Source organism: Kitasatospora acidiphila (genome assembly GCF_006636205.1).
Lineage (GTDB): Bacteria > Actinomycetota > Actinomycetes > Streptomycetales > Streptomycetaceae > Kitasatospora > Kitasatospora acidiphila.
Genome location: NZ_VIGB01000003.1, coordinates 7,816,593 through 7,930,434 on the forward strand (window position 1 = coordinate 7,816,593; position 113,842 = coordinate 7,930,434).

102 protein-coding genes and 6 pseudogenes (2 of these 108 only partly in view) are annotated in these 113,842 nt (G+C 72.3%); 68 read left to right on the forward strand and 40 right to left on the reverse strand.

Features of this window, described 5'->3' with window-relative positions:
• The 4 genes from hypF to hypE all read left to right on the forward strand — a co-directional run.
• Positions 1-1,151: the 3' portion of a carbamoyltransferase HypF gene (gene hypF / locus E6W39_RS36900; protein WP_228718565.1), read on the forward strand. Its footprint begins 1,186 nt before the window's first position; the window shows 1,151 of its 2,337 coding nt (coding positions 1,187-2,337); its start codon lies beyond the left edge, outside the window; its stop codon occupies positions 1,149-1,151.
• Between the two features lie 30 nt (positions 1,152-1,181).
• The gene (locus E6W39_RS36905; protein WP_141637165.1) at positions 1,182-1,499 is read left to right on the forward strand and encodes a HypC/HybG/HupF family hydrogenase formation chaperone; all 318 of its coding nucleotides are present in this window, start codon (positions 1,182-1,184) and stop codon (positions 1,497-1,499) included.
• A complete protein-coding gene (gene hypD / locus E6W39_RS36910; RefSeq protein WP_141637166.1) occupies positions 1,496-2,638 on the forward strand; it encodes a hydrogenase formation protein HypD in 1,143 nt (380 codons plus the stop codon). The genes E6W39_RS36905 and hypD overlap by 4 nt, the downstream gene beginning before the upstream one ends.
• An 85-nt stretch (positions 2,639-2,723) precedes the next feature.
• Positions 2,724-3,713, forward strand: a complete 990-nt coding sequence (gene hypE, locus E6W39_RS36915; protein WP_181799739.1) for a hydrogenase expression/formation protein HypE — start codon at positions 2,724-2,726, stop codon at positions 3,711-3,713.
• Positions 3,714-4,053: 340 nt separating this feature from the next.
• On the opposite strand, the pseudogene E6W39_RS36920 reads toward hypE, so the two are convergent.
• A pseudogene (locus E6W39_RS36920) lies at positions 4,054-5,372 on the reverse strand (COG1470 family protein).
• A 204-nt stretch (positions 5,373-5,576) separates the two neighbouring features.
• On the opposite strand from E6W39_RS36920, the gene E6W39_RS36925 reads away from it, so the two are divergent.
• The 20 genes and pseudogenes from E6W39_RS36925 (at position 5,577) to E6W39_RS37010 (ending at position 28,292) form a co-directional block, all read left to right on the forward strand.
• Positions 5,577-6,299, forward strand: coding sequence for a helix-turn-helix transcriptional regulator (locus E6W39_RS36925; protein WP_141637168.1), 723 nt, complete (start codon positions 5,577-5,579; stop codon positions 6,297-6,299).
• 158 nt (positions 6,300-6,457) lie between these two features.
• A complete protein-coding gene (locus E6W39_RS36930; RefSeq protein ID WP_228718566.1) occupies positions 6,458-8,956 on the forward strand; it encodes a DUF11 domain-containing protein in 2,499 nt (832 codons plus the stop codon).
• A gap of 53 nt (positions 8,957-9,009) precedes the next feature.
• Positions 9,010-9,639: a DUF11 domain-containing protein gene (locus E6W39_RS42360; protein ID WP_228718567.1), complete on the forward strand. Its 630-nt coding sequence runs from the start codon at positions 9,010-9,012 to the stop codon at positions 9,637-9,639.
• On the forward strand, positions 9,636-10,334 hold the full coding sequence (locus E6W39_RS36935) for a DUF4255 domain-containing protein (RefSeq protein WP_141637169.1): 699 nt from the start codon (positions 9,636-9,638) through the stop codon (positions 10,332-10,334). Before E6W39_RS42360 ends, E6W39_RS36935 begins: the two co-directional genes overlap by 4 nt.
• Positions 10,331-12,436 carry an ATP-binding protein gene (locus E6W39_RS36940; RefSeq protein ID WP_141637170.1) on the forward strand — a complete coding sequence of 702 codons (2,106 nt, stop codon included), beginning with the start codon at positions 10,331-10,333 and terminating at the stop codon, positions 12,434-12,436. Before E6W39_RS36935 ends, E6W39_RS36940 begins: the two co-directional genes overlap by 4 nt.
• A 140-nt stretch (positions 12,437-12,576) precedes the next feature.
• Positions 12,577-14,120, forward strand: a pseudogene (locus E6W39_RS36945) (phage tail sheath family protein).
• 102 nt (positions 14,121-14,222) lie between these two features.
• A complete protein-coding gene (locus tag E6W39_RS36950) occupies positions 14,223-14,663 on the forward strand; it encodes a phage tail protein (protein ID WP_101378846.1) in 441 nt (146 codons plus the stop codon).
• Positions 14,660-15,130: a hypothetical protein gene (locus tag E6W39_RS36955; RefSeq protein ID WP_141637171.1), complete on the forward strand. Its 471-nt coding sequence runs from the start codon at positions 14,660-14,662 to the stop codon at positions 15,128-15,130. The genes E6W39_RS36950 and E6W39_RS36955 overlap by 4 nt, the downstream gene beginning before the upstream one ends.
• Positions 15,127-15,285: a DUF6760 family protein gene (locus E6W39_RS40060; RefSeq protein WP_180356310.1), complete on the forward strand. Its 159-nt coding sequence runs from the start codon at positions 15,127-15,129 to the stop codon at positions 15,283-15,285. The genes E6W39_RS36955 and E6W39_RS40060 overlap by 4 nt, the downstream gene beginning before the upstream one ends.
• A gap of 3,528 nt (positions 15,286-18,813) precedes the next feature.
• The gene (locus E6W39_RS36960) at positions 18,814-19,125 is read left to right on the forward strand and encodes a hypothetical protein (RefSeq protein WP_141637172.1); all 312 of its coding nucleotides are present in this window, start codon (positions 18,814-18,816) and stop codon (positions 19,123-19,125) included.
• 67 nt (positions 19,126-19,192) lie between these two features.
• Positions 19,193-19,618 carry a phage tail protein gene (locus E6W39_RS36965; RefSeq protein ID WP_101378843.1) on the forward strand — a complete coding sequence of 142 codons (426 nt, stop codon included), beginning with the start codon at positions 19,193-19,195 and terminating at the stop codon, positions 19,616-19,618.
• 65 nt (positions 19,619-19,683) lie between these two features.
• Positions 19,684-20,406 (forward strand): CIS tube protein, encoded by a 723-nt coding sequence (locus E6W39_RS36970; RefSeq protein ID WP_141637173.1) that lies wholly within the window; start codon positions 19,684-19,686, stop codon positions 20,404-20,406.
• A complete protein-coding gene (locus E6W39_RS36975) occupies positions 20,403-22,169 on the forward strand; it encodes a VgrG-related protein (RefSeq protein ID WP_141637174.1) in 1,767 nt (588 codons plus the stop codon). Before E6W39_RS36970 ends, E6W39_RS36975 begins: the two co-directional genes overlap by 4 nt.
• Before the next feature lie 70 nt (positions 22,170-22,239).
• Positions 22,240-22,551, forward strand: coding sequence for a PAAR domain-containing protein (locus E6W39_RS36980; RefSeq protein ID WP_141637175.1), 312 nt, complete (start codon positions 22,240-22,242; stop codon positions 22,549-22,551).
• Entirely contained in the window at positions 22,548-22,976 is a 429-nt protein-coding gene (locus tag E6W39_RS36985; RefSeq protein WP_101378839.1) for a GPW/gp25 family protein, read from the forward strand. Before E6W39_RS36980 ends, E6W39_RS36985 begins: the two co-directional genes overlap by 4 nt.
• Positions 22,976-24,928 (forward strand): putative baseplate assembly protein, encoded by a 1,953-nt coding sequence (locus E6W39_RS36990; RefSeq protein ID WP_141637176.1) that lies wholly within the window; start codon positions 22,976-22,978, stop codon positions 24,926-24,928. The genes E6W39_RS36985 and E6W39_RS36990 overlap by 1 nt, the downstream gene beginning before the upstream one ends.
• Entirely contained in the window at positions 24,925-25,497 is a 573-nt protein-coding gene (locus tag E6W39_RS36995; RefSeq protein WP_141637177.1) for a phage tail protein I, read from the forward strand. The genes E6W39_RS36990 and E6W39_RS36995 overlap by 4 nt, the downstream gene beginning before the upstream one ends.
• Before the next feature lie 3 nt (positions 25,498-25,500).
• Positions 25,501-25,566: pseudogene (locus tag E6W39_RS42365) on the forward strand (zinc ribbon domain-containing protein); the annotation flags it as partial.
• A 675-nt stretch (positions 25,567-26,241) separates the two neighbouring features.
• Positions 26,242-27,174, forward strand: a complete 933-nt coding sequence (locus E6W39_RS37005; RefSeq protein ID WP_228718775.1) for a zinc ribbon domain-containing protein — start codon at positions 26,242-26,244, stop codon at positions 27,172-27,174.
• Positions 27,175-27,449: 275 nt separating this feature from the next.
• Positions 27,450-28,292 carry a lysozyme gene (locus tag E6W39_RS37010; RefSeq protein ID WP_141637178.1) on the forward strand — a complete coding sequence of 281 codons (843 nt, stop codon included), beginning with the start codon at positions 27,450-27,452 and terminating at the stop codon, positions 28,290-28,292.
• A 61-nt stretch (positions 28,293-28,353) separates the two neighbouring features.
• On the opposite strand, the gene E6W39_RS37015 is transcribed toward E6W39_RS37010, so the two are convergent.
• Complete coding sequence (locus E6W39_RS37015) at positions 28,354-28,956, reverse strand: hypothetical protein (protein WP_141637179.1); 603 nt, start codon at positions 28,954-28,956, stop codon at positions 28,354-28,356.
• A 154-nt stretch (positions 28,957-29,110) separates the two neighbouring features.
• Here E6W39_RS37015 and E6W39_RS37020 point away from each other — a divergent pair, with 154 nt between their 5' ends.
• Both E6W39_RS37020 and E6W39_RS37025 read left to right on the forward strand, forming a co-directional pair.
• On the forward strand, positions 29,111-30,571 hold the full coding sequence (locus tag E6W39_RS37020) for a CYTH and CHAD domain-containing protein (protein ID WP_141637180.1): 1,461 nt from the start codon (positions 29,111-29,113) through the stop codon (positions 30,569-30,571).
• A gap of 23 nt (positions 30,572-30,594) precedes the next feature.
• Complete coding sequence (locus E6W39_RS37025) at positions 30,595-31,389, forward strand: barstar family protein (RefSeq protein WP_141637181.1); 795 nt, start codon at positions 30,595-30,597, stop codon at positions 31,387-31,389.
• 22 nt (positions 31,390-31,411) lie between these two features.
• On the opposite strand, the gene E6W39_RS37030 is transcribed toward E6W39_RS37025, so the two are convergent.
• Both E6W39_RS37030 and E6W39_RS37035 read right to left on the reverse strand, forming a co-directional pair.
• Positions 31,412-32,623 (reverse strand): MFS transporter, encoded by a 1,212-nt coding sequence (locus E6W39_RS37030; RefSeq protein WP_228718568.1) that lies wholly within the window; start codon positions 32,621-32,623, stop codon positions 31,412-31,414.
• Between the two features lie 85 nt (positions 32,624-32,708).
• Positions 32,709-33,779, reverse strand: coding sequence for a serine/threonine-protein kinase (locus E6W39_RS37035; protein ID WP_141637183.1), 1,071 nt, complete (start codon positions 33,777-33,779; stop codon positions 32,709-32,711).
• A 159-nt stretch (positions 33,780-33,938) separates the two neighbouring features.
• Here E6W39_RS37035 and E6W39_RS37040 point away from each other — a divergent pair, with 159 nt between their 5' ends.
• The gene (locus E6W39_RS37040; RefSeq protein ID WP_141637184.1) at positions 33,939-35,150 is read left to right on the forward strand and encodes a helix-turn-helix domain-containing protein; all 1,212 of its coding nucleotides are present in this window, start codon (positions 33,939-33,941) and stop codon (positions 35,148-35,150) included.
• 273 nt (positions 35,151-35,423) lie between these two features.
• Positions 35,424-35,606, forward strand: coding sequence for a hypothetical protein (locus E6W39_RS37045; RefSeq protein ID WP_141637185.1), 183 nt, complete (start codon positions 35,424-35,426; stop codon positions 35,604-35,606).
• 449 nt (positions 35,607-36,055) lie between these two features.
• Here the strand turns inward: E6W39_RS37045 and E6W39_RS37050 are convergent, their stop codons facing one another.
• The gene (locus E6W39_RS37050) at positions 36,056-37,282 is read right to left on the reverse strand and encodes an NAD(P)/FAD-dependent oxidoreductase (protein WP_141637186.1); all 1,227 of its coding nucleotides are present in this window, start codon (positions 37,280-37,282) and stop codon (positions 36,056-36,058) included.
• 131 nt (positions 37,283-37,413) lie between these two features.
• On the opposite strand from E6W39_RS37050, the gene E6W39_RS37055 reads away from it, so the two are divergent.
• Complete coding sequence (locus E6W39_RS37055) at positions 37,414-37,722, forward strand: hypothetical protein (RefSeq protein ID WP_141637187.1); 309 nt, start codon at positions 37,414-37,416, stop codon at positions 37,720-37,722.
• A gap of 132 nt (positions 37,723-37,854) precedes the next feature.
• Here E6W39_RS37055 and E6W39_RS37060 read toward each other — a convergent pair whose 3' ends face one another.
• The 7 genes and pseudogenes from E6W39_RS37060 to E6W39_RS40065 all read right to left on the reverse strand — a co-directional run bounded on the left by E6W39_RS37060 (position 37,855) and on the right by E6W39_RS40065 (position 41,410).
• The gene (locus E6W39_RS37060; protein WP_141637188.1) at positions 37,855-38,049 is read right to left on the reverse strand and encodes a DUF6126 family protein; all 195 of its coding nucleotides are present in this window, start codon (positions 38,047-38,049) and stop codon (positions 37,855-37,857) included.
• Between the two features lie 23 nt (positions 38,050-38,072).
• Complete coding sequence (locus E6W39_RS37065; protein ID WP_141637189.1) at positions 38,073-38,420, reverse strand: ArsR/SmtB family transcription factor; 348 nt, start codon at positions 38,418-38,420, stop codon at positions 38,073-38,075.
• Between the two features lie 161 nt (positions 38,421-38,581).
• Complete coding sequence (gene nagB / locus E6W39_RS37070) at positions 38,582-39,364, reverse strand: glucosamine-6-phosphate deaminase (RefSeq protein ID WP_141637190.1); 783 nt, start codon at positions 39,362-39,364, stop codon at positions 38,582-38,584.
• Positions 39,365-39,469: 105 nt separating this feature from the next.
• Positions 39,470-40,231 carry a VOC family protein gene (locus E6W39_RS37075; RefSeq protein ID WP_141637191.1) on the reverse strand — a complete coding sequence of 254 codons (762 nt, stop codon included), beginning with the start codon at positions 40,229-40,231 and terminating at the stop codon, positions 39,470-39,472.
• Between the two features lie 249 nt (positions 40,232-40,480).
• Positions 40,481-40,689, reverse strand: a pseudogene (locus E6W39_RS44390) (ionic transporter y4hA); the annotation flags it as partial.
• 19 nt (positions 40,690-40,708) lie between these two features.
• A complete protein-coding gene (locus E6W39_RS37085; RefSeq protein WP_141637192.1) occupies positions 40,709-40,918 on the reverse strand; it encodes a cold-shock protein in 210 nt (69 codons plus the stop codon).
• A 249-nt stretch (positions 40,919-41,167) separates the two neighbouring features.
• Entirely contained in the window at positions 41,168-41,410 is a 243-nt protein-coding gene (locus E6W39_RS40065; RefSeq protein ID WP_181799623.1) for an acyl carrier protein, read from the reverse strand.
• Between the two features lie 186 nt (positions 41,411-41,596).
• Here E6W39_RS40065 and E6W39_RS37095 point away from each other — a divergent pair, with 186 nt between their 5' ends.
• The 7 genes from E6W39_RS37095 (at position 41,597) to E6W39_RS37125 (ending at position 51,617) form a co-directional block, all read left to right on the forward strand.
• Positions 41,597-43,234, forward strand: a complete 1,638-nt coding sequence (locus tag E6W39_RS37095; RefSeq protein WP_181799624.1) for an AMP-binding protein — start codon at positions 41,597-41,599, stop codon at positions 43,232-43,234.
• 9 nt (positions 43,235-43,243) lie between these two features.
• Entirely contained in the window at positions 43,244-44,929 is a 1,686-nt protein-coding gene (locus E6W39_RS37100; protein WP_141637195.1) for an AMP-binding protein, read from the forward strand.
• A gap of 88 nt (positions 44,930-45,017) precedes the next feature.
• Positions 45,018-46,604 (forward strand): FUSC family protein, encoded by a 1,587-nt coding sequence (locus E6W39_RS37105; RefSeq protein ID WP_141637196.1) that lies wholly within the window; start codon positions 45,018-45,020, stop codon positions 46,602-46,604.
• A 203-nt stretch (positions 46,605-46,807) separates the two neighbouring features.
• Positions 46,808-48,469: an FAD/NAD(P)-binding protein gene (locus tag E6W39_RS37110; protein ID WP_323809132.1), complete on the forward strand. Its 1,662-nt coding sequence runs from the start codon at positions 46,808-46,810 to the stop codon at positions 48,467-48,469.
• Positions 48,470-48,655: 186 nt separating this feature from the next.
• Positions 48,656-50,155: a polyprenol phosphomannose-dependent alpha 1,6 mannosyltransferase MptB gene (gene mptB / locus E6W39_RS37115; RefSeq protein ID WP_181799625.1), complete on the forward strand. Its 1,500-nt coding sequence runs from the start codon at positions 48,656-48,658 to the stop codon at positions 50,153-50,155.
• On the forward strand, positions 50,152-51,381 hold the full coding sequence (locus E6W39_RS37120; protein ID WP_141637197.1) for a glycosyltransferase 87 family protein: 1,230 nt from the start codon (positions 50,152-50,154) through the stop codon (positions 51,379-51,381). The genes mptB and E6W39_RS37120 overlap by 4 nt, the downstream gene beginning before the upstream one ends.
• 26 nt (positions 51,382-51,407) lie before the next feature.
• On the forward strand, positions 51,408-51,617 hold the full coding sequence (locus E6W39_RS37125; protein WP_141637198.1) for a DUF6011 domain-containing protein: 210 nt from the start codon (positions 51,408-51,410) through the stop codon (positions 51,615-51,617).
• 74 nt (positions 51,618-51,691) lie between these two features.
• Here E6W39_RS37125 and E6W39_RS37130 read toward each other — a convergent pair whose 3' ends face one another.
• From E6W39_RS37130 to E6W39_RS40625, 3 genes are read right to left on the reverse strand one after another with little or no spacing between them, the layout of a single operon-like run.
• Positions 51,692-52,516: a pyridoxamine 5'-phosphate oxidase family protein gene (locus E6W39_RS37130; RefSeq protein ID WP_407658571.1), complete on the reverse strand. Its 825-nt coding sequence runs from the start codon at positions 52,514-52,516 to the stop codon at positions 51,692-51,694.
• Positions 52,513-52,935 (reverse strand): ferredoxin reductase domain-containing protein, encoded by a 423-nt coding sequence (locus tag E6W39_RS40620; protein ID WP_220140320.1) that lies wholly within the window; start codon positions 52,933-52,935, stop codon positions 52,513-52,515. The genes E6W39_RS37130 and E6W39_RS40620 overlap by 4 nt, the downstream gene beginning before the upstream one ends.
• Positions 52,926-53,750, reverse strand: a complete 825-nt coding sequence (locus E6W39_RS40625; protein WP_220140321.1) for a globin domain-containing protein — start codon at positions 53,748-53,750, stop codon at positions 52,926-52,928. Before E6W39_RS40625 ends, E6W39_RS40620 begins: the two co-directional genes overlap by 10 nt.
• 372 nt (positions 53,751-54,122) lie before the next feature.
• On the opposite strand from E6W39_RS40625, the gene E6W39_RS37140 reads away from it, so the two are divergent.
• Positions 54,123-54,344, forward strand: coding sequence for a hypothetical protein (locus E6W39_RS37140; RefSeq protein ID WP_141637199.1), 222 nt, complete (start codon positions 54,123-54,125; stop codon positions 54,342-54,344).
• Between the two features lie 65 nt (positions 54,345-54,409).
• On the opposite strand, the gene E6W39_RS37145 is transcribed toward E6W39_RS37140, so the two are convergent.
• The 4 genes from E6W39_RS37145 to ligD all read right to left on the reverse strand — a co-directional run bounded on the left by E6W39_RS37145 (position 54,410) and on the right by ligD (position 57,067).
• Positions 54,410-54,952: a GNAT family N-acetyltransferase gene (locus E6W39_RS37145; RefSeq protein ID WP_141637200.1), complete on the reverse strand. Its 543-nt coding sequence runs from the start codon at positions 54,950-54,952 to the stop codon at positions 54,410-54,412.
• A 56-nt stretch (positions 54,953-55,008) separates the two neighbouring features.
• A complete protein-coding gene (locus E6W39_RS37150) occupies positions 55,009-55,524 on the reverse strand; it encodes a mycothiol transferase (RefSeq protein ID WP_323809133.1) in 516 nt (171 codons plus the stop codon).
• Between the two features lie 240 nt (positions 55,525-55,764).
• Complete coding sequence (locus tag E6W39_RS37155) at positions 55,765-55,977, reverse strand: hypothetical protein (RefSeq protein ID WP_141637201.1); 213 nt, start codon at positions 55,975-55,977, stop codon at positions 55,765-55,767.
• Positions 55,978-56,047: 70 nt separating this feature from the next.
• The gene (gene ligD, locus E6W39_RS37160) at positions 56,048-57,067 is read right to left on the reverse strand and encodes a non-homologous end-joining DNA ligase (RefSeq protein WP_141637202.1); all 1,020 of its coding nucleotides are present in this window, start codon (positions 57,065-57,067) and stop codon (positions 56,048-56,050) included.
• A gap of 201 nt (positions 57,068-57,268) precedes the next feature.
• Here ligD and E6W39_RS37165 point away from each other — a divergent pair, with 201 nt between their 5' ends.
• From E6W39_RS37165 to E6W39_RS37180, 4 genes are all read left to right on the forward strand, one after another.
• On the forward strand, positions 57,269-58,186 hold the full coding sequence (locus E6W39_RS37165) for an AurF N-oxygenase family protein (RefSeq protein ID WP_141637203.1): 918 nt from the start codon (positions 57,269-57,271) through the stop codon (positions 58,184-58,186).
• Positions 58,187-58,244: 58 nt separating this feature from the next.
• Entirely contained in the window at positions 58,245-59,816 is a 1,572-nt protein-coding gene (locus E6W39_RS37170) for an FAD-dependent oxidoreductase (RefSeq protein ID WP_141637204.1), read from the forward strand.
• Between the two features lie 105 nt (positions 59,817-59,921).
• Positions 59,922-60,419 (forward strand): HD domain-containing protein, encoded by a 498-nt coding sequence (locus tag E6W39_RS37175; RefSeq protein WP_141637205.1) that lies wholly within the window; start codon positions 59,922-59,924, stop codon positions 60,417-60,419.
• A 67-nt stretch (positions 60,420-60,486) separates the two neighbouring features.
• A complete protein-coding gene (locus E6W39_RS37180) occupies positions 60,487-60,903 on the forward strand; it encodes a hypothetical protein (RefSeq protein ID WP_220140322.1) in 417 nt (138 codons plus the stop codon).
• A gap of 13 nt (positions 60,904-60,916) precedes the next feature.
• On the opposite strand, the gene E6W39_RS37185 is transcribed toward E6W39_RS37180, so the two are convergent.
• Both E6W39_RS37185 and E6W39_RS37190 read right to left on the reverse strand, forming a co-directional pair.
• A complete protein-coding gene (locus E6W39_RS37185; protein WP_141637206.1) occupies positions 60,917-62,083 on the reverse strand; it encodes an alpha-hydroxy-acid oxidizing protein in 1,167 nt (388 codons plus the stop codon).
• Positions 62,084-62,092: 9 nt separating this feature from the next.
• Positions 62,093-63,415, reverse strand: a complete 1,323-nt coding sequence (locus E6W39_RS37190) for a cytochrome P450 (RefSeq protein WP_228718569.1) — start codon at positions 63,413-63,415, stop codon at positions 62,093-62,095.
• Positions 63,416-63,600: 185 nt separating this feature from the next.
• On the opposite strand from E6W39_RS37190, the gene E6W39_RS37195 reads away from it, so the two are divergent.
• Positions 63,601-63,957, forward strand: coding sequence for a PhlB family protein (locus tag E6W39_RS37195; protein ID WP_141637207.1), 357 nt, complete (start codon positions 63,601-63,603; stop codon positions 63,955-63,957).
• A 128-nt stretch (positions 63,958-64,085) separates the two neighbouring features.
• On the opposite strand, the gene E6W39_RS37200 is transcribed toward E6W39_RS37195, so the two are convergent.
• The 3 genes from E6W39_RS37200 to E6W39_RS37210 all read right to left on the reverse strand — a co-directional run bounded on the left by E6W39_RS37200 (position 64,086) and on the right by E6W39_RS37210 (position 66,687).
• Positions 64,086-64,970, reverse strand: coding sequence for a DMT family transporter (locus E6W39_RS37200; RefSeq protein ID WP_141637208.1), 885 nt, complete (start codon positions 64,968-64,970; stop codon positions 64,086-64,088).
• Between the two features lie 170 nt (positions 64,971-65,140).
• Positions 65,141-65,524, reverse strand: a complete 384-nt coding sequence (locus E6W39_RS37205; protein ID WP_141637209.1) for a hypothetical protein — start codon at positions 65,522-65,524, stop codon at positions 65,141-65,143.
• Positions 65,473-66,687 carry a sialidase family protein gene (locus E6W39_RS37210; RefSeq protein WP_141637210.1) on the reverse strand — a complete coding sequence of 405 codons (1,215 nt, stop codon included), beginning with the start codon at positions 66,685-66,687 and terminating at the stop codon, positions 65,473-65,475. Before E6W39_RS37210 ends, E6W39_RS37205 begins: the two co-directional genes overlap by 52 nt.
• Positions 66,688-67,111: 424 nt before the next feature.
• Here E6W39_RS37210 and E6W39_RS44395 point away from each other — a divergent pair, with 424 nt between their 5' ends.
• The 3 genes and pseudogenes from E6W39_RS44395 to E6W39_RS44400 form a co-directional block, all read left to right on the forward strand.
• Positions 67,112-67,192: a tryptorubin family RiPP precursor gene (locus E6W39_RS44395; protein WP_388022191.1), complete on the forward strand. Its 81-nt coding sequence runs from the start codon at positions 67,112-67,114 to the stop codon at positions 67,190-67,192.
• Between the two features lie 92 nt (positions 67,193-67,284).
• Positions 67,285-68,343 (forward strand): cytochrome P450, encoded by a 1,059-nt coding sequence (locus E6W39_RS37220; RefSeq protein WP_141637212.1) that lies wholly within the window; start codon positions 67,285-67,287, stop codon positions 68,341-68,343.
• Positions 68,344-68,896: 553 nt separating this feature from the next.
• A pseudogene (locus E6W39_RS44400) lies at positions 68,897-69,379 on the forward strand (cytochrome P450); the annotation flags it as partial.
• Between the two features lie 171 nt (positions 69,380-69,550).
• On the opposite strand, the gene E6W39_RS37230 reads toward E6W39_RS44400, so the two are convergent.
• From E6W39_RS37230 to E6W39_RS37240, 3 genes are read right to left on the reverse strand one after another with little or no spacing between them, the layout of a single operon-like run.
• Entirely contained in the window at positions 69,551-70,651 is a 1,101-nt protein-coding gene (locus E6W39_RS37230) for an acyl-CoA dehydrogenase family protein (RefSeq protein ID WP_141637213.1), read from the reverse strand.
• Complete coding sequence (locus E6W39_RS37235) at positions 70,648-71,841, reverse strand: acyl-CoA dehydrogenase family protein (RefSeq protein WP_141637214.1); 1,194 nt, start codon at positions 71,839-71,841, stop codon at positions 70,648-70,650. Before E6W39_RS37235 ends, E6W39_RS37230 begins: the two co-directional genes overlap by 4 nt.
• Positions 71,842-71,889: 48 nt before the next feature.
• Entirely contained in the window at positions 71,890-72,546 is a 657-nt protein-coding gene (locus tag E6W39_RS37240; RefSeq protein WP_141637215.1) for an HAD family hydrolase, read from the reverse strand.
• A 305-nt stretch (positions 72,547-72,851) separates the two neighbouring features.
• On the opposite strand from E6W39_RS37240, the gene E6W39_RS37245 reads away from it, so the two are divergent.
• The 4 genes from E6W39_RS37245 to E6W39_RS37260 all read left to right on the forward strand — a co-directional run bounded on the left by E6W39_RS37245 (position 72,852) and on the right by E6W39_RS37260 (position 78,274).
• Entirely contained in the window at positions 72,852-73,691 is an 840-nt protein-coding gene (locus E6W39_RS37245) for an IS5 family transposase (protein WP_181799581.1), read from the forward strand.
• Positions 73,692-73,885: 194 nt separating this feature from the next.
• The gene (locus E6W39_RS37250; protein WP_141637216.1) at positions 73,886-74,419 is read left to right on the forward strand and encodes a gamma carbonic anhydrase family protein; all 534 of its coding nucleotides are present in this window, start codon (positions 73,886-73,888) and stop codon (positions 74,417-74,419) included.
• Between the two features lie 119 nt (positions 74,420-74,538).
• A complete protein-coding gene (locus E6W39_RS37255; RefSeq protein ID WP_141637217.1) occupies positions 74,539-76,449 on the forward strand; it encodes a flavin monoamine oxidase family protein in 1,911 nt (636 codons plus the stop codon).
• A gap of 13 nt (positions 76,450-76,462) precedes the next feature.
• Complete coding sequence (locus tag E6W39_RS37260) at positions 76,463-78,274, forward strand: hydroxysqualene dehydroxylase (RefSeq protein WP_141637218.1); 1,812 nt, start codon at positions 76,463-76,465, stop codon at positions 78,272-78,274.
• 13 nt (positions 78,275-78,287) lie between these two features.
• Here E6W39_RS37260 and E6W39_RS37265 read toward each other — a convergent pair whose 3' ends face one another.
• Positions 78,288-79,619: a serine hydroxymethyltransferase gene (locus E6W39_RS37265; RefSeq protein WP_141637219.1), complete on the reverse strand. Its 1,332-nt coding sequence runs from the start codon at positions 79,617-79,619 to the stop codon at positions 78,288-78,290.
• Between the two features lie 47 nt (positions 79,620-79,666).
• A complete protein-coding gene (locus tag E6W39_RS37270) occupies positions 79,667-81,058 on the reverse strand; it encodes a glutamate-cysteine ligase family protein (RefSeq protein WP_141637220.1) in 1,392 nt (463 codons plus the stop codon).
• Positions 81,059-81,326: 268 nt separating this feature from the next.
• Here E6W39_RS37270 and E6W39_RS37275 point away from each other — a divergent pair, with 268 nt between their 5' ends.
• Positions 81,327-81,617: a hypothetical protein gene (locus E6W39_RS37275; RefSeq protein ID WP_181799626.1), complete on the forward strand. Its 291-nt coding sequence runs from the start codon at positions 81,327-81,329 to the stop codon at positions 81,615-81,617.
• A gap of 79 nt (positions 81,618-81,696) precedes the next feature.
• Here E6W39_RS37275 and E6W39_RS42375 read toward each other — a convergent pair whose 3' ends face one another.
• A complete protein-coding gene (locus E6W39_RS42375) occupies positions 81,697-83,577 on the reverse strand; it encodes a putative Ig domain-containing protein (RefSeq protein WP_141637221.1) in 1,881 nt (626 codons plus the stop codon).
• Positions 83,578-84,013: 436 nt separating this feature from the next.
• On the opposite strand from E6W39_RS42375, the gene E6W39_RS37285 reads away from it, so the two are divergent.
• From E6W39_RS37285 to E6W39_RS37335, 11 genes are all read left to right on the forward strand, one after another.
• Positions 84,014-84,655: a LysE family translocator gene (locus tag E6W39_RS37285; protein ID WP_141637222.1), complete on the forward strand. Its 642-nt coding sequence runs from the start codon at positions 84,014-84,016 to the stop codon at positions 84,653-84,655.
• A gap of 512 nt (positions 84,656-85,167) precedes the next feature.
• A complete protein-coding gene (locus E6W39_RS37290) occupies positions 85,168-86,775 on the forward strand; it encodes an ABC transporter permease (RefSeq protein WP_220140323.1) in 1,608 nt (535 codons plus the stop codon).
• Positions 86,775-87,821, forward strand: a complete 1,047-nt coding sequence (locus E6W39_RS37295; protein ID WP_141637223.1) for an ABC transporter ATP-binding protein — start codon at positions 86,775-86,777, stop codon at positions 87,819-87,821. The genes E6W39_RS37290 and E6W39_RS37295 overlap by 1 nt, the downstream gene beginning before the upstream one ends.
• A 116-nt stretch (positions 87,822-87,937) precedes the next feature.
• Complete coding sequence (locus tag E6W39_RS37300) at positions 87,938-88,777, forward strand: glycerophosphodiester phosphodiesterase (protein ID WP_407658573.1); 840 nt, start codon at positions 87,938-87,940, stop codon at positions 88,775-88,777.
• Positions 88,778-88,779: 2 nt separating this feature from the next.
• Positions 88,780-90,168, forward strand: a complete 1,389-nt coding sequence (locus tag E6W39_RS37305) for an MFS transporter (protein WP_141637225.1) — start codon at positions 88,780-88,782, stop codon at positions 90,166-90,168.
• Positions 90,169-90,283: 115 nt separating this feature from the next.
• Positions 90,284-91,615, forward strand: a complete 1,332-nt coding sequence (locus E6W39_RS37310) for a diacylglycerol/lipid kinase family protein (protein ID WP_141637226.1) — start codon at positions 90,284-90,286, stop codon at positions 91,613-91,615.
• On the forward strand, positions 91,612-92,211 hold the full coding sequence (locus tag E6W39_RS37315; protein WP_228718571.1) for a phosphatase PAP2 family protein: 600 nt from the start codon (positions 91,612-91,614) through the stop codon (positions 92,209-92,211). Before E6W39_RS37310 ends, E6W39_RS37315 begins: the two co-directional genes overlap by 4 nt.
• A gap of 154 nt (positions 92,212-92,365) precedes the next feature.
• Entirely contained in the window at positions 92,366-93,283 is a 918-nt protein-coding gene (locus E6W39_RS37320; RefSeq protein ID WP_141637227.1) for a fructosamine kinase family protein, read from the forward strand.
• A gap of 106 nt (positions 93,284-93,389) precedes the next feature.
• Positions 93,390-93,968, forward strand: a complete 579-nt coding sequence (locus E6W39_RS37325) for a TetR/AcrR family transcriptional regulator (RefSeq protein ID WP_101378787.1) — start codon at positions 93,390-93,392, stop codon at positions 93,966-93,968.
• Positions 93,969-94,396: 428 nt separating this feature from the next.
• A complete protein-coding gene (locus E6W39_RS37330) occupies positions 94,397-95,383 on the forward strand; it encodes an agmatine deiminase family protein (protein WP_141637228.1) in 987 nt (328 codons plus the stop codon).
• 189 nt (positions 95,384-95,572) lie between these two features.
• Complete coding sequence (locus E6W39_RS37335) at positions 95,573-96,742, forward strand: agmatine deiminase family protein (RefSeq protein ID WP_141637229.1); 1,170 nt, start codon at positions 95,573-95,575, stop codon at positions 96,740-96,742.
• Positions 96,743-96,892: 150 nt separating this feature from the next.
• Here E6W39_RS37335 and E6W39_RS37340 read toward each other — a convergent pair whose 3' ends face one another.
• Complete coding sequence (locus E6W39_RS37340; RefSeq protein ID WP_228718572.1) at positions 96,893-97,939, reverse strand: alcohol dehydrogenase catalytic domain-containing protein; 1,047 nt, start codon at positions 97,937-97,939, stop codon at positions 96,893-96,895.
• Between the two features lie 235 nt (positions 97,940-98,174).
• On the opposite strand from E6W39_RS37340, the gene E6W39_RS37345 reads away from it, so the two are divergent.
• The 6 genes and pseudogenes from E6W39_RS37345 to E6W39_RS37370 all read left to right on the forward strand — a co-directional run bounded on the left by E6W39_RS37345 (position 98,175) and on the right by E6W39_RS37370 (position 102,953).
• A complete protein-coding gene (locus tag E6W39_RS37345; protein WP_228718573.1) occupies positions 98,175-98,621 on the forward strand; it encodes a DUF4231 domain-containing protein in 447 nt (148 codons plus the stop codon).
• A 123-nt stretch (positions 98,622-98,744) separates the two neighbouring features.
• On the forward strand, positions 98,745-99,470 hold the full coding sequence (locus E6W39_RS37350; protein WP_141637231.1) for a dienelactone hydrolase family protein: 726 nt from the start codon (positions 98,745-98,747) through the stop codon (positions 99,468-99,470).
• Between the two features lie 17 nt (positions 99,471-99,487).
• Positions 99,488-99,802, forward strand: a pseudogene (locus E6W39_RS37355) (Fe-Mn family superoxide dismutase); the annotation flags it as partial.
• Between the two features lie 231 nt (positions 99,803-100,033).
• Positions 100,034-101,110, forward strand: a complete 1,077-nt coding sequence (locus E6W39_RS37360; RefSeq protein ID WP_141637232.1) for an ABC transporter substrate-binding protein — start codon at positions 100,034-100,036, stop codon at positions 101,108-101,110.
• A gap of 29 nt (positions 101,111-101,139) precedes the next feature.
• Positions 101,140-102,165, forward strand: coding sequence for a FecCD family ABC transporter permease (locus tag E6W39_RS37365; RefSeq protein WP_228718574.1), 1,026 nt, complete (start codon positions 101,140-101,142; stop codon positions 102,163-102,165).
• Positions 102,162-102,953, forward strand: a complete 792-nt coding sequence (locus E6W39_RS37370; protein ID WP_141637234.1) for an ABC transporter ATP-binding protein — start codon at positions 102,162-102,164, stop codon at positions 102,951-102,953. The genes E6W39_RS37365 and E6W39_RS37370 overlap by 4 nt, the downstream gene beginning before the upstream one ends.
• A gap of 59 nt (positions 102,954-103,012) precedes the next feature.
• Here E6W39_RS37370 and E6W39_RS37375 read toward each other — a convergent pair whose 3' ends face one another.
• The 7 genes from E6W39_RS37375 to E6W39_RS37405 all read right to left on the reverse strand — a co-directional run bounded on the left by E6W39_RS37375 (position 103,013) and on the right by E6W39_RS37405 (position 112,018).
• Positions 103,013-103,957 carry an L-tyrosine/L-tryptophan isonitrile synthase family protein gene (locus E6W39_RS37375; RefSeq protein ID WP_141637235.1) on the reverse strand — a complete coding sequence of 315 codons (945 nt, stop codon included), beginning with the start codon at positions 103,955-103,957 and terminating at the stop codon, positions 103,013-103,015.
• A gap of 98 nt (positions 103,958-104,055) precedes the next feature.
• Complete coding sequence (locus E6W39_RS37380) at positions 104,056-105,336, reverse strand: cytochrome P450 family protein (protein WP_141637236.1); 1,281 nt, start codon at positions 105,334-105,336, stop codon at positions 104,056-104,058.
• 22 nt (positions 105,337-105,358) lie between these two features.
• On the reverse strand, positions 105,359-107,191 hold the full coding sequence (gene asnB / locus E6W39_RS37385) for an asparagine synthase (glutamine-hydrolyzing) (protein WP_141637237.1): 1,833 nt from the start codon (positions 107,189-107,191) through the stop codon (positions 105,359-105,361).
• 30 nt (positions 107,192-107,221) lie between these two features.
• Positions 107,222-108,592 (reverse strand): MFS transporter, encoded by a 1,371-nt coding sequence (locus E6W39_RS37390; protein ID WP_141637238.1) that lies wholly within the window; start codon positions 108,590-108,592, stop codon positions 107,222-107,224.
• 222 nt (positions 108,593-108,814) lie between these two features.
• A complete protein-coding gene (locus E6W39_RS37395; protein WP_228718575.1) occupies positions 108,815-111,091 on the reverse strand; it encodes a heavy metal translocating P-type ATPase in 2,277 nt (758 codons plus the stop codon).
• On the reverse strand, positions 111,088-111,309 hold the full coding sequence (locus tag E6W39_RS37400; RefSeq protein ID WP_141637239.1) for a hypothetical protein: 222 nt from the start codon (positions 111,307-111,309) through the stop codon (positions 111,088-111,090). Before E6W39_RS37400 ends, E6W39_RS37395 begins: the two co-directional genes overlap by 4 nt.
• Positions 111,310-111,400: 91 nt before the next feature.
• Positions 111,401-112,018, reverse strand: a complete 618-nt coding sequence (locus tag E6W39_RS37405) for a sigma-70 family RNA polymerase sigma factor (protein WP_323809134.1) — start codon at positions 112,016-112,018, stop codon at positions 111,401-111,403.
• Between the two features lie 79 nt (positions 112,019-112,097).
• Between E6W39_RS37405 and E6W39_RS37410 the strand changes: the two genes are divergently transcribed.
• Entirely contained in the window at positions 112,098-112,376 is a 279-nt protein-coding gene (locus tag E6W39_RS37410) for a zf-HC2 domain-containing protein (RefSeq protein ID WP_141637240.1), read from the forward strand.
• Between the two features lie 320 nt (positions 112,377-112,696).
• Here E6W39_RS37410 and E6W39_RS37415 read toward each other — a convergent pair whose 3' ends face one another.
• Positions 112,697-113,506, reverse strand: coding sequence for a PE-PGRS family protein (locus E6W39_RS37415; RefSeq protein WP_141637241.1), 810 nt, complete (start codon positions 113,504-113,506; stop codon positions 112,697-112,699).
• Positions 113,507-113,576: 70 nt separating this feature from the next.
• On the reverse strand, positions 113,577-113,842 hold the 3' end of the coding sequence (locus E6W39_RS37420; protein WP_141637242.1) for a dihydrofolate reductase family protein. The gene runs 298 nt beyond the window's last position; 266 of the gene's 564 nt are visible here — the last part of the coding sequence; its start codon lies beyond the right edge, outside the window; the stop codon is at positions 113,577-113,579.

Genomic DNA, 113,842 nt, shown 5'->3' on the forward strand with positions numbered 1-113,842 from the left:
TGCGCCGCTCCCGGGGCTACGCGCCGCTGCCGCTGACGCTGCCCTTCCCGGTCCCGCCCACCCTGGCGGTCGGCGGTGACCTCAAGAACGCGTTCTGCCTGGGCGAGGGGCGCCGGGCCTGGCTCTCCGGCCACATCGGCGACATGGACGACCTCGCCACCCAGCAGGCGTTCGCCCGGGCCGAGGAGCAGTTGGAGTCGATCACCGCCGTGCGGCCCGAACGGCTGGCGGCCGACCGCCACCCCGGCTACCGCTCCACCGGCTGGGCCAGGCGGCACGCCGGTGGGCGCCCGCTGCGGCTGGTCCAGCACCACCATGCGCACATCGCGGCCGCGATGGCCGAGAACGGGCTCGGCGTGGGCGAGCAGGTGATCGGCGTGGCCTTCGACGGCACCGGATACGGGGACGACGGCGCCGTCTGGGGCGGGGAGTTCCTGCTGGCCGGCTACCACCGGTTCCGGCGCCTCGCGCACCTGGGGTACGTGCCGCTGCCGGGTGGTGATGCGGCAGTCGAGCGCCCCTACCGGATGGCGCTGGCCCACCTCTGGGCGGCCGGCCTCCCGTGGGATCCGCGGCTGCCTGCGGTGAGCGCCTGTCCGCCCGATGAACTCAGGTTGCTAGAACGACAGTTGGAGCGCGACCTGAACTGCGTGCCGACCTCCAGCATGGGGCGGTTGTTCGACGCGGTCGCCGCCCTGGCCGGGGTCTGCCGGCAGGCCGGCTACGAGGCGCAGGCCGCCATCGAGTTGGAGGCCGCGGCAGTGGCGGCCGGCAGCACGGCCGCCAACTGCGGCTATGCCTTCGCCCGGCGCGCGGGCGATCCCGCGAGCGCCGACCCGGGGCCGGTAATCGCGGCCGTGGTCGCCGACCAACTGGACGGTGTTGAAGCCGAGTTGATCGCTGCCCGGTTCCACGAGGCGGTGGCCAGGCTGGTCCGGGACGTCTGCGTCGACGCCCGGCAGCACCACGGCCTGGGCCAAGTGGCGCTCAGCGGCGGCGTGTTCGCCAACGCGGTGCTGGCGGCCCGGTGCGCCGAGCTGCTGCGGGCCGACGGCTTCACAGTGCTGCGCCACCGGATGGTGCCGCCGGGCGACGGCGGGCTCGCGCTCGGCCAGCTGCTCGCGGCGGCTGCGGTGCCATCGGGGCACTGAGAGACCACGAACGGACAGAGGGAGAGGGCCATGTGTCTGGCGGTGCCCGGCAGAGTGCTGCGGATCGAGGAACGGGACGGCACCAGGATGGCGGACGTCGACTTCGGCGGCGTCATCAAGGAGGTGTGCCTGGAGTACCTGCCGGACCTGGAGGTGGGTGAGTACGCCATCGTCCACGTCGGGTTCGCGCTGCAGCGGCTGGACGAGGAGTCGGCCCGGCGGACGCTGGAGCTGTTCGCCGGACTCGGCATCCTCCAGGAGGAGTTCGGTGACCCCTGGGAGGCGGCCGTGGCCATGGACCGGCTCACCGGCGGGTCCGAGATCGGCGTGGGAGAGGCGGAGCGGTGAAGTACCTCGAGGAGTTCCAGAACCCCGAGCTGGCCCGGCGGCTGCTCGACGACATCCGCGCCACGGTCACCAGGCCGTGGGCGCTGATGGAGGTGTGCGGCGGCCAGACCCACACCATCATCCGCCATGGCATCGACCAACTGCTGCCCGACGAAGTGGAGTTGATCCACGGCCCGGGCTGCCCGGTGTGCGTCACCCCGTTGGAGGTGATCGACAAGGCGCTGGAGATCGCGAGTCGGCCCGAGGTGCTCTTCTGCTCCTTCGGCGACATGCTCCGGGTGCCCGGCACCGACCGCGACCTCTTCCGGGTCCGGGCCGAGGGCGGCGACGTCCGGGTGGTCTACTCGCCACTGGACGCGCTGCGGCTCGCCCAGCAGAACCCGGGCCGGGAGGTGGTCTTCTTCGGCATCGGCTTCGAAACAACCGCGCCGCCCAACGCCATGACGGTGTACCAGGCGAAGAAGCTGGGCATCCGCAACTTCAGCATGCTGGTCTCGCACGTCCGGGTGCCACCCGCCATCGAGGCCATCATGCGCTCACCCGACTGCCGGGTCCAGGGCTTCCTGGCCGCCGGCCACGTGTGCAGCGTGATGGGCGTCGGCGAGTACCCCGAACTCGCCGAGCGGCACCGGGTGCCGATCGTGGTCACCGGCTTCGAACCGCTGGACATCCTGGAGGGTGTGCGCCGCGCCGTGCGCCAACTGGAGTGCGGCGCCCACACGGTGGAGAACGCCTACCCGCGTGCCGTCCGCCCGGAGGGCAACCCCGCGGCGCAAGCCATGCTGGCCGACGTCTTCGAGGTCACCGACCGGGCCTGGCGCGGCATCGGGGTGATCCCGGACAGCGGCTGGCGACTCTCCGAGCGCTACCGGGAGTTCGACGCCGAGCAGCGCTTCGCGGTCGGCGGGATCCAGACCCGCGAGCCGGCCGCCTGCCGGGCCGGCGAAGTCCTGCAGGGCCTGCTGAAGCCGCACGAATGCGAGGCCTTCGGCACCACCTGCACCCCGCGCACCCCGCTGGGCGCCACCATGGTCTCCAGCGAGGGCGCCTGCGCCGCGTACTACCTGTACCGCCGACTGGACCTTCCGCAGGTCCGCATCGCCGCCCCGGCGGGCGTGGAGGCGAGCTCCGTTGTCTGACACCATCGAGACGCCGCCGGCCGAGCAGCCCGATCTCACCGCCTGGACCTGCCCGTTGCCGCTGCGCGACCAGACCCGCGTGGTGATGGGGCACGGCGGGGGCGGTGTGATGTCGGCCGAGCTGGTCGACCACGTCTTCGCGCCCGCGTTCGGCGGCCCGCTGCTGGCCGGGCTCGGCGACAGCGCCGTGCTGGAACTCGGCGGCGCCCGGCTGGCGTTCTCCACCGACTCCTTCGTGGTGCGCCCGCTCTTCTTCCCCGGCGGCAGCATCGCCGACCTCGCCGTCAACGGCACGGTCAACGACCTGGCGATGAGCGGTGCCCGAGCGGCCTACCTGTCCTGCGGGTTCATCCTGGAGGAGGGCCTGGAACTGCCGGTGCTGGGCCGGCTGGCCGAGGCGCTGGGCGCCGCCGCGCGGGCCGCCGGGGTCGAAGTGGCCACCGGTGACACCAAGGTGGTGGAGGCCGGGCACGGCGACGGCCTCTACATCAACACCGCCGGGATCGGCCTGGTGCCGGCCGGCGTCGACCTGCGACCCCAGCGGGTGGTCCCCGGCGATGTGGTGATCGTCAGCGGTGCGATCGGCCTGCACGGGGTGGCGATCATGAGCGTGCGCGAGGGGCTGGAGTTCGGCGCCTGCGTGGTGAGCGACTGCGCACCCCTGGGCGGCCTGGTCGAGGCGATGCTCGCGGTCACCCCCGACCTCCATGTGCTGCGGGACCCGACCCGTGGTGGTCTGGCCGCGGCGCTCAACGAGATCGCCGGTGCCGCCGGGGTCGGCGTGGTCGTTCAGGAACGCCAGGTTCCGGTACCGCCGCCGGTGGCCGGCGCCTGCGCCATGCTCGGCCTGGACCCGTTCTATGTGGCCAACGAGGGCAAGCTGGTCGCCTTCGTCCCGCGCGAGCACGCCGAGGCCGTGCTGGCGGCGATGCGCGCCCACCCGCTGGGTGCCGAGGCGGCCGTGATCGGCGAGGCGGTCGAGGCGCACCCCGGCATGGTGGTGGCCCGCACCGGGCTCGGCGGCACCAGAGTGATCGACCTGCCGCTGGGGGAGCAGCTGCCGCGGATCTGCTGAGGCACATGCCGCCTCGACACGCCGAAGTGCCCCAAGGGCAGCGGCCTCCTGATCGGTGAGGCCGCTGCCCTTTCGTGCATCGATCGCTGCCCGCTCGTGCGGCGCGGCTCGGCAAAAGTGCGGGTTCACCGGGTGTATGACGCAACATCAGGTGTGCGCCGGAGCACACCGGAGCGTGCTTGAGGGCACGCTGCTCGGCACATACTGTGGAATCATCAACTGTTGACACGAGCATGGTGTAGGAGCGCGAGTGCTTGGGGAGTGGTGTGTGCAGGAGATCCCTGTGCACCACTTCAATGCTTGAGTCCCAAGCCTTCACGCTCTACGCCTGCGGTCACTGTCAACGCTGGATATCGCTCATTTCTCCGCTGACGTTGAGCAGTTCGTGACACTGGGTTGCCTGCTTCCCCGAGGCGGGCGTGCCCGGCAGCTGGCAGGTCACGGTTGCCGTCACAGTTTGGTCCTCGGGGACCACGATGGGAGTCACCCAGTGGTAGTCCTGGTTCCGGAACGTCTCCAAGGCGATGGTGGTGATGGTCTGATTGCCGAACTTGATGGTCAACAGACCCTGGTCGCCCTGGAAGTTGGCGGCGACGATGTCGGTGATGCTGAAGACCTTGTTGTGCGGCACCTGGTAGGTGCCGGTCTTGGTGGCGTCACTGGCGGTCTGCACGTCGACCGTGCTGGAGCTCTGCAGGCCACTCCCGGAACGGGCTGGCCCGGGGCCGGATTGCCGCCGGTGCCCCCCGTGCCGCCGCCCGAACCGCCGCTGCTCGGCTGGCCGCTCGGTCGACCCTGGCCGCCGCCGGTCGTCGGGCCCGGGGCGGGCGCCCCGGCGGTGGGGGTCGCGGTGGCCGCCGCGGCCTGCTGGGCGACCGCTTGCTTGGCGGCCTGCTTGGCGGAGCTCTGCACGGTGGGCCGCACCAGCAGGAACCAGAGCAGCAGCAGCGCGAGCAGTGCCGCGAGCAGCGCGAGCAACCACTTGGGGAAGATCGAGAGCTGGACGAACTGCCCGTCCAGCGCCTGGCGTTGATCGCCGCCCTGGTCCTCGGCCGCGCCCTCCCGGGTCACGGCCACCTCGAAGTCCTTGGTGACCGGCTTGCCGAACCAGATCAACCGGCGGGTGCGGACCCGCAACCGGGTCTCGGCGGACTCGCCGGGCTCCAGTCGCAGCCGATCCGGGGCGACCGCGAGCCGCAGGTCCTCGCCGGCCTGCCCCGGGGCGAACAGTGCGGTGGTGGCCGCGTTCCCCAGGTTGCGCACCGACAACCGGTAGCGGGCCCGGAGCCAGCCACGCCGGCGCCGGGGCGCCAGCGCCGCACGCAGCTCATGGAACGGCGTGACGGTGACCACGGTCTCCGGAACGGCCACGAGTTCGGGACGCTCGGCGGGCAGCACCCTGATGCCGAGCGGGAAGTCGCCCGCCCGCACCTCGGGGGAGCGGGACGGCGCGAGCCGCACCGTCACCGTCTCGGACGTCCCCGGGTAGAGCGAGACCCGGGCCGGCTCGACCGTCGTCCACGGCGCGCAGTCGCCGACCACGTCCAGCGAGTACGCCTCGACGATGTCCGTCTCGTTGCGGATCGTCAGGGTCGTCGTCGCCACGCCTCCGGGCGACACCGTCAGGGCGGGATGGCCGAGTTCGGCGGGTGTGCTCATGCCGCGACGGTAAGGCCGACGGCCGCGTCGGCGAGAGAGACCGGCGGGCAAGACGCGGGCACGCGCCTTGCCCGCGCGAACCACCAACCCCTGCCCGTAGTTGATGCGTGACACCCCGGCGTCGCCCACAGCCGGCCCCGAACCGCGGTGGCCGGTCGGAACGCATGCGTGCGTTGACGCCGCAGAAGGAGAACGGAGCGGTAGATGACGTCGATCGAGACAACCCACGAGGCTGCCGCGGCACCACAGGTCGGCCGTGCCCGGATACCCGGACCATCGGCTGCCGCCGAGATACGCGTCAAGCCGAGCCGGGTGCAGGTGGCGGTGTACGCGGAGGACATCGTCCTGCACACCGGCATCGTCCAACAGCTGCGCCAGCGGCCGGAAGTGGAGCTGCTCACGGACGACGAGGCCCCGAAGGCGCAGGTGGCCCTGCTGGTGGTGGACCGGCTGACCGAGGCGGTGGCAGAGACGCTGCGCGGCCTGCGGCTCAGCACCTCCAGCCGGACCGGTCTCGTGGTCGGCAACTTCGAGGCCGGCGGGCTGCAGACCATCATCGAGTGCGGCGTCGCGGCCGTGCTGCGCAGGTCGGACGCCGACCAGGACCGGCTGGTGCACCTCATCACCGCCCTGGCCAACGGCGAGGGGGTGATGCCCGGGGACCTGCTCGGCAAGCTGCTCGACCGGGTCGGGAACCTGCAGCGTGCCCTGCTGGACCCACGGGGGCTGAGCCTGTCGACGCTGACGGCCCGTGAGGCGGAGATGCTCCGGCTGGTCGCCGACGGCTTCGACACCAGCGAGATCGCCGCGCAGACCTCCTACTCCGAACGCACCGTCAAGAACGTGCTGCACGAGATCACCACACGGCTGGGGCTGCGCAACCGCGCCCATGCCGTGGGCTACGCCATGCGCCACGGACTCATCTGACGGAACCTCAGGTGCCCACTGGGATTGCCCTTTGGGACACCGGCCGCTACCCCCGGCTCGGGTACCCGGGCTCTGTCCCCGGGCGCCCGGGCCGGGGAGACTGGCAGGAGCGCCGTCCTGCCAGTCTGTGAGGTTGAGTGTCTGTGAGATTTCATCTGTTGGGCACTCGCGGGTTTCCCCGGCCGGCCCTGGCCATACTGCTGGCCCTTGCCGCGGTCGTCCTGACGCTGGGCGCCGCGACCTTCGGCGCGCCGGCCGCGAGCCCGGGCCGGCCGGCGGCCGCGCCCGCACCGGACGTCGGCCGGGTCGTCTTCGCCGGCACCGACCACCGCAGCCTGTCCCGGGTCACCGGTACGGGGACGAGCACACCGCTGTTCGGGCCCGGCCCGCAGCACTTCGACACCCAGCCGTCGGCCCGTGGCGACCAACTGGTCTTCACCAGCCTGCGGGACGAGCCGCAGCCCCAGGTCTATCTGCGTGACCAGGCGGGCGCGGTGCACAAGCTCACCACCGGCATGGACACCGCCGACCCGACGCTGACCCCCGACGGAACCGCCGTGGTCTTCGACGCGCTGGAGCCCGGCGGCCGCGGCGGCGCACTCCAGCGCGACCTGTGGGCGGTCAACTCCGATGGCACCGGCCTGCGCAGGGTCACCGACACCTGGGCCAACGAGACCCATCCGACGGTTTCGCCCGACGGCCAGTGGATCGCCTACCAGTGCGACGCCGACCCGAACCACACCCAGATCTTCCTCGTCCGCTTCGACGGCACCGGGTCGCAGCAGCTCACCCATGTGACCACCGGCAGCGCCATCGAGCCGACCTGGAACCCGATCAACGACGCCGCGCACCGCGACCAGATCGTCTACACCTGGGACCAGGGCGGCACCACCGGGCCGCACCTGACGCTGACCTCGCCCACCGGCGGCGACAAGCCGTTCTTCCCGGGCACCGGCTCCACCTGGCAGACCGGGCAGGCCGCCTGGCTGCCCGACGGCAGCGGAGTGCTCTTCATGAGCCCCAACCTGTCCGACGGCACCCTGACCGCGACCCAGAACGTCTACCGCGCGCCGACCTGCTCCTGCACCCCGCCGCAACTGCTCTACACCTGCCCCCGGGCCCCGCAGACGCCCACCTGGCTGGGCCCCCTGGACGGCGGCGGGCCCGTCGTGGAGGAGACCAGCGCCGCCGCGCTGCACACCGCCGACGTGGAGGACGTCCGCCCCGACGGCACGGACCCGCGCGACCTGGGCATCAGCGTGCTCAATGAGGACCCGGCCGCCGACACCGACACCAACCCCGCGGACGACCCGCTGTTCAACCCCCATGCCGGCTACGACCCGTGGTTCGAGCGGCAGAGCTACACCCCGGACGGCCGCCAACTGGTGGCGACCCGCTTCGAGGACTCGCCCGCCGGCCGGATCGAACGGATCTGGCTGGCCGGCGCCGACGGCTCCAACCCGCAGCCGATGAACCTCGCCGGGCGCGGCCCGAACGACTGGGACACCGACCCGGCGTTCTCCCCGGACGGCAGCCTGATCGCCTTCACCAGGACCTCCCCCGGCGGCGTCGGGACGGCCGCCGGGCCGGCCCGGATCGTGATCGCGCGGGTGTCGACGGGCGAGATCGTCGGCACCATCGTGCCCCCGGAGGGCCAGCAGACCGCGTCCGAGGCCGAGCCCTCCTGGTCCACGGACGGCAAGTTGATCGCCTTCACCAGGACCGAGGTGATCAACGGCAACGGCGGCAACAGGCACATCATCACCGTGCCCGCCGACGCGCTCGGCCAGCAGACCGACCTCAGCCAGACCGCCTGCCCGGGCACCTGCAACGTCATCGACGACAGCCCCGTGATCTCACCGGACGGCCGGCGCATCGCCTTCAACCGCAAGGCCGGCGACGGCGGGCTCAACCAGCAGAACGGCCTGGTGGTCACCTCGACGACCGGCACCGGCTGCACGGTGATCCTGCCCGCCGGGCTCAGCCAGGACCCGAACGCCTGCAAGAACCCGATGCCCGACACCTCCGACACCGGGCCGTTCCAGCCGCGCGATGTCGCCTGGACGCCGAACGGCGCCCAGCTGGTGCTCACCTCCCGGCGGGCCCTGCCGGCCAACTCTCCCGAAGGACTCTCGACCTACGACTTCGCGAGCGGCAAGCTCACTCCGCTCGACTGGCGGTTGCCGGGGCGTCAGAAGGAGCCGAGCGTCCAGCAGTCGGTCGACCTGTCGCTCGGCGCACCGGCCAGCACGCCCTCGGTGCTGCCCGGTGGCACTACGACCGTGCCCGTCACGGTCACCAACCGCGGGCCGGCCCCCTCAGCGGGCACCGCCCTGACGGCCTCGGTGCCGGCGGGCGTCCGGCTCAGCGGACTGACCACCCCGGTGGGGCAGTGCGACGCCGCGGCCCTGCGCTGCGACCTCGGCACCCTGGCCCCCAATGCCACCGTTCAGGTGACCGCCACCGTCATCGGCATCCAGATCGGCAACCAGCAGCTCGGCTGGGCGCTGGCCGGGACGGTGGTCGACCCGAACCCCGGCGACAACTCGGCACAGACCATCGTCCCGGTCGTGTCTCCGTTCCCCCGCCCACCTCGGCGCCGCCCACGGTGGTGCCGCCCACACTATTGCCGCCCACGTCGGCGCCGCCCACGGTAGTACCGCCCACCTCGGCACCGCCGAGCCCACCGCCGGCCAAGGCCGGCCCGGGTGTGTCGATCAGCGCCCAGCCGAACCCCGGCTACGTCGGCGGCCATGTGACGGTCAGCTACACGGTGCGCAACGGCGGGCAGGCGCTCGCCACCGGGCTGACCCTCACCCTCGGCCTGCCCGCCGGTCTTCCCACCGAGCCGCTGCCCCCCGGCTGCCCGGGCGGCACCTGCCAGTTGGGCGACCTGACCCCGGGCAGCAGTGAGGTGGTGCAGGTGGTGCTGTCACCCAACGCGGCGCTGCAGACCACCATCACCGCCACCCTCACCACCACCGGCACCGACGCCGACCCGGGCCCGCACACCGCCAGCACCCCGCTTCAGATCCTGCAGCCGCAGATCGTCGCGGTGCCGCCGATCGGCAAGCCCGGCTTCGTCACCTCCGTGCGGGGCAAGGACTTCCCGCCCGGCGTGCCGGTGCAGTTCACCTGGCAGCCCGGCATCACCGCCGCCGCGGCGCCCACCTACCCGGCCGCCGACGGGACCTTCGCCGGCCAACTGCTCATCCTCCCCAAGGACGAGCTCGGACCGCGCACCATCACCGCCAGCGGACCCGGATTCTCCCCGGTCACCTGCCCGTTCCTGGTGGTGACCGGCACCATCGGCCCGCCCGAGGAGGTGCAGCGGCGATGATCCACGAGGTCGATGAGGCACTGCGACTACTGCTCACCGAGAGCGGCCTGCCGGAACGCGGCATCGAGCTGGTCTTCGACTCGCCCACCCGGGACTGGGCCGCGCGGCGCAACGCCCCGACGGTCAGCGTCTTCCTCTACGGGATCCGCGAGGACGTGGCCCGCCGACTCGGCGGAGACATCGAGGAGCACGACGAGGACGGCGTGGTGGTGGCCCGGCACAGCGCGCCCCGCTGGTTCGAGCTGGCCTACCTGGTGACGGCCTGGACCAACCGGGCGCAGGACGAGCACCGGCTGCTGTCCGAGGTGCTGTGGTGCCTGACGTCGACGGACGCGCTGCCCGCCCGGCTGCTCACCGGGAGCCTCGCCCGACTCGGGCTCGCCATCGGGCTCGACACCGGCGGGCCGGGAGACGGCATGCCGTCGGTCTCGGACGTGTGGTCCGCGCTCGGCGGCGAGTTGAAGCCCTCGATCGACCTGCGGGTGCGGGCCCCGCTGACCGGCGAACGCAGCCCGGCCGGGCCGCCGGTCACCGAGGGGCTGGTGGTGCGGGCCACGGACACGACCCAGGGTCCCGATGCCGAGCGGCGGCTGCGGTACCGCGAGGGCACCGATGCCGGTTCGCACGGGTTCGCGGCGCCCCGGGACCGTCCGCTGCCGCCCGGTCGCCGACGGCGTGGCGGTGCGGCGCGATGACGCTCCTCGACGCCGGGCCGGCGGAGAGCACGGACCACCTGTGGGACCGGCTGCGCCACCTGGAGCAGCGGGTCAGGGCGGCCGTGCGCGAACGCCGGGCCCACGACCCGGACCCGGACGACCCGTACCGCGGCCAGTACCTCACCCCGGAGGCGGCCGAGCGGCTGCTGGCCGCGCCGGCCGCCTCGGGCGGGCTCGGCCTGGACCTCGGCGAACCGCCGCCGCCCCGGCCCGGATCGCGGCTCGCGCGGCTCGCCGACAGCTTCGGCCTGCTCCCGATCGACCTCGAACTGCTGCTGGTGGCCCTGGCCCCCGACCTCGACACCCGGTTCGAGCGGCTCTACGGCTACCTCAACGACGACCTGACGCTGCGTCGGCCGACCGTCGGGCTCGCCCTGGAGCTGTGCGGCCTGCCGGGAGCCGGTGCCGGGCGGTTCCGCTTCGCCGCGCGGGCACCGCTGATCGCCGGCGGGCTCCTGGAGATCACCGAGCCCGAGCGTCCGCTGCTCTCCAGGGGGCTGCGGATGCCCGACCGGGTGACGGCCCATCTGCTCGGGGACGACGAACTCGACAGCGCGCTGCGCGGCCTGGCCCACCACGGTCGGGCCACCGGCCTGGCCGCCGAACCGGTCCGCCGGATCCGCGCGGCCGCGGCGACGGGCAGCGCACTGGTGCACCTGCTGGACCACGGCGGCACGGCCAGCCGACTGGCGGTCGACGCGCTGGCGGGGCTTGGCGGGCCTGGCGGGGTTCATGGGCTTGGTGGGCTTGACGGTGTTGGCGGGCCGCCCCTGGTCGTCGACGCCACCGCGCTCGCCGCGCGCCCCACCGATGCCCTGCTGCGGGTGCTGGCCCGGGAGGCGAAGCTGAGCTCAAGCGGCGTGGTGCTGGGTCCCCTTGACGCGCTGGAACCCGAACGCCCCGAGCAGTCCGGCCTGCTGCGCAAGCTGTGTGCGGAACTCGCCGGTGTGCCGCTGATCGTGTACGGCGCCCGGGCCTGGGACCCGTTCTGGGCCCGGGAGAGCCCGGTGGTGATCACCGTCCCGCCGCCCGACCCGGGTCGGCGGACCGAGCAGTGGGAACGCGCGCTGGGCGGGCCGTTGGACGATGAGCTGGCCGCGGCGGTCGCCCCCTACCAACTGGACGAGGACCAGGTGGCCAGGGCCGCCGCCGTGGCGGCCAGGACGGCGGCGGCCGATCAGCGCCCGATCAGCGCCGACGACCTGCGAGCAGCGGTGCGGAGCCAGAACGGCGCGGGCCTCGGGCGCCTCGCTCGGCGGATCGAACCCGCGGTCGGCTGGGACGACTTGGTACTGCCGGAGCTGACGCTCAGTCAGCTCAAAGAGCTCGCCCTGCGGGTGAAGCACCGCGACCGGGTGCTGGGCCAGTGGCGGATGCGGCCCGGCGGCGGGCGCGGGCGCGGGGTGATCGCCCTGTTCGCCGGCGAGTCGGGCACCGGAAAGACCATGTCCGCCGAGGTGGTCGCCGCCGAACTCGGGATGGAGCTCTACGTCGTGGACCTCTCCACCGTCGTCGACAAGTACGTCGGAGAGACCGAGAAGAACCTCGAACGCATCTTCACCGAGGCCTCCCGGGTGAACGGCGTGCTGCTCTTCGACGAGGCCGACGCGATCTTCGGGAAGCGGTCGCAGGTCAAGGACGCCCATGACCGCCACGCCAACGTGGAGTCGGCCTACCTGCTGCAACGCATGGAGTCCTTCGACGGGATCGCGGTGCTGACCACCAACCTGCGGGCCAACCTGGACGAGGCGTTCACCCGGCGGCTGGACGTCATCGCGGAGTTCCCGGTGCCCGACGAGGACCAGCGACGTGCCCTGTGGGAACGCTGCCTCGGCCCGCGGATCCCCCGCGGCGACGATCTCGACCTCGGTTTCTGCGCCCGGCACTTCGAGCTCGCCGGCGGCTCCATCCGGGCCTGCGCGGTGACCGCCGCCTATCTGGCGGCCGAAACCGGCCGCCCGCTGGACATGGTCCAACTGCTGACCGCCGTGCGGCAGGAGTACCGCAAGCTCGGCCGCCTGGTGCTGGAGAGCGAGTTCGGGCCCTGGCTGGGCGCCCTCGGGGAGCGGCCGTTCGCCTGAGCGGCCGTGACGGCGGGTACCTGCGGCGATGCCCGCCGGGGCAGCTTCCTTGCCCCTGGTCCGGGACCTGAGGACATGTCCGGGAGGCAGGCCGGGCAGCAGACTCGGGAGCGAATGACGGGCCAGCAGAAGGAGTGAGCATGCCGTCGTACCTCACCCCGGGTGTGTATGTGGAGGAGGTCCAATCCGGTGCTCGGCCGATCGAGGGCGTCGGCACAGCCGTCGCCGCTCTGGTCGGGTTCACCGAGACCGGACCCTTCCACGAACCCACCTTGGTGACCAACTGGGACCAGTACGTACGGCAGTTCGGAGGCTTCAGCGAGGGCACCTACCTGCCCCACGCCGTCTACGGATTCTTCGCCAACGGTGGTGGTGCCGCCTACGTCGTGCGGATCGGCGACCCCGCCCGGTCGGCGACCGGCAGCGGTGCGCCCGCCTCCATCGCCGCGCCCACGCCGACCGCGATCGGGGGCTTCCTGATCTCGGCGCTGCCCGGCGCGGGCGGCGATGTCTCCGTCGAGATCGCCGACGCCGAGGGCGAGAACGTCCCGGAGGACCGGTTCCGACTGCTGGTCCGCAAGGGCGGCACGGTCGCCGAGACCTATGACGTCTCGACCCGCAAGAACACCAAGGGCTATGTCGTCACCCAGCTGCGGGAGTCCAAGCTGGTCGCGGTCACCGAGCAGCCCGGCACCGCGCCGAGCCGTCCGGAGAGCCAGACCCTCGCACTCTCCGCCGCCGCCCAGGCCCCCGCACCCGCCGGAGGCGGCCGCCGGGTCGACCCCGCCGAGTACGTGGGCGACTCCGCGGCCCGCACCGGATTCGCGGGCCTGGAGGCGATCGACGAGATCACCATGGTCGCGGTGCCCGATCTGATGAGCGCCTACCAGCGCGGTGAGATCGACGAAGAGGGCGTCCGGACCGTGCAGTTGGCGGTGATGTCGCACTGCGAGCAGATGGGCGACCGGATCGCCGTGCTGGACACCCCGCCCGGCATGACCGCCCAGCGGGTGCGCAGCTGGCGCATGGACGAGGCGGGCTACGACTCCCGGTACGCCACCCTCTACTACCCGTGGATCAAGGTGTTCGACCCGGCGAGCGGCCGCAACGTGCTGGTCCCGCCGAGCGGTCACATCGCCGGGGTGTGGGCGCGCAGCGACGCCGAACGCGGTGTGCACAAGGCGCCGGCCAACGAGGTCATCCGCGGCGCGGTCGACCTGGAACTGCGGCTCAGCAAGGGCGAACAGGACCTGCTGAACCCGATCGGCGTCAACTGCGTGCGCGCCTTCCCCGGGCGCGGCATCCGGATCTGGGGCGCCCGGACCCTCGCCTCGGACCCGGCCTGGCGCTACCTCAACGTTCGGCGGCTCTTCAACTACCTTGAGGAGTCCATCCTGCTGGGCACCCAGTGGGTGGTGTTCGAGCCCAACGACGACCGGCTGTGGTCCAGCATCCGCCGCAACATCACCGCGTTCCTCACCGAGGAGTGGCGGCGCGGTGCGCTGTTCGGCCAGTCCGCCGCGGAGGCCTTCTACGTGAAGTGCGACCGCGACAACAACCCCAGGAGTCCATCGATCTCGGGCAGGTCATCTGCGAGATCGGGGTCGCCCCGGTGAAGCCGGCCGAGTTCGTGGTGTTCCGGCTGTCGCAGTTCTCCGACAGCACCAGCCTCGTCAACGAGTGATCTGGCAACGGTCTGGCAAGGGTTCCAGCAGTAAGTGACCAGCACGGTCGGAATTGGATGACCCGTGTGGTCACCACTAGCAACGGGAGGTGAGAAGCGGCCATGGCTGAAGGCGACCCGCTCTCCACACACATATTCGGCGTCCAGCTCGGCGGGTTCAACGTCGAGTACGTCAAGGAAGTCAGCAACCTGACGGTCGACCAGGACGTCGTCGAGTACAAGCAGGTGAGCCAGCAGGGCAAGTTGATCGTCCGCAAGCAGCCCGGTGCGCGGCTGCCCGGCGAGGTGACGATCACCCGCGGTCTCGACAAGAGCTCCGCGTTCACCAAGTGGATCAACGAAACCCTGAACAACGGTGCCATCAACACCGCGCGGCAGAACCTGACCATCGAGGTCAAGGACACCACCGGCGCTACCCTGCGGCGGATCCAGCTGATGAACGCCTGGGCCAGCAGGTGGGAGGGGCCCACCCTCACCGCCGGCGAGTCCGCCGCCGCCACCGAGACCGTGACCATCGTCTTCGAGGAAATCCACGTCGAATGAGGCGAAAGATCGGTCTTGAGGAACTCCTCGAGCAGGCACCGGCGTCGGCCGCGCAGCAGTCCAGCGCGCCGCCGCCGGTGCGGCCTCGACAGGCCACACTGCACACGGAGTTCGAGTTCGAGCTGCCGCGCGGGTACGTCGATGCGGACGGTGTCGTGCACCGGGACGGCGCCATGCGCCTGGCCACCGCACGGGACGAGCTGATGCCGCAGATCGACCTGCGGGTCAAGGAGAACCCCGCGTACCTGAGCGTGGTGCTGCTCAGTCATGTGATCACCCGGCTCGGTACCGTCACGGACATCCACGCGGGCGTGGTCGAGGGCATGTACGCCACCGATGTGGCGTTCCTGCAGGACTTCTACCAGCGCATCAACAGCGAAGGCCACACCCGCGCGGCGGTCACCTGCCCGCACTGCGACGGGGCGTTCGAAGTCGACCTCGCTGGTGGGCGCCTGGGGGAATCGTGACGTACGCGGCCACTCGGCTCTACGAGGAGGTCGCGTACATCGCCTACCACTTCCACTGGCCGCGGGAGTCCGTTCTCGACCTGACCCACCGCGAGCGGGCGCAGTGGGTACGGGAGATCGCGCGGATCAACACCCGCGTCAACGAGGGCGGGTGAGTTGAGTGGGGTGGCTACGGGACCGGTTCGGTCGGGCTCGGGCGGGGTGAGTGGTGCGGCCGGCGGTGGAGCCGGCGTCGCAGGTGGCTCGGCGTCGGGTGAGGGTGGCGCGGGCGCGGGCGCGGGCGGTGGGGTGAGTGGCGGAGAAGGCTTGAGCGGTGGAGAGGGCTTGAGTGGTGGAGAGGGCGCAGGGGCTGGTGCGGGCAACGGGGTTGGCGGTGCGGGACGCTCCGGCGGTGCCGGGGACGGGGGTTGGCGTGCGGTGGCGCCCATGACGCCCACCATCATGCGGGCGACGGGCGGGGTCAGTGACGGGCTGCGGTTCCGGTCGCGGCTCGCCGCCTGGCAGAACCCGTCGCAGACCGGGAGCCTCGGGCACGCGGTGCTGCCGTCGGCGCCCGTGGGGATCCTGCGGGCCGTGGCGCGGCCGTTGGTGTCGGGTGTCGGGTCGGCCGGGGGCGGTGGCCCGGAGCTGCGGTATGCGGTGCCCCGTGCGGGGAACGCCGGTGGGGCAGGGGAGTTCGGGACTTCCGGGGAGCCTGCGGAGTCTGCGGCATCCGGGGCGGTGCAGGGCGGCCGGGCGGTGCGTCGGGTGCAGCGGGCGGAGGGTGCGCGGCGGCGGTTGCGGGTTGCGGCGGTGGGTGCGGCGGGTGGGGGAGTGGTTGGTGGGGGTGTAGTTGGTGGGGGTGCTGCGCTCGCAGGTTCTGGTGGTGATGGTTCATCGGTGACCAAGGCTTCGGAGGGGGCGGGTGGCGCTGCTGGGCCTGCCGCTTCCGCCGGTTCTCCGGCAGCTGCTTCCTCTGGTGGCGGGCGACTCCGGGCCGGTGAGGCGCCGGCCGTGCAACTTCGCCGGATTTCCACGCCGTTGACCGTATCCTCGCGCCCCTGGACCTTGCCCACGCGTACGGTCGCCGTGGTTCAGCCGGCTGCCGACGTGCGCTCGACCGGCGCTACCCTGCCGGCGGATCGGTCCGGCGGCGGGGAGCTGCTGCCGGCGACGGCCGCACCGGCGGATCCCGCCGGCCCGTCCGCGTCTGCCCCGGAGTGCAGCGTGTCGCCGCCGAGGGTTCCGCGCCGGACCGGCGCACCGAGCCGACGGTGCAGCGTGCCGCCGCGCCGGGCCGCCCGGTGCTCGGCGCGCCGCTGACCGCGCTGCCCGCGAGCGCCGCGCCCGCTGCGGGGGCCGGCACCAGCGGGGCAGGTCCGGCGACCCCGCCGATGCCGATCGTGCCCAGGCCCGCCCAGGCGGCGGCTGGGGGAGTGGGTGGCGCCGAGGGGCAGGGTTCTGCCTCGCCGGCGGGCCGACCGGAGCGGGAGACCCGCGATGCGGCGCAGGTGCAGCGTGCGTCGCGCGGCGGTGGCGGTTCGTCCCGCCGGGAGTCGGCCGGGTCGGTGCCGTCCGGCGGTGTGTCCGGAGGCGCCGGCGTCAGCTCGGTACAGCGGGCGCCGCGTCCTTCCGGGGCGTCGGCCGCCGGTGTGGAGAGCGGCGGGCGTGCCAGCGGCTCGGGCGGGTCGGTGCCGTCCGGCTCCGCGTCGGGTGGTGCGGCGGGTGGAAGTGGCAGCAGCAGTCGTGGGAGTGGCTCGGGTGGGCCGGCTCAGCCCGGTTCCGTGGTCGGCGGTGCGGCGTACGTGCAGCGGGTGTCCGTTGAGGGTGGTGCGGGTTCCGCTGGTGCGCCTTCGGGTGGTGCGGCGGGTGGAAGTGGCAGCAGCAGTCGTGGGAGTGGCTTGGGAGGGCCGGCTCAGTCGGGCGCCGTGGTCGGCGGTGCGGCGTACGTGCAGCGGGCGTCCGTTGAGGGTGGTGCGGGTTCCGCTGGTGTGCCCTCGGGTGGAGCGGGCAGTGACGGCCGTGCCGGTGGCTCTGCCGGGTCGACGCAGTCCAGCCCCGTGCCTGGGGGCGCCGCGCAGGTGCAGCGTGCGCCCGGGTCGGGCCCTGCCGGGTCGGCGTCGGGGACCGACTCCACCGGCCCGCGGACGCGTGGCGGACTGGGAGCCCCACTCAGTGCGCTGCCGCCGAGCGCCGCGGTGTCGAGTGGCGCCGCCCCGCTGCTTGGCGGGGAGGGGATCGCTCGGCGGATCACGAGCGCTGGGGCGAGGAGCGGCACGGGTGGTGGGAGCGGATCGGCCTCCGTACCCGCGCCTGTGCAGTCGGTCGCATCGCCCGAGCTGGTGGTGCGCAGCGAGGGCACGCCCCGCGAGGCTGCCTCGACGCTGGACGCGGCAGTCGTTCAGCGCGCCGGCGACGGCGGTCCGGTCCGTCGCGCACGAGGCGGCAGCAGCGCGCCAACAGGCACTGAAGCGGCCCGAGTCGAGTCGCCGAATGCTGAGCGGGGTGCTGCCCGCTCGCAGGGTGGTGCGGTGTCGGCCGACGGTAGGCCCGTCGCGCCGTCGCGCCCGCTGATCGGCGTCCTGGGCGCGATGCCCACCGTTCGGCTGAGCAACTCTGCCCAGGGCGTCGGCGGCGCCGTGCAGCGCGCGGTCGAGCCCATCCAGCGCACCCGGGCGCTGCTCGGCGAGCGCCGCCCAGGGTTCACGCTCGCCACGCCGGCGATCAGCCCCGCACCGGCCGCCGGCGGGGCGGCGAAGCCGGCCGTACCGGTGGTCAGGGCGGCATGGCCGCAGCGCCAGGCGACGACCACTGAGGCTTCGGCTGCCGAGGAGCCGGCGGTACAGCGGAGCACGCGAGGCCCGGCCTCCGCTGCCCTGCGCCCCTCATCGCGTGAGTCGCAGCGCCGTGGCGGCACCTCGTACTCGGCGCCGTCCGCACGCCCGATGGGTCCGGCCCCGAGCGCGGCCTCATCGCCGTCTCGTGGTGTGAGCGGTGGCCCGCAGTCGTCGGCGCCCACCAGCGATCGTGGTGCGGCGTCATCGGCGACTCCTGGCGGTGGCGCGGGGTACCCGAGCGTGCAGCGCTCGGTGTCCGGCAACCCGCTCCCGGCCGGGCCGACCGCGCCATCGGGGCTGTTCGGGCGGGTCGTGCGGCGCTTGGTCTCCGGTGCCCCGACGACTCTCGGGGGTTCCGCAGCCGACATCGGCGACCAATCCGGCAACTTGCCCACCACCCAGCCGACCGCCCAACCGACGTACCCCAGCGGCACCGTGACCCAGCCGGCCGTCCAACGCTCCGCACTCGGAAGCCTGCCCCCGGTGCGACCGCACGCCCGATCGGCGACCCCGGGCGGCGTCGCGCCCAACCTGGCCGTTCGGCGCTCCGCACCCGGTACCCAACTCCCGGCCCAGCCAGCCCAGTCGGCCGACCAGCCCGGCTACCCCGGCGCCCCTGGCCCGCGTACCTCCGCGCCCGCCCCCGTCGTCCCCCTGGTGCGCCTCGCCCCACCGTCCAGCCCGGAATCCCCGACGAGCCTCCAGCGCCTGCCGGTTGGGGCCCGCCCCGCTCCGTCACCCGTCACCCAGCCGTCAGCCAGCCCTCCGTGGACCCCCGCCACCCTCACGGGTTCACCGATCCGACCGCTCTCGCCCTCCTCACCGCAGCCGCAACCGTCGTCCGCCACGGCCCAGGTCCTGCAGCGCGTGGCCCAGCAAGCCGGCCTGGTCGGCGTGCCGTTGACCGCTGTCCCCGCCCGCATGCCCACCGTCCCGCAGTCCGCGTCCGCGTCCGCACCCGTGCAACGCAGCGCCGGCAGCACGCCCTCGCCCGCTGCTCCAGCATCGATCACCGTCTCACGCGCCCCCGCCGCCGCACCCCCGGCAAACCCCGCACCCACCGTCCCCGATGTCGACGAGCTGGCCCGGCGCCTGGTCGAACCCGTCGGCCGGCTGCTGCGCGCCGAACTGCGCAGGGGGAGGGAGCGCGCCGGACGGCCCTATGACAGTGGTCGCTGACCAGGCCTGACACCACACCGCCCCACTCGCCAACGGGCAAGGCACGCAACCGAAGTACGGAACAGGGATGACCGACAACATCTTCGCCTCGAGCATCTTCTTCAGGCTCACCATCGGTGGCAACGACCTGGGGGAGTTCGCGACGTGCTCGGGACTCGGCGCCCAGGTCGAGATCGAGCAGTACCAGGAGGGCGGCAACAACGGTTTCGCCTACCAACTGCCGGGCCGCATCACCTGGTCGAACATCACCCTGACCCGCGCGGTCACCAAGGACACCACCAAGATCGCGCGTTGGTTGGACGAGATCATCCGGCGGGTGCAGCCCAAGGACGGCGAGATCGTGGCGCTGCAGCCGGACGGCACGCCGATCGTCAGCTGGCAGGTGCTCGGCATCGTCCCGGTCCGCTGGGAGGGGCCGACGTTCGACCCCAACAGCTCCCAACCCGGCCTGGAGACCCTGGAGATCGCCCACGTGGGCCTGCGCCCGTCCTGACCCGAGCCCCGCCCGCTCGGCCCCCCACTCCCCGTCCACCGCAACCCGATCGGAGAAGCGACAGGATGTCCTCAGCGGTCCCCGCGAGCGTCACCCGGGCCCAACTGACCATCATGGAGCCCCCGTCGACGGTCGGTGGCCAGCCTGGTGGGGCATTGGCCACGCTGCAGCTCCAGTTCAACCCGGCCACCCTCAGCCTGAGCAAGTCCACCGAGTGGCGCCGCACGCCCTCCCGGATGGCGGGCGAGTCCGCGCTGCCCGAATTCGTCGGCGCCGGACCGCGGTCGCTCTCGCTGGAGGTGTTCCTCGACGCGACGGCCACCCACGACGACTCGGTGGAGCAGGCCGTGGAGAAGCTGATGAAGGGCTGCGTTCCCACTCCGAGCAGCTTGGACCGCAAGAAGCCGTCGAGCCCGTGGGTCCGGCTGGACTGGGGCACCTCGCGGACCACGTCGTTCAACGGGGTGATGGCCGCGCTCTCCGTCAACTACACGCTCTTCGACGTCGACGGCCACCCGCTGCGCGCCACCTGTTCGCTCACCATCGAGGAGGCCAGCGTCGACCCGGCGGGTCAGAACCCGACCTCCGGTTCCCTGGACGCCCGCAGCATCCACCGGGTGATCGCGGGCGACACCCTGCCGATGCTCGCCTGGCGCGAGTACGGCGATGCGACGGCCTGGCGCACCATCGCCGAGGCCAATGACATCGACGATCCGATGGTGCTGACGCCGGGTATGGAACTGATCGTGCCGGGAATCGACGAGTCGTCTCAGGCGGTGCGGTCATGACGACGCCGGAAGCGCGCAGCGGCCGCTCGTTCGCCGCGGATCCGATCGTCTCGGCGCCGGGTCCGCTGCCGCCGGCCTGGGTGAAGCAGTTGGTGTCCTGCGAGATCGACCAGAGTGTCGGGCTGCCCGATACCGTCGTGCTGTCGTACCGCGACGCGAACCACACCTTCCTCAGCGACACCGGGATCACCATCGGGGCTCAGCTCCAGGTCTCCGTGGTCACCGTCCAGGGGAACACCCAGGTAAAGCTGTTCAGCGGCGAGGTGACCGCACTGGAGCTGGACGTGGACGGCACGGGCTCCTACACCGTGGTGCGGGCCGCCGCACTCACCCACCGCCTGATGCGCGGGCGCCGAGTGAAGGCCTACCGCAACATGACGACCTCCGACATCGTGCAACAGGTCGCCGCGGGCGCCGGGTTGAGCCTGGGCCGGGTGGACTCGTTCTCCGTCGTCCACCAGCAGCTCTCCCAAGCGAACGTCTCGGACTGGGAGTTCCTCCAGTATCTGGCGCAGGAGAACGGTGCGCTGCTGCGCGTCGACGAGACCGGGCTGCTGGAGTTCGTCAAGCCCGAGCCGGCCTCCTCGGCGCCGGCGCCGTCCACCCCGGCGCCGCAGAGTCCGATGGTGCTGGAGTACGGCCGCAACCTGATGGCGCTGCGCGGGGTGCTGACCGGCGCGGGCGGCGCGAACACGGTCGAGGTGCGCGGCTGGAACGTCGCCACCAAGAACGCCCTGGTCGCCACCGAGCCGTCGGTGACCAGCCAGACCGTGCAGCCCGGCCTGAGTCCCACCACCGGGGCCACCGGCTCCGCGAAGCTGACCGTCACCGACACCCCGTACCGGACGCAGGCGGAGACCACCAGCACGGCCCAGTCGGTCGCCGCCTCGGTCGCGGCCGGATTCGGCGAGTTGGAGGCGGTCGTCGAGGGCAACCCGCAGCTGCGGGCCGGGACCCCGGTCGCCCTGGGCAACGTCGGTCCCGCTTTCTCCGGCCGCTACACCGCGACCGCGGTGCACCATGTGCTGGAGCCCTACCGGGGTTACCGGACCACCGTGGTGGTCAGTGCGGCGCCGGACCGCTCGCTCGCCGGGCTGGTCCTCGGGGGCAACGCACCGCAGCGCGGCGCCCGGATGCCGGGACTGGCGATCGCCGTGGTCACCGACGTCCGGGAACCGGGCGACGGGCAGCGCGGCTGGGTGAAGCTCAAGTTCCCCTGGCTGGACGACACATACGTGTCCGACTGGGTGCGTACGGTGCAGTGGGGAGGGCAGGGCGGCGGCGGGGTCTTCAGTCCGGAGGTCAACGATGAGGTGCTGGTGGGCTTCGAGCAGGGCAGCCTCGACAGCCCCTATGTGCTGGGCGGGCTCTACAACGGCGTCGACAAGCCCTCGCAGCACGAGGTGCCGCTCATCGACGCGGGCTCCGGCAAGGTCAACCGTCGCTCGCTGGTGTCCCGTTCGGGCAACCGGCTGGAACTGCTGGACGTGCCGGGCGGCCAGTCCGGGGTCCGGCTGGCCAGCGGCGACAACAAGCTGGAGGTGCGGTTGGACGAGCAGCGCGGCGAGATCAAGCTGACCGTCTCCGGCGGCCTGGGAGGCGGGAGTTCGGTGACGCTCTCGGCTTCCGGTATCACGCTCGACGCGGGCACCGGAGAGGTGAAGGTGACCGGTGGATCGGTGACCGTCAACGGTCAGACCGCGGTCACCGTGAACGGTGGCGTGGAGGCCGTGCTCAAGGCCGATATCGTTCGCATCAACTGACGAAGCCGACTGACCAAGCCCACTGACCAAGCTATTTGACGAAGCATCAAGTCGACGAAGGAGAGCGACAATGCCCCCCGCAGCCCGCACGGGCGACGCCACCGACCACGCCGGTGTCATCACCACCCCACCACCAGGAGCCATCGGGGTGGATACCGTGCTGATCGGCGGTCGGCCGGCCGCCGTGACCGGCAGCCTGCACGCGTGCGTCCCGCATGTGGAACTCGGGCCCGCCAACGTCGTCATGCCCTCTCTCGGGTCGGTGACCGGGGGGATGGTGCTGATCGGTGGGCTGCCGGCCGCGAAGATGGGGGACGACACGGCCTGCGGGGCCAAGATCGTGGAGGGCGCGTTCAACGTGCTGATCGGAGGCGCACTGTGAACGGCGCCTTCATCGGCCGGGGTTGGGCCTTCCCGCTGCGGGTGAACGCCACCGGCGGCATCGGCATGGTGGATCGGGACCGCGAGATCGCGGAGGCCATCCGGCTGATCCTCGGCACGGCGCCCGGCGAGCGCCCGATGCGGCCCGAATTCGGCTGCGGCATCCACGAGTACGTGTTCGCGCCGGGCGACGGCACCACGGCCGGCCGGATCGCCCGCGAGGTGCGCACCGCACTGGAGCGCTGGGAGCCCCGGATCGACGTCGACGACGTCGTGATCGCTTTCGACACCATCGACGAGGGCACCCTGTACATCGACGTCCACTACACCGTGCGGTCCACCAACGACCGCCGCAACCTGGTGTTCCCGTTCTACACGATCCCCGAGGGCCCGGACGGCGCGGGCCCGCAGGAGGGAGATAGCTGATGGCACTGCCCTCCCCGAACCTCGACGACCGGCGGTTCCAGCAACTCGTCGACGAGGCCAAGCGATACGTGCAGCAGCGCGCACCCGAGTGGACCGACCACAACGTCTCCGACCCGGGCGTCACCCTCATCGAGACCTTCGCCTACCTGGTCGACCAGCTGCTGTACCGGCTGAACCGGGTGCCGGAGAAGAACTACTCCGCCTTCCTGGACCTGCTGGGCATCAGGCTCTTCCCGCCGGCGGCGGCCACCGCCGAGGTCGACTTCTGGCTGTCGGCACCGCAACCCGAGACGGTGCAACTGCGCGCCGGCACCGAGGTGTCCACGGTGCGGACCGAGACCGAGGAGGCCGTGGTGTTCTCCACGGTCGACGACCTCGCCATCGTCCCCAGCTCCCTGGAGCGGCTGGTCACGGCCTCCGTCTCCGGCGAGCAGAACGACCGCACGGCCCGCCTTGCCGACGGCCTGGACGTGCCGTGCTTCCAGGCGCGCCCCGAGGTCGGGGACGCCATGCTGTTCGCCCTGCCGGCGGTGGTGCCGCGATGCATCCTGATCGTCAGGCTGGACAGCCGAGTCGAGGGTGTCGGCGTCGACCCGCGGCAGCCGCCACTGGCCTGGGAGGTGTGGGACGGCGCGCGGTGGACCGCCTGCGAGATCGGCCCCGACACCACCGGCGGCCTCAACCGGCCAGGAGAAGTGGTGGTGTTCGTGCCCGCCGGGCACACCGCCTCGGTGATCGCCGGGCGCCGGGCCGGCTGGCTGCGCTGCCGGACCACCGAACCCAAGCCCGGCCAGCCGTTCTACTCGGAGTCCCCGACGATCCGCCGTGCCGAGGTGTTCACGGTCGGCGGCACCGCGACCGTCGCCCACGCCCACACCGTGACCGACGCACCGCTGGGCACCTCGGAGGGGGTTGCCGGCCAGCGCTTCCGCCTCGCCAGGCCGCCCGTGCTGCTCGACGGCGGGCCGCCGGTGGTCGAGGTCTCGGCCGGCGAGGGCTGGGAACGCTGGACGGCCGTCGAGCACTTCGGCGAGTCTTCGCCGACCGATCGGCATGTGGTGATCGACGCGACCACGGGCGAGTTCATGTTCCCGCCCGCCGTCCGTGAACCCGACGGCAGCCTGCGCGCGTTCGGCGCGGTGCCGGCCAAGGGAGCCCAACTGCGCGTGCCGCACTACCGCACGGGCGGCGGGACGGCGGGCAATGTGGCGCGGAGCACGATCTCGGTGCTGCGCAGCTCGGTGCCGTACGTGGCCAGGGTCGACAACCGCGAGGCAGCACGCGGCGGGGTCGACGGCGAGACGGTGGAGAACGCCAAACTGCGGGCGCCGCATCTGCTGCGCCTGCAGGAACGCGCGGTCACGGCCGGGGACTTCGAGCTGATCGCCGGTCAGGCCGCCCCGGCCGCAGCCCGGATCAAGTGCGTGCCGGCCGTCGCCGGGGAGGCTGGTGCGGTGCGGGTACTGGTGGTGCCCGACGCCGTCGCGGACGAGGGCGACCGCCTGCGCTTCGAGCAGCTGATCCCCGCCGAGCAGATGCTGGCCGCGATCGCCCAGGCCCTCGATGAGCGACGGCTGATCGGCACCCGGCTGGTCGTCCAGCCCCCCAACTACCAAGGCGTGACTGTGGTTGCGCGGCTCACCACCAGGGGACCGGACGCCGAGCGGGTGCGGGAGGCGGCGCTGGAGGCGCTGTTCCGCTACCTCAACCCGCTGCGCGGCGGCGCTGACGGCACCGGGTGGCCGTTCGGCCGGGCGGTGCAGTACGGGGAGATGTTCGGGGTGCTCCAACGGGTGCCCGGCGTGGGGGTGGTGGAGGAGCTGCGGCTGTTCCCGGCGGATCCGATCACCGGGCGCAGGGGCGCACCGGCCGAGCGGGTCGACGTCGAGCCGGACGCCCTGGTCTTCTCGCACCAGCACCAGGTGGTGGTCACCGAGGGCGGTCCGTCATGACGCGTGCCGCGATACCCGGGCTGCCGAGCCGGCATCCGATCGGTGAGTTGCTACCAGGGCTCTTCGCCGACGACGACCTCGCCCAGCGGTTCACCGCCGGCCTGGACACCGTCCTCGCCCCGGTCTTCGCCACCCTGGACAACCTGCCCGCCTACTTCCAACCACACTTGGCGCCGGCGGACTTCCTGGCCTGGCTGGCCGACTGGGTGGCCATGGAGGTCGACCCGGCCTGGCCGGAGGAGGTGCGCCGTGCCGTGGTGCTGCGCGCGGTGGCGCTACACCGGTGGCGCGGCACCCGGCGCGGGCTCCAGGAGCGGCTGCGACTGGTGCTCGGCGTCGGTTCGGAGATCCTGGACGGCGGCGGCGTGGCCTGGTCCACCTCACCGGACCCGGCCCTCCCGCCCGCGCCCGCCGCTGAGTTGCTGGTGCGCGTCTGGCCCGAGCGCACCACGGAGGTGGACGAGGAGCAGGTGCTGGCGGTGCTCAGAGCGTGCTGCCCGGTCCACCTCGGCTGCCGGGTCGAGATTCTGCAAGGGCCGCCCGATTCGGCTGGCGGAGAGGAGAGTTGACGGATGCGTACCTGCCCCGAGTGCGGAGCGGCCAATGAGGACGGTGACGACTTCTGCGGCAACTGCGGCGCCTACCTCGGCTGGTCGCAGTCAGCGGCCAGCCCTCAGCCGGCGGCGGAGACCGGCACACCGGTCGAGCCTGCGACAGCACCTGCTGCGCCGCCTGCGCCTGCGCCTGCGCCTGCGCCTGCCGTGCCGTCCACGCCTGCTGCGCCGCCTGCGCCTGCTTCCAGCGCGCCCTCCGCACCTGCCGTGCCGTCCACGCCTACGCCCGCGCCTGCGGCGCCTGCTGCCGCACCGGAGCCCGAGCCCGCCCCGGCATCTGCCGAGCAGCCGCGAAGCTCAAAGCTGGCGCGAGCCTTCAAGTCGGCGGCCGCCCTCAGGCCGCCCAGCCTTTCGGAGCTCGGGAGCCCCATCAAGCCGCCCACCGTCTCGGAACTGGGGAGCTCCCTCAGGCCGCCCAGCGTCTCGGAGCTGGGGAGTCCCGTCGAGCCGCCGAGCGTTCCGGAGGTCGTGAGCCGCCTCGAGCCGCCCAATGTCCGGGAGCTGGGGAGTTCCTTCAGGCCGCCCAGCATCCGGGGAGTTGTGAGCCGTCTCAAGTCGGCCACCACCTCGGAGCCCGCGAGCCCCTCCAGGCCCGCGAGTCCCCCGGAGCCGCAGCCCCCCGCGCCCGCCACGGAGCAGCCCCCTGCCCCGGAGCAGCCTGCCGCGCAGCAGCAGGCCGCAGCTCCCACCGTGCCCACCGTGCCCGCAGCTCCCACCGTGCCCGCCGCGCCTGCCGTGCCCGCCGCGCCCGCCGCCGAGTCGCCGGGCCCCCGGGCGCCGCAAGCGCAGCCGGCACCCGCCGCACGCCGTCCCGAGCCGCCCCGTCCGCCCGAGCCCGTCCAGCGCCGGTCCGACCCGGTCGCCGTGCAGCCCGCCAAGCCCGTCGCGCCCCGCCCCGTCGTCCGCCCGTCCACCGCCGCCGACACCCAGGTCGGCCCGCCGTGTCCCAACTGCGGCACGCCCAACCGCCCCGACCGCAAGTTCTGCCGGCGCTGCGCGGCCCCCCTGACCCCGTCCGTCGAAGCGAAGGCCCTGCCCTGGTGGCGCACCCGCTGGCCGTTCCGCCGCAGGGTGCGGATCGGTGGCAACGGCAATGCGCTGCGCCGGATCATCATCCTGCTGCTGGTGGTGGCGCTGGTCGTCGCGGGGATCCTGCTCTACCCGCTCGGCAAGTCCGTGTTCCAGGACACCCTGGACAAGGTCCGCAAACCGTCGGCGATCACCCCCACCGGCGTGTCCGCGAGCGCCTCGGTGGCGGACCACCCGCCGTCCCTGGCCGACGACGGCCTCACCAACACCTACTGGGGAGCACCGAAGACCGGGGACTCGATCACCTTCACCTTCGGTTCGCCGTTCCGGCTGGTGGATCTCATCGTCCACACCGGCACCTCCACCGACCCGCAGGAGTTCCAGAAGGAGGCCCGCCCGACCAGCCTGGACCTCCAGATCACGTCGAAGGACGGCAAGGTCCACGAGCAGCAGGTGACCCTGAACGACAAGCCGGGCCCGCAGACCGTGGTGACCGGAGTCAGCGACGCGGTGCGCGTGTCCCTGGTCATCCGCGACGCGGCCGGCACCGGCGCCGGACGTCATATCGCCCTGGCGGAGGTGGAGTTCTTCAAGCGCGACTGAGCGCGGCTCGCCGTGGGGGAGTGGCAGACTCCCCCCGGCGATGGGTCAACGCGTGTCACTCGACGGGTGAACGGACGGTGGCGGAACCGGGTCTACGCGGGTCCTGGTGGGCGTTGTTCCAGCGACGGAGCTCCAACTCTCTAGCGGCGGACGGGTGTTCGCCGCTACTCTCGCTGGGCGCGGACATGCCAATCATTGGCATGTCCGCTGCGGGGTGCATCCTCCCGTTCTCGCACATGTGGTACTCATCCCTGCCAGGCCACAAGGAGCGAATCATGTTCCGCACCGCCCGCACCACCAGACTCTCCCGCCTCGGTGCCGTCGGCGCCACCACCTTCTCCGCCCTGCTGCTCGCGGCCGCCGCCGCGGTGCCCGCCCAAGCCGCCGGCGGCGCCCACGACTTCGTGCCAAGCCACCCCGAGCGCGACTGGGCCGGCTCCACCGTGGCCGCCCACGAGGGGCACGGGTCCGGCGGCGTCCAGCCGATGGTCACCCAGACCTCCGGCATGGACGTCTCCGGCTACCAGGGCAGCGTCGACTGGTCCACCGCCTGGGCCGACGGCGCAAGCTTCGCCTACGTCAAGGCGACCGAGGGCACCGGCTACACCAACCCGGACTTCGCCCAGCAGTACAACGGCAGTTACAACGTCGGCATGATCCGCGGCGCCTACCACTTCGCGCTGCCGAACGCCTCCAGCGGCGCCACCCAGGCCAGCTACTTCGTCAACCACGGCGGTGGCTGGTCCGCCGACGGCCAGACCCTGCCGCCGGCCCTGGACATCGAGTACAACCCCTACGGCGCCACCTGCTACGGGCTGAGCCAGAGCGGCATGGTCAACTGGATCGCCAGCTTCTCCAACACCGTGCACAGCCTGACCGGTCGCTACCCGACGATCTACACCACCACCAACTGGTGGACCGCCTGCACCGGCAACTACGGCGGCTTCGGCTCCACCAGCCCGCTCTGGATCGCCCGTTACAACACCTCGCCGGGCGCCCTGCCCAACGGCTGGAGCTACCAGACCTTCTGGCAGTACTCCGACAGCGGCACCTTCCCGGGCGACCAGGACTACTTCAACGGCGCGATCGACCGGCTGCAGGCCCTCGCCCTTGGCTGACGGTCCGTCAGAAGCAAATGCCTGTGCGGGGGAACCGATCGCAGCCGGTTCCCCCGCACGGTCACGACCACTTCGTAGCGAGCGACGCCACCAGGAACACCACGCCCGCCGCCAACGCCACCCCGATCGCCCCGGTGCCGACACTGGCGACGACCTTGCGTCCGCGCGCTGCCCAGCCCGCCTGCCGCAGCCGACGACTGGCCGCCGGCGCCGCGAGCTCGACACCGACCGGCAGCAGCTGCAGCGCACCGCTGAGCGCGGCGACCGCGAAGCCGAGCAGGATCATCCAGCCCGCGATCGGCGCCACCCCGACCTGGTTCAGCCGGCCGCCGTGGTACTGCATCGGCAGCCGGTCCCCGGCCCAGTGCTCGCCGGTGCTGATCGAGCCGACGGACAGCCTGCGGCCGTCGTCCGCCTGGAAGACGCCGTGGCAGACGATGTGCCGCTGACGCCCCGTGCCGTGCGGCTCGCAGTGGTCCACCAGGTACAGCCCCGGGGTGCCGGTCAGCCGAGCCGCATAGGCCAGGTTGCCGCCGCCCCAGCAGCCGCCCGCCACCGCGCCCCCGCCCAGCAGGAGCACCAGCAGCAGGACGACGGATGCCAGGCCCAGGTCGCGCGGGGGCGGCTCGCCGATGTGCGACCGATGCCGCTGTGGCGCGCTCATCCGGGTCCCCCGTTCCAAGGCCATCCGTCGCCGCCCGCCATCCGGACGGCTGCCCGCGCATCATGCCAGGTCAGAGCCGTGAACGGCAGACCCGGGGTCACCCTCGGCGAGCGGGCGGGTGCACGGGCGGCGACGACGCGCGAAGCTTGGGACCATGGGTACCGTCGCCGCCGTTCGAGTGCGGACGTACCAGGGGCTCCCCAGCGAGCCGGTACGCCCGCGCGGGCTGCCGCGCGTGGCCGAAGTGGTCCCCGCCGGCACCGCCGAGTCGGTGCGCCTCTGCTGGGACACCACCGACCTGCGCCTGCTGGCCCACGGTGGCGCGCTGGAACGCCGCCAGGGCGCGGCCGGCGGCGCCTGGCAGCTCACCCTGCCGGACGGCACCGAGCTCAGCGGCACCGGCGCCACCGTCCCCGCCGAGCTGCACGACCGGATCCGCTCCTACACCGGCGGCCGCCCGCTCCACCCCGTGCTGCGGATCAGCAGCCACCGCGCCCGCTCACTGCTGCGTGACCACCACGGCCGCACCCTCGCCGAGCTGGACCGCACCGAGGTGGTGGCCCAGCCGCTCGGCGGCCCCCCAGGGCCGGGACGACTGGCCGGTTGGACCCGCACCGAGGTCTGCCTGCTGCGCGGCCGGCCACGGCTGCTCGCCGCCCTCGACGGCCGCCTGCGCGCCGACGGACTGACCGAGGTGCCCGCCACCGTGCCGCAGGCCGTGCTGGTCCACCCCGCCACCCCCAGCGCACCGGCACCGGGCAGCGCCGGCGCCGCCCTCGCCGCCTACCTGCGCCGCCAGTGCGCCCAACTGCTCGCCCTGGACGGCGCGGTGCGCCGGGACGAAGCCGACTCCGTGCACCAGATGCGGGTCTGCGCCCGGCGGCTGCGCAGCAGCATCACATCCTGCCGAAACCTGCTGCGCCAGCGGGGAGCTGCCGAGATCGCCGTCGAACTCCGCTGGTTGGGGCAGGTGCTGGGAGCCGCACGGGATGCCGAGACCACCGGGCAGCGGCTGGTCGCGGCAGCCGAACAGCTGCCACCCGAGCTCGCATTGGACAGCCCCGCGGTCGGCCTGGCCGAGCGCTTCCGGCAGCGGTATGCGGCGGCCCACCACGAAGTCCGTGAAGTCCTCGACAGTGAACGGTACTTCACGCTGCTCGCAGCCGTGGAGCAGCTGGCTGCCGACCCGCCGCTGCGGCGCCGGGCCGGGCGCGGCCGCACCGAACTCGAGCGCCTGCTCCGCCGCGAGCAGCGCCGCACCGGCCGCCGACTGGACCGGGCGCTGGCGCTGGACGAGGGCCCGGCCCGCGACGAGGCCCTGCATGCCGCCCGCAAGGCCGCCAAACGCGCCCGCTACACCGCCGAGTTGGCCGGCGCCAAACCACTGGCCCGCCGGATGCGCACGATCCAGGAGACCCTGGGCAGCTACCAGGACGCCATGGTCGCCGAGCACCTGCTCCCCACCCTCGCCGCCGAGGCCCATGCCGCAGGCGCCAACCCCTTCGCCTACGGCCTGCTGCACGCCGCTCAGCGGCCCCTCGCCCGGGCCGCCCTTGCAGCGGCGCGGCCGGCCTGGCAGCGCGCCCGCAAGAAGGGACTGTGCCGTCTCCGGTGACCTCGGCACTCTAGGCTGGCGGCATGACGGCGAAGCGCGATGTTCACAACTTCCTGGCCCGGGTGCGGCAGGAACCGGAGCACTGGGTGCCGGACGGGTCGCTGCGGCGGCTGGCCGGCCTGCTCACGGGCTACCAGGCCGGGCTCACCCCGTACGCGGCAGTCGGCGTACCGGAGTTCGGCCCGGACGGTGCGTTCGCCCACTGGCTCGGCCGGCAGGACGGCTACCGGAGCGCTGAGGCCGCCGACTGGGTGGCACTGATCGAGCGCGACGCCCGCCCACTGGACACCTTCTTCACCCTGGCCCAGCGCTACGGTGAAGAGCAGCCGGCTGCCGAGGTGGACCTGGTCCGCCACCTGAGCCGGAACACCTTCGTCACCCTCTACTGGCGCCGCCCGCTGTTGGACGAGACCACCGCCGGGCTGCGCGCCCAGGGCTGCCGCGTGGTACAGGTCGACACCGCCGGCTGGACCGACCAGCACGACCTGCACCGCGAGTTGGCCGCCGCGCTGGACTTCCCCGACTACTACGGCCACAACTTCAACGCCCTGAACGACTGCCTGCGCGATGTCTTCGACGACACCGCGGCGCCGCTGGCCCTGGTCCTCGCCGGCTTCGACCACTACGCCCGCACCGACCCGGAGGCCGCGCACATCCTGCTCGACATCGTCGCCGACCAGGCCCGGGTGCACGCGGTCTCCGGCTGCCACCTGCTCTGCCTGGTGCAGACCGACGACCCGCACCTCACCCTGGAACCGGTCGGCGCGATGTCGGCGCTCTGGAACGACGCGGAGTGGCTGAACGCGAACCGGACCTGACGACTCGGGAGGTGACAGCTGATCACCCTCGCCGTCCAGGGAACCCGTGCGCCCGGGCGGCGAGCACGATGACCAGCGCCGGAGCGAGCAGCACCACCACCGTCCACGGCAGCGCCAGCGTCCCCAGCGCGCCGAGCAGCACCCCGCCGACCGCGCCGCCCCCGGCCATGGCACCGTTCCAGAGGGTGACCAGCATGGCCATCACTGAATCGGCGGCCGTCCCACCGGCGTTGCCCCCGGCCGTCTGCAGCAGCGTCGGCACCCCGCCCCAGCCGAGCCCCCAGAGCGCGGCGGCCAGGTAGACCAGGGCCGTGCTGCCGCTCGACACGGCGAGCAGCGCGGCTGCGGCGCCGACCAGCAGGGTGGCACCGATCATCAGCGTCCGCAGCCGGCGGCCGATCTGCGCACCGGTGATCCAGATGCTGACCAGCGAGGCCGCGCCGAACACCAGCAGAACCAGGCCCACCGAGCTCCCCAGGCCGAGCCGACCGAGGAACGGCGCGATGAAGGTGTAGAGGATGGTGTGGGCCAGCACGAAGGCGAGGGTCACGCCGAGCACCGCCGCCACCCCGGGCAGCCGCACCGCCCGCCGCATCGGCAGCCGCGCACCCGCGCGCTGCCCGGGGTGGTCCGGCACGGCCAGCAGGATCCACCCGATCAGCAGCACCGCCAGCACACTCACACTGAGGAACGCCCACCGCCAGCCGACGGCCCGGCCCAGAAACGTACCGGCGGGCACCCCGAGCGAGAGCGCCACCGGAATCCCGGCCATGGCGATGGCGATCGCCCGGCCCTGGAGCGCCTCGGGCGCCATCCGCCGCGCGTAGCCGGCCAGCAGCGACCAGGCCGGCCCGGCGGCCACCCCGGCGAGGAACCGCCCGACCATCGCCACCGGGTAGTTCAGCGCGACCGCGGTGAGGGTGTTGGCCACGGCAAAGGTCGCCATCGCGGTGAGCAGCAGCCGCCGGCGCGACCAGCCTGCGGTGGCGGCGGTCAGCGGCAGGGCGGTGAGCGCGGTCCCGATCGCGTACACGGTCACCGACTGGCCCATCGCGGACGCGCCGACCCGGAGCGAGCCGCTCATCGCGGGCAGCAGACCGGCCGGCATGACCTCGGTGAGGCAGGTGATGAAGACCGCCGTCGCCAGCGCCAACAGGCCGGCCAGCGGCAGGCGTTGGCGGTCGGCAGTGACGCTTGCGGCGGTGGTGGCGGGTGGTGTGGTGCCAGTCGTCATGGCGGACATGGTCGAACCTGACACTGGTGTGAGAATCAACCGGACCAGATGTGGGCCGGCCCACGCACGACTTGGCGCGCCGACGCTACGACTGCTCCCGTCCAGCGGCGCGGTTGAGCTCAGCGACGGGAAACGGCGTCCGCTTGCTCTCGGAGAGCAGCCGGCGGTGGAAACCGTTCAGGACAACGGCAGCCCGCGCATGGCGTTCGATGATTGCCGCGATCTCAGGCTGAATGTCATCGGGCCTTCGGCCCTCGATCCACTCCCGCAGGAACGCATCCGGATCCATACCGCCCCGCACGCGGTCGGCGAGGTGGTGACGGATCAGATGGCTCGCGGTGTAGTGGCGGTCATACACGAGATGGTCCGCGAGGAACTGCTCCTCGGCCGCGGAGAGTTCGAAACCCGAGCTCAGGGCCAGCCCGAAGTCCGCGAAGTAGATCAGCCGGCCGTCGGTCAGCAGGTTGCGGAAGTGGGCATCGAAGTGCACGAGCCCACGAGAGCTCATGAACTCCGTCCCCTGCGCCAAGGCATCCGCCACCCACGAGTACGCCGGGCCTCCGTCGGTCGGCACCGCAGCCTCCCGCTGCTCGTGCAGCCACGCACCGAGCGTCTGCGGCACGTACTCCAAGAAGAGCACCAGGCTGTAGGACGACCGCCCGATGGCCTCCAACCGCTCGCGCACGGCCGGTGAGCCCTCCCAGTGCGCGACCACTCCGTCGATACCCCCGAACTCGTCCGCGAAGCCATCGGGCGGCGAGTCGGGCAGGACACGCCAGTGGTACATCAGCGGAAAGCCCTGGTACTCGTTCCCCAGGACCCAGTTGGTGGTCATGGTGTGTACAGCCAGCTCCCGCCAGGCCCCGAATCCAGCCGAGCCCACCCCGTACTGGTAGAACATCGGCAGACCGAAGAGATTCGCCGTCGACCGGACGTTCTCCGGCCGAGTCTCGACGTCCGTCAACGGCACCCGCTTGACGAACACCCGCCTCCCGTCGACGTCCAACTCCGCACACCTGCCGCCGATCCCGGCCCCGACCGCAGCAGCGGACGCCACGACATCGCCGAGTCGCCGGTCGCTCAGCAGGGACAGCCGGGTGCCCACGGCCCCGTAGACAGCGAGCCGCGCGGCGTAGGTGGAATCGGGATGGCCCATCGACTTCGCTCCTCGCTTCCCCGAACAGGGTGTCAGTGATCCTACGGACGCCATCGACTCTATTCGCCGACAACTGACTCGTCAGCGCTCCAGGATCACGTCACAGCACCTTGGCTGGGCCGCAATCAGGGCACTGCCGAAACCGAGTAGCCTCGGGGCGTGAGTGAGCACCTGGGCGATCGGCTGGCCCGGCTCCGCCGGTTGGCAGACCTGACGCAAGAGGAACTGGCGGCGCGGGCAGGTGTGTCCGTGGACGTGGTCAAGAAGCTTGAGCAACGCCGGAAGCACAGCGCGCGGCTGCCGACATTGCACGCGCTCGCCCATGGGCTGGGAGTGGAGTTGACGAGCCTGCTGGGTGATCCCCCGGCGGTCCCGTCGTCGGGTGAGGCGGACCCGCCCGCGCTGGTGGCGGTGCGCCGCGCGATCATGCCGCCGCTGTTCGCCGCGCCCGCCTCGGTGGACGGCGTGGAGTGGCTGTCCCTCCCGCTGCTGCGGTCGGAGATCAGTGAGGCGTGGACGCTGTACCACGCTGCGGAGTTCGGGCGACTGATGGAGACACTGCCGGGGATCATCGCTGACGCGCGGTTGGCTGCTGCGGTGGGCTCCCCTGAGAGCCGAGCGGCAGGCGAGGCGGCGTTGGCGAAGGCCCTGCAACTAGGCGGGCACCTGTCGATCCGGTTGGGGAAGACGGACCTCGCGCTGTCGGCCCTGGAACGTGCGGCCAATGCTGCGAACGCGTCGTCGGATCCATTGCTGACTCCGATGATCTACAACTCGGTGGCGTGGGCTTACCAGCGACAGAACCGTCTGGACGATGCTGAGGGCTTGGCCGTTCACGCCGCCGACCGAGTCGAGGGCGGGCACCTGAGATCTGCCGAGGCGGTACGCGTGTGGGGTGGGCTCGTCATGTCGGCGGCTACCTCCGTCGCGCGGAGCGGGGATTACGACAGGTCGTCAGAGATGATGCGGGAGGCGGAGCGTGGGGCAGGCAGGCTGGCCTCTCTGGCGCCGCCGGTGGATGGCAAGCTGGTCTCCGTCTTCAGCCGCTCGTCCGTGCGCATCGAGCGGGTGCGGCTCGCGGTACAGCACGCGCGGCCAGACGAGGCGTTGCAACTTGCCAAGGGGATGCGCTTGTCGGGGGACGTGCCGGTGTCGTGGCGTACCTGGCTGCTGCTGGACGTGGCGCGGGCTTATACGGACGTCGGTGATCCCGAGTCAGCTGTTCGGACCCTGGAGAAGCTGCGCCAGATCGCTCCTGGCTGGATGCGGCATCACACGCTGGCGGTGGCGATCGTGTCCGATCTGTGGGCGGGACCCGTCCGCCCGCCAGGGCTGCGGGCGTTGGCACGGTTCCTCCAAGTGGCGGAGTAGCGCCGGAAAAGGGGGACGTTCCGTCCCTGTGATGTGACGCTCTGTCAGCCGAATCTCTCTGTACTGGCAGATTGGAGATCGGCTGATGAGCGCTACCACACGGCCCCCGAATCCTCGGCGGGCCAGCCATCACCGGTGCGACCGGCGAGCCACCCCGGAGGAGATGGCCGCGATCCTGGAGGAGTACCGCCAGGCCGAGGCAAAACGGAAGCTTCAGGGGTTCACGTACGTGTGCCCCTGTCCGGCGCACGGGGCCAAGGAGCTGCCATCGTGATGGACCGCCAGCCCCCGGGCGTCACCTCCAGCTCGTGCCCGTACTGCCAGCACTACGACGCGTTGGCCGCACACTTCCAGGGCAAATCAGAGGCCCTGGATGGAGTCCAGCGGCTGCGCGAGGAGCACTGGACGGCCGGCCTGTGCTTGGATCCGCTCCGCCTGCCGCAGGGGGCTCGGTGATCTTGTCGGAGCCAACCAACGCGGACGCCCCGGGTGGGCAGCCACTCGACTGCAATACGTGCCGATGCCTGGACATCTTGGTGAGCCGGGCGTGGTGCTCGGATGAGCCCGGGACCTACCGTGACGAGTCGGCCCTGTCCGACGTGCGGGTGACGCGGCGAGCCCACCGGGTCGAGGTTAAGTGCACTCGTCCTCGCGAGACTTGGGGCCGTGAGCCCGAGGTTGACCAGGACGACGCCGGGCCGCCGACTGGACCGGAGACCTGGGAGCGCGCCGAGTCGGACACGATGCGTCTTCTTCGGGAACGCCTCAGAGATCTCAACTTCCGCAGCTCGTTCCGCTGGCACTTCCGCCGTCGCCCTCCAGGTCTTCGGTTGGTTCGCCGAGTTGGCCCACAGGGAGGACGCCCCGGTCGGCGGGAGAGCCGCCGACCGGGGCCACCGCCGGGGTCAGACCTCGCCGAGCGGCACGTTGGTGTCCGCAAGGCGGGCAGGGTCCACCGCCCGCTTGGAGACGATGAGTTCGCGAATCGGGTCGGTGACGTCCCAGATGTTGACGTTCATCCCGGCCAGCACTCGCCCGTCCTTGAGCCAGAAGGCCACGAATTCCAGGGACTTCACGTCGCCGCGGAAGACCACCTTGTCGTAGCCGTCCGGCTCGACGTAGCCCAGGTACTCCATGCCCAACTCGTACTGGTCGGTGTAGAAGTAGGGCACCCGGTCGAAGGCAACCTCCTGGCCGAGCATCGCCTTGGCGGCGGTCTGCGGCTGGTTGAGCGCGTTGGCCCAGTGCTCCACCCGGATCGCCTGGCCGAACAGCGGGTGCTGGGCGCGGGCCACGTCGCCGGCGGCGAAGATGTCGGCGTTCGAGCTGCGCAGGCTCTCGTTGGTGAGGATGCCGTCGGACACCTCCAGGCCCGCCGCCTCGGCCAGTTGGGTGTTGGGCGCGGCGCCGATGCCGATCAGCACCGCGTCGGCGGGGATCACGGTGCCGTCCGCCAGCCGGACCCCGGTCACCGTGCCGTTGTCGCCCTCGATGGCCTCGACCTTGACGCCGAACCGCAGGTCCACGTCGTGGGCGCGGTGCAGGTCGGCGAAGACCTGGGCGACCTCGCGACCGAGCACCCGCAGCAGCGGCAGCTCCAGGACCTCCAGTACCGTCACGGCGACGCCGGCGGCCCGGGCCGCGGCGGTGACCTCCAGGCCGATCCAGCCGGCCCCGACCACCACCAGCCGCTGCGCGCTGCCGAACAGTTCGCGCAGCTGGTCGCTCTGCTGCACGGTCCGCAGGTAGTGAACGCCCGTCAGGTCGGCACCGGGAACGGGCAGTCGGCGCGGCGAGGCACCGGTGGTGAGCAGCAGTTTGGCGTAGTCCAGGCTGTTGCCGTCGGAAAGGGTCAGCCGGTGCGCGGCCGGGTCGATCGCGGTGACCGCGGTGCCGAGCCGCAGCTCCACGTCGTGCTCCCGGTACCACTCCTCGGGGTGGACGTAGATCTTCTCCCGATCTTCCTTGCCCTGCAGGTAGCCCTTCGACAGCGGGGGCCGCTCATAAGGGCGTTCGGTCTCCTCGCCGATCAGCACCAGCGGTCCCTGGTAGCCCTCTGTGCGGAGGGTCTCGGCCGCCTTGGCGCCCGCCAGGCCGCCACCGACGATGACATGAGCAGTACTCTCGGTCACACCTTCTCCTCAAACATATGCAGGCACCCCATTGGGCACTACGTGCACTCCCTCCCCAATCGAGCGCGCACTCACACGTGGGCGGGCGCAGGATGGAGGAGTCCGAACCGGCCGGGCCGAGGAGGTCGTCGATGTCCGCCATGGAGCAGCAGAGCAAGTCCGAGAACAAGTCCGAGAACAAGTCCGAAAAGGGGGCGCCCAAGCCGCACCCGTTCCGCGACATGTGGGACGCGGTGTGGAACATCAGGCTGACCTGGGTGCTGATCATGATCGGCGTGTCGATGGGGCTGGGCCTGTGCGCCTACCAGATCGCCACCGAGCAGGTGGTGGAGATCATGGCGGTGTTCTGGGGCCTGACCGTGCTGGCGATCCTGATCTTCACGGCCCGCTGGCTGACCGAGCGGCCGGGGAGCGGCCGGCACCGGCAGGTGGCCCACTGATCGACCAGGTCGCTGACCACCTGGTTCGCTGACCACCCGGTTCGCTGACCACCCCGCCCACTGACCAGCCAGTTCGCTGACTGGTCAGGTCGCTGACCACGAAGCTCGATGACCACCCACCCCGGTGGGTGGTCAGTGCTTGTGGTCGCCCAGGAAGAACAGCAGCATCACGAAGAACGCGAAGAAGTGCGTTCCGGCGATGTAGATGGCGGCGCGGACCAGCGCCGCCTTCCGCTTGGTCCGCTCGTCGCGGACCGTGCTCTCGGCCGCGTTGCGCGCGGCGGCGTCGGTGGGGGAGACGAACGGCGGCGCGGACTGCTCGACCATGGTGTCCTCCGGTACTGGGGCGCTCACAGGGCGGCTCGCGGGGCGGTGGTGTCGCGCAGCTGGGCGAGCAGAGTGCCCTGATCACTGATCATCTCGGTGAGGATGCGGCGGGCGGCTCGCAGCAGTTCGGCGACATCCGGCGTGGACAGCGCGTAGATCACCGTGTTGCCCTCCCGGGTCGCCGTCACCAGGCTGCTGCGGCGCAGCACGGCGAGCTGCTGGGAGAGGCTGGACGGCTCGATCTCGATCTCCTCCAGTAGCTCCCGGACCGGCCTGGGGCCGTCCTGCAGCAGTTCGAGGACCCGGATCCGGGCGGGGTGGCCGAGGGTGCGGAAGAACTCCGCCTTGGCCTGGTACAGCGGTACCGGCATGTCCACTCCTCCCTGTTCCGGGAGCATCATCCACTGAATATGAAGAAATCTTCAAGTCGATGATCGTCTGAGATGGCACCACCCCGGGCGGGCAGCGGCCGAAGCCGCTGCCCGCCCGGGGTGGTGCCATCTCAGAGCGCGCGGTCCTGGAGCACGCAGTCTCAGAGTGCCTGCCAGCCGGGCTTGGCCGCATAGGTCGCCCGGAAGTAGTCGGCCAGCTTGAGGTCGGCCGCCGCCGCCTCGTCCACCACCACGGTGGCGTGCGGGTGCAGCTGCAGGGCCGAGGCGGGCACCAGGGCGGCGAGCGGGCCCTCGACGGCCTGGGCGACCGCCTGGGCCTTGGCCGCGCCGGTGGCCAGCAGCACCAGGTGGCGGGCCTCCAGGATGGTGCCGATGCCCTGGGTGAGCACGTGGTGCGGGACCTCGTCCAGGCTGTTGAAGAAGCGGGCGTTGTCCACCCGGGTCTGCTCGGTCAGGGTCTTGATCCGGGTGCGCGAGGAGAGCGAAGAGCACGGCTCGTTGAAGCCGATGTGACCGTCGGTGCCGATGCCCAGCAGCTGGAGGTCGACGCCGCCGGCGGCGGCCAGCTCCTGGTCGTAGGCGCGCGCGGCGGTGGCGATGTCCTCGGCCGAGCCGTCCGGGCCGATGAAGCGCTCGCCGGGGATGCCCAGCGGCTCCAGCACCTCGCGCAGCAGCACCTCGCGGTAGGACTCGGGGTGGCCGGCGGGCAGGCCCACGTACTCGTCCAGCTGGCAGACCCGGGCCTGCGAGACGTCGAGCGTCCCCGCCGCCACCTTGGCCTCCAGGGCCCGGTAGATCGGCAGCGGCGTCGACCCGGTGGCCACGCCGAGCAGCGCGTCGGGCTTGCGGGTGAACAGCTCCGCGATCGCCGTGGCGATCAGCTCACCGCCCGCCGCGGCGTCGGGAACGATCACTATCTCCATCTTGACCCACCGTCCGAAAGCGTGTATGTAGAGGTCTAGACCAATCTGCGCGAGTTTACCGCGCCGGTCGACCGCTCCGAAACCCGGCTTCGGCGGGAGGTCTGGTCAGCCGCGCGGCGGCGCGATGACGCAGAACGAGGCGCCGCCGTCGTCCCGGGCCACCGCCATCCGGCCGTACGGGGAATCGGTCGGCGGTACCAAAACCTGGCCGCCCAGCTCGGTGATCTGAGCTGTCGTCAGATCGGTGTCGCCGACGTGGAAGTAGGTGGTCCAGAAGGACGGGGTGCCCGGCGGGATCATCGGCGGCTGCTCGCCGATGCCGCCGACCGGCGCGCCGTGCAGCTTGATCACCGTGTAGTCCATGCCCGGGATCTCGTCGTACTCGTAGCCGAAGACCTGGTGGTAGAAGGCACGGACGGCGCGCGGGTCGGTGGACAGGTTCTCGTTCCAGGTGAACGTGCCCGGCTCGTTGGCCAGGCCGGAGCCGATGTGGCCGCCCGCCTGCCACAGGCCGAACATCGCACCCGCCGGGTCCTTGGCCATCGCCCAGCGACCCGCCTGAGGCACGTCCAGCGGGCCATCCAGCACCTGGCCGCCCGCGTCCCGGACCCGCCCGGCCACCGCGTCGATGTCGTCCGCCGCCAGATAGGTGGTCCAGTGGGTCTTGCCCGCTCCGGGCTCGGGGGAGATGCCGGCCACCGGGGTGCCGTGCTTGAGGGCCATCCGGTAGTGGCCGCCCTGCTCCCCGGTGTCGGCGTACTCCCAGCCGAACAGCTCCTGGTAGAAGGCCATCGCCCGTTCGGCGTCCGGGGCGGCGAGGTCGACCCAGCACGGGACGCCCTCACGGTAGGCGGTCATCTTGGTCATGGCTCTGCCCTCCAGCGGTGGTGCACAGGTGTGCGCCCAGGCTCGGTCAGCCGGCTGCGGCCCGCAACCGGGGGCGGTGCGGTGGGTGAGCGGGCGGGCGTGCAGGGGGGCGAACGGGCGTACCGGCGGATGGGCGGGCGGACGTCAGGGGCTGACGGCGAGCACGACGTAGCCCGCCGGCACCGAGAGGTGCACCCCGCCCTGCAGGGGAGTGGCGCGGCCCGGGATCACCGTCAGGGTGCCGACCGCCACGGTCAGGGCGGCCACGAAGAGGCCGTAGAGCGCGATGGCGGCCAGCGAGGCGAAGGTCAGCTGGGTGGGCGAGAAGCGCGGTCCGGGGGTGCTGGTGGTGAAGGTGGGCAGCACCAGGCTGAGCGTGGCACGATCGCCACGGTGGCCAGCGCCGCCTTGGGGCCGTTGTCGACCATCAGGGTGACGATCAGCCCGACCTCGATCACCCCCGCCCGGCAGCGTGGCCTACTGCTCGAGGACCACGACGTTCTCGGCCTGCGGCCCCTTCGCTCCCTCCACCAGGTCGTATTCGACCCTGTCGTTGTCCATCAGGGATTTGAAGCCGTGGGACTGGATCGCAGAGAAGTGCACGAAGACGTCCGGCCCGCCGTCGTCCTGGCTGATGAAGCCGAATCCCTTGTCCGCGTTGAACCACTTCACGGTTCCTGTCGCCATCGCACGTTCCTTACGCTCAGTGTCCACTGCTCGACCTATGTTCCCCCGGGCGGGCCGCCACGAACCCTCGGGTGCTCCCGTCTCCAGGAGTCCTCCGGGCCGGGGACCGTGACCGTCAAGTCGGCTGGCCGGCCGGCCGGTCGGCCGACCAGCCAGCCGGGTGGGCAGGACCTCCGGCAACGGAGAGCAGCATCGGCGCGGACGACCGGCGTCAGCACCCTCGGCTCTCCGGCCTGGAGGTCCGGTGCCTCACCGGGCGGCCGACGCCAGCTTCGTGTCGATGAGGGCGGCCATGTCACCCACGGTGTGGTGCGGCCGGAGGTCACCGTCGTCGAGGGGCACCCCGAAGGCGGACTGGACCCGCATGGCCAGGTCCACCCGGGCCAGGGAGTCCACGTGGAGCTCCCTGAGGGTGGACTGGGGCGTGACCTTCGCGAGGGGCACCTCGGCTACGGCGCCGACCAGTTCGCTGAGATGGGTGATGGTGTCCATGGCGGGTTCCTTTCCCGGATTGGCTGTGGGACTCGTGTGTGGCGGGTTCGGAGGAGACGACTGACGGGCGGTCACGGCACGGCGAACACCAGGGCGGCGTTGTGCGATTTGGAGGTGGCTCCGAGTGGGGGCTAGCATCACGTAGAGAAGTTGGTTGACTACTTTGAGTGAGTGAGCGGAGTGCGCGTGCGTGCTGCGTGGGAGTCCTTCGGCCCGGCTGCCGAGGTCGCTCGCCGCTACCGGGAACAAGGGTGGTGGCGGAGTGAGACGTTCTCCGAGGAGCTGCGGGCCGCAGCCGCCGAGCGGCCGGACGAGCCGGCGCTGCTGACCTGGCGTCACCGCGAGGACGAGCTGGTCGCCTTGTCCTTCGGCGAGTTGGACGCTCGTGCCGACAGCGTCGCCGGCGCGCTGCGGGATCTCGGGGTGCGTCGTGGCGATGTCGTCGCGTACCAGTTGCCCGCCTGGTGGGAAGCCGCCGTGCTGGTCGTCGCCTGCCTGAGGGTGGGCGCGGTGGTGACTCCGCTGCCGATGCTGTTCGGCGGGTACGAGACCGAGCGGGTGCTGGCCTCGACCGGGGCGGTGGCGTGCGTCGTTCCCGAGGAGTGGGAGGGCGTTCCGTACGCGCGTCAACTCCTGGAGCAGGAACCCCGGTTGCCCGCGCTGCGGCACCGCATCGTGATCGGCGACGCCACGGCCACCGGCGCGGTCAGCCTGCACGGCAGCTTCCACGGCGCACAGCCCACCGGCACAGCCCGTGACCTCGATCCGCTCGGCGCCGACGAGGTGTGCGCGCTCCTGATGACGTCCGGCACCACCAGCGAGACCCAGCTCGTCGTCTGCAGCCCCAACACCTTGGGTGTCGGCGTGACGGACTGGGATCCGCCGGTCCGCGCCGGGGAGGTGTTCGCGACCACCTCGGGGATGAGCCATCTCACCGGGTACCGCCAGATCCTCCGGACGATCAGTGCGCGGACCCCGACGGTGTTCAGTGACAGCCGCGACCCCGGGTGCTGGCTGCGGCTCATCGAGGACGTCGGTGTGACCCGCCTGCTGTGGGCGGCGCCGCAGATGCTGCGCTCGCTCGCCGAGGAGCAGCGGTGCCAGGGCCGTGACGTGTCAAGTCTGCTGGCCGTCCACAGCGTTGGCGGTCCGCTGTCTCCGCAGGTGGTGGCCGTGGTGCAGGAGACGCTGTGTCCCGTCGTGCTCAACAACTGGGGAATGACCGAGGCCGGGAACCTGATCGGCACCACCACCGGCGACCCGGGGGACTGGGCGGGGCGGAGCCTCGGTCGGCCCCGCGCCTGGGCGCAGATCCGCCTGGAGCCCGTCGACGGGAAGGCCTTCCGCCTGCACGTGCGCGGGCCCGCGGTGTGCCTGGCGACGGTCGGCCGGGACAGCGGGCAGGTCAGGTGGTCGTCGTTCCAGGACGAGGGTTGGCTGGACACGGGAGACCTGGTGGAGCCCGACGGGGCGGGCGGACTGCGGTTCGTCGGCCGGGTGGCCGAGCGGATCGGCGACGCCTGGCAGATCCCGGTCGCCGACATCGAGGACGCACTGCTGACCCACCCCGACATCGATGACGTGGTGCTGGTGCCCTGGCCGCACGCCGACGGCCGGGAGACCGCGTGCGCCGTCGTCATCTCCCAAACCCGGCTGGAACTGCGGGACGTGCGCGATCACGTCGCCGGACTCGGCTTCCACGAGTCCCATCTGCCCACCCGGATCGAGCACGTCACCCACTTTCCCCGCACCGAACTCGGCAAGGTGCGCCGAAAAGTCCTGCTCGGCCTCCTGACGGAGGCGGCAGGTCCGACCCTGACCTGAGAGGTACGCGTGCGCACTGCGTGGGAGTCCATCGTTCCGCCCGCCGGGCTTGCCCGGGGCTACCGTGAACAGGGCTGGTGGCGGGATACGACGTTCTCCGATGATCTGAGGGCTTCCGCCGCCGAAAGCCCCGATGCGACGGCCCTGTTGACGTGGCGGCACCGTGAAAGCCGGCTGGTCCCACTGTCGTTCCGCGAGTTCGACGCTCGCGCGGACGCCGTCGCCGGAGCCCTGTGGGACCTCGGGGTACGCCGCGGCGACGTGGTCGCCTACCAGCTGCCCGCCTGGTGGGAGACCGCGGTCCTGATGGTCGCCTGCCTGCGGGCCGGGGCGGTCATCGCTCCCATGGGCATGCTCTTCGGCCCGTACGAGACCGAGCGGGTGCTCGCCGCGACCGGTGCCGTGGCATGCGTCGTTCCGCACGAGTGGGACGGTGTCGAGCACGCACAGCGGCTCCTGGAACAGTCGCCCCGGCTGCCCGACCTGCGTCACCGCATCGTCATCGGTGACGCCGCCGCCACGAACGCGGTCAGCCTCGACCACGCCTTCCACGGCCGACACCCCGCCGGCGGGCGGCCGTACGACCTCGCTCCCGTCGCTGCCGACGACGTGTGCGCACTCCTGATGACCTCCGGGACCACCAGCGAGACCCAACTGGTCGCACACAGCGCCAACACGCTGTACGGAGTACCGCTGCGACGTGCTGAACCGGCCCCAGCGCAGCTCCCGGCGATCACCGCCGGGATGTCCTTCATCGCGGGGTTCCTGAAGGCCCTTCGCACCACCTCGCGGCTGACGCCGATGCTCTTCAGCGACAGCCGGGACCCGGGGAGCTGGCTGGACCTGATCGAGCGGACCAGGGTCACCGAACTGTGGACCTCGCCCTTGATCCTGCGCACCCTGAGCGAGGAGCAGCGGCGCCGGGCCCGCGACGTGTCGAGCCTGCGATCCATCCACAGCTTCGGCGCTCCGCTGCCCCAGGTACTCCTGTCAGAGGTGCGGGAGGGGCTGTGCCCGGTCGTGCTGAACGTCTGGGGCATGACCGAGTGCGCCAACGCGATCTTCACCGTCCCGGATGATCCGCCGGAGCAGGCCAGCCGCAGTTTCGGCCGGATGGGGCTGGGGGGAGAGGTCCGGTTGGAGCCGGCCGGCCGGGCACACCACGGCGACGTCTTCCGCCTGCACGTGCGCGGGCCCGCGGTGTGCCTGGCGACGGTCGGCCGGGACAGCGGGCAGCTCAGGTGGTCGTCGTTCCAGGACGAGGGTTGGCTGGACACCGGAGACCTGGTGGAGCCCGACGGGGCGGGCGGACTGCGGTTCGTCGGCCGGGTGGCCGAGCGCATCGGCGACATCTGGCGGATCCCGGTCGCCGACATCGAGGACGTGCTGCTGACGCACCCCGACATCGATGACGTGGTGCTGGTGCCCTGGCCGCACGCCGACGGCCGGGAGACCGCGTGCGCCGTCGTCATCTCCCAAACCCGGCTGGAACTGCAGGACGTGCGTGATCACGTGGCCGGGATCGGCTTCCACTCGTCCTGCCTGCCCACCCGGATCGAGCACGTCACCGAGTTCCCTCGCACCGAACTCGGCAAGGTGCGTCGGAAGGTCCTGCTCGACAAGCTCAGGGAGCGCGCGAACGGTGTCGCCGCCGCCGAGGCCGCGGCGCAGCCGACAACCCCTGCGACCCCGTGACAACCCCTGCGACCCCGTGACTACTCCTGCGATCGCGTCGGCGCCCGGAAGGTCGCGATGAGCCCCGCAGGCTGAAGGAGCCGTCCTCGTGGCACCCGCACCGTACGACGGGGAGCTTGCGAACGCGCCCGGGGGCGGCTCCCGTCGGCCCCGTGGGCCCCGGAGCGCGTGGGCAGGGCGGGCGTACCGGCTCTCGCTGGTCGTCGCGACCGTCCTGCTGTCCCTGGGCTCGGCGGCGTCGCTGGCCTGCCTCGCGGGCTTGCCCACACGGCTGCTGGCGCTGCCGGGGGCGGCGTTCGCCTTCGTCCTCAGCAGGAGAACGAGCGGTCGACTCGCCGGTGAAGAGCTGCTGCCGTCCGTGGTGTTCGCCGCGGTCGCCGGGGTCGCGGCTGCTCTCGCCTGGCTGATGCCCCGGCATCCGGTCGTGGGTGCGGCGGCCTTCGTCGCGCTGGTGACCGCCTCGGGCTGGGTCCGGCGGTTCGGCAGGAGGGCCGGGCGGGCCGGCGCCGTGGTGCCGCTGGCGCTGATCGCCTCGTTGATGGCGCCCGTGGGTGTACGCGGCTGGTGGCCCGTCGGCGGCTGGCTGGCCCTGGTCGCCCTGCTGGCGTTCTGGTGGGGCCCCACGGTGCGCCGTGTCGGCCACCGGCTGACCGGGCGGCCAGGGTGGGCAGGACGCCGACCAGGGCCGCTGCCCCCTCGGCGGCCGGGGACGATGTCGGCCGGCAACCGGAAGGCGCTGCAGACGAGTGTCCTGCTCACCGCGGCGTTCACCGCGGGCATGCTGCTCTACGGGAAGCACTGGCCCTGGACCGTGCTGAGCGCGATGGTCGTCGGCTCCGCCACGGGCGGCCGGGCCAATCTGGTCCTGAGAGCAGCCGAGCGCGGCGTCGGTGCCGTGGCCGGCACCCTGCTCGCCACGGGTCTCGCCGCGGTGTGCCATCCGGAGGGGGCTCAGGGCATCGTCCTGATCCTGGTGGTGCTCACCACGGCTGCCGGGCTGCGAGAGGTCAGCCTGCCGCTGTTCGTCGCGGCCCTGACCGCGATGATGTCCTTGCTGAACGGCTACCTCGGCCGGTTCGACGTGCACCTCCTGCCGATCAGGCTCCAGGCGCTCGCCCTGGGCTATCTGCTCGCCGTCATCGTGGGCTGGCTCCTGGCACCCGTGCGCGCGGGTGATGTGCTGCGCTTCCGGTTGACGGTCGCCCTCGATGAGCTGGCGGCCGTCCTCGACGCCCGTCGCACCGGCAGCGGAGCCGATGCGGCGCTGGTGCGGTTCGAAGACGCCGCCGCCGCGGTGGAGGAGGTCGCCGCACCGCATCGGCTGCACCGGCTCCTGCGCAGTGGCTCGCGCCCCGGCGTTCCCCATCGTGCCGATCTGGTGGACGCCCTGCGCGACTGCTGCCGGCCGCTCCGCACGCTCGCCGCCGGGCCGGTCGTGATGCCCGCCGAGGCTCGGACCGAGGCCACCGTCGCCACGTTGCGCAGCTGCCTCGCCGACCAGCGCGCACCCGTCGGCCTCGGCCGTGCCGTGGCAACCGGCTTTCCGCTGACCGAACTTGACGCCGCTGTCGAACGCCTGGCCCGCGCACTGCCGGCCCTCGCCGCCCGAACGCCCCCGGCCGAGCGCGCTGTTGCCTCCGAACAGCCCCCTGACCGCATCAACGTGCCCCGATGAGGAGCTTTTCACCGTGATCGAGAAACCGAGCGCCGCCGTGGCGGTGGTGGGTGCGGGGCCGCGAGGGACCAGGGTGCTGGAACGGATCGCCGCACACGCGCCCGGACTCCTCGGGCGTCAGCGGTTGGAGATCCATCTGGTGGACCCGTACCCCCCCGGGAGCAGGCCGGATCTGGCGCGACGAGCAGTCCCCGCTGCTGCGGATGAACAACCACGCGGAGCTCATCACCATGTTCGACGCAGGCCAGGGGCCGAGCCAGGGCGCGGACTCGGACACCTGCCGCTGGTCACTGAGCCAGTGGTCGAGCGCCGCAGGCCTCGGTGAGCCGGGCGTCGAGCTCGCGCCGGACCTGGTGGCCGAGGCGAGGAGCTTGACCGCGCGGTCCTATGCGAGCCGCCGTCTGCAGGGCGGCTACCTGCGGTGGGCGTACGCATCCGTGGTCGCCAACCTGCCGCAGGGGGTGACGGTCCACGAACACCGGTGCCGCGCCGTCAGGGTGGCGGGCGGCGACAACGATCGGCAGCGCGTGTGGTTGCACGGCCGCGCCGAACCCCTCATCGCCGACGCGGTGGTGTTCGCCCTCGGACACGCAGAGGCGGAATCGGAGCCGGAGCAGGACGAGTTGGCCTCGTTCGCCGAGCGCCATGGCCTGATCCACCTGCGGCCCGCGGCTGTTGCGGACATCGACCTGTCCGTCCTGCCCCCTGGTGAGCCGGTCCTCGTGCGAGGGATCGGACTCACCTTCATCGACATGATGGGGCTGCTCACCGAGGGCAGGGGCGGCCGGTTCGTGCCGGGCGGTCCTCCGGAGTCCGGCGGGCTGACCTACCTCCCCTCCGGGCAGGAGCCGATCCTGTACGCGGGGTCGCGGCGCGGTGTGCCGCGCCGCGCCGAGATCGGCTACCCGTGGTGGGGCGAACCGACGCCGCTGCCGCGCTTCTTCGGCCCCGACCAGGTCCGCCGGCTCCGGGCACGGCAGGGGGTACTGGACTTCGCCCGGGACCTCCAGCCCCTGATCCTCCAGGAGTTGGGGTACGCCCACTACCACCGACTGTTCACCGCCCATCCGGAGCGCACCCGCGGGCGGTGGTCCGCGTTCGAGGCACGGTTCGCGGACTGCGAACCCGGGAGTCCAGCCCTGCGCGAACTCGTCGCGGCGCACGTACCCGACCCGGCCGACCGATTCGGCCAGGCTGCCAGGCACCGGCCGTTGAGCCGCCTGCGATGCCCGACCCTCGACGCCTTCCAACCCGCCGTCCACGCCTACCTGGCAGACGACCTCGCCCGTCGCCAGAACCCGGCGCACAGCTACGAGCTCGCGGTGCGCCAGGCGCTGCTGTCCGTCATGCGACACCTGGCGCCGCTGGGTGAAGCCCGGTCATGGCACCGGGACACCTTCCGGTTCCACGCCGCCGGCCCGCCGGCCCACCGGATCCGTCAGCTGCTCGCCCTGGCCGAAGCCGGGATCGTCCGCTTCCTCGGGGAGCGGACCGCGGTCAGCGCCGATCCGGCGCACGGCATCTTCCGCGCACACAGCGCGACCGTCCCCGGCGCATCGACGGCCGCCCGTGCCCTGGTGGAGGCCAGGGTGCCCACCATGCAGCACGCCACGTCGCTCTCCCCGCTGCTGGACGACCTGCGGGCGCAGGGAGCCGCCATCACCACCCACGGACTCCTGGACGTCAGCCGGGACGGCCGGATCCGTGACCGGCGCGGTCAGCCCCATCCGCGCCGGTTCGCCTTCGGCATGCAGACCGCAATCCTCGCCCCGCCGTCCTTCCACCGGCGCCGGAGCGCTCCTGCTGCCGGCTGGCGGGAAGACGCCCTGGCCCAAGCCGTCCTGACCGTCCTCAGCGCACCGTAACCCAGCAGCGCGGGCCCGTCGCGCAGACCCAGTACGCACCGGACGCTCCGGGGGGAGGGGGGGCACCGGTGCCGCTGTCCGGTTTGCCCGGCCGTGTTCCGTGATCGCAAGCGCGCCGTGTGCTCGTCATGCGCTGGTTGACGGGCCGTCGTCTGGTGGCCAGCTGGCCGCAGCAGCGTTCCGGGCATGCCGAACTGGGGGGTGAGCGCCGCTGCGTCGCACTGCCGGCGGCTCGGCGCGGCCGGTTCGCTGGTGCTCGCGCTGGGCGGGCTCGGGGCCGGAGCCGTGCCGTTCGGGCGGCCGCATCCGCCGACCGGGCCCGGGGTGTTCCTGGCCTGGTTCGGCATGGTGCTGCTGATCGCGGCCTGGCTGCTGCTCGGCCGAGCCGTGCGCGGTCCCGAACCGCCCGGCCCGGCCTGGCTGTTGCGCACCCTGCTGTACTGGGCGGCGCCGCTGCTGCTCGGCCCGCCGCTGTTCAGCCGGGACGTCTACAGCTACCTGGCCCAGGGCGCCCTGGTCGGTGCGGGCATCAACGCCTACACCCACGGCCCTGCGGTGCTCGGCGGGCCGCTGGCCGCCCAGGTGCCCGGGCTCTGGCGGGACACCCCGGCACCCTACGGGCCGGTCTTCCTCGGGCTCGCCGACGTGGTGACCCATCTCGCCGGCAGCGCGGTGAGCGCAGGGGTGCTGCTGCTGCGGCTGATCGCGCTGGTCGGTCTCGGCCTGCTCGCGCTGGTGCTGCCCCGGCTGGCCCGGGCCTGCTCGGTGCCGCCCGCCGCCGCGATCTGGCTGGGCCTGCTCAACCCGCTGGTCCTCTTCCACCTGGTCTCCGGTGCCCACAACGACGCGCTGCTGCTCGCCCTGCTGGTGGCCGGACTGCTGGCGGTGCGCGGCCAACGGCCGCTGCTGGCCACCGTGCTGGTCACGCTGGCCGCCCTGATCAAGCTGCCGGCCGCGCTCGGCCTGGTGGCGGTGGCGCTGCTCTGGGGGCAGCGGTTGACCGGACGGGCCGGGCTGGGCCGCGCGGCACTCGCGACCGCCGCCGTGGCCGGGCTGACCACGGCAGCCGTCACCGCACTGACCGGGACGGGCTACGGCTGGGTGCACGCGCTCGCGGTGCCGGTCTCGGCCGGGAGCTGGTCGCTGACCAGCGCGCTCGGCCGGCTCTGCGGCCGGCTGCTGGCCGCGCTCTTCGATCCCCTCCCGGCCTTCGGCGGCGCGGGCGGTCTGCTCGCCGCGGTGCTCACGTTCTGGCGGTGGCTCGGCCTGGTGGCCGCCGTCGCGTCAATTGTCCTGCTCATCAGGCGAGTTCGTCGCCGAGAGGTGAATGCGGTGTACGCGGTGGGGCTGGCGTTGCTGGCCGTGGTCGCACTGGGGCCGGCGATCCGGCCGTGGTACGCGCTCTGGGGCGGGGTGCTGATCGCGGCGGCGGCACCGGACGGGCGGGTGCGGCGCTGGGCGCCGGTGGTCTGCGGGCTGCTGGCGCTGGCGGTCGCGCCGGACGGGTTCACCCCGGGCCCGCACGCGGTTGTCATCGCGGTGGCCGGCGGGGCGCTGGGGGCGGTCACGGTGCTGGCCGGGCTGTGGCTGGCCCCGGCGGCGCTACCGGTGGCGGCGCCGGTCGGGCGGCCGGTCGAGCGGCTGCTGGAGGTCACCCCGGCCGAGGGCCCGGGGAGGGTGCGATGAGCGGGACCGGCCCGGTGCGGGCGCGCGGCGGCACGCCGACCCGGGCCGCGGTGCTGCTGCTGGTCGTCGCGGCCTGCACCGCGTTCCTGGTCGTGATCCCGGGCCACCGCGGCTGGTTCGACGCCGACATCTACTACGAGACGGTGCGCCAGTGGCTGCACGGCGGCCGGATCTACGACTACCAGCGGCCCGGCACCAGCTACGGCTTCACCTACCCGCCGTTCGCGGCCCTCTGCATGGTGCCGGTGACCCTGCTGCACTGGCCCGGTGCGGTGACGGTCGACGTCGGGCTCAGCGTGCTGGCCGTGCTGGCCCTGCTCCACTGGCTGGTCGACCCGATCGCCCGCCGGCTCGGCTGGCAGCGCTGGTACGCCCTCGGGCTGCTGGGCTGTCTGTTCGCGATCCTCAACCCCGTGCGGGACACCTTCAGCTTCGGCCAGATCAACCTGCTGCTGATGGCCATGGTCTTCGCCGACTACCGCCAACTGGTGCGCGGGAGCGGGCGGTTCGCCGGTGTCGGAACCGGGCTGGCCACCGCGGTCAAGCTGACCCCGGGCCTGTTCATCGTCCTCCTGCTGATGACCGGCCGGCGCCGGGCCGCGCTGACCGCCACCGGCACGGCGCTGGCCGCCACCCTGCTCGGCTTCCTCGCCGCTCCCGGGCAGTCCCGGTACTTCTGGACCTCGGCGCTCTGGAACACCGACCGGGTCGGCTCGGTCTCGTACATCTCCAACCAGTCGCTGCTGGGCATGACGAGCCGCCTGGTCCCGGGGGCCGGAGCGCGGCCGGTCTGGCTGCTGCTGGTGGTCCTGGTGCTGGCGCTCTGGGCGCGGCGCTGCCGGGAGGCGGCGCGGGCCGGGGACCAGCGGTCCGGCTTCGCGCTCACCGGAATCACCTGCTGCCTGGTCAGCCCGATCAGCTGGGTGCACCACCTGGTCTGGATGATCCCCGCCCTGCTGGTGCTCGCCGACGCCGGCTGGTCCGCCACCGACCGGGCCCGCCGCACGCGGCTGCTGGCCGCCGCGGCCGGCGGGTGCTTCCTGCTGACCAGCGGGCTGGTCTGGCTCTGGCGGTTCCGCGCCGACGGGATCGGCGGGGTGCTCGGCGCCAACTCCTATGTGCTGCTCGGGCTGGCGCTGCTGCTCGGGATGCCGCCGCGCCCCGGCAGCGACCTGGAGAGCCTGGCACCGGTACGCGGTGGCGGCGAGCTGAGCCGCAGCCCGTGACGGTGGGCCCAGGTAGGCTCGCCGCCATGACCAGCCGACCCGACCCCGAGCCGCTGCTGCCCGTCGAGGACGTCGAGGAGCGGGAGCGGCTCGCCGCCCGCGTCACCTGCCGCGCCTGCGGTCGGCCGCTGCACGACCCGGAGTCCCGCCTGCTGCGCTACGGCCCCGGCTGCCGCCCGGGGGTCGACCCGGTGCGGCGGCACGACGTCGACCAGGACGCGCTGCCGGGGCTCTGAGCCCCGCCTCGACTCCGGCTGCCCGGCTGGCCCGACATCGGGCTCAACTCCGGCCCACCGTCCACGGATCCGGCCTACCGCCCGCGCAACCCGCGCCAGCCGTCGCGAGCGACGACGGCCGGGCGGCGGGCCCAGGACGGGGTGCGCTGCAGCGGCACCTGGGAGCGGCCCGGGGCGTCCGGCGCCTCGGCAGCGGGCTCGAACAGCTGTGCCTCGGCAGCGGGTGCCGCGAACGGCATCGGCTCGGGAACGGGCTCGGGCTGGGCCGGTTCCCGAGCCGGCGGCTGCGGGACCACCGCGGAACCGGTGAAGTAGTCCGGATCCTTGGGGCGTTGGGAGCGCAGCTTGGTGCCGTGCGGCGCGGGCAGCAGATGCGGGATGTGCTTGGAGCAGTGGATGTAGGCCTCGTCCACGGACAGGTGCACCCAGAACTCCGCGCGGCGGCCGGGGGCGGTCTCCTGCGGCAGCTGCGGATAGGCGGTGCGCAGCGCGTCGTCGGGGCGCAGATGCGCGGTGCCGTTGACGTGCAGGCCGATCCGATCGCCGCTGAAGTCCACGAAGAGCAGGCCGAGATGGGGATTCTCGGTCATGTTCCCGGCGCTCGCCATCACCCCGTTGCCCCGGTACTCGGGGTAGGCGAGGGTGTGGTCGTCCAGTACCTGCACGAACCCGGCCGGGCCGCCCCGGAAGCTGGCGTCGCAGTGGCCGTTGCCGTCCGCGGTGGCGATGAACACCATGGTCTGGCGGGCGATGAACTCCCGCATCTGCTGGGTCAGGCAGGGCCGCACCTGCCGCTCGTAGAACTGGGCGGCGCGTTCCGCGGTGCCCATGTGCTGCTGCAGCTGGTGCTCGCCGGCCGAGCCGAATGCCAGCTCCGCGTCGATGCCGGGATGGGTCACGGCTGGTCCACCTCGTCGAGGGAGACGAACGGGTCGTGGTAGAGGCGCTCCAGCGGCATGCCGCCGCGCCGCAGCACCCGGGCGACGCTGACGATCATCGAGGCCGGGCCGGCCAGGTAGGCGTCGTGGTGCAGCCAAGGTCCGTTCTGGGCAAGGGCGGTGAGCAGCTGGTCGCCGCTGTCGGCGGTCTGCTCGTCGGCCACCGCGGCGCGCACCGCGATCCAGGGGTGGCGCTGGGCGAGCTGGTAGAGGTCGTCCAGGTCGTAGAGCTCCTCCAGGGTGCGGGCGCCCACGAACAGGTCGATCGGCCGCTGCGAGCCGTCCAGCACCGCCTGCTCGACCAGGGCCCGGATCGGGGCCAGGCCGGTGCCGCCGGCCACGCAGACCACCTTGTGCGGCACCGTGGGATCTATTCGCAACTCGCCCAGCGGCGGCCCGAGTCTGACCATGTCGCCGACCGTGGCGCGCCGCACCAGGGCGTTGCTGACCCGGCCGCCGGTGACCGCGCGCACCTGGAAGGTGATGGTGCCGTCGGGGCGGGGCGCGTTGGCGGGGAGTAGTAGCGCCAGGTCTTGGGCCACCAGGGGGTGTCCATGCTGATGAACTGCCCACCGGTGTAGGGGTAGGGCTGGTCGGTCCGGACGGTGATCTCGGCCAGGTCGCCGGCCCGGCGGCGGTGGCCGACCACCGTGGCGTGCCAGACGGCGGGCCGGTGCCGGGCGTCCTCGATGGCTGCCGAGTCCATGACCTGGGCGGCGGCGTTGTAGGCGGCGACCCAGGCGGCGGCCGCCTCCGGGGTCCAGGCCGGTCCGGCGAAGTGTTCCAGGGTGGCGAGCAGGCATTCGCCGACCGCCGCGTAGTGCTCGGTGACGGTGCCGAACTTGCGGTGGTCGCGGCCCAGGTTGGTGCAGAACTCGGCCAGGTGGCGGGGGTCGTCGACGAGTTCGACGATCAGGAGCAGCGCACGCAGCAACCGGTCCTGCTGGACGTCCAGGTGGGCCGGGAAGAGCTCGCGGACATCGGGGTAGCGCTCGAACAGGGTCGCGTAGAAGAACCGCGGCAGATCGGCCGCGCACGGCTCCACCGCATCCCGGACCGACCGGATCAGCGCGACCTGACGACGCGTCAAGAGCTGGCCCGGTTCGGGTAGTTGTGGCCCGGCGGCGGTCCACTCGACGGTCGGCGGAGTTGCCGTGGCAACTTCGCCGTCGCGCTGGAGGGAGCGGAACTTCACAGTGCGGTTCTCCTGACCCGGTCGAAGCCCCCCGTGAGCTGCCGGTCTGCGGCATGAACTCGACAGATTCTGCCGACCAAGCCGAGCGGCGCCAAGGTCAATGTCGTGAAAACTGTGTGAGGGTGGGTCGTTGGCGTGTTCGATCGGTTACTGGTAATGACCGTCACGCGGAGCCTGGAGGCGATCCCGCAGGGTGAGGGCGGTCTTCGATGGAGAAGCGGGGGAGGGGTGGCGGCGGAATGCGAGATTCCGCCGTTCATGAGGGTATGCGTCCAAGAATCTGCCGACGGAATTGGTGAGAGTCTTGTGAAGCAAATATGTGCGCATCCTCTGCGCCGGTCGCGCGTTTAACCAGGCATGAAGAAGCGCTGCATGCTTGCCGTCACCTCGCTCGCCGTCGGCGTCGCCGCCTCCCTGGCCGCGCCCAGTGCCCATGCCGCCGAGTCGATCGGCGACGGCACCACCCCGAACTTCGCGGGCAGCCACCTGCTGCCCCTGCAACTGGACGAGCTGCTCGGCCACCACCAGCAGGCGGCCGGCGGCCAGCAGCCGACCACCAGCACCACCGGGAACCTGCTCCCGGGCCTGGGGTAGCAGGCGGGAGCAGGCCGGTCGCGGCGGATCAGGCCGATGCGCCGGGATCGGACTGGTCTGCCGGATCAGGCCGATCGCCGGGCCCGCAGCAGCACGCCTTCCTGGCCGCTGAACGTGATGCCCTGGAACTGCGGGCCGCGGCGGAGCTCGGTGAACCCCAGCTCCAGGTGCATGTCGATCGACGCCGGGTTCGCCGCGGAGACGAAGCACCAGACGTCCGGGCCGTGCTGCCAGGCCCAGTCCATCCGCCAGCGGGTGAGCGCCGTCCCGATCCCGCGTCGGCGCCAGCCCGCGGCGACCGTCACGCCCACCAGGTAGTAGCCGGCCGGTGCGTGGTCATCGGGGTGCTCGGCCAGGTGCGCCACCGTGGCGTAGCCCGCGAGCTCCTGACCCACCCGGGCCACCACCACCGCGTTCCGCTCGCGGCCGACCGCGCGGCCGATCCGGGCGGCCCACTCGGTGACCAGGCCGCCTCGCGCGCTGGTCTGCAGCTCGGCGAGACCGGCCACATCGGCCGCGGTGGCCTCGACTAGCGTCGGCGCGGCCGCGTCCGGGCGGGAGTGCGGCTCGGGCTGGTAGTCAGCGAAGACTGAGGGCGCGTCAGGCATGGCGGTGATCCTAGCGATCCGGTCACCGTGACCCGCTGCGGCCGATGTAACCCCGCTCAGCTGCGGGCCAGGCAGCCGCGCACCAGGGCGGCCTGGCCGACGTGCTGGAGGTCGTCGGACAGGGTGCTGATCAGCCGCACGCCCAAGGTCACGGGCGGCTCCCACATCGCGTCCACGACCCGCGCGTAGTCGCGCTCGTGCAGCCTGCCGAGGTAGTCCACGGTCTGCAGGTGGGTCGCCTCGTAGTAGCCGGCCAACTGCTCGGCGGTGGCGGAGAACTTGCCCACCTGGGCGCTGGAAGCACCGTAGCCGGTGGCCTCGGCGCGGTAGGGCAGAGCGAACCTACGCTGCCAGTCCTGGGCCCGCCACACCTCGGGCAGCTCGGCGACGTCGGACACCTGGACGTCCTGCACCCGGCTGAGGTGCCAGACCAGCCAGCCGATGGAGTTGGTGTGGCCGTCGGGACCCCGCCAGGACAGTTGCTCAGGGGTGAGGCCGTCCAGCACCTCGGTCACCGCCTCCTGGACGCGTTCGAAGCCGTCGATCAGCAGCCTGGCGCTCGCCATCGTCATGGTCGCCCTCACTTCGCCGCCCGGGTGGTCCGTCCCAGCATGGCCGCACCCGCCCGCCCGGGCCCGCAGATCGCCGAGCCCGGGCGGATCATGCGCCCGAATGGCGGAGCTGTGCAGGTCGCCCCGGCCGTCGTCTCAGGACCGGGCGTCCGGCGGCGGATGCACCTGCCGGTTGCCGTGCTGGATGGCGAACACGGTGCGGGAACCGTGCGCCGCGTTGGCCTGTTCGGAGGCGATGCGTCAGTGACCCAGCAGCCCGGTGAGATCGGTGCCCAGGTTGGCCAGCTTGGTCAGGTCGCCGAGGTCGGTGATGGCGCCCACCGGGATGCTGTAGGGGTGGCCCTGCTTGGACGGCATCGGGTCGGCGGTCGCGGCGGCGGCCGGGCCGATCGCCGCCAGCAGGGCGGTGGCCAGCAGGGCGGCGGCGGTGGTCAGGCGGGCGGTGGTGCGCATCGGGGCCTCCGGGGTTCGGGGGAAGTGCCGCCTGGTGCAACGTCCATGCCCGGTGGCGGTCACGCCCCTGTCACTCGGCCGGCTCCTCGCGGATCACCTCGGTGGGCTTCTTGTCGTCCCGCACGCCCAGATAGCGCGGCTGGCGCAGCAGGCCGGCCTTGGTCCACTCGGTGAAGGCGACCTGCACCACCAGCAGCGGTTCGACCCAGTGCACCCGCGGTTCGCGCGGCGCGGGCTGGAACGGCGACTCGGGCCGGGTGGTGGCGTCGAAGAAGGTCCGCAGCGCCTCCAGGGTGCGGCGGTCGAAGCCGGTGCCGACCTTGCCCGCATAGCGCAGTGCGCCGCCCTGCTGGTAGCCGAGTAGCAGGGCGCCGAAGCCGGAGCGGCCGCCGCCGGTCGGTTCGGTGAAGGCGCCGACCACGAATTCCTGGGCCCGCAGGCACTTGAGCTTCAGCCAGCCGTCGCCGCGCCCTGACCGGTACCGGCCCTCGGCGCGCTTGGCGATCAGCCCCTCCCAGTGCTGCGCGCAGGCCTCGGCGAGCAGCCCGGCGGCGTCGCCGGTCTGGTGCCGGGTGTAGCGGAGCGGTTCGGTGAACTCGACGGCCTGGCGCAGCAGGGTCTTGCGGCAGCGCAGCGGCAGCCGGGTGGTGTCGGTGCCGTCCAGCCAGAGGAGGTCGAAGAGGTGGAGCACCACGGCCACCCCGGTGCGGGCGATGGCGCGCACCTCGGTGAGGCCCATCCGCTGCTGCAGCAGGGCGAAGTCGGTGCGGTCGCCGCGCATCGCAGTGATCTCGCCGTCCACCACGAAGGCCCGGCACGGCTGGGCCAGCAGGGCCGCGACGAGTTCGGGGTAGGAGTCGTTCAGCGGCTTGCCGGTCCTGGAACGCAGCCACACCCGGTCGTCGAGGCGCAGGGCCAGCGCCCGGATGCCGTCCATCTTGCGCTCGAACACCCACCCTTCGTCAAAGGACTGACGCTTCGTCAGCTCGGCCAGCATCGGCGGCTGGTCGATCAACTGCCGGGCCTGGTCGGGCGGGAGCGGGCGCAGCAGCTCGCGCAGCTGGTCGGGGAGCAGGGTGAGCGCGGACATCTGCCTTCGTCCTCGGCGGCGGTGGCCCTCACGCTAGCCGGGGGAGCGGGCGCGGTACGGGAGGCGCGGCCCCGCTGTCGCTTTTGTGTCAGCGCTTTTGTGACATGCGGGGGTCTGGCCGGGGTCGGGTTCTTATTGTACCTTGCGTCTAATAAGGCACGGTGAAGGTGTTCGCACGGTGAAGGCATTCGGAGGGCGGTCATGGCGACGACCGGAACGGCGACAGGCAGACTCGGCCACACAACTGCCGACGAGGACGTCTCGCAGCGGCTGCTGGACTCTGCCGCGCAACTCTCCTACGACCCGGCCGTGGAGATCGACTGGGACGCCCCGCTCTCGCCCGACCACTACGGACTCAACCCCGAGTGGAGCACCCTCTACGGCACCCGGCTGTGGCGGGAGATGACCCATGAGCAGCGGATCACCCTGACCAGGCACGAGGTCTGCTCGATCATGAGCACCGGCATCTGGTTCGAGATGATCCTCCAGCAGATGGTGCTGCGCGACCAGTACCTCAAGAACCACGCCAACGCCGAGTTCCGGTTCGCCCTCACCGAGATCGCCGACGAGTGCCGCCACTCCATCATGTTCGCCCGCGCCTGCGAGAAGATGGGCGTGCCGGCCTACATACCCAACCGGCCGGTCGCCGAGGCCGCGCGCGCCTTCAAGACCCTGGCCGCCGGTGAACTCGCCTACGGCGGCATCCTGGTGGCCGAAGAAGTGCTCGACGTGATGCAGCGCGACTGGATGCGCGGCGAGGACGTGCTGCCGATCGTCCGGGGCACCTCGCGGATCCATGTGGTCGAAGAGTCCCGGCACATGAAGTTCGCCCGCCAGGAGATCCGCGAACGGCTGCGCGGCGCCGGACCGGTGCGCCGCCACAACAGCGCGCTGGGCACCGCGATCGCCGCCGCCGTGATCCTCTCCAGCATGGTCAACAAGCAGGTCTACGCGGCCGCGGGGCTCAACGTCGAGCGGGCGGTCGCCGAGGTCAAGGCCAATCCGCACCGCAAGGCGATGATGCGCACCAGCTCCGCCCACCTGATCCACTTCCTCGGCGAGGCGGGCCTGCTGACCCGCCCGGCGGTGCGGATCTACCAGAAGCTGCACATGATCTGACGGTTCGTCATTTCAACAGCGCCACTTCTGCCGGACGAACCCGAGGACCACCGCCCCCATGGCCTACGCGATCACCCAGAACTGCTGCACCGACGCGACCTGCATCTCGGTCTGCCCGGTCAACTGCATCCACCCCACCCCCGAGGAGCCGGGCTTCGGGCACACCGACCTGCTCTACATCGACCCGGCCGCCTGCATCGACTGCGGCGCCTGCGCCGACGCCTGCCCAGTGGACGCGATTTTCCCGGTGGACCGGCTGGCCGGTTCGCTGGCCCGCTACGGCGAGGTCAACCGCCAGTACTACCAGGAAAATCCGAACACCCACGCCTGGGGCAAGCCGGAGTTCCCGCGCAGCATCCCGGCCGACCTCGGCACCCTGCGGGTGGCCGTGGTCGGCACCGGTCCCGCCGCCGCCTACACCGCACAGGAGTTGCTGCGCACCGCCGGCGCCGAGGTCACCATGATCGACCGGCAGCCGATGGCCGGCGGGCTGCTCCGGCACGGCGTGGCCCCCGACCACCAGGCCACCAAGCGGATCGGCGACAGCTTCGCCCAGCTCTACCGGAACCCGCGGCTGCGCCTGCACCTCAACGTCGAGATCGGGCGCGACCTCTCCGCTGCGGACCTGGCCGCCCACCACCACGCCGTGGTCTACGCGGTGGGAGCCACCGCCGACCGCCGACTCGAGGTCCCCGGCGAGGAGTTGCCCGGGGTGCTGGGCGCCGGCACGGTGGTCGGCTGGTACAACGCCGACCCGGACGTGCCGGCCGTCGCCGTCGACCTCAGCGCCGAGCGCGCGGTGGTGGTCGGCAACGGCAATGTGGCACTGGACATCGCCCGGGTGCTGCTCTCGGACCCGGAGCGGCTGGCCGGCACCGACATCGCCGACCACGCCCTGGCCGCCCTGCGCGGCAGTTCGGTGCGCGAGGTGGTGCTGCTGGCCCGGCGCGGCTCGGCCGACGCCGCCTACACCGCGCCGGAGTTCCTCGCGCTGCGCCAACTCCCGGGCGTCGCCGTGGTGGTGGCCTCGGATGAAGCGCTGCCCGAGGCGGTTGAGGGCAAGTCGGCGCTGCTGGACGGGCTGCCGGTCGAAGCGGTGGACTGGACCGGGCCCCCGCCGGCCGGCCGCCGGATCGTGCTGCGGTTCCTGGAGCGGCCCGCCGAGTTCTTCGGTCAGGACCGCGTCGAGGGGGTGCGGTTGGCGTCCGGCGGGCTGATCCCCGCCGGGCTGGTGGTGCGGGCGATCGGCTTTCGCGGCGCGCCGCTGCCCGAACTACCCCTCGACGAGGCCACCGGGACGGTGCCCAACCGCAACGGGCGGGTGGTGCCCGGGAGTTATGTCGCGGGCTGGGTCAAGCGCGGCCCGACCGGCGGGATCGGTGCCAACCGCGCCTGCGCCAAGGAGACGGTGGACGCGCTGCTCGACGACGCGGCCGCCGGGCTGCTCCCGCCGCCACCCGGCAGCGCGGCCGACTTCGACCGCCTGGTCCGCCGCCGCTGCCCCGAGGCCACCGGTCTGCGCGAGCTGCGGGCGATCGACCGGTTGGAGCGCGAGCGCGGTGCGGCCGGCGGCCGGCCCCGGGTCAAGCTGGCGACGGCCGCCGAACTGCTGTCCGTACGAGGCCGATAGACTGCTGTTCCTCGCCTGGGGCCCGGCCTACAGTCGAGGGACCGGGAGTTCGACCGAGCGACCGGGCCGCTTGACCGCAGACTGGGCCGACCCGGGAGAGCCCCCATGACACTCACGGTTGCCGACGTCGACGCGCTCGCCGAGCGGGCGCATGCCGGTCAGCTGGACAAGATCGGCGTCCCCTACATCAAGCACGTCCGCGTCGTCGGGAACGCGCTGGCCTCGTTCGGGCCGCACGCGCAGATGGCCGGGTTGCTGCACGACGTGCTGGAGGACACCGACTGGACCGCCGAGGGCCTGCGGGCGGCCGGGGTGCCGACGGTGGTGGTGGACACCGTGGTGGCCGTGACCAAACTGCCAGGGGTTTCCTATGAGGAGATGATCCGGTCGATCGCCGGCAAGCCGCGGGCCACCCTGGTCAAGATCGCCGACAACGCCCACAACTCGCTGCCCGAGCGCGCCGCCGACCTGCCCGCTCCCGATCGCGAACGGCTCGCCGCCAAGTACCGGGCGGCCCGCCGAGTGCTCTGGCCGGCCGCCGGGAGCGTGGACGTGGCGGTGATCGTGGGACGGGTCAACCCCGCCCTGCTCTCCGAGGTCTGACCGGCTCCGAATTCCGTCGTTTGCTTCATTTGCTGCCGGATAGTCCGAAATCGTATGATCCGGCACTATGACTTCCGCAGCCCTGCCCTCGCCCGAGACCGGGATCCCGTCCGCCTTCTCGGAGCTGATGCGCGAGGTGATGGCGGACGCTGAGCGGTTCGGCCACCGCCAGCACGTCCACCTGACCTGGCTGGCGATCCGCCGCTACGGCGTCGCCGCCGCCACGGAGCTGGTCGGCGACGGGATCCGGCGCACGGCCGCCGCGGCCGGGGCGCCGCAGAAGTTCCACGTGACGATGACGCGGGCCTGGGCCGAGCTGGTGGGTCGCCGGGTCCGTGACGAGGCAGACTTCGAGACCTTCGCCGCCCGGAACCCGGAGCTGCTCGACAAGACACTGCTCGACCGCTCCTACCGCCCCGAGACCCTGACCGGCGATGCGGCCAGGACTGGCTGGGTGGAGCCCGACCTGGCCCCGCTGCAGTGAGATTGACGATCCGTCAGATGCGCCGCACCGCGCCCTCGGCGCGCAGCGAATCCAGCGTCGGATAGCCGTCCACCGCCATCAGCAGGTCGGCCTCGGTGAGCAGCGAGCGCAGCACGTGCACGATGCCGTCGGTGCCCGCCAGGGCCAGCCCGTAGACGTACGGGCGGCCGACACCCACCGCGGTGGCGCCCAGAGCCAGTGCCTTGACCACGTCCGTGCCGCTGCGCACGCCCGAGTCGAAGAGCACCGGCAGGCCGTCCGCCGCCTCGACCACGGCCGGCAGCAGGTCCAGCGCGGCCAGACCGCCGTTGGCCTGCCGACCGCCGTGGTTGGAGCAGTAGATGCCGTCCACCCCGGCGTCCCTGGCCCGGCGCACGTCCCCGGGATGGCACAGGCCCTTGAGGATCAGCGGCAGGTCGGTGAGCGAGCGCAGCCAGGGCAGGTCGTCCCAGGTCAGCGCGGAGCGGAAGAGCTGGGCCCAGGTGAGGATCGCGGCGCCCGGATCTTCCTCGGGAGCCTTGGCGAGCCGGGAGCGGAACACCGGGTCCGAGAAGTAGTTGGCCAGGCAGTGCCCGCGCAGCTGCGGGAAGTTGCCGGTCGCCAGGTCGCGCGGCCGCCACCCGGTGACCCAGGTGTCCAGGGTGACCACGATGCCCCGGAAGCCGGCCGCCTCGGCCCGGTGCACCAGGCTGGCCGCCAACTCCCGGTCGGTGGGCGTGTAGAGCTGGAAGAACCCCGGGGTGTCGCCGAACTCGGCGGCCACCTGCTCCAGCGGATCGACGGTCAGCGTGGAGGCGACCATCGGCACCCCGGTGCGGGCGGCGGCCCGCGCGGTGGCCAGATCGCCGTGCCCGTCCTGGGCGCACAGCCCGACCACCCCGACCGGGGCCATGAAGAGCGGCGACGGCAGGGTGTGCCCGAACAGCTCGACGGACAGCTGCCGCTGGGTCGCGCCGACCAGCATGCGCGGTATCAGCCCCCAGCGCTGGAAGGCGGCGGCGTTGGCCCGCTGGGTGGCCTCGTCACCGGCCCCGCCCGCCACGTAGGAGAACAGCGAGGCGGACAGCGCGCCCTGGGCCCGGGCCTCCCACTCGGCGAAGGTCATCGGCAGGCTGGGCAGCACCCCGCCGAGCGCCGCGAGGTAGATCTCGTCCTGGTAGTTGCCGAACTGCGGTTCCATGGCGGATCGTCATCCTCCGAAGTCGGCGGCGGCCGTGACGACCGCCGGGGTCGGGCCGTCGGGGCGGACGGTGATGCTGTAGGCGGCGCGGGGCGGCGTGCTGCGGAACGCCACGGTGTAGGCGGGGAGCAGCACTTCGAGCAGCGCCACCGACTCGCGCAGCGCGAACTGCATGCCGAGGCAGGCGCGCGGGCCGAGGCCGAACGGCAGATAGGCGCCGTGCTCGGTCGGGCGGCCGCCGGGGCGGGTGAAGCGGGTGGGGTCGAACCGCTCGGGCTCCGGCCAGCGGACCGGGTCGCGGTGGGTGAGGTACGGGCAGACCAGCAGATCGGTGTCGGCCTCGACGGCGAAGCCCGCCACGGTGTCGGCCTCGGCGGTCCAGCGCGGCAGGATCCACGCGGACGGGTAGAGCCGCAGCGTCTCGTGGACCAGGGCCTGGACGGCCTCCCGGCGCTCCGGCGAGCCGGCGGGACCGGCCGACAGCGCCTGCTCGCGGGCCTCGGGGTGGCGGTCGAGCAGCAGGTAGAGCCAGGTCAGTGTGGTGGCGGTGGTCTCATGGCCGGCCAGCAGCAGGGTGACCAGCTCGTCCCGGATCAGCTTGTCCGTGTACTCCGGCCGTTCCGCCGAGGCCTCCAGCAGCACCTGGAGCAGGCCGGGGCCGTCGGGGCCGGGGGGCTGGGTGCGGGCGGTGTCGATGGCGCGGTGGGCGATCGCGTCGATCCGCTCCAGGAAGGCGGCCACCGCCTCGTGGGCCTTGACGGAGTCGTCGGGCAGTTGCGGCAGCGCCGCCACCACGGCCCCCACCAGCTCCAACTCGGCCTCGGTGGTGGCGTCCAGCTCGAAGCCGGTGAGCGAGCGCCAGATGGTGTCCAGGGCGAAGTGGCGCATCTCGGTGGCGAGGTCCAACTCCTGGCCGGTACGGGCGTGGCCGGCCCAGCGGGCGGCGGTCGCCCGGGCCGCCTCGGCGATCCGCTGCTCGTAGCGGCGCATCCCCTGACCGGTGAACTGCGACTGCAGCAGCCGCCGTTGGCTCTTCCAGGCGTCGCCGGTCGCGGAGAGCACGCCGTCGCCGATCAGCAGCCGGGCGCGGTGCGAGCGCTTGACGTAGCGGTCCGGGTGCTGGGCCAGCACATGCTGGACGGCGCGCGGTTCGGTGACCAGCACGGTGGGCTTGGCACCGCCGAGCCGGACCGCGGCGAGGCCGCCGACCTGTTCCCGGGCCAGCGTCAGCAGCTCCACCAACTCCCCGCCGCCGGCCCGCCAGCGGGCGATCTCGGCGGGATCCAGCTCGGGCACGGGGGTGTACGGCGGGGCGCCGGTTTCGGTGGCCACGGGTGCTCCTGTTCGGCCGCTGCGGGCGGGTTCTGACGGACCGTCGACCTCACGGACTGTACGCGATCGGGCGTCTCCGGTGACAGCCTCCCTTCGGCCGGACAGGAGGGGCACTCAGTGCCTTGCGCACTGGCACTCAGTGCCATATGGTCTCCGCACACTGGCTGAATTGGAGGGAACGACCCGTGCAGCAGACGCTCACCCCCGAAGCCCCCGTCGATGACGAGACCGTGCTCCACTACCGCCAGTGCCGCTGGTGCAGCTCGCCCACCGAGCACTACCGGCTGCTCTGCCCGGTGTGCGGATCCACCGACATGGCGGAGCTGCGCAGCACTGGCGAGGGCGTGGTGCGCCGGATCGGCGCGGTGGCCCGCTCCCAGGTGCTGGAGCACCGGATCCGGCAGAACTGCGCGATCACCCTGGACGAGGGACTGACCATCACCGCCGTGGTGACCGCGAGCCGCTACGAGGTGATTCCGGTCGGCACCCGGGTGCGGCTGCACACGGCGGTCGGAGACACCGCGGAGTTCCGGCTCGCCTGACCGGACCGCCGGGTCCTCCAGGCCGTGAGGCGGAGGATCAGACGGCCGCCGGCACTCCGCTCGCGTCTCAGACGGCGGCCGGCACGCCCGCCCGCGTCTCAGACAGTGGTCGGCACCCCGCTCGCGTCTCAGACGGCCGCCGGCACCCCCCGCTCGCTAGGGTTTTCGGCCATCCCGTCGGCCAGCGGGGAGCGGGACAGACCGATGCAGCCGGCCAGCACCACGCCCATCGCGAGCACCTGCGGGACCAGCCACCAGCCGGTGCGCAGCGTCTCGGCGAAGAGCGTCACACCGTAGCTGGTACTGATCAGCGCGTCACCGATGCTGAGCATCGGCTGCGAGGCGGCCAACGACCCTGCCTGCAGCGCGTTCTGCAGCACGAACAGCGAGCCCACGCCCATCGCCGCCGTCGCATAGATCTGCCACCCGGTGAACAGCGCGCCGGCGCCGTGGTCCAGGCGGGCCATCGCGTCCTTCATCAGCGCCGCGGTCAACGCGTACCCGCAGGCCGCCGCCAGGCCGAGGGCGGCCGCCCGGGCGTTGCCGTGCACCTTGAGCCCGATGCCGAGCGTGACGACCAGGAACAGCCCGGTGGCCAGCAGCGCCACGGGCCAGGAGCCGGACGAGACCGAGGCGTTGCCGCCGCTGGGTGCGGCCGCCATCAGGAAGAGTGCCAGCCCGACGGCCACCGCGGCTATCGCCAGCCAGACGTGCCGCGAGAACCGCGAGCCGTGGAACAGCAGACCACCGAGCACCAGGGTGAACGGCAACTCGATCATGAAGATCGGCTGGACGATCGCGATCGGGCCGGTGGCGAGCGCCACCGCCTGGCAGACGGCCGCCACTATGCTCATCGCGATCCCGCCCAACCAGACCGGTCGGCGCAGCAGATCGCGCAGCAGTTGGAAGCGCATGGCGTCTTCCTCCGGCGCGGTGGCGGCGGCTCGGCGCTGCAGCACCGAGGCGGTGCCGTTGCTCACGGCGGTCAGCACGGCGAACAGGATCGAGATCATCTCTCCATCATCCGCCGTCGAACGGTGTGTTGCGGCCCGGTTTTTAATGATTCTCCGAGGAACCGCCGCTCTCTGGCAGGTCGGCGAACCGGAACGGCGCTGCTCACTCCGGTTGCGGGGCTCCGCCCGCCGGTCCGGACCGCCGGACGGAGCCCCGACTATCCGCAAAATCAGCGCAATACGCGGTGATGCCACGGCGCCGCCGGAACGGTCGCCGGCGCGGCCGCCACCGTCGGGGCGCGCAGCGTGCCGGGGTTGAACGACCCGGTGTACACATCGGTCGAGTTGTTCGGATCGGTGTTGGCCGTCACCAGGATCGGGCGCAGCCGACTGCCGTCCGTGATCAGGCCCTCGTAGTCGCCGAGGAAGTGGCCGCCCGCGTTCGGCGCCTGCAGCCAGTCGAAGACCGGCGAGATCTGCCGCTCCACAGCCGCGTCCTGCCGGCCGCGCGGGAAGCTGAGCAGCCAGGCCGCGCCGGGCAGCGTGGTGGTGTCGCCCGGCGTCAGGTAGCGCAGGTCGTAGTAGCTGATGGCGACGGTGCCGTGCTGGTCCACGGTGATCGACGGGGTGAAGGCGGGGCGTTCGGCGCCTGGTCGATCCGGACCGGGGTGCTCCAGTCGGCGCCGCCGTCCGCGGAGTGGACCAGCTCGATCGAGTCGTACTGCCCGCCGCTGAAGTCCGAACCCTCATAGGCGAGATAGAGCTCGCCGGTCTGCGGGTCGATGGCCACGTTGGGCAGACCGGAGCCGGCCCGCAGCGCCTTGCTCTGGTCGGTCGGCGCGTTCGGGTCCACCTCGTTGACCGCCGTGTCGGCGACCACCGGCACCGGCTTGCTCCAGCTGCGGCCCTGGTCGGTGGAGCGGACGAAGGCGAAGTGGGTCTCCTTGGTGGTGTTGCCGGTGGCGTCGGTGGCGGTGATCCACTGGAAGAAGTCGTAGAGCGTGTCGGTGTGCGCGTCGGCCACGATCACATTGCCGATGGTCTGCGAGTAGGGCACCACCGAGGTGTCCACGAACGGCCGCGCCGGGGACCAGGTGCGGCCGTGGTCGCGGGTGATCGAGATGTAGGAGGGGCCGTCGTAGGCGGTCGCGGTCTGGTCGATCCGGTCCCAGACCTGGTAGGCGGTGCCGGCGTGCACCGGGTCGGCGGTGACCGAGTTCTTGTCGTCGCCGACCGCCGGATCGGTGTCCTGGATCAGATTGCTGACGTGCTGCCAACTCCGGCCGCCGTCATAGGAGGTGGCGGCAGCGACCCCGTTGGTGGCATCGGTGGCGTCGAAGACCAGGGCGCTGCTGTAGGCGGTGCCGTCCGGTCCGAAGCTGACCCAGCCGTCCGAGGCACGCTGGTAGGGCAGGCCGCCCGGGGCGCAGTGGGTGAACGGCAGCGGGGTCTGGGTGAAGTGCACGCCGTCCGTGGAGTAGCTCGAACTCAGGCCCCGGGCACCGCCGTTGGACCAGCGGTCCTGCTGGTAGATGCCGATCACATGCTTAGGGTCGCGCGGGTCGGCGGCGGCGTACGGCTCGGCCTCGGCGGCCGGGTAGTTGGTGCCGGAGCCGTCGCCGCTGAGGTCGCAGGCGGCATACGGGTCGCCGGGGGAGATCAGGGTGAGTGGCCAGGGTGAGGTGGCCGCGCCGGCCGGTGTGCCGGTCACGGCGGCGGCGAGCGCGAGCGCCACGGTCGCGGTGGCGAGTGGCGCTCTGCTGCGGAACTGCTTCATCGAAACCCCCAAGAACGTCGGCTGATGGTGCCGGTGGTCGAACTGGGCGGTGCGAACCGGCTGGTGGGAACCGGGTGGTGCGAACTGCGCGTGCGGGTGGATCGGTTGCGTCGGCGAGGCCGGCGGTTGCCTCGGCGAGCCGGGCAGCTGATCGCGAGGAGTCTAGCCAGCCCGTCCTGGTCCGGGCAGTCCTCGACACGTGAAATGTGTCGGGCGAAAACGGATCGAGGCACTTGTGCGGTTCACGGGTGGGGGAGAATTTTTCATATCGCCCAGGTTGAATGGGATGAACCGGACACCTGACGGATCAGCAGCCATCATTCCGGCCCGAACCGTTGACAGCAGTGGTGGCTGGCGGCTTCACTCTCCTCAGCGCACTGAATTACCGAATTCAGTGGAGCAGATCCGGATGGAGGTGACAGAGATGAAGATTCTGTTTGCGGTCCGTAACACCATTTGCGGCCAGAAGAGCCTGAAGAAGAGCGCCTGGTACTTCTGGTACTAAGCCGGTGGAAATCGTCCCCGCACCCGGGGCGGGGACGAGCCCCCCGGTCATCATTCGACGATCCGTCAGCACCGCCGGCCCCGGAGACCCGTATGCCGATCACCGCCCGATCGCGGAGCCGAACCACCGTGTTCGCGCCGCGTCTCGCTGCCCTGCTCCGGGACCGCCTGGGCCAGGATGTGTTCCGCCTGGAGCCCGACACCATCGGGATCGCCGGCCCCGAGGCCATGGACCGGGTGCTCGCCGCCCGGCGCGCCACCGAGACCGAGCGGCCCACCTTCAAGCCGCTGCACGGGCGCTCGATCGGCCGCCCCGAGGCCTCCGCGGTGATGCGGACCATCGGCGGTGACGTCCGCGAGGCATTGAAGAAACCAATTCCGGAGAATGTCGACCTGAGCGGTCCGTGGCCGATCACCGGTCATTTCTTTCTGCGCGACCTCATTCTCGGAAACGACCCCTACCGATTGCGGCTGCTGATGAGCCGTAATCTGGAATTGACGCCGAAGCTCACCTGGTCGGTCATCGCCGCCGGCGCCGCACTGCCCCGGCGGCCGCGGCCGGAAGAGCAGCTGACCGGAGTGGCGCGGCTGTTCGCCGACGCCACCGGATACCAGGACCGCCGCTATGCGATGGGGATGTACCGGCGCGCCGCCGCCCCCGTCTGCTTCACCGTCTCCACGCTGGTGGCCAACGCGCTCTGGCTCGGCGCGCCCTTCGACGAGGGGGCGTCCAACCGGAACATCATCCATGAGTCGGCGCGCCTGCTGCCGCCCTCCTGGAACATCCTGCGCTACGCCTCGCCCGAGTACCCGGCCATCGACTCGCGGATCGGCCCCGCCGACGACGTGCTGATCCTGCCGCTGCTCTCGCACCGCGATCCGGCCCTGTGGGACGCCCCCGAGGAGTTCCGCCCCGAGCGCTGGGACTCGATCGACCCGGACACCGCTCCCGGCTACCTGCCGTTCGGCCACATCTCCGAACGCTGCTGGGGCCGCCACATGGTGATGCCGCTGGCCGAACTGCTGCTCGACCTGATCCGCCGCCAGGGACTGACGGTCGACCCGGAGCAGCAGCGGGCCAAGGTGCCGCTGGTCGGGCTCCTCGGCGTGGAGGAAATCAGGCTGATCAAGGAGGCTCGCGGTGCCCGTTGAACCGCAGCTCGTCGACGAGTCGTTCTTCGGCCGCCAGCACCAGGACTACCGCCAGTGGCGGGAGCAGGGCGGTGCGCGGCGGGTCCGGTTCGGCGGGCCGGTGCGGATCGAGGGCTGGCTGGTCACGGGCCACGCCGACTGCCGGGCGGCGCTCGCGGATCCGCGGCTGAGCAAGGACAGCGCGGCCCAGCGGTACGGCGACCTGATCGGCCTCACCGAGGGTCCCGGCGAGTCGCTGATGCGCCACATGCTCAACTCCGACCCGCCGCACCACACCCGGCTGCGCAAGCTGGTGCAGAAGGCCTACACCATGCGGCGGGTGGCCGGTATGCGGCCGCTGATCGAGGGCCATGTCGATCGGCTGCTCGATGGGTTGGCGGGCCAGGACGAGGCCGACCTGATCGCCGAATTCGCGCTGCCGCTGCCGGTCTCGGTGGTCTTCGACCTGTTCGGGGCTCCGCAGGACGAGCACGAGGCCCTCCAGATCCGGGGCAACTCGATCCCCGAGAGCGGTGGCGGCGACGGCGAAGTGTCCGTCATGACCGCCGAGTCGATGCTCGAATACATCCAGGCGCTGATCCGGCACAAGCGCGAGCACCCGGCCGACGACCTGCTCAGCGGCCTGCTCGCGGCGCGTGACGGCGAGGACCGGCTCACCGAGGAGGAGATCACCTCGATGGCCTTCCTGCTGGTGGTGGCCGGCCACCAGACCACCGTCAACCTGATAGCCAACGGCGTCTACACCCTGCTCACCCACCCCGAGCAACTCGCCGCGCTGCGCGCCGACCCCAGCCTGATGGCCGGCGCGGTCGAGGAAGTGCTGCGCTACGAAAGCTCGTTCGCGATCGCCTCGATGCGCTACACCACCGAGCCGGTGGTGATCGCCGGAACCGAGATCCCGGCGGGGGAGTTCGTGCAGATCGGCCTGCTGGCCGCGAACCGCGACCCGGCGGTCTTCCCGGATCCCGACCGGTTCGACATCACCCGCGACAGCTCCCGGCACCTCGCCTTCGGGCACGGCATCCACCACTGCCTGGGCGCGCCGCTGGCCCGGCTGCAGGCCGAGGTGGCGTTCACCCGGATCCTCGACCGGTATCCGAAGCTGCGACTGGCGCTGCCGGCCGAGGAGTTGGAGTGGCAGTACAACCCCGGCACCGGGGGCTGCTGGAACTGCCTGTGCTACTGCGGTAGTTGCCCGACCATGAGTTCAGGAAGCCGCGGCCGGGAGGTCGATCAGGTCGGCCAGCCGGGCCCGGTGCGCCCCCGGGGTGCCCAGCGCGATCTGGTCGGCCTTGGCGCGCTTCAGATACAGGTGGAGCGGGTGCTCCCAGGTCATGCCGATGCCGGCGTGCAACTGGACCGCCTCCTCGGCCGCCTTCACCGCGACGTCGCCGCAGTAGGCCTGCGCCACGGCGGCGGCGATCTCCGCGTCCGGGTCGCCGGCCGCCAGGGTGACGGCGGCGTAGCGGGCGGCGGCGTCGGCCGACTCCACGTCCGCGAAGAGATCGGCCAGCCGGTGCTTGAGGGCCTGGAAGCCGCCGACGGCCCGCCCGAACTGCCGACGCTCCTTCAGGTAGTCGATCGTGGTCTGCAGGCACCACCGCGCGACACCGACCTGCTCGGCGGCCAGCAGTGCGGCCCCGGCGGCGAGCGCCCGCCGGACGGCGCCCTCGCCGTCCGCGAGCACCAGCTCGCCGGTCGCGCCGGCGAGCGTGACGTCGGCCAACTGCCGGGTCATGTCGAGGGACACCACCGGGGCGACGACGGCGTCCGCCGCGGCCACGGCGTACACCGCGAGGCCGTCGCCGGCGGCGGCCGGGACCAGCAGCACATCGGCCTCCAGGGCCCCGGCCACGCTGGTCACCGTGCCGGTCAGCCGGCCGTCCGCGTCGACCCGCAGCGCGGGCAGCGCACCGTGCGGCGCCGCCGACAGCGGCACCACCAGCGCGGCGGTCCGCTCGTTGGCGGCGAGCGCGGCCAGCAACTCGCTGTCGGAGTCCAGCAGGACGGTGGTCGCCACCACCGCGCTGGTGAGGAACGGCACCGGGGCCACCGCGCGGCCGAGCTCCTCCAGGACGGCGGCGGCCTCGACGGCCGTCGCGCCGTCGCCCCCGCGCTCCTCGGGCACCAGCAGACCGGCCAGGCCGAGGTCGGCGGCCAGTACCTTCCACAGCTCGGCGACGATCGAGCGGTCGCCGTCGTAGAGCGCCGTCACCGCCGCCGGGTCGCACCGGTCGGCCAGCAGGTCGCGCACGACGGAGCGCAGGTCGGCCTCGACGTCGGTGGTGAGCAGGTTGAGGTCGCTCACTTCCGGAGCTCCTTCCAGGGGATGTCCTTGTCGACCCGCGGCTCGGCGGGGAGGCCGAGCACCCGCTCGGCGATGATGTTCCGCAGGATCTCCGAGGTGCCGCCCTCGATGGAGTTGCCCTTGGCCCGCAGATAGCGGTAGCCGGCGTCCCGGCCGGTGAAGTCGACCTTGTCCGGGCGGACCATCGTCCAGTCGGAGTAGCGCAGGCCCGCCTCGCCGAGCAGTTCGAGCTCCAGGCCGGAGAGTTGCTGGGCGAGCCGGGCGAAGGTCAGCTTCGCCGCCGAGCCCTCCGGGCCCGGCTGGCCGAGCGCCAGCTTCTGCCGCAGCCGCCGGCCGGTGACGCGGGCCACCTCGGCGTCCACCCACAGCCGCAGCAGCCGGTCGTGCAGCTCGGGGGTGCGCAGCTCGGGATGCTCGCGCCAGGTGCGGGAGACCACGCCCACCATGCCGCTCTCGCGCGCCACGGCGCCGCCGCCGATCGACACCCGCTCGTTGTTGAGGGTGGCGTTGGAGACCTTCCAGCCCTCGCCCTCGGCCCCGAGCCGCTGGGTGTCGGGGATCCGCACGTCGGTGAGGAAGACCTCGTTGAACTCGGCCTCGCCGGTGATCTGCCGCAGTGGGCGGACGTCCACGCCCGGGTCGGTCATCGGGCACAGGAAGTAGGTGATGCCCTGGTGCTTGGGCAGGTCCGGGTCGGTGCGGGCGACCAGGATCGCGAACGCGGCGTTGTGCGCTCCCGAGGTCCACACCTTCTGGCCGTTGACCACCCAGCTGTCGCCGTCCCGGACCGCGCGGGTGGCCACCGCCGCCAGGTCGGAGCCGGCGCCCGGCTCGCTGAAGAGCTGGCACCACACCTCCTCGCCGGTCCACAGCGGCCGCAGGAAGCGCTCCTTCTGCTCCTCGGTGCCGAACCGCAGGATGGTCGGCGCGGCCATGCCCAGCCCGATGCCGTTGGACTCCGGCTTGTTGTCGGGTGCCCCGGCCTCGGCGAAGAGCCGGTCCACCTCGGCCTGGAGAGCCCGCGGCAGCCCCGACCCGCCGTGGCCCGGCGGGAAGTACACCCAGGCCAGCCCGGCGTCGTAGCGGGCCTGCAGGAACGCCGACCGCTCGGTGGCGGCCGGGTCGTGCGCGGCAAGGAAGTCGGCGACCCGGCGCCGCAGTTCCGCGCGCTGCGTGGTCTCGTCAGCCATGGCAGCCTTTCATGGGGGTAACTCCTCTGTGATTGCGGAGACTTGAGGTCAGGGCCGGCGGGACAGGCCGGGGACCAGGTCGGCGAGTGCGGCGCGGGTGGTGTCGGGGTCGGTGTGGAGCAGCGCCCGCATGCCGACCGCGCGGGCGCCGAGCACGTTCGGCTCGGCGTCGTCGATGAACAGCACCCGGTCGGCCGGGAGGCCGAGTCGGGCCAGGGTGTGCCGGTAGATCGGGGCGAGCGGCTTGCGCAGGCCCACTTCGCCGGAGACCACCACGGGATCGAAGAGCGCGTCGATCCGCTCGCGCGGGTAGGTGTTGCCCCAGCTGTTGGAGAGCAGGGCCACCCTGATCCCGTGCTCGCGCAACTCGCCCGCCAGCGCGAACATCGCGGGGTCGGGGCGCATCCCGGCGAACAGCCGGTCCAGCACGCCGACCGGGTCGACCGGCCGGCCGTCGACCGTGCTCAGCTCGGCGGCGAACAGCGCGTTGAACTCCTCGACCGCCAACTCGCCGGTCTCCAACCGGTGGATGGGGGTGCCGCTCTCGGCGTCGCGGGACAGCCAGGCCTTGAGCGCGCGGGAGAACGAGGCCGGCTCGATGCCGTCGGCCTCCAGCCACGCCGCGATCGAGTGGCTGACCGGGCCGGTGAGGACGCCGCCGTAGTCGAAGACCACGGCGTCCACGGCGGTGACAGCTTCGGGCATGTTCTTCCCCTCGCGCGTACGTACTAAGCGCTTGCTTAGCTCGTGGGCTTCCAACTTACTAAGCGCTTGCTTACTGGGCGTTTCGCCCCTGAGTGCATTGCTTGGTGATGATTCTCCGGCTGTGTGTCCGCTCCGCCCGCGGTGACCGTAGTGCACGAAGTGGCAGCAGGGTCGCCTGTCTACGAAGTGACGCCGGGAGTGCGTACTTTCTCCTGTCTCATCCCAAGGAGTAGACCTGAGCCGCATTCGTCCGCCCAACGTCGAATCCCCTGGGCAGACGGGAAGTTCAGCAGTACGCATACATCATGACGGCTCGTCGACCGTATCCGAGCGACCTATCCGATGCCCGCTGGGCCCTGATCGAACCCACCCTGACCGCCTGGCGCCAGGCCCGCACCGCACGCGCCCTCGCCTTCGGCCGCCCGCCCGAACACGACCTGCGCGACCTGCTGGACGCGATCCTCTACGTCGATCGGACCGGCATCCCCTGGCGCTACCTCCCACACGACTACCCACCCCACCAGACCGTGTACGCCTACTTCGCCCGCTGGCAGAAGGACGGCGTGTTCGCCCAGCTAAACGGCCTCCTACGGCGTCTCGTTCGCACGGCCGAGGGTCGCAACCCCGAGCCGACGGCCTGCATCGTGGACTCCCAGAGCGTCAAGACCTCCACCAACGTCCCCGCCACAACTCAGGGCATCGACGCCGCCAAAAAGATCACCGGACGCAAGCGCAGCATCATCACCGACACAATCGGCCTGCTCCTTGCGGTGCTGGTCACCGCCGCGAGCGTCCAGGACGGCACCTCCGGCCGGCAACTGCTGACCCAGGTCGCCTCCGACCATCCCACGCTCCGCAAGGCCTGGGCCGACATGGGCTACAAGAACGCCGTCGTCGAGCACGGCGCCACCCTTGGAATCGACGTCGAGATCGTCCAACGCGACCCCGCCACCAGGGGATTCGTCGTCCAACCTCGCCGCTGGGTCGTCGAACGAACCCTGGGCTGGCTCATGAACCACCGGCGCCTGGTCCGCGACTACGAAGCCCTCCCGGCCCGCTCCGAAGCCATGATTCACGTCGCGATGATCAACCTGATGACCCGCCGCCTCACCGGCGAAGCCACCCCCACCTGGCGCGGAACCTGACCTCCGAAATCAGGGGCGAAACGCCCAGTTAGTGGCGTCAACAGGTAAGAGTTTCGCAGCTGCTGTGGCGCCGGTCACATCAGCGCGCGGAGCGTCTTCCAGTGGATCGGCCGCAACTGTCGGCGCTGCTGCGGGAGGGTCGTTGGCTAGGGTGGGCCTACCAATGAGTAGTGGCAGCGGAAGGGGTCGTCAGGATGGCGCAGGCACTGATCACCGGTGTGGGCGGGCGCGAGCCCGAGGTGGACCCGAGTGCGTTCGTGGCTCCGACCGCGGTGGTGGTCGGCTCGGTCCGGCTGGGCCCGCGGGTGAGCGTCTGGTACCAGGCGGTGCTGCGCGGCGACGCCGAGGCGATAGCGATCGGTGCCGACTCCAACATCCAGGACAACTCCACGGTGCATGCCGACCCCGGCTTCCCGGTCGAGGTCGGCGCCCGGGTGACGGTGGGCCACAACGCCGTGCTGCACGGCTGCCTGGTCGAGGACGACTGCCTGGTGGGGATGGGCGCCCGGGTGCTCAACGGTGCCCGGATCGGTGCCGGTTCGCTGATCGCGGCGGGTGCCGTGGTGACGCAGGGCAGCGAGATCCCGCCGGGGTCGCTGGTGGCCGGGGTGCCCGCCAAGGTCCGGCGTCCGCTCACCGAGGCCGAGCAGCTCGGCATCAAGGCCAATGCAGAGGGCTATCTGCTGCTCGCCGAGGCGCACGCCGGTATTGAGCTTGAGGCGCAGTAGTACGGTTATCCGGATTTCGATGACATGTTCCCGTCAGATTCACTCGTCCTGGTGAGTTTGCTCCTGACGCGATCCGGACCGGGACCCGCCTGGCGGCGGGCGCGGCCATGCTGTCGAGGGTGATCTCACGACGTGGATTTGTCACCGCATCGACCGCCGCCCTCGCCACCGCCGCGGCACCGGCCGCCGCCGCCGACCCTGTCGCCGCCGCCGACCCCGGACCGGCCCCCGGGTCACCGGCGGCCGGCGCTGCCGGGCGGCGCGCGGAAAGCGACCAGCGGCGCGCCGCAGCCGAGTTGATGGCCCATCGGATCCTGCTGGCGGACGACCAGCAGAACGACCTGACGATGCGCTACCTGAAACTGCTGACCGGTCAGGAGAAGGTGCGCGGCGGCCCGGCCCGCGATGTGGTGGTGGTCGGCGCGGGCGTGGCGGGCATGGTCTGCGCCCGGCTGCTGCTCGCGGCCGGGCACCGGGTGCGGGTGCTGGAGGCCAACCGCAGCCGGGTCGGCGGCCGGATCAAGACCTTCCGCGGCGACGTCTTCCAGGACGGCCGCCACCAGGCCGAGGCCGGTGCCATGCGGATCCCCTCCAGCCATGTGCTGACGTTGACGCTCGGCGACACCCTCGGCGTCCCCCGCCGGCCGTTCCACCTGGTCGACGTGCCCCCGAGCCCCGACCGGACCTCCGGCGACAGCAAGGTCACCTACGGCTCCTGGAACGGCGAGATCTTCAGCACCGGCACCGAGCCGCCCTACACCGCGCCGTCCGGCCTGGGCACCCGCCTGATCAACGTCAACGGCCAGGTGGTCAGCAAGGCCGACTACGCGAAGAACCCCGGGCCCGTCAACAAGACCTTCGGCTGGGACAGCAACCAGACCACCACCGCGGCCTTCAACGACGCCCTGGCACACGCCCGCTCCTACACCCAGATCCGCAACCCGGACGGCTCCTGGACCGACAAGCCGATCGGCGACCGGCTCACCGGCATGGCCCAACTGCTGTACGACCTCGACAACTACTCGCTGCTGCAGTACCTGGTCGACATCGCCGGCTGGGACACCCCGCAGATCCAGGCGGTCGGCACCCTGGAGAACCTCACCAGCCGGCTCTCCTACGGCTTCCTGCACTCCGTCTTCGACGCCACCGACATCAACCCCAGCGTCACCTACTTCGAGTTCAGCGACGGCACCGACGCGCTGACCACCGCGCTGGCCAAGGGACTTCCGATCGAGCAGGACCGAGCCGTGATCCGGGTGGAGAGCAGCGGCGGCAAGGTCACGGTGATCGCCGAACCCGAGAGCGGCCCCGAGGACGAAGCCTGCAATGGCGAGATCGGCGGATCCCAATTCCGCTACGAGGCCGACGCGGTGGTGCTCGCCATGCCGTACGCCGCGCTGCGGCACGTCCAGTTCGCGCCGCTGCTGCCCTACGGCAAGCGCCGGGCGATCAACGAACTCACCCATGACACCGCCCACAAGGTGCTGATCGAGTTCACCGAGCGCTGGTGGGAGTGGGACGAGGCCACCTGGCGCGACAAGCTCGGCAGCGACTACCGGACCGCGCCGCACGGCCCGGCCGTGCCCGCGGTCGGCGGCGGCTGCATCTCCGACGAGGCCGACCGGTTCGTCTACTTCCCCTCCCACCCCAGCCCCGGCGGGGCCCCCGGCGGCGTGGTCCTGGCCGCCTACAACTGGTCCGCGGACGCCCTGCGGTACGACTCGCTGACCCCCCAGGACCGGCACCGCGAGGTGCTGGACCACCTGGTGAGCCTCTACGGCGAGCGGATCCGCCGCTACGCCACCGACCGGGCGGTCTCGCAGTCCTGGCTGCGCAACCGCTGGGCGCTGGGCGAAGCCGTCATCGAGACCCCGGGCCAGCTCCTGTCGCTGGGGCCGCACGTGGCCGAACCGGTGGGCAACGCGCTCTACTTCGCCGGCGACCAGTGCCAACCCCGCTACCACGCCTGGATCTCCGGAGCCATCGCCTCCGGCTGCGAAGCGGCCCTTCAGGTTGCCAACGGGGCCTGACAGGACAGAAGTCATGGAACCCACCACCGCAACCGGCGGGACCCGCCGCCAGTTCCTGTCCCGCGCCGCCGTGCTGGGCGGTGCACTGGCCCTCGGCACCGCCGCCCCCGCGGCGGCCGCCGGCACCGTCAGGACCCGCACCGGCAAGGCCGGCAAGCAGGTCGCCGTCCTCGGCGGCGGAGTCTCCGGACTGACCGCGGCACAAGAACTGGCCGAACGCGGCTACCAGGTGACCGTCTACGAGTACTACACGGCACTCGGCGGCAAGGCCCGCAGCATGGACGTGCCGGGCACCGCCGCCGGCGGCCGCAAACCGCTGCCCGGCGAGCACGGCTTCCGGTTCTTCCCCGGCTTCTACCAGAACCTGCCGGACACCCTGCGTCGCATCCCCGTCCCCGGCAACCCCGGTGGCGTGCACGACAATCTGCGCAACCCCACCCAGGAGCTGCTCGCCCACACCGCACCGCGCCCCGGCGTGCTGCTGCCGTTCCAGATCCTCACCACCCCGCTGGACCCCGGCGATCTCAGCCCGGACTCGCTGCGCCGGATCCTGAGCGGCCTGCTGGACGAGGTGCTGCACCTGCCCGCCGACGAGGTCGCCTACTTCGCCGACCGGGTGCTGGTCCACCTGACCAGCTGCGACCTGCGCCGCGACCAGCAGTGGGAGCGGGTGCCGTGGTGGGACTTCATCCGGGCCGACCGGATGTCGCACGACTACCAGCGGTTCCTGGGCGTGGGGTTGACCCGGGCGCTGGTGGCCACCAAGGCGGAGCAGGCCAGCACCCGGACGGTGGCCCGCACCATCGTCGAGGCCTGGCTGCTCAACGGGCTGCTCGGCCGGGGCGTCGACGGCCAGCCCGACCGGGTGCTCAACGCGCCCACCAGCGAAGCCTGGATCGACCCCTGGGTCGCGCACCTCACCGCGCTGGGCGTCACCTTCCGGACGGCGACCGAGGTGCGGGAGGTGCTCTACGGCGACGGCCGGATCACCGGGGTCCGGGTCGCCCCGGCCGGCGGCGGCGCGCCCGAAACGGTCACCGCCGACTACTACGTCTCCGCACTGCCGGTGGAGCACGCCCGGCCCACCTGGGGCCCGCAGCTGCGCGCCGCCGATCCTGGGCTCGCCCGCTGCGACGCGATCCGCACGGACTGGATGACCGGCGTGCAGTTCTACCTGCGCAGCCCGATCCCGCTGGTGCACGGCCACGGCATAGCGCTGGACTCGCCGTGGGCGCTGACCACCATCAACCAGGCGCAGTTCTGGAACCGGGACTTCGCCGCCGACTACGGCGACGGCACGGTCAAAGACTGCCTCTCGGTCTGCGTCTCCGAGTGGAACGAACCGGGCATGCTGTTCGGGAAGACTGCCAAGGAGTGCACCCGGGACCAGGTACGCCAGGAGGTCTGGGCCCAGCTGCAGCAGGCGTACAACGTCCCCGGCCAGGCACAGCTGGAAGACGCCGACGTCAAGGCGTGGTTCATGGATCCGGCGGTCCAGGGCATCGGCGGACCCGACCCGAGCAACCGGGAGCAGCTGCTGATCCACCCCGCGGGCACCCTCTACAACCGGCCCTCGGCGGCCACCGCCGTGCCCAACTTCTTCCTGGCCGGCGACTACGTCCGCACCGATGTCGACCTGGCAACCATGGAGGGTGCCAACGAGTCCGCCCGGCGGGCCGTCAACGCCCTGCTGGACGCTGATGGTTCGGCCGCCGGGCGGTGCCCGGTCCACCTGCTCTACCGGGCACCCGAGTTGGAGCCCCTCAAACTGGTCGACGAGGCCCGCTACCGACTGGGACTGCCCAACACCTTCGACCTGGGCTGAAGCTGACTGTTCATCAGATGGGAGTGGCCTGCCTGACCGCGCCGATCAGGGCACTGGCGTGCTCGGTGAGGCGCGGCCAGCTGGGGCACTGCTCGGCCGCGGTGCCCTTGGTCAGGCAGGCCACCAACTCGGCGATGTCGGCGGCGAGTTCCCCCACCTCGCGGTCGCCGATGTGCAGGAAGGCCAGATGGTTGGTGCCGATCCGCAGCCCGCTGGTCTCCTGGGCCGAGCGGGGGTCGCCCGGGATCAGGTTCTTGTTGGCGAGAATGCCGACCCGCTCCAGCGCCGTGCTGACCGTCTGGCCGGTCGCGGCGCCGCCGCTCAGGTCGACCAGCACCATGTGGGTGTCCGTGCCGCCGCCCACCAGCCGGACGCCGCGGTCCAGGAAGGCCTCGGCGAACAGCTTGGCGAACCGCAGCACCCTGTCCATCGCGGCGCCGAACTCGGGCCGCTGGGCGGCGCCCAGAGCGACGGCCTTGGCGGCGATCATGCCGAAGTCGGGGGTGCCCTGGAACCCCGGGAAGACGAACTTGTCGAGCTTCGCGGCCGACAGGCGCGAGCCCGGTGCCCGCAGGATCAGCCCGCCGTGCGGCCCGCGCAGCTGCTTGTAGGTGGAGGTGGTGACGATGTCGCAGTGCGGGAACGGCGACGGGTGGCGACCGGCCGCCACCAGGCCGCTGATGTGGCTGATGTCGCCCAGCACCAGGGCGTCGACCTCGTCGGCGATGGCGCGCAGCGCGGCGAAGTCGATGGTGCGCGGATAGGCCGAGCCGCCGCAGATCAGCACCTTGGGCCGCAGCGCCAGCACCTGCTCCCTGACCCGGTCCAGATCGAGCGTGCCGTCCGGCCCGAGCTGGTAGTAGTCGGCCGTCAGATGCTTGGAGGAGCTCGCCGGGCGGGACGCGTGCGACAGGTGTCCGCCGTGCGACAACTCCATGGACAGCACCGCGTCGCCGGGACGGAGGATGCCGAAGAGCAGCGCCAGATTGGCCATCGAGGCCGACAGCGGCTGCACGTTCGCATGGTCGGCGCCGTACAGCGCGCAGGCCCGCTCCACCGCGAGCTGCTCGACCTCGTCGATCACCTCGGTGCCCGGATGGTAGCGGCGCCCCGGGTAGCCCTCGGCGGTCAGCGCGCTCAAGCCCAGCGCCTGGGTGACCAGCACCTCGGGGGAGGTGGGGCTGGACGCGGCCACCAGGTTCAGATGGCTGCGCTGCCGGGCGAGTTCGCGCTCGGCGAGCTTCAGGATGGCCGGGTCCGAGGCGGCCAGCGCATCGAGGGCGGTGTGCGTGACCCGGTCCATCAGGTCGGCTGGCCCGGGCGTCCGGGCGGCGCTCTGGTTCATGGGTGGCTCCCTCGATGACGGGTGATGGTGGGTCAGGGGACTCGGGCTCAGGGCGTCCGGCCGAAGTCGTCGAGCAGCCGGCGCAGGCCGCCGGCCCGGAACGCGGCGATCATCCGGTCGGCCGGGGTCTCGCGCCGCTCCAACCGTGCGAACAGCGGCGCGAGAAAGACCTCTTCGCCTTCGCCCCGGGATCGCAGTCCGCGCTCCGCGATGTCCAGCAGGGCGCGGATCGCCGCGATCGACCGCTCGTCCTCGGCCGCCAGCCCGTGGGTGCTGGCCCGCAGCCACAGCTTGCGCCACTGGGGCCAGCTCAGCTCCTTCAGCAGCGACTCCGCCTCGTCCAGCCGCTCCACGATGCCCAGGGTCAGCGCGGCCGCCACGCCCTCCTCGCCCTGCGGTGCCACCCCGCAAGAGCGGTTCTCCACATAGCAGTTGACGGCGTGCTCCTCGAACCAGTCGCCGAGCCGGCCGTGCTCGAGGGCGTGCCGGACTCCGTCGAGGTCGGCGCGGGAGTCGAAGGTGTAGTGCAACTTCGCGGCCGGCCAGCCGTATTGGTGGATCCGGTCGAGCATCTCGCGGTCGGCGGTGGCCAGTACCGGCGTGCCGTCGATCCGCCGGGCCGGCACCGGTTCGCGGGCCAGCAGGAAGTCCTTGAACGACCGGCCGCCGAGCACCTCGCAGCCGCCGCTCTTCAGATTGGTGAGGAACCAGACCCGGGAGGCCCAATGGTGCTCCAGATAGGCGCCCATGTCGGAGAACGGCTCGGTGGGCATGCTGTTGGAGGTGTAGGCCGCCTCGGCGGGCGGCACCCGGGTGGAGCGCTCGTACCACACCCAGTTGCGCATCTCCTTCCACGCCTGCTCCCGGCCGCGGGCCACCGGGGAGCAGGCGGTCAGCGCGGCGAAGACCCCGGCGAAGCCGCTGAGCACGTTGACGGCGCGCACCGCCTCGTCGGGCGTGACGTCCACCGCCGCCTGGTGCGAGGCGAGCGGCACCATCCAGTGGTGCAGATGCCAGCGGCGGGCCAGCAGCAGGTACCAGTCCTTCTGCGACTTGCGCGCCGGATCGGCCCAGGTGCGGGGCTGGATCCCGGCACACAGCACGGTGCACCCCATCGGCACCAGCAGCTCCTGAAGGGCGCGCAGCACCTCGTCCGCCGCGTCGACCGCCGCGCCGACCGTGCGCTGGGGCGCCAGCGAGAGCTCGACCGTGCAGACGCCGGTGTCGGTGTTCAGCCGCTCGTCGAAACCGCCCGTCTGCCGCCGCACCCCCGTGACCACGCCGGTGATGCTCTCCTGGACCAGCGACCAGGACGGATCGCGACCGGCCAGGGCGTGCCACAGCCGCTGCGCCCCGGCGCGATCCAGGCCCCGGCCGGTGCCGAGCTCGACCACCGGGAACTCCAGTTCAAGCCCGACCCGGCGCAGTTGTGCGGCCACCGGCACACCCTTTCCTCGCGGACGACCTCCGAGAGCGCCCCGTTCCGTCGCCCCTGTGGCATCAGACCACAGCGGGTCAGGGCGTGCTCACCGAGGACGCGCGATCAGGTGAGCGGGGCGGCGGTGGGGCCGGCACGGAGCGCGGGGGAGCAGGCGGGGATCAGCCGGGCCTCGGTGAGCCGGGGTCCGGCAGTCGGGCGCCGGAACTGGCCGGCCGGGGCAGGCGTCCACCACGATGGGGGTAGCCAATAGTCCAAGGGGGACCATCATGCGAGCCGGACGGCCCAGCTGGGAGCAACTCCGCGAGAACTTCGACAGCATGCTGGCCTCGGTGCTGGCCGGTGGCGGGGTGCGGAGCTGCAACGGTCTGGACTCGGACACCGATGACGCGCTCTGGGCCATCATGATGGCCTACCCGGACGTCACGCCCGAGTTGGTGGAGGCCGCGCACCGGGCCTTCGCGGGGTACCAGGACGGCAGCAACGCGGCGCGGTGGGAAGCGGAGATGGACCGCTGGCTGGAGGAGCGCGAACAGCGGCGCCAGGCACGCCAGGAGTGACGCGGGACGGAAAAAGCCCACCGCACCGGGGCGGGCTCAGGGGCCCACCCCGGTGCGGTGGCGTTCAGGGGCTGCGGTCTCAGCCGACGTTCAGAGCGGCGTCGTCGATGACGAAGCTGGTCTGGTTGCTGGAGTCCTCGGTGCCGGTGAACTGCAGGGTGACGGTCTGGCCGGCGTAGGCGGACAGGTCGACGCTCTGCTGGGTGTAGCCGGAGGCGGCGTTCACGTTCGACCAGGTCTTCAGCTGGGTGCCGTTGGCGGTCAGCTTCAGGGTGTCGTACGCGGTGGTGCCGGTCTCGGCGGTGTCGATGTGCAGGTAGAAGGTGAAGGCGCCCTTGCAGTTGGCCGGGATGGTCACCTGCTGCGACAGGGTGTCGGTGTGGGTGGTGCCGTAGCCGTCCAGCCAGGCGTAGTAGCTGCCGCCGTGGGCGGCCTCACCGGTGCTGTTGGTGATGACGCCGGAGGAGGCGGTCCACGGCGAGGTGCCGGACTCGAAGCCGCCGTTGCCGATCAGCTGGCCCGGGGTGGTGCAGCCGGTGCCGCCGCCGCTGGTGGCGACGGTGAAGGTGAAGGTGGCGGAGCCGGTGGCGCCGGTGCTGTCCTTGGCGGTGACCGTGACGGTGCTGCTGCCCGCGGCGGTCGGGGTGCCGGTGATCAGGCCCGAGGAGCTGATCGACAGGCCGGCCGGCAGGCCGGTGGCCGAGTAGGTCAGGGTCTGGCCCGAGGCCGAGTCAGAGGCGTTGACCTGCAGCGAGACGGCGGTGCCGACGGTGCCGTTCTGGGTGCCCGGGCTGGTCACGGTCACGGTGTTGCCACCGGTGCCGCCGCCGTGGGTCAGGATGGCGTGGGTGATGGCGCAGGAGTTGGTGTCGTTCGACCAGCTGGCCTGCTCGGCGAAGGAGCCGAAGGAACCGAACGAGACGTTGGCCGCGCCGCCGGTGGTGCCGGGCTTCAGCCAGGCGCACTCGTCGGAGTTCTCCTGGCCGTTGTAGGTGGCGTCACCGGTGTGGTTGGTCCAGCCACCCGCCGGGTTCTGGTCCGACATCATCTCGTGCCACTCGTGGCCGAGGGTCATGGTGTAACCGTCGAGGGTGCCGGGCGAGTTGACGAAGCCGACGCCGCAGTTCTGGCCCGCGTCGATGTTGTACGGCTGGTTCGAGAACGCGATGTCACCGTACGGCGAGGAGGCGGCGCCACCGGTCAGGGTGGTGTCGCCGTTCCAGTCGTGCCAGGCGCAGTAACCCGTGCTCGGGTTCTGGTAGTCGTCCGGGTTGGTGCCGTGGGGCGACAGGACGATGTAGTACGCGTCGCGGTTGGCCGCGGCGGTGGTGTTGCTGAAGTGGCCGGCGGCCTTGACGGCCTCCTGGGCCAGCTGGTTGCCGGTCGCCTGGGCCGGGGAAGCGGCCGCGTTGTCGTACCAGACGCCGGAGAGGACACCGCCGGCCTGGTACGGGATGAAGTTGGCGTTCGACGGGCAGCTGGTGGCGCCGGAGGCCACGTTCGGGCCGTCGCACCACTGGGTCAGGTCGGCGGACCAGGTCTCGCCGTTGGTGCCGATGCCCTTGAACATCTGCTGGGTGGCGCCGGCCGCGCCCGCCGAGTCACCGGAGAACTTGGCGTTGCCGTTGGCGTCCGTGCTCTGGGTGCCCCACTGGTTGCCGTAGAAGACCAGGTAGACCTTGGAGTGGCCGCTCTGAACGCCGATGCCGTCGACACCGCCGCCGTAGGAGAGGGTCTCCGCGCCGGTCGCGGCAGCCTGCAGCTGGTTGGCGAGGGTGTTCCGCCGCTTGGCCTCGTACGCCTGGATGCCCGGCATGGTGCTCTTGGACAGCGTGGTGCTGTACGGGTTGAACTCGTTGTTGATGCCGGCGCCGCTGACGGTCGCGGCGTGGTGGTGCGCCGTGCCCGAGACGGACGGAGCGGCGGTCGTGGCCGCCTGCGCCGGGGCGGCCATGGTCATACCGGCAGCAGCGAGCGCCAGGGCGGCTATGCCACCGAGCGCCGCGTGCTTGCGGCTAGACGTGGGGGCGTGACCCATGTGTGGGTGCCTCTCTCGTACCGACCACCCGCGCTTTTGGGGACACGGGTGAGTCCTTGTGGGGAAAGGTGGCCTGCGGCAATTCCTACGAACGCGTCGAGGTGTGCGAGGACGCACGGAATTGACCGTCCGTCACGCTCGCCGCTTGCTGGTGCGTAGCAAAGCAGAGTTGATTAACGGCGGTCAACGGATTAAGGACAGGAAATTCTCAGGAAGGTGTCTGCGCAGCTCAGAGGCTTTCGGCTGATCAACTTGACGCGCGTAGCCATTCACTGATTAGGCCTCGGAATACTGTTCCGTGTTCGGCGTAACGACCCTGGATACGGTTTTACGAGGAGGCCCGGATACGCTCGGATCCATGGCTATCAGTACCGCAGTATGGTCGTTTGTCCTTTTCGTCGCGGTCCTCACCATCACGCCCGGCATCGACACCGCGCTGGTCCTGCGCACCGCCGTCACCGGTCGCCGCACCCGCGCCTGGGGCGTGGTCCTCGGCATCCAGACCGGCGTCATGATCTGGGGCGCCCTCACTTCGGCGGGTGTAACCGCCCTGCTGACGGCCTCTCACCTCGCCTACCAGGTGCTGCGCTGGGCCGGCGCGCTGTACCTGGTGTGGATGGGCCTGCGGATGATCCGCGACGCGCGCCGCGGCAGCGCCGAGCCGGCGGCGGACGAACCGCTGCTCCCGGTCGCCTCGGACTCGCTGCTCGCGGGCTGGCGGCAGGGCGCCCTCACCAACCTGCTCAATCCGAAGGTGGGCGCCTTCTACGTCGCCGTGCTGCCGCAGTTCATGCCCCGGGGGGTCGACCACTTCGCCATGGGCCTGCTGCTCGCCTCGATCCACGCGCTGCTCGGCCTGCTCTGGTCGACCGTGCTGATCGGCGGTGCGCGGGCGCTGCGCGGCTGGCTCAGCAGGCCGCAGGCGCGTCGGCTGCTGGACCGGATCACCGGCACCGTCGTGGTGGCGTTCGGGATCCGGCTGGCCTTCTTCAGCGACTGACCCCGTCCTGACGGGGCGCCTGAGGTCTGAGGGGCGCCCGAGGCCGGACGGGCGCCCGAGGCGGAGCCGTCCCCTGCGCCCCTGTGCGGATGATCAAGCGACTCTTGAGCATGTCCAGACGAATGATTAGGCTACGTGTGATTTCGTTGGACTCTGGGGCACCGGGGCTCAACGCCGCACACTGCTCGACATCTTCAGAACCGACGTGTGCTCACGGGCCCCAGCGGGCCCACTGAGCCGGCCCGCCACAGCACGAGCCAACCCGTCACGGCATGAGCCGGCACGGCCCTGAGCCGTTGAGGACCCCCCACTCTTCAACGACTCAGGGCCGTGCCTTCTTTTTGCCTTCTCCGTCCCCGCCCGCGGTATTGATGCGGGTCCCACTGCAAGTAAGGTAAGGCTTTGCTTGTCGAGCTGCGGTTCGGGTGACACCCCACAAGGACACCTCGAGGCAGCCCGCTTCATGATGAACGGCTTCATGAACGGCTTCATGATCGGTGACGGAGGTCCTGGTGTCTGCTGAGGTGCAGCAGCGAACGGGGGCGGTGGTGCCACCCGGCGGCCGTGCCGCGCTGCCGGCCTGGTTGCGGTGGCGCGGCGCCGGTCCGCTACTGCCCCTGCTGGCGGTCGCGGTGGTGCTGGTGGTGGCCTCGCCGCTGGTGTTCCTGGCGCTCAAGGCCGGGGAGTCCGGCTGGGCCGAAGTCGGGCGCCTCCTCGCCCGCCCGCTGGTCGCCACCCTGCTGCAGCACACCGTCTCCCTGGTCGCGGCCGTCACCGTGGGCACCGCGGTGCTCGGCTTCACCGCGGCCTGGCTGGTGGAGCGTGCCGAACTGCCGCTGCGCCGCACTTGGACAGTGCTGCTGACGATGCCGCTCGCCGTGCCGGAGTTCGTGCGCGGCTACTCCTGGGTCTCGCTCTTCTCCGAAGTGCGCGGCTACTGGGGCGCGGTACTGGTGATGACCTCCTCGCTCTACCCGCTGGTCTTCCTGCCGGTCGCCGCCGCCCTGCGCGGCGGCGACCCGGCCGCCGAGGAGGTCGCCCGCAGCCTCGGCCACGGCCGCCTGACCACGTTGTGGCGGGTCACCCTGCCGCTCACCAGGCCGGCGCTGGCCGGCGGCGCGCTGCTGGTCTCGCTCTACCTGCTCGGCGAGTACGGCGCGTTCGCGATGATGCGCTACACCACCTTCGCCACCGCGATCTTCACCGAGTACCGGCTCGGGTTCGACGCGGCGTCCGCCGCGATGCTGACCCTGGTGCTGGTCGCGCTGGCGCTGCTGCTGGTAGGCCTGGAAGCCTGGACCGGGCGGCGCGGCCGGGTGGTGCGCGGCGGCGCGACCGGGCGCCGCGGGGCGCCGCTGCCGCTCGGCCGCTGGCGCTGGCCGGCCCTCGGCTGGCTGGCCGCGATCGTCGGCACGGCCGTCGGGGTGCCGGTGTACGCACTCGGCTACTGGCTGGCCAAGGGCTCCTCGACCACGCTGCCGTCCGCCTCGATCGTGGACTCGACGCTGACCACGCTCGGCTACGCGCTGACCACCGGCGCCGCCGCGACCATCTGCGCGGTGCCCGTCGCGCTCTACTCCTGGCGGCGCGGCAACTGGCTGTCCCGGTTGCTGGAGCGCGCCGCCTTCCTGACCCGGGCGCTGCCGGGCATCGCGGTCGCCCTCGCCGTGGTCTTCTTCGCCATCCGCTACGCCCAGCCGCTCTACCAGCAGCCCGCCATGATGGTCGTCGGCTACGTGGTGCTGTTCTTCCCGCTGGCGCTGACCGCCGTCCGTGCCGCCCTCGCCCAAGTGCCGCCCGGCGTCGAGGAGGTGGCGCGGTCCCTGGGCAGGAGTGGGGCCGCGCTGCTCTGCCGGGTCACGCTGCCGCTGATCCTGCCCGGACTCGGGGCGGCCTTCGCCATGGTCGCGCTCACCGCCAGCACCGAGCTGACCGCCACGCTGCTGCTGCGCCCCACCGGCACGCAGACCCTGGCCACCCAGTTCTGGGTCTACACCAGCGGCCTGGCCTACGGCGCCGCCGCACCGTACGCGGCCGTGATGACCCTGCTCTCCCTCCCCCCGGTCCTGCTGCTCACCCGCCGCACCCTCGGCATCAAGCGCGCCACGAAGGAGTCATGATGAGCGGTCTGACGATCACCGGTCTGCGCGCCGACCACGGCGGCTCCCAGGTGCTGGCCGGACTGGACCTGACGGTGGCCGACGGTGCGCTCGCCTGCGTGCTGGGCCCGTCGGGCTGCGGCAAGAGCACCCTGCTGCGCGTGATCGCCGGCTTCCACCGGCCCAGCACCGGCCGCGTGGCGCTGCGCGACCGGACCTTGGCCGACGACCGCACCTGGGTTCCCGCCGAGCGCCGCCGGATCGGCTACATGCCGCAGGACGGCGCGCTCTTCCCGCACCTGAGCGTGGCGGGCAACATCGGCTTCGGGCTGCCGCGCGCCGGCCGCCGCGAGCGGGTCGAGGAACTGCTGGAGCTGGTCGGCCTGCCCGGCCTCGGCAAGCGCCACCCGCACCAGCTCTCCGGCGGCCAGCAGCAGCGCGTCGCGCTGGCCCGCGCCCTCGCCCCGGCCCCGGAGCTGCTGCTGCTGGACGAGCCGTTCGCCGCCCTGGACGCGGTGCTGCGCGCCGACCTGCGCGCCGAGGTCGCGGCCACCCTGCGCGCGGCCGGCGCCACCGCGATCCTGGTGACCCACGACCAGGACGAGGCGCTGTCCTTCGCCGACGTCATCGCCGTGGTGCGCGACGGCCGGATCGCCCAGGCCGGCACCCCGGACGAGCTCTACCACCGCCCGGCCGACGCCGAGGTGGCCAGGACCCTGGGGGAGGCGAACATCGTCACCGCCGAACTCGACGGCGACAGTGCCGCCACGGCGCTCGGCCGGCTGCCGCTGACCGCCGCCGGGGCCGGGACGGGCCAGGTGCTGCTGCGGCCCCGCCAGCTCTGCCTCGACGAGCAGGGCTCGGTGCGCGCCCGGGTGCTGCGCAGCCACTTCCGGGGCCACGACCACCGGGTGGAGCTGGCCCCCGATCCGGACCACGGCCTGCCGGAGCGCCTGATCGCCTACACCGACACCGCCCCGCCGGAGGCCGGCAGCACGGTCCGCCTCGCCGCCACCGGGGCGACCCACCCCATGGGCGGCGTCCAGGACCGCGTTCCGGTGGGCTGAGGACGGCTGAGCGGCGGCCGGGCACGATGCCCGGCCGCCGCCGTCTCTACTGCTGAGTAACCCCCGTGTTCCGGGCCGGGCCCCCTTCTGGCACCATGACCCCCACACATGCTGCGATGATCATGCGACGCCCGCGGCAGGCCCTCCCGGAGAACGCGATGCACCCCTTCCTCGACCATCCAGGCCCACTCGCCTTCGCACACCGCGGCGGTGCCCTCGGCGCGCCGGAGAACTCGCTCGCCGCCTTCGAGCAGGCCGTCGCCCTCGGCTACCGCTACCTGGAGACGGACGTGCACGCCACCGCCGACGGCGTGCTGCTCGCCTTCCACGACCACCGCCTCGACCGGGTCACCGACCGTGGCGGCGCCGTCGCCGAACTGCCCTGGAGCACCGTCCGCGAGGCGCGCATCGGCGGCACCGAGCCGATCCCGCTCCTGGAGGAGCTGCTGGCGGCCTTCCCCGAGGCGCGCTTCAACATCGACGTCAAGGCGGCGCCCGCCGTCCGGCCGCTGGTCGAGGCGATCCGCCGGACCGACTCCTGGGACCGCGTCTGCGTCGGGGGCTTCTCCGACACCCGCCTCGCCGCCGTCCGCGCCGCCGCCGGCCCGCGGCTGGCCACCTCGCTCGGCCCGCGCGAGGTGCTGCGGCTGCGGCTGCGCTCGCTCGCCGGCCCGCTCGTCCCCGGTCGCCGCCCGCCCGGGCCGGGCATCTGCGCCCAGGTGCCCGAGCGGCACCGGGGCGTCCGGGTGGTCGACCGCTCCTTCATCCGCACCGCGCACCGGCTCGGCCTGCAGGTCCATGTCTGGACCGTGGACGACCCGGTGCGGATCGGGGCTCTCCTCGACATGGGTGTGGATGGCATCATGGCGGACCGCATCGACGTCCTGCACGACGTCCTTGCCGAGCGCGGCCACTGGACCGGCAGCGACCGCGCAACGACCACCGGAGAAGACTGATCATGATCACCGCTACCGACCCGGCCGACCAGTCGACCGCCGCCGATGCCGACGCCCGCGCGATGAGCCGGATGCGGTTCGGCTGGTACGTCAACGACTGGGCCAACGCCGCGTTCTCGGCCACCGTCCTCACGGTCTTCATCGGCCCGTACCTGACCACGGTGGCCAAGAACGCCGCGGACGCCCACGGCGACGTGCACCCGCTGGGGCTGTCCATCCGGGCCGGCTCGTACTTCCCGTACACCGTGTCGTTCTCGGTGCTGGTCTCGGTCGCCGTCATGCTGCTGACCGGTACGGTCGCCGACCGGACCGGGCGGCACAAGGAGCTGATGTGCGGCTTCGCCTACATCGGTGCGCTGGCCACGATGGGGATGTTCTTCCTCGATGGCAACCGGTACCTGCTCGGCGGCGCGCTGCTGGTGGTCGCCAACATCGCCTACGCGGTGTCGGTGGCGCTGTCGTACGCCTTCCTGCCCGGGCTCGCGACGGCCGACGAACGTGACACGGTCTCGTCCAAGGGGTGGGCGGTCGGCTACGCGGGCGGCGGGCTGCTGCTGATCGCCAACCTGGCGCTGTTCGAGGGGCACGACGCGCTCGGCCTCTCCTCCGGCACGGCGGTCCGGATCTGCCTCGCCTCGGCGGGGCTCTGGTGGGCGCTGTTCACCCTGGTGCCGCTGTTCCGGCTGCCGTCCCGCGCCGGGGCGACCCCGGTCGCCGCCCGCCGGCCCGCCGAGCCGGGCAAGCCCGCCGCCGGCAGCCTGCGCGAACTCGCCCGCACCCTGCGCGGCATGCGCCAGTACCCGCTGACCCTGCTCTTCCTGGCGGCCTTCCTCTGCTACAACGACGGCATCCAGACCGTCGTCTCCCAGGCCTCGCTGTTCGGCAGCGAGGAACTCGGCATGGGCCAGACGTCGCTGGTCGCCGCCGTCCTGCTGGTGCAGATCGTGGCGATCGGCGGCGCGCTGCTGCTCGGGCGCATCGCCCGCCGCTACGGCGCCAAGCGGACCGTCCTCGGCTCCCTGGTCGCCTGGGTGGCCACCCTCGCGCTCGGCTACCTGATGCCCGCCCACAAGCCGGTCTGGTTCTTCGGCCTGGCCGCCATGATCGGCCTGGTCCTGGGTGGCAGCCAGGCGCTCTCCCGCTCGCTCTTCTCGCACCTCATCCCGGCCGGCCGGGAGGCGGAGTACTTCAGCGTCTACAAGATCAGCGACCGCGGCACCAGCTGGATGGGCCCGCTGGTCTTCGGGCTCGCCTACCAGACCACCGGCAGCTACCGGTTGGCGATCATCTCGCTGCTGGTCTTCTTCGTCATCGGCTTCGCCGTCCTGGCCAAGGTGCCGGTCCGCCGCGCCATCGAGGCCGTCGGCAACCCCGTCCCGGAGCGGCTCTGACGACGAACACCGGGTAGCGCCTCGCAGGCGCCGCCCGCCCCGCTCGGCGCGCCTTGAGCGGCCCCGCCGGTTACGGTGACCGCACTGGACGGGCCGAGCGGATGAGGGCGAGCCGGTGACGGACGTGGTGGACCAACGCGAGCCCCGCAACCTGGCGCGGCTCGCGTTGCTGTGTGCGCCGGCGGCCGTCGTCGCGGTCGCGTTCACCGGCCTGCACGGGCTGCTGGTGCTGCTCGTCGAGCTCGCCGGGCTCGTGCTCATGGCCGCCGGCGGGTGGTGGGCGCTCACCCGTCGCGGCATGCCGCGCGTCCTCGGCGCGCTCCTGGCCGTGGCCGCGCCCGCCGGCGTCATCGTGCTCGCGCTCCACAAGCAGGTGTTGCTGCTCTCCGCGATCGCCGTAGCCCTTTGGTTCGCCGGGCTCGCCTGCGCCCGTGCCGCGCTGCGGCCAAGCCGGCCGCACGGAGCGATGCCCGAACGGGAGGCCCCGCCGCCGCGGCGGCCGGTGCTGATCATGAATCCGAAGTCCGGTGGCGGCAAGGTGGAACGCTTCCGACTCGCGCGGCGCGCCGAGGAGCTGGGCGCCCGGGTGGTGCTGCTCGACACCTCCGTGCAGCAGGACGTGGCCGGGCTCGCCCGCCAGGCCGTCGCCGAGGGCGCCGACCTGCTGGGCGTCGCCGGCGGCGACGGCACCCAAGCCCTGGTCGCGGCGGTCGCCGCCGAACACGGCCTGCCGTTCCTGGTCATCTCCGCCGGCACCCGCAACCACTTCGCCACGGACCTCGGCCTCGACCGCGCCGACCCCGCCACCGGCCTGGACGCGCTGCGCGACGGCGTCGAACTCGCCGTGGACCTGGGGAAAGTGGGGGACCGGCCCTTCGTCAACACGGTCTCCTTCGGTGCCTACGCGCAGATCGTGCAGAGCCCGCAGTACCGCGACGCCAAGACGGCCACCGCACTGGACGCCTTGCCGGACCTGCTGCTGGGCGCCGGTGGTCCGCACCTGACCGCCCAGGTGGGCGACCAGCGCCTCGAAGCGCCGCAGGCACTGCTGGTCAGCAACAATCCCTACGCCGCTCCCGACCCGATCAACCTCGGGCGCCGCCCCCGCCTGGACAGCGGCGTGCTGGGCGTCCTCGGCATCCGCGTCGACGGCGCCGCCCAGGCCGCCGAGCTCGCGCTGCGCGGCGCCCGCGCCACCGGCCTGGCGGTGCTGTCGGCGCGGCAGGTCACCGTGTACGCGGACCGCCCGGAGATCCCCGTCGCCGTCGACGGCGAGGCACTGGTCATGCCGACGCCGGTCGTCTGCTCGCTCGGCGGCCGCGCCCTGCGGGTCCGCGTCCCGCGCGACCGCCCCGGCGCGGACCCGCTCCGGCAGGAGCGCGCCCGCAGCGTCGACTGGCGCGACATCGCACGCCTCGCCTTCCCCCGTACGGAGAGCCGCCCGTGAACGACACCGTGCTGAACGACCTCGCCGCGCTCGACGGTGCGATCTACGCCGCGATCGCGGCGACCCCGACGCCCACGCTCGACTCGGGCCTGCGGAAGCTGTCCGGCGTCGCCGACAACTCGAAGATCAACCTGTCGATCGCGGCGGCACTCACGCTCGTTCCGGGGCGGTGCCGGCGCGCCGGGCTCGCGGGTGCGGCGGCCGTCGGGCTCGCCTCCTTCACCGCCAACATCATCGGCAAGGAGCTGGTGCACCGCCCGCGCCCGGACCGGGAAGCAGCGAAGGTGGCGATCGCCCGCCATGTGCCGATGCCGACCTCGGCGTCCTTCCCCTCCGGGCACACGGCCTCGGCGTTCGCGCTGGCGACCGTGGTGGGGACGGTGCTGCCCGCCACCGCGACGCCGCTGGCGCTGCTGGCGGGCGCGGTGGGGTACTCCCGGGTGCACACGGGAGTCCACTACCCGGGCGACGTGCTGGCGGGTGCGCTTCTGGGCGGGGCGTGCGGGATGGTCGTCCTCACCGTCGGCCGAAAGCTGGCTGAGCGTCAGCGGGAATCTGCTGCAAGGCTGTTCAACTGGCAGCCGACGAGCCGGTAGTCCAGGCGGGGGCCGGAGGGGCTCAACTCGGTGTTCAGCAAGGTGCCGTACCACCCCAGGGACCGCGCCGCCCCAGTGCGCTTGTAGGCCACTCGCTCCAGTGGTGCCGCTGCTCGGGGCGTGCGAGTTCGGCGTCAACGAGTTCGGTGGTTCCATGCTCAGAATCTGCGAGGCAGAATTCATCGTGGACATCCCAGAGCAGTGGACACCCGAGCACGACGCCGACTGGAGCGCGGACCTGCTGCCGGCAGGCCTGACGGCGGCCGGTGTGACCCGGCTGCACGGCGGCGTGGCGAACTGCGCCTGGCTGGTGGAACTGACCGGTGGCGGGCGGGTGGTGGTGAAGGGTGGCCGGACGTCGCCGCCCGGCCTCTTCCAGGCGGAGGCCGAAGGCCTGGCCGCCCTGCGGGAGGTCGGCCGGCTCCGGACCCCGGAGGTGATCGCCGTGACCGGCACCTCGCTGGTCCTGGAGGCACTCGATCCCGAACTCCCGGCCGACGCCGACCGCTTCTGGGAGGAGGCCGGGCGTGCGGTCGCGGGCCTGCACGCGCACAGCTCGCCGCGGTTCGGCTGGGACCGGGACGGGTGGCTGGGGCGGCTGGTCCAGCGGAACACCTGGGACACCGACGGGCACCGCTTCTTCGCCGAGCACCGAATACTCCGCTACCTGGCCGAGCCCGGCGTCCGGCTGGCGTTGGACGCGTCCGACCGGGCCGCCCTGGAACGGTTGTGCCTCCGGCTTCCGACACTCGTCCCGGCGGGCCCCGCCGTACTGACCCACGGCGATCTGTGGCGGACCAACGTGATCGCCGACATCGCCGGTCGGCCCGTCTTCATCGACCCCGCGGTCTGCTGGATGTGGGCCGAGGCCGAGTTGAGCATGACGTACTGCACCGGGGGAGTGCCCCGCCGCTTCTTCGACGCCTACCACGAGGTCCAACCGCCCATCGACGGTTGGGAGGAGCGGATGGCCCTGCTGAACCTGCGCGAACTGCTGTGCGTGCTCGCCCACTTCGGCCCGACCGGCGACTACGCCGAGCAGGTCAGGGCTGTCGTGGAGCGGTACGGATGAGGAGAACCGTCCGCTGGGCAACCCGGCCCCAGGCGCTGACGCCGACTGGCATTTCAGTCAGGGCCGGTCGCGCTCGCTCCCGGCCCGCCAGGTAGGGTGTGGGCCCATGGCTGGCCGCAAAACGTCAATCCTGGAAGCAGCCGCGCGGGTGATCGCCCGCCGCGGGGTCCGTGGTCTGCGGGTGGAGGAGCTCGCGGCCGAGGCCGGTGTCTCCACCGCGCTGATCTACTACCACTTCAAGGACCGGACCGGGATCCTGCGCCAGACGCTGGAGTTCATCAGCGACCGGGCCGAGCGGTACACCACCGAGCGCGCCGCCGGTGGCGAGGAGCTCGGCCCGCGTGCCGAGCTGGAGCAGACGCTGCTGCTGGAGCTCCAGGACACTCCCGAGGTGCGGGAGAACAGCACCGCCTGGGGTGAACTGCGCGCCAGCGCGGTGTTCGAGTCGGAGCTGCGGGAGGACCTGGCCCGGGCGACCCTGATCTGGGTGCAGGAGATCGCCGACCTGCTCGGCCGGGTGGTTCCGATGGCGTCGGCCACGGCTCTCGCCGCTGCGGCCGAGCGCCTGACCGCCCTGCTGGAGGGTCTCAGCATGCGCTGGCTCTGCGGCGGCATCCCGCTGGACCACGCGAGGACCCTGCTGGTCGAGGGCGTCGACGCCGAGCTGAAGCGCCTGCAGCGGTAGCGGCGAGCCGTCCTGACCTGCGGCGCACCGCGCCACGCCGAACCGAAGCGCCTGCGGCGATCTCCGAACCGCAGGCGCTGCTTTGTGCCGTCTGTCAGTCCTGCCTTGTCCCGACTTGTCCCGTCTTGTCTTGCCGCAGGCAGCTCGCCTTCCATTTCTTGACTGATTTTTCAGTCAGTGCGAGAGTGGGCGCTGTGCCCGAGCGGCGAGCCGGTGGTGCCGGTGCACATACTCGATCAGGAGATTCCCATGAGCGATCACAGCAGCCGCGTGGTCGGTGACGGCACCCTCGGGGTGCCGCGGCCTCCCGGCGGGGGCTGCTCGGCGCTGCGGGGCTCGGCGCGGTCGGGCTGGCGTTCGGTGCGCAGCTGTTCGGCGCGGGGTCGGCGGCCGCAGACGGCGGGTCGGCGCCGCGTCCCCGGGTGCCGATGGACGACGTCCCGCACGCCCGGACGTGGATGTCCTGGCCCTCCCGCAAGTCGGTCTGGGGGCGGCAGCTGCGCGGCGTCCAGGAGGACATCGCGCTGATCGCCCGCACCATCGCCCGCTACGAGCCGGTCGTGCTGTGCGCCCCGGACGACTACTCGGTGGCCGAGGCCCGCTCCCACTGCGGCGCGGACGTCACCGTGATCGGCTCGATCCCGACGGACGACCTGTGGATGCGCGACATCGCCCCGGTCTTCCGGCGCGACGGCCGCGGCGGACTCGACGCGGTCGGTCTGAACTTCAACGGCTGGGGCAAGAAGCAGGTCCACGCCGACGACGCCTACGTCGCGGGGAGCGTCGCCCGGCTGAACGGCCAGCGGTTCGTCCGCGCCGACTTCGTCGGCGAGGGCGGCGCGATCGAGACGGACGGCGACGGCACGGTGATGGCGACCGAGAGCAGCCTGGTCAACAAGAACCGCAACCGGCGGATGAGCCGTGACGAGATCGAGTCGGCCGTCTTGGACGCCTACGGCGCGGACCGGATGATCTGGGTGCCGGGCATCAAGGGCAGGGACATCACCGACGACCACATCGACGTCACCTCGCGCTTCGTCCGCCCCGGCGTGGTGCTGGTCCAACTGCCGCCGAACGACCGCACCGACGAGTGGGCCCGGGACGCGCGCGAGCAGTTCGCGATCCTCAGCGGCGAGACCGACGCACACGGGCGGCGCCTGGAGGTCATCCGGGTCGAAGGGCCGGACACCGTCCGCTCCCGCAAGTCCGACTTCGTCGACTCGTACCTCAACTTCCATGTCGTCAACGGCGCTGTCATCACCGCCCAGTTCGGCGACGCGTACAAGGACGCGGCGGCCAGGGCGACCCTGGCGGCGGCCTTCCCCGGGCGCGAGGTCGTCCAACTCGACGTCGACCGGCTGATGGCGGGCGGCGGCGGCATCCACTGCTCGACGATGCACGAGCCGCTCGCCTAGCACGGCCCAGGCATTAAGCCCCGCCCATCGCCAACTGACGTGGCCCGTCGCACTGTTCACCTGCCACGGCCAGCCGTACTGCTCAACTCACGTGTGCCGTCGCGCTGTTCGACTCGCACAAGCCCCTCCTGGGCGCGGCCGCCTGCCATCGTGCCGCGCCCCGGACCCCGCTTCACTGGAGAGTCCCGCATGTCCATTTCCGGCTTTCCCCGCCGCAGTGCGCTGCGTTCCCTCGCCGGCGCCGCGCTGCTCGGCCTCGGCGTCACGGCCTGCACCGGCACCGACGACCCGGCCGATCCCGCAGACCCCGCCGCCTCCGGGTCGGCCGCCCCGTCCGGCGGCGCCGCCCAGAGCGCCGGGCGCAGGCTGGGCGCGGAGTGGGAGAAGCACGAGCGGACCTTCATGGCCTGGCCCGCCTCCCAGGACGTGTGGGGCGGCCAACTGGGCGCCGTCCGCAAGGACATCGCCGCCGTGGCGCGGGCGATCGGCGGACGCGAGCCGGTGGTGCTCCTGGTGCGCCCCGGGCAGGAGGACTCCGCGAGGAACGCCTGCGGCTCGGCCGTCGAGATCCTCTCCACCCCGGTGGACGACCTGTGGGCCCGCGACACCGTGCCGGTCTTCGTCGAGCAGGGCGGCAAGGTCAAGGGCGTCGACTTCAACTTCAGCGGCTGGGGCGGGAAGCAGCAGCACGCCAACGACGCCGGCATCGCCCGAGCGGTGCTGGCCAAATACGGCTTGGAGCGGATCACCACCCCGATCGTCGCCGAGGGCGGCTCGTTCGAGAGTGACGGCCAGGGCACCCTGCTGATCACCGAGAGCTCGGTGGTCAACGGCAACCGCAACCCGGGTAGGAGCCGGGACCAGGTCGAGGCGGAGCTGAAGCAGGCCCTGGGCGTCACCAAGGTGATCTGGCTGGCCGGCGTGCGCGGCAAGGACATCACCGACGCGCACGTGGACTGCCTGGCCCGGTTCGCCGCCCCCGGCGTCGTCTTCCTGGACCGGGCCTTCCCCGGCACGCCGCCCGACGTCTGGTCGCGCTCGGCCGACCAGGCCCGCGCCGTGCTGGCGGACGTGACTGACGCGACCGGAAAGAAGCCGAAGGTCGTCGAGATCACCCAGCCCGATCCGGACCGGATCACCGGCCGCGGCGACGCGTTCGTCTCCTCGTACCTGAACTTCTACGTGGGCAACAAGGGCGTCTACCTGCCGCTGTTCGGCGACCCCGAGGCCGACGGGCAGGCCCAGCAGACCATGAAGGACCACTTTCCGGGCCGGGAGATCGTCCCGATCCAGATCGACACCATCGCCTCCGGTGGCGGCGGCATCCACTGCTCCACCCATGACCAGCCCGCCGTCTGAGGCGCACCGCAACTGGAGCTCCGCGCAGGCGGGATGAGCAGCCTGGGCCCGATGGCGCTCCGCCCCCTGCGCGGGCCGGAGCGCCCAAGTGGCCCGGCTCGGGCCGGGTCGCTCACGGTGCTCCCCGGCGGTGGGTGGGCGGGATCGCGGTCAGCGGCCGGTGGTGACGACCATGCGGAAGCGGGCCCGGCCGCCGGCCATCTTGGCAACCGCGGCGGCGGTCTCCTCCAAGGGGACCTCCTCGATCCAGGCGCGCACGCCGGACAGGGCGGCGAAGCGCAGGGTGTCCTGGATGTCGACGGCGGTGCCGGAGGAGTGGGCGTAGACCCTGCGGTCGCCGTTCAGCAACTGCAGCGGGCTGACCGTGAGCCGGTCGGGCGAGACACCGACGATGACGAGCTCGCCGCGCCGGGCGAGGCCGTCGATGGTGGCGGACATGGCATCGGAGTTGGTGATGGTGGCCAGGACCACCCTGGCTCCGCCGAGGGCTTGCAGAGCCTCGGCGACGTCGCCGGCGGTGCTGTCGATGTAGTGGTCGGCGCCGAGCTTGTGCGCGAGCGGCTCCTTCTCCTGCCCGCGCGCGATCGCTACGGTGCGAAAGCCCATGGCGTGGGCGAACTGGACGCCCAGGTGGCCCAGCCCGCCGAGGCCGAGGACGGCGACCGTGTCGCCGGGGCGGGCGGCGGTGTGGCGCAGGGCGTTGAAGACGGTGATCCCGGCGCACGCCAGCGGGGCGGCCTCGGCGGCGGTCAGCTCGTCCGGCACGGCGGCCAGCGCGACGGCGGGGACGATGACGGAGTCGGCGTAGCCGCCGGGATAGGCGGCGCCGGGGATCTGCAACTGGGGGCAGTGGATGGCGTCGCCCGAGCGGCAGGCGTCGCAGCGCCCGCAGCTGCCGCCGTACCAGCCGACGGCGACCCGGTCGCCGACCTGCCAGCCCGCCACGCCGTCGCCGAGGGCGTCGATGCGGCCGGCGATCTCGTGCCCGGGGGTGACCGGGAACGTGGTGCCGGGCAGCAGTCCGGCTGCGATCAGCAGGTCGGAGTGGCAGACGCCGCACGCCTCGACGGCGATGCGGACCGCTCCGGGCCCCGGCTCGCGAGCCGGGACCTCGACCAGCTCGGGCGGGGCGTCCGGGGCGGCGACCTGGACGGCGCGCAGCATGCCGCCGGGGGACGTGGGGGTGGTGGCAGTCATGGAGAGCCCTTCGCTCTGGGGCCGACGCGGAGCCGGGCCCGCATGCGGTGACCAATCCAGCTTGGTACGTCCACCAGCGGTTGGCCACACAGTGCCGGTCCGACGGTGAACGCGCCGGGTCCTGCGGTGTGAGACCCTACGGGCGGGAATCGCAGGGGTGTCGCACGCTGGGGGCGATAGGGGCCATGGGGGCGAAATGGGACTGAGCGGGCAGGTGGGAGCGGGGCTGGCTCCGATGGAGACTGCTGGTCACCTCCTGGAGAAGATCCAGCAGGGCAGCACATACGCCCGAAGCAAGAAGAAGCGGTTCCGCCTGGCCTCTTCGGCGTTGAAGGTGCTGACGCTCTCGCTGTCCGCCGCCTCAACGATCATCCTCGGCCTGCAGAGCCTGAACTTCTGGGCCGGCTTGGCCTTCGCCCTCGTGGCAGTGGTCACCCTGCTCGGGGCCGTCGAGTCGTTCTTCAACTGGCGATCGCGCTGGGTGCTGATGGAGGAGACGCAGTACCGGTTCCGGCGTCTCGCTGATGACCTCGAGTACCTCATCGCATCAACGCCCACGGCCAATCTCACCCACGACCAGCTCCAGCCGATCTTCGACGAATACCAGAGCGTATGGGCGCACTTGGGCGAGCGCTGGCTGCAGGAGCGCCGCACGCTGAGTGCCTCCGCCGAGAGCCGGTGAGCCTGCCGGAACCAGAACCTTCCACGGTGCCCACTCACGCGCTGTTCAGCTGACGGCGAAGACCGGTATGCCGACGGTGAAGACCGGCCCGACCGGGCTCGACAATCCCTATGGTCCAGTCACATGACGACTGTTACCACACGCACGGTCGAGTACCCGGCTGACGGCCTGACGATGGTCGGGCACCTCGCGCTCCCCGCCGGTGTCGACCGCCGACCCGCGGTCCTGATCGGACCCGAGGGGCCGGGCCTGAACGACTTCCAGTGCCGCCGGGCCGACGCCCTCGCTGAACTCGGGTACGTGGCACTGGCCTTCGACCTCCACGGCGGGCGCTGGTTCACCGACCCGCAGCAGATGCTGGCGCGCGTGATGCCGCTGCTCGCCGACCCGGACCGGATGCGGGGCATCGGCCATGCGGCACTCGATGTGCTGCGCGCCGAACCGCGGACCGACCCCGACCGGATCGCCGCCATCGGCTACGGCACCGGGGGCGCGATCGTGCTCGAACTCGGGCGCGACGGCGTCGACTTTCGGGCGATCGGGACGGTCAACGCCCTGACCACGGGCCGACCGGGCGAGGCCGCGCGCATCCGCTGCCCCGTGTGGGCCGGGGTCGGATCGGAGGACCCGATCATGCCTGCCGGGCAACGGGACGCCTTCGCCGCCGAGATGCAGGCCGCGGGCGTCGACTGGCGCCTCGTGGTCTACGGCGGAGCCCTGCACGCCTTCCACCACCCGCCGGTCGACCAGGCCGTGGTCCCCGGCGTCGGCTACCACCCGCAGCACGCGCGGCGGGCCTGGCGCGACATCGTCGACCTGCTCGCCGAGTGCCTGCCCGTAACGGACTGAGCCAGAGCGTCTGCGGCGATGCCATCGAGGAGCACTTCGGTGGCTTCGACGCATTCAAGAAGCAGCTCACCGCCGCCACCGTCGGCGTCCAGGGCTCCGGCTGAGGCATCCTCTCCTGGGAGCCGCTCGGTCGGCGCCTGATCGTCGAGCAGGTCTACGACCACCACGGCAACGTCGGCCAGGGCACCACCCCGCTGCTCGCCTTCGACGCCTGGGAGCACGCCTACTACCTGCAGTACAAGAACGTTCGCCCCGACTACGTCACCCGCCTCTGGGACGTCGTCAACTGGCAGGACGTCAGCGCTCGCTTCGCGGCCGTCAAGAACGCCTGACCGCACCGCCGGCTGCGGCGAGCCGAGCCTCCCCCACTGCCAGGCAACGGAATTCAAGACTCAAGCGCTGGTGGGGCGCGGTGTGGGCGCGCCGGCACCTACCCGTCGGCGGCGCCCTCGGCGGAGTCGAGAATCTTGGTGAGGCGAGGGAACTCGGACGGCGCTGCGGCCGACTACCTGGGCGGGCTCGCAGTGGCGGTCCCAGCTGATTCGGATCACCAGGAGAGTTCCATGCGTTCTCGCGTGTTGTGCGGCGCGGCCGCTGCGGTCGCCCTGCTCGCCACGGGCTGCGGCAGCAGCGCGAAGTCCGGCGACGCCGCGGCGCCGACCGCCGGGGCGAACGCGCCCGCCGGGGCGGCCTACCCCGTCAAGGTGACGGACTGCGCGGGAGCGGAGACCACGTTCGGCTCCGCCCCGAAGAAGATCGTCACCAGCAACGCCTCCAGCCTGGAGATGCTGCTGTGGCTCGGCGCGGGGGACCGGGTGATCGGCACCGGGTTCCCGCCCGGCGCGGGCACCATGCCGGCCCGGTTCGCCGACCAGGCCGCCAAGGTGCCGGTCCTGGGGCAGATGGTGATCTCCAAGGAGAAGCTGCTCGGCTCCGGCGCCGACCTGTACGTCGACACCTTCGCCTCGGTGGGGTCGATGGGCGGCAGCATGGGGACGGCACCCACCGAGCAGGAGTTCGCCGCCGCCGGGATCAGGCACGTCTACCTGCACTCCACGGCCTGCGCCGCCATGATGAAGGGACCGCAGCAGGACCTCTCCCAAGTCGAGGCCGACATCAGGAGCCTGGGCGCGATCACCGGCACCTCGGCCAAGGCGGACGAGCTGGTGGCGGGGATGGAGCAGAAGGTCGGTGCGGTGCGCAAGGCCCTCGCGGGCGTCGCGGCGGGCCAGGAGCCGTCGTACTTCTTCTTCGACTACGACGCCGGGACGAAGCAGCCGATGGCCGAGTGCGGCAAGCAGGTCGCCAACGCGGTGATCACCCTGGCCGGCGCCCGCAACATCTTCGGCGACTGCGACGGGGACTTCAAGGCGGTCTCCTGGGAGGACGTGGTGGCGAGGAACCCCGACTGGATCCAGCTCGGCGTGCGCAACCAGGGCGGCGACGCGGCGAACCAGAAGGCGTTCGACGCCGCTGCCCAGTTCCTGAAGACCTTCCCGGCCACCAAGGGCCTCAAGGCCGTCCAGGAAGGCCACTTCGTGCGGATCGGCTCGGAGGTGACCACCATCGCCGGCGTCCGCGACGCCGACACCGTCCAGCGGATCGCCCACACCATCCACCCCGACCTGGTGAAGTCGTGACCCGGGAGGCTGCTGTCTCCCACCGGTCCGTGCGTACCGTACGGGTCGGCCTGGTCGCCGCCGTGCTGGCCGTCGCCCTGATCGCCGCGCTCACCGTCGCCGTCTCACTGGGCGCGGTCGACATCCCGGTCGGCGAGGTGTGGACGGTGGTCGGCCGCCGGCTGGCCGGCGACGCGCCGCAGCCGGGCACCCGCGATCTGATCGTCTGGCAACTGCGCGCCCCACGAGCCCTGTTGGCGGCCGTCGTCGGTGCCGGGCTCGGCCTGGTCGGCACCGCCGTCCAAGCCCTGGTCCGCAACCCGCTCGCCGACCCCTACCTGCTCGGCATCTCCTCCGGTGCCTCGCTGGGCGCGGTCGCGATGATCGTGCTCGGCGCGGGGGTTGGCTCGGCCATCGGGTTCGGCGTCTCGGCGGCGGCCTTCGCCGGGGCGCTCGCGTCCTTCGCCCTGGTCTGGGCGCTCGCCCGGCGCGGCGGAGGATTCGCGCCGATGCGCCTGGTGCTGGCGGGAGTCGGCATCGGGCAGTTCCTCTCCGGCTTCTGCAGCTTCCTGGTGCTCCAGGTCGGCGACGACCAGCAGACCCGTGGCGTGCTGTTCTGGCTGATGGGCAGCCTCGGCGGGGCCACCTGGAGCCAACTCCCCATCCCCGCTGCGGTCGTGGCACTGGGGCTGCTCGTGCTCCAGGCCCGCGCCCGCCCCCTCAACGCACTGCTGATGGGCGACGAGACGGCCGCCGGCCTCGGTGTGGACGTCACCCGGCTGCGCCGTGAACTGTTCGCCGTGACCAGCCTGCTCACCGGCGTGCTGGTGGCCGTCTCGGGGGCGATCGGTTTCGTGGGCCTGCTGGTGCCGCACGTCTGCCGCCTGCTGGTCGGCGGCGACCACCGCCGACTGCTGCCGCTCTCGGCGCTGGCCGGGGCCGTGCTGCTGGTCGCGGTGGACACCATCGCCCGCACCGCGCTGTCCACCCAGGAGGTGCCGATCGGCGTGGTGACCGCGCTGATCGGGGCACCCGTCCTGCTCTACCTGCTGGATCGACGCCTGGAGCACCGTTGAGAATCTCCGTCGAGGACCTGACCGTCACCCTGTCCGGGCGCGACGTGCTCTCCGGCGTCCGACTGCTGGCCGCCGACGGCGAGATCGCCGGACTGGTCGGCCCCAACGGCAGCGGCAAGTCCACCCTGCTGCGCACCGTCTACCGGCACCTGAGGCCGTCGGCGGGCCGGGTGCTGCTGGCCGACCGGGACGTCCGGTCGATGACGCCCGTCGAGGCGGCCCGGCACATCGCCGCGCTGCCCCAGGAACGCGGCGGTGACTTCGAGTTCACCGTCCGCGAGATCGTCGCGATGGGACGCGCGCCCTACCAGCGGGCCTTCGCGGGGGAGGGCGCCGCCGATCGCGAGGTCGTGGCCGAGGCCCTGGAGCAGGTGGGGCTCGGCGGGCAGGAGCGGCGCAGCTTCGCCGCGCTCTCCGGCGGTGAGCGCCAACGCGTGCTGCTGGCAAGGGCGTTCGCCCAGAAGCCGGACGTCCTGGTGCTGGACGAGCCGACCAACCACCTCGATGTGCGCCACCAGGTCGAGCTGCTGGCCCTGTTGCGGGCCCAGCGCCGCACGACGCTGATCTCGCTGCACGACCTGAACGCCGCGGCCTCGCTCTGCGACCGGCTGCACGTCCTGCACGAGGGCGCGGTGGTGGCCTCGGGCCCGCCGCGCGAGGTGCTCACCCCCGCACTGCTGGCGCAGGTGTTCGGGGTGCGGGCGGCGGTGGTGGAACACCCGCTCACCGGTGATCCGCTGATCGCCTTCGATCACCGCGCGGCCGTCGCGGAGGTCGCGCGGGCGTAGCTCGCCGAGCCGCCCCGAGCCCGGTGCCCGCCTGCTGCGGGCACCGGGCTCACGGCTGTCTATACGGTCTCGAAGTGGCTGGGCCGGCCGTCCCGCAGCACGAGTCGACCGAGCTGCTCGGCCTCGCTGCGGCGCATCAACTCCCAGCTGCCGTCGGCTCGGTGGAGGACAACGGAGTGCCATGGCGTGGTCCAGGCGTCCTCGGCGTCGAGCAGGCGGATGCCGAACTTGGCGGCGCCGCGCCGCTGGGGGTGGATGGACAGCCGCACGGAGCGGGGGTGCTGTTCGGCGATGAGGTCGCCCCAGGCACGGCTGCGCTGGATGACGCCGTAGGCGCGCTGTCTGCAGTTGCGTTGCAGGGCCGATCTGCTGCCCTCGAACCCGACGGTGTCCTCGGTGAGGAACCGGGTGATGCCCCGGTAGAGGGCCAGGGTGGCGTCGTCGGACTTCACCTCGGCACGCAACTCCTCGACGGTGGGCGCGAATTGTGCGTGCACGCGAGCGCGTTTCGCGTCGTGGGGGAGGTCGCCGAGGACATCGCGTAGGTCGAACACCGAGAGGTGGTACAGGCGTTCGCGCCGGACCAGGGCGGCCAGCTCGTCGGAGTAGGCGTCGATGTGGTGGTCGGGGACGTGGATCAGGTCACCGAAGATGTGCCCGTCGGAGCAGATCACCATCCTCGCGCCGGGTGCGTACACCTCCCGGACGGCTGTGCAGAGGTCGTTGAGGAAGCCGAGGGAGAGGCGTTCGCCCTCGTCGGGGAGGTGCCCGAGGACCTTGGCGGGGCTGGGGGACTTGCAGGGGAAGCCGGGCAGGGCGAAGACGATCGGATCACCGGCGGCGACGAAGTCGGCGAGCTGGCGCAGCTGTTCGGGGAAGGCTTCGATGGGCGCCGACCTGTCGCGGTCGGCGGCGCGGCGGTGCGGCAGGAGCAGCTTCAGGATGGCGGCGCAGGTGCGGGCGACGGACGGCGCGTGCGGCGTACTGGTGCCGACGGGCGGCATGCGGTCCTCCACGAGGGCAAGACGGGATGGCGCCCCGGCGGTGTGGCGGTGCCGGGGCGTGGGATGGAAGGGGTCAGCGGCTCAGTCGCGCGGGAGGGTCAGCTGCGCTTGTCGTAGGCGACGGGCAGCTCGTTGACGCCGCGGGCCAGGACGGCCGGGATCCAGACGAGCTCGCTCAGGTCGCCGGCGGGCCGAAGCCCGGGCAGGCGGGTGAGCAAGGTGCCGATGGTGATCTGGAGTTCGGCGCGCGCCAGGGCCGCGCCTGGGCAGAAGTGGATGCCGTGGCCGAAGGCGAGGTGGGAGTTCGGGGTGCGCTCCAGGTCGAGGGTGTCGGCATCGGGAAACTGCTCGGGGTCGCGGTTGGCCGCGCACAGCGAGACGATCACGGAGTCGCCGGCCGGCACGCGGGTGCCGTGCAGGTCGCTGTCCTGGGCGAAGAACCGCCAGGTGGTGAGCTCGAACGCACTGTCGTAGCGCAGGAGTTCCTCGATCGCGCGGGGCATCAGCGCGGGCTCGTCGCGCAGCCGGGCGAGCTGGTCGGGGTGGCGGAGCAGGGTGATCAGCATGGTGGTGATCTGGTTGGTGACCGGCTCCTGGCCGGCGACCAGCAGCTGGAAGATCACGGAGTCCAGCTCCTCCTTGCTCAACTCCCCACGCTCCTGGGCGATGACGAGGCGGCTGAGCAGGTCGTCCTCCCCGTGCGCGCGTTTGTGCGAGACGACGTCGGCGATGTAGCTCTGCAAGCCGCGCAGCCGGCCCTCATAGAGGGGACGGCCGGGATCCTGCGGGCCGACGGGCTGCACGACCTTGCCCCAGTCCCGGTCGAAACGCACCGTCAGCTCGGGCGGCAGGCCGATGACCTCGGCGAGGACCTGGAACGGGTAGTGCGCGGCGAACCCCTGGACGAGATCGGTGCCGCCCTCGTCCGGGAGCGCGTCGACCAGGGCGTCCGCCAACTGCTGGAACCGTGGGCGCAACTCCTCGATGCGGCGCGGCGCGAACGCGTCCAGGACCAGGCGGCGCATGTCGGTGTGCTTGGGCGGATCCTGGTGCAGCAGGTGGACTTGGAGCTGGGAGTGCTGGGGCTCGGGCATGATCGAGGCCAGGCTGCGCCAGTAGTCGTTGCCCAGGGCGTGGTTCTTGCCCAGGCGCGGATCGTTCAGCGTGTGATGGGCCGCGTCGTAGCCGGTGACCAGCCAGGCGGCGATGCCGCTGGGGAAGCGGACCCGGTGGACGGGACCGGCCTCGCGCAGCTCGCGATAGAGGTCGTAGGGGTCGCTCTTGTACGCCTGGCCGTAGAGGGGCACGGGCTCGGCGCGGGAGGCTCCGGTGACGGGGCAGCGTGGTTCGGCGGTCGGGTCCTGCTCGGGCTGGGGCATGTCTGCTTTCCTTCAGGGGAGTTCAGAGAGTGATGGCGGGGCGGTGGTGGTCGAGCCACAGGGCGAGGTCCACCACCCGTTCCAGGCGCAGCCGTTGTCCCCACGGCAGCTGGTCGGGCGGGGTGTCGAGGCTGGTCTTGATGACGCGCTCGTCGGCGATGCCCCGGACCTGCGGCACGTCGAGGGCCTCGCGGGCCAGCCGCTGCAGGCCGCGGTTGTAGTCGGGGTGGTGGGTGGCCGGGTAGTGGTTCTTGGGCCGCCACAGCACCGACTCGGGAGCGATGCCCTGGGCGGTGGCGCGCAGCAGGCTCTTCTCCCGGCCGTCGTAACTCTTCATCGCCCAGGGGGTGTTGAAGACGTACTCGACGAGGCGGTGGTCGCAGTAGGGCACCCGGACCTCCAGCCCCCGGGCCATCGAGAGCCGGTCCTTGCGGTGCAGCAGCTGGCGCAGCCAGCGGGTCAGCGAGAGGTGCTGCAGCTCGCGCCGGCGGTGCTCGGCCGGGTCCTCACCGTCCAGGTGGGGGACGGCGGCGAGCGCGTCGCGGTAGGTGTCGGCGCGGAATTCGCCGATGCGCAGGGTGGCGGCGAGGTCGGGGTGCAGCGGCATGGCGGCCGCGTCGCCGGTGACCAGCAGCCAGGGGAACGTCCGGGCGGCGAGCGCCTTGGGATCGTGGAACCAGGGGTAGCCGCCGAAGACCTCGTCCGCGGCCTCGCCGGACAGGGCGACGGTGGAGTGGGCGCGGATCTCGCCGAAGAGCAGGTAGAGCGAGGTGTCCATGTCGCCGACACCGATCGGTGAGTCCCGGGCGACGACCACCGCCCTGCGGTGCTCCAGGTCGAGCAGGGCGTGCGGGTCGAGGACGACGGTGGAGTGGTCGGTGCCGATGAACGCGCCCGCCTCGGTGGCGAACGGGGTGTCGTGCCCGGTGCGCAGCACGTCGCCGGTGAACTGCTCGGCCTGGTCGCTGTAGTCGACGGCGTAGGAGCGCAGCCGGGCCTGCGGGCCCTCGGTGCGCCGCAGCTCGTCCGCCGCCAGGGCGGTGATGACGGTGGAGTCGAGGCCGCCGGAGAGCAGGCTGCACAGCGGGACGTCCGCCGCCAACTGGGCGCGGGCGGCGCGGTCGACCAGGGAGTGGACCCGTTCGACGGTGGTGGCCTGGTCGTCGGTGTGCGGGCGTGCCTCCAGCTGCCAGTATCGGCGTTCGGTGAGGCCGGAGCGGTCGAGGGCGAGCAGGCCGCCCGGCGGGATCTCGTGGACGCCCGCCCAGATGGTGGGGCCGGTGTTGAACAGCAGGCTGTACGCCTCGCGCAGGCCGGCCGCGTCCACCCGCGGGCTCACCTCGGGGTGGGCGAACAGGGCCTTGGGTTCGGAGCCGAAGACGAGGCCGCCGTCGATCCGTGCCCAGTGGAGCGGTTTGACGCCGAGCCGGTCGCGAACCAGCAGCAGGCGCTCGCGCCGCTCGTCCCAGATCGCGAAGGCGTACATGCCCTCCAGGCGGTCCACCAGGGCGTCGCCCCACTGCCGGTAGCCGCGCAGGACCACCTCGGTGTCGCTGCGGGTGCGGAACTCATGGCCGAGGCGGCGCAGTTCGGCGCGCAGCTGGTGGTGGTTGTAGACCTCGCCGCTGTAACTCAGGACGACCTGCGGGTGCTCTGCGCGGTCGGCCATCGGCTGGGCGCCGCCGACCAGGTCGAGGACGGACAGGCGGCGGTGGCCGAGGGCCGCGTGAGCGCCGAGCCAGATGCCGCCGGCGTCGGGGCCGCGGCGGGCCAGGGTGGCGGTCATCGCCTCGATGACCGGTGCTTGGCGGCGGGCGTCGTGGTGGAACGAGGCCCAGCCGGTGATTCCGCACATGGGAGTTGGCTTCCTTCGGGTGGCGTGTGGTCAGTTGGCCCGGGCGGGGGCGGCGGTCCGGCGGCCGTGGCGGGCGAGCAGCAGCGCGGCCAGGCAGGCGGCGGCTGCGGCGAGTCCGAGCCCGGCCCGTGCGCCGCCGGTGTCGGACCCGCCCAGGCCCCAGGCGGCGGTGGCGAGCGCGGGCCCGAGTGCGAAGCCGAGGCTGCGGGCGAGCTGGACGGCTGATCCGGCGGTGGCGATCCGCTCCGGTGGGACGGCGGACATCACCAGCGACTGGACCGGCCCGCCGTACAGGCCCATGCCGACCCCGGCCAGCGCGAGCCGCCACGCGATGTCGGGCAGCGACCAGTCGGCGTCCAACGGGACGAGCAGCAGGAGGCCGAGGGCGGTCAGCCCGGCCCCGACGGCGGCGAGCGGGCGGGAACCGAACCGGTCCGCGAGCCGCCCGCCGAGCGGCCCGGCCAGGCCCATGCCGAGCGGGAAGCAGAGCGTGGTCAGCCCGGTGGCGGTGGCGCTCACCGCATCGTCCAACTGGAGGTGCAGGGAGAGCGCATAGCGCATCGCGGCGAAGCCCGCGGCCAGCGCGAGGACGGCGCCGTGGACCCCGTGCGTCCCGGACTCGCGCAGCACCGAAGCGACGGGCCGCCCACCGGGTCTTCTCAGCCACAGCGCGGTCAGCGGCACGGCGGCCACGGCGAGCAGGAGCCAGCCGGGAGAGCCGGGGGAGAGGGTCAGGGCCAGCAGGACGGCGGCGACGGCGCCGCCGACCAGGGCGGCGTCGCCCAGCGAGGCCCGGTCGGGCCGGCGCAGTCGGCCGCCGCGCGGTGCGCTGCGGTGGGCGACCAGCAGGGCGGCCAGGCAGACCGGGAGTTTGACGAGGAAGATGGCCCGCCAGCCGAGGTGGTCCAGGAGCAGCCCGCCCAGCGCGGGGCCGGTGACCGCGCCCAGCGGCCCGAGGGTGGCGGGCACGCTCATCGCCCGTCCGCGTAGCTGCGGCCGTACCGACCGGGCGGCCAGCACCGGCATCAGCACGAACAGCACGGCACCGAACGCGCCTTGGGCGAGCCGCGCGGCGATCAGCCAGGAGGCCCATGGGGAGACGGCCGCTGCCGCGCTGCACAGGGCGAAGCCGCTGACCGCCAGCAGCAGGGCTGACCGGGCGCCGACCTGGTCGAGCCACCGCCCGGCGGGCAACAGCAGCGCCACCACCGGGAGTTGGTAGCCGAGCACGGCCCACTGCGCGGTCTCGGCGGAGATGCCGAAGCTGCTGGAGAGGTCGGGGAGTGCGAGGTTGACGATGTTCATGTCGAGCATCGCCACGAAGGACAGCATCCCGGCGACCGCGACCAGGCTCCAACGATCCTTGGCGAGAGGCTGGTTGAGCTCCGTAGTGGAACTCATGACGACACCTCCCGCGCTGGACGTCTGCGGCGCGGGGAGTCCTGGTCCGATTGCGGCATGGTCCGCCCCTCTGTCGTGACGGACACCATCGGGCGACGGTGTCCGTCACAGCAGTCGGCCGCGGGCCGCCGGAAGTTCCGAACGGATGACTGATTTTCCGCACGGATCTTCCGCATGGACCTTCTGCACGGATCTTCCGCACCGAGTTCGAACGGGCCGGGTTCAGCCGCCTAGCCGGGACCGGCCCTGCCCGCGCCGGACCGGCTGCCAGGTGCGCAGCCGCAGACTGTTGGCCACCACCAGCACCGAGCTCGCCGACATGGCGAGCGCGGCGAGCATCGGGTTGAGCAGCCCGGCCGCCGCCAGCGGGATCAGCACGGCGTTGTAGCCGAACGCCCACACCAGGTTGGCGCGGATGGTGGCCAGGGTGCGCCGGGCCAGCCGGACCGCGATCACCAGCGACTCGATGTCGCCGCGCACCAGGGTCAGCCCGGCCGCGCCGATCGCGGCGTCCGTCCCCGAGCCCAGCGCGATGCCGAGGTCGGCCGACGCGAGCGCGACCGCGTCGTTCACCCCGTCCCCCACCACCGCCACGCTCCGCCCGGCCGCGCGCAGTTGCGCGACCAGTTCGGCCTTGCGCTCGGGCGAGGCGCCCGCGTGGACCTCGCTGATGCCCAGCTCCTCGGCCACCGCCCGGGCCGCGCCCAGCTGGTCGCCGGTGGCCAGCACGGTCTCCAGCCCCATCCCGCGCAGCCGGTGCACCGCGCGGTAGCTGCCGGGCCGCAGGGTGTCCCCGACCACCAGGACCCCAGCCGCCCGCCCGTCCAGCTCGGCCACCACCGCCGTCCGCCCGGCCGCCTCGGCACGGGCCAGCGCCGCACGCAGCTCCGGTGGCAGGTCGATGCCGTCGGGCCGCACCACCCGGACCCGCACACCCTCGACCGTCCCCTCGACCCCGAACCCCGGCACGGCCCGGAACCCGGTCACCGCAGGCAACGACGCACCTGCGGCCGCGGTCAGCGCCCGCCCGATCGGATGCTCGGAGCGCTGCTCGACGGCGCCGGCCAGGCGCAGCACCTCGCCGATCTCGAACCCGCCTGCCGCCGTACTCGCCACCAGCGTCATCCGACCGGCCGTCAGGGTGCCCGTCTTGTCCAGCACCACGGTGTCGATCCGGCGCAGGCTCTCCAGCACCTCCGGCCCGCGCACCAGCACGCCGAGCTCCGCACCCCGCCCGGTGGCGGCGAGCAGCGCGGTCGGCGTCGCCAGGCCGAGCGCACAGGGGCAGGCCACCACCAGCACCGCGACCGCGGCCGTCAGCGCCTGCGCCGAGCCGGCCCCGCGCCCCAGCCAGAACCCGAGCACGCAGACCGCCAGGCCCAGCACGACGGGCACGAACACCCCGGCCACCGTGTCGGCCAGCCGCTGCGCCCGGGCCTTGCCGGCCTGGGCCTCGGTCACCAGGGCGGTGATCCGGGCGAGTTGGGTGTCGGCACCGACCTCGGTGGCGCGCACCAGCAGGGTGCCGCCGACGTTGAGCGTCCCGCCCGTGACCCGCTCGCCCGGGCCGACCTCCACCGGCACGCTCTCGCCGGTCAGCAGGCTCACGTCGAGCGCGGAGCCGCCATCGACGACCACGCCGTCGGTGGCGACCTTCTCGCCCGGCCGGACCACGAACTCCTGGCCCGGCAGCAGCTGTTCGATCGGGACCAGCCGCTCGACACCGTCCTCGCGCAGGCAGACCTCCTTCGCCCCGAGTTCGGCCAGCGCCCGCAACGCCGAGCCGGTGCGCACCCGCACCCTGCTCTCCAGGAACCTGCCGCACAACACGAACAGCGGCACTCCGACCGCCGCCTCCAGGTAGATGTGCGCGCCGCCCCCGGTGTCGGCGGTCAGCGAGAACGGCATCCGCATGCCGGGGGCACCTGCGCCGCCGAACAGCAGCGCGTAGGCGGACCAGCCGAAGGACGCGAGGACGCCGAGACTGACCAGGGTGTCCATGGTCGCCGTGGCGTGCCGCAGGCTGCGCCAGGCACGCTGGTGGAAGGTGGCCGAGCCGAGCGTCACCACGTAGCCCGCCAGGGCGAAGCACCCCCACTGCCAGCCGCGGAACTGCAACACGGGCACCATCGACACCGCGATCACCGGCACGGCGAACAGCGCGAGCAGGAGCAGCAGCAGAGGGTCCACGTCGTTGTCCGCCTCGCCGGTGGCTGCGGGCGCCGACGCCCGATCGGCGACCGGCTCGGCGGTGAAGCCCGCGCCCTCCACCGCCGCCACCAGCTCGGACACGGGGACGTCGGCCGGGTGCAGCACCCGGGCCCGACCGGTGGCCAGGTTGACCCCGGCCCGTACCCCGCCCAGCCGAGCCAGCTTCTTCTCCACCCGCGCGACACACGCCGCGCAGGTCATGCCGCCCACGGCCAGATCGGTCGTCAGGAGGCGGTCCGTGTCGTCCGGGTCGTCCATGCCGAGGGGCCCTGCGTCGGGAAGGCTCATCGCGCGACCCCCTCGCCGGCGGGCAGCCGCAGCCCGTCCATGTGCATGCCGGGAACGTCAGTGGTCGCCGGACCCCGGCCGGGGCCGGAGCCGGACGGACCCACCAGCCGCCCGGCCGCATACGAGGCGCCGAACAGCAGGACGAGCAGCAGGACGAAGCCGAGCAGGACCCGGCCGGGGCGCGCCGCGGCACGTCCACCGGGCACGGTTGTGGTCATCGAAGTCAATGCGATCTCCAGGTCACGGCCGCCGGCGCCGCTTGAGGAGGCACCGGCGGACTGCTTGCAGAACAGTGGGGAAGACAGCCCGTCAGGCCGCCAGGGTCGGCCGGTTCCCCGGCCGGCCGGGGGCCTCGCGGACGGTGTCCCGCCCAGGGCACCAGCCGTCCTCGGACTCCGCCGAGCGCAGCAGCGCGACGAGCTGGTCCCGGGCCCGGGCGACCCGTGAACGCACCGTGCCGACCGGGCACCCGGAGACCGCGGCGGCCTCCGCGTAGCTGAGCCCGACCACCTGGGTCAGGACGAAGGCATCCCGTTGCCGGGTCGGAACGAGCGTCAGCAGGTCGGCCAGCACCACCTGCTCCTCGAACACCACCGCCGAGCACGGCTGGAGCTCCACGGCCTCCTCCCAGTCGGCCAGGGACGAGCAGCGCGGACGGGCCGCCGCACTGCGGTAGCGGTCCACGACCGTGCGCCGGGCTATCGACAGCAGCCAGGTGCGCGCCGAGGAGCGACCGGCGAACGCGGGCAGGCCGCGCAGCGCCCGCAGGAAGGTCTCCTGGGTCAGGTCGTCCGCGGACTCGACGTCCGTGAGGTGCGCGACGAACCGCCACACATCGCGGTGGGTGGCCCGGACGAACCTTTCGACGTCCTCCGGGCGGCCCTGACCGGCGGTCAGCGCCAGGGAGGTCAGCCGTTCGTCATCCACGGCGCACCCCCGGCGTGCGGGCTCCGGCGGCCGCGGGCGGCGCTACCGACCCGGTCGCCCGGTGGGGGAGCATGGGCCCATGACATGTGCCGATTGCCGCGCCGCGATGTCCGCGCACCTCGACGGCGAACTCGCGGCCGGGCACGACGCGGGCCCGGCGTACTCCGCTCACCTGGCGCGGTGCGTCGACTGCGCCGACTGGCTGGCCGGCGCCCGGCGGCTGCGTGAGCTGGTGTCGGCTGCCACCGGGCCGTCCCCGCAGCAGACGCAGCGGCTCGTCGCCGCCGTGCTGGAGGCGGCGAGCCGCCAGGCGCGGGTGGGGAACGACGGTCGTTCTGTGGGTCATGAAGGGTCCTGAGGGCAGGAACGATGACGGCACCGCAGCAGCGGAACCGTCGAGCGGTAGCGGCCCACCGCACCACCGGCGCCCGCGCCTGGACGAGGCCAGCGCGCAGCGCGACGTGGCCCCTGAGCTCAGGGCACGTCGAAGTCGAACAGCGGTGCCGACCTGGGCGGGGCACCGTGTCTCACGGGTGGTGTGGCGGCCAGGCCCGGCGTCTCGCTCAGCCGCGGTGGCCGCGAGCGCGGGGATGACCGGCCCGCGGGCACACCGCGCAGCGCCGTCTCACCGCACCGAGGGGCGCGGCCGACACGAGGGCGTGAGGTGTGGCGGGCGTTTCAGAAAGCCAGGGCGACACGGCGGGGCGGCCCGCGCCGCACCAGGGCGTGGGAGAGCACCGCCAGGCGGGGCAGCCGGGTGTGACGGGACCTCGGTCGGGCCGGGGCCGGCGGTTCCCACCCGCGCGGGGTGAGGGCGAGCAGCGCGAGCACCGGCAGGAACACCGCGGCCAGCGTGCGCAGCACCTCGAACAGGCCGGCGATCGCCGCCTCGCCCCGCCAGAGCAGCAGCGCGCAGGCGAGGGCGGCCAGGAGGTGGGCGGCCAGCATGCCGGCGGACAGGCCGTCCACCAGCGGCGCCGAGCCCATCCCGGCCATGCCGTGCCCGGCGCCCGTACCCGGCATGCCGGTCATACCGTTCATGCCGGTCATGCCGGCCATGTCGCTCATCGGAGCGAGGGCTCCCGAGCCCGTGGCCGACAGTGCATCAGGATCCAGACCGGCCGTCCTGGCCAGCTCGTCCGGGCTGATCCCGGCCGGGTTCACGCCACGGGGCGTGCAGAGCAACAGCTGCGCCCAGCCGGGCGCGGTACGGACCGCCTGGACCGGGCCGGTGCCCACGGACGCGGTGGCCTCGAACAGCACGTGCAGCGCGGCCTGGACGGCCACCATCCACCCGCTGACCATCGCCAGTCCGCGCCGACGCCCGGCCAGCAGCCAGGTACCGCCCGCCGTCCCGGCGAACGCCCCGACCAGCACCGGCACCGGGAGCCCGGCCGCGGACATGCTGACGTGCGCGGTGGCGGCCAACGCCACGCACAGGGCGGCGAAGACCACGACGCGGAGCACGCGAAGCTGGCGGGTCGTCACAGTGCCCACCATCCTCGCACCCGCTTACCCCCGCTGTCCGACCGCCTCCCGGATTGGTGTGGTCCGTCCCCTAGCGCGCCACGCGGTAGCGGAGGTAGACGACTTTCGAACTGAAGGTGCGGGTCTCGACGAGTTCGAGATCCACCCGGCGCTCACGCTGGGGATAGAACGGAATGCCACCGCCGACCAGCACCGGGTAGACCCTGGCCCGGTACTCGTCGATCAGACCCAACGCGGCCGCCTCGGCGGCGAGGTGCGCGCCGCCGATCGCGATGTCGCCCTCCCCGGGCTCGGCTCGCAAGCGCCCGATCTCCTCCGCCAGGCCGCCGGAGGCCA

Bases quoted from the DNA above. Each gene is read 5' to 3' on its own strand.
- E6W39_RS36905 (WP_141637165.1), top strand. From the start codon at position 1,182: ATGTGTCTGGCGGTGCCCGGCAGAGTGCTGCGGATCGAGGAACGGGAC.
- hypE (WP_181799739.1), top strand. From the start codon at position 2,724: ATGGGGCACGGCGGGGGCGGTGTGATGTCGGCCGAGCTGGTCGACCAC.
- E6W39_RS36925 (WP_141637168.1), top strand. From the start codon at position 5,577: ATGACGTCGATCGAGACAACCCACGAGGCTGCCGCGGCACCACAGGTC.
- E6W39_RS36935 (WP_141637169.1), top strand. From the start codon at position 9,636: ATGATCCACGAGGTCGATGAGGCACTGCGACTACTGCTCACCGAGAGC.
- E6W39_RS36940 (WP_141637170.1), top strand. From the start codon at position 10,331: ATGACGCTCCTCGACGCCGGGCCGGCGGAGAGCACGGACCACCTGTGG.
- E6W39_RS36950 (WP_101378846.1), top strand. From the start codon at position 14,223: ATGGCTGAAGGCGACCCGCTCTCCACACACATATTCGGCGTCCAGCTC.
- E6W39_RS36955 (WP_141637171.1), top strand. From the start codon at position 14,660: ATGAGGCGAAAGATCGGTCTTGAGGAACTCCTCGAGCAGGCACCGGCG.
- E6W39_RS36965 (WP_101378843.1), top strand. From the start codon at position 19,193: ATGACCGACAACATCTTCGCCTCGAGCATCTTCTTCAGGCTCACCATC.
- E6W39_RS36970 (WP_141637173.1), top strand. From the start codon at position 19,684: ATGTCCTCAGCGGTCCCCGCGAGCGTCACCCGGGCCCAACTGACCATC.
- E6W39_RS36975 (WP_141637174.1), top strand. From the start codon at position 20,403: ATGACGACGCCGGAAGCGCGCAGCGGCCGCTCGTTCGCCGCGGATCCG.
- E6W39_RS36980 (WP_141637175.1), top strand. From the start codon at position 22,240: ATGCCCCCCGCAGCCCGCACGGGCGACGCCACCGACCACGCCGGTGTC.
- E6W39_RS36990 (WP_141637176.1), top strand. From the start codon at position 22,976: ATGGCACTGCCCTCCCCGAACCTCGACGACCGGCGGTTCCAGCAACTC.
- E6W39_RS36995 (WP_141637177.1), top strand. From the start codon at position 24,925: ATGACGCGTGCCGCGATACCCGGGCTGCCGAGCCGGCATCCGATCGGT.
- E6W39_RS37010 (WP_141637178.1), top strand. From the start codon at position 27,450: ATGTTCCGCACCGCCCGCACCACCAGACTCTCCCGCCTCGGTGCCGTC.
- E6W39_RS37015 (WP_141637179.1), bottom strand. From the start codon at position 28,956: ATGAGCGCGCCACAGCGGCATCGGTCGCACATCGGCGAGCCGCCCCCG.
- E6W39_RS37020 (WP_141637180.1), top strand. From the start codon at position 29,111: ATGGGTACCGTCGCCGCCGTTCGAGTGCGGACGTACCAGGGGCTCCCC.
- E6W39_RS37025 (WP_141637181.1), top strand. From the start codon at position 30,595: ATGACGGCGAAGCGCGATGTTCACAACTTCCTGGCCCGGGTGCGGCAG.
- E6W39_RS37030 (WP_228718568.1), bottom strand. From the start codon at position 32,623: ATGACGACTGGCACCACACCACCCGCCACCACCGCCGCAAGCGTCACT.
- E6W39_RS37035 (WP_141637183.1), bottom strand. From the start codon at position 33,779: ATGGGCCATCCCGATTCCACCTACGCCGCGCGGCTCGCTGTCTACGGG.
- E6W39_RS37045 (WP_141637185.1), top strand. From the start codon at position 35,424: ATGGACCGCCAGCCCCCGGGCGTCACCTCCAGCTCGTGCCCGTACTGC.
- E6W39_RS37055 (WP_141637187.1), top strand. From the start codon at position 37,414: ATGTCCGCCATGGAGCAGCAGAGCAAGTCCGAGAACAAGTCCGAGAAC.
- E6W39_RS37060 (WP_141637188.1), bottom strand. From the start codon at position 38,049: ATGGTCGAGCAGTCCGCGCCGCCGTTCGTCTCCCCCACCGACGCCGCC.
- E6W39_RS37065 (WP_141637189.1), bottom strand. From the start codon at position 38,420: ATGCCGGTACCGCTGTACCAGGCCAAGGCGGAGTTCTTCCGCACCCTC.
- nagB (WP_141637190.1), bottom strand. From the start codon at position 39,364: ATGGAGATAGTGATCGTTCCCGACGCCGCGGCGGGCGGTGAGCTGATC.
- E6W39_RS37075 (WP_141637191.1), bottom strand. From the start codon at position 40,231: ATGACCAAGATGACCGCCTACCGTGAGGGCGTCCCGTGCTGGGTCGAC.
- E6W39_RS37085 (WP_141637192.1), bottom strand. From the start codon at position 40,918: ATGGCGACAGGAACCGTGAAGTGGTTCAACGCGGACAAGGGATTCGGC.
- E6W39_RS40065 (WP_181799623.1), bottom strand. From the start codon at position 41,410: ATGGACACCATCACCCATCTCAGCGAACTGGTCGGCGCCGTAGCCGAG.
- E6W39_RS37110 (WP_323809132.1), top strand. From the start codon at position 46,808: ATGAACAACCACGCGGAGCTCATCACCATGTTCGACGCAGGCCAGGGG.
- mptB (WP_181799625.1), top strand. From the start codon at position 48,656: ATGCCGAACTGGGGGGTGAGCGCCGCTGCGTCGCACTGCCGGCGGCTC.
- E6W39_RS37120 (WP_141637197.1), top strand. From the start codon at position 50,152: ATGAGCGGGACCGGCCCGGTGCGGGCGCGCGGCGGCACGCCGACCCGG.
- E6W39_RS37125 (WP_141637198.1), top strand. From the start codon at position 51,408: ATGACCAGCCGACCCGACCCCGAGCCGCTGCTGCCCGTCGAGGACGTC.
- E6W39_RS37140 (WP_141637199.1), top strand. From the start codon at position 54,123: ATGCTTGCCGTCACCTCGCTCGCCGTCGGCGTCGCCGCCTCCCTGGCC.
- E6W39_RS37145 (WP_141637200.1), bottom strand. From the start codon at position 54,952: ATGCCTGACGCGCCCTCAGTCTTCGCTGACTACCAGCCCGAGCCGCAC.
- E6W39_RS37150 (WP_323809133.1), bottom strand. From the start codon at position 55,524: ATGACGATGGCGAGCGCCAGGCTGCTGATCGACGGCTTCGAACGCGTC.
- E6W39_RS37155 (WP_141637201.1), bottom strand. From the start codon at position 55,977: ATGCGCACCACCGCCCGCCTGACCACCGCCGCCGCCCTGCTGGCCACC.
- ligD (WP_141637202.1), bottom strand. From the start codon at position 57,067: ATGTCCGCGCTCACCCTGCTCCCCGACCAGCTGCGCGAGCTGCTGCGC.
- E6W39_RS37165 (WP_141637203.1), top strand. From the start codon at position 57,269: ATGGCGACGACCGGAACGGCGACAGGCAGACTCGGCCACACAACTGCC.
- E6W39_RS37170 (WP_141637204.1), top strand. From the start codon at position 58,245: ATGGCCTACGCGATCACCCAGAACTGCTGCACCGACGCGACCTGCATC.
- E6W39_RS37175 (WP_141637205.1), top strand. From the start codon at position 59,922: ATGACACTCACGGTTGCCGACGTCGACGCGCTCGCCGAGCGGGCGCAT.
- E6W39_RS37180 (WP_220140322.1), top strand. From the start codon at position 60,487: ATGACTTCCGCAGCCCTGCCCTCGCCCGAGACCGGGATCCCGTCCGCC.
- E6W39_RS37185 (WP_141637206.1), bottom strand. From the start codon at position 62,083: ATGGAACCGCAGTTCGGCAACTACCAGGACGAGATCTACCTCGCGGCG.
- E6W39_RS37200 (WP_141637208.1), bottom strand. From the start codon at position 64,970: ATGATCTCGATCCTGTTCGCCGTGCTGACCGCCGTGAGCAACGGCACC.
- E6W39_RS37210 (WP_141637210.1), bottom strand. From the start codon at position 66,687: ATGAAGCAGTTCCGCAGCAGAGCGCCACTCGCCACCGCGACCGTGGCG.
- E6W39_RS44395 (WP_388022191.1), top strand. From the start codon at position 67,112: ATGAAGATTCTGTTTGCGGTCCGTAACACCATTTGCGGCCAGAAGAGC.
- E6W39_RS37220 (WP_141637212.1), top strand. From the start codon at position 67,285: ATGCCGATCACCGCCCGATCGCGGAGCCGAACCACCGTGTTCGCGCCG.
- E6W39_RS37235 (WP_141637214.1), bottom strand. From the start codon at position 71,841: ATGGCTGACGAGACCACGCAGCGCGCGGAACTGCGGCGCCGGGTCGCC.
- E6W39_RS37240 (WP_141637215.1), bottom strand. From the start codon at position 72,546: ATGCCCGAAGCTGTCACCGCCGTGGACGCCGTGGTCTTCGACTACGGC.
- E6W39_RS37245 (WP_181799581.1), top strand. From the start codon at position 72,852: ATGACGGCTCGTCGACCGTATCCGAGCGACCTATCCGATGCCCGCTGG.
- E6W39_RS37250 (WP_141637216.1), top strand. From the start codon at position 73,886: ATGGCGCAGGCACTGATCACCGGTGTGGGCGGGCGCGAGCCCGAGGTG.
- E6W39_RS37260 (WP_141637218.1), top strand. From the start codon at position 76,463: ATGGAACCCACCACCGCAACCGGCGGGACCCGCCGCCAGTTCCTGTCC.
- E6W39_RS37265 (WP_141637219.1), bottom strand. From the start codon at position 79,619: ATGAACCAGAGCGCCGCCCGGACGCCCGGGCCAGCCGACCTGATGGAC.
- E6W39_RS37275 (WP_181799626.1), top strand. From the start codon at position 81,327: ATGCGAGCCGGACGGCCCAGCTGGGAGCAACTCCGCGAGAACTTCGAC.
- E6W39_RS42375 (WP_141637221.1), bottom strand. From the start codon at position 83,577: ATGACCATGGCCGCCCCGGCGCAGGCGGCCACGACCGCCGCTCCGTCC.
- E6W39_RS37285 (WP_141637222.1), top strand. From the start codon at position 84,014: ATGGCTATCAGTACCGCAGTATGGTCGTTTGTCCTTTTCGTCGCGGTC.
- E6W39_RS37295 (WP_141637223.1), top strand. From the start codon at position 86,775: ATGAGCGGTCTGACGATCACCGGTCTGCGCGCCGACCACGGCGGCTCC.
- E6W39_RS37300 (WP_407658573.1), top strand. From the start codon at position 87,938: ATGATCATGCGACGCCCGCGGCAGGCCCTCCCGGAGAACGCGATGCAC.
- E6W39_RS37305 (WP_141637225.1), top strand. From the start codon at position 88,780: ATGATCACCGCTACCGACCCGGCCGACCAGTCGACCGCCGCCGATGCC.
- E6W39_RS37320 (WP_141637227.1), top strand. From the start codon at position 92,366: ATGCTCAGAATCTGCGAGGCAGAATTCATCGTGGACATCCCAGAGCAG.
- E6W39_RS37325 (WP_101378787.1), top strand. From the start codon at position 93,390: ATGGCTGGCCGCAAAACGTCAATCCTGGAAGCAGCCGCGCGGGTGATC.
- E6W39_RS37330 (WP_141637228.1), top strand. From the start codon at position 94,397: ATGGACGACGTCCCGCACGCCCGGACGTGGATGTCCTGGCCCTCCCGC.
- E6W39_RS37335 (WP_141637229.1), top strand. From the start codon at position 95,573: ATGTCCATTTCCGGCTTTCCCCGCCGCAGTGCGCTGCGTTCCCTCGCC.
- E6W39_RS37340 (WP_228718572.1), bottom strand. From the start codon at position 97,939: ATGACTGCCACCACCCCCACGTCCCCCGGCGGCATGCTGCGCGCCGTC.
- E6W39_RS37345 (WP_228718573.1), top strand. From the start codon at position 98,175: ATGGAGACTGCTGGTCACCTCCTGGAGAAGATCCAGCAGGGCAGCACA.
- E6W39_RS37350 (WP_141637231.1), top strand. From the start codon at position 98,745: ATGACGACTGTTACCACACGCACGGTCGAGTACCCGGCTGACGGCCTG.
- E6W39_RS37360 (WP_141637232.1), top strand. From the start codon at position 100,034: ATGCGTTCTCGCGTGTTGTGCGGCGCGGCCGCTGCGGTCGCCCTGCTC.
- E6W39_RS37375 (WP_141637235.1), bottom strand. From the start codon at position 103,957: ATGCCGCCCGTCGGCACCAGTACGCCGCACGCGCCGTCCGTCGCCCGC.
- E6W39_RS37380 (WP_141637236.1), bottom strand. From the start codon at position 105,336: ATGCCCCAGCCCGAGCAGGACCCGACCGCCGAACCACGCTGCCCCGTC.
- asnB (WP_141637237.1), bottom strand. From the start codon at position 107,191: ATGTGCGGAATCACCGGCTGGGCCTCGTTCCACCACGACGCCCGCCGC.
- E6W39_RS37390 (WP_141637238.1), bottom strand. From the start codon at position 108,592: ATGAGTTCCACTACGGAGCTCAACCAGCCTCTCGCCAAGGATCGTTGG.
- E6W39_RS37395 (WP_228718575.1), bottom strand. From the start codon at position 111,091: ATGAGCCTTCCCGACGCAGGGCCCCTCGGCATGGACGACCCGGACGAC.
- E6W39_RS37400 (WP_141637239.1), bottom strand. From the start codon at position 111,309: ATGACCACAACCGTGCCCGGTGGACGTGCCGCGGCGCGCCCCGGCCGG.
- E6W39_RS37410 (WP_141637240.1), top strand. From the start codon at position 112,098: ATGACATGTGCCGATTGCCGCGCCGCGATGTCCGCGCACCTCGACGGC.